The sequence below is a fragment of the Arthrobacter sp. UNC362MFTsu5.1 genome, assembly GCF_000685965.1.
GTDB lineage: Bacteria > Actinomycetota > Actinomycetes > Actinomycetales > Micrococcaceae > Arthrobacter.
The window spans coordinates 55,390-169,738 of sequence record NZ_JMLE01000001.1; the positions used below are offsets into that span (position 1 = coordinate 55,390).

A 114,349-nucleotide genomic window follows, 5' to 3' on the forward strand; every position below is an offset into this window, starting at 1 on the left:
CGGCAACCACCAGCAGATCGTTCTCCGCGGCGAGGTACGGCAGTTGGATGCGGACACCGTCCGACACCTCCGCCGGGTCGAGTTCAGTGCCGTTCAGCATGACACTGTGAACCTTGTGGGTAACCGCGTCGATGAAGGTGGAGGATCCGGGCCGGGCGCTGAACTTTACGGCGGTAGTGGATCCGAAGACTTTGTCACCCTTGGTCAGGTCCAGGCTGACGTCGTAGGACTCAACGGAGATGAGGTTGGCGCGCTCGCGGGCTTCGGCGCGCGTCAGGTTCATGCCTGGCAAGGTGGGGCCTCCAGAAAGGGTTGCGGTTGCCGGCCGGCAACGGTCATTGCCAGCACTGTGAAGTTATTCTTTCACTTCACCCGGCGATGGCAAGTTAGGTGGATCACGCGGCATCGGCACGGAGTAGCGTTGGGGTATGGGAAAGTTCAGGGACTCGGTGGACGTCAGGGCTCTGCGGTTCGCGGTGGGTTTCCCTGCGTTGCTGGCCGTCGCATTCGTCGTCTGTGCCTTCCTGCTCCGGACGGACGTGCCGGACCCCATGGCGGTGCTGTGGTCCGGGACCGGACCGGCCGGCTTTGCGCCGTTCTCCGCCTTCGTGACCTGCGGCGGCCTGATCATCGCGGTGGTGGGCTGGCTCGTCCTGGGGCAGGCCGTGCCGTTGAGCCGGCCCGCCGTCATGCGACGTGTGATGATGGGCGCCGGGCTCACCCTAAGTCTCTTTGTCACCACGGTGCTGGCAGCAGTCCTCGTGGGCCAGGCGGGAATCGCCGACGTCCGCGAAGCACGTGTTGATATGTCCGTCCTGGCCCTCGGGAGCGGGGCTGCACTACCCCTGGGCGTCATCATGGGCTTCGTTTTCAAGGCCGACGAGCGGTGGTCTGTGGACGATGAGCGCGCCTTGCGGGACGCGCTGGAGCGCGAATCGGACCCCGAGCTGGCGTCGGATTCAGTACGGCTGTGGGTCCATGCGCGCAGTTCGGTGTTTGTGATGCTGGGCGTCGCCTCGCTGTTCCCGGCAGCGCTGGTCTCCATCGCCGTCCCGTGGCTGGGTGCACTCCTGGTGGTGCTGGCGGTGCTGGCGGCCGCCTTCCTCTTCGCCCGTATCATCGTTGACCGGAGCGGTTTGCGGGTTTTCGCCGCCGGGTTCGTCCGCGTGATGGAAATTCCGGCGTCGGCGATTTCCTCGGCAACCCCGGCCGATGTCCGCGCCGCAGACTATGGCGGCTGGGGCTACCGCCACCACGGCGGGACCACCGCCATGCTGGTCAGCAGCGGACCCGCCGTCGTCGTCAACCGCGCGGACGGACGGAAAGCGGCCGTCAGCGGCGGCAGTCCCGACTCGGCCGAAAGGGTGGCCGCCGTCCTGTCCCGCGTAGCTGCCCGGGCCCGCGGCGAGAAGCGCCCGCCCCAGCCCTGAGTCCGCCGGCCCTGAGTCCGCCGGCCCTGGGTGCCGTGGCGCCGGGCCCGCCGGCCCGGGCGTCCGCAGAGTGTTCATGGCAGGCAGCCTGTGCCCGCACCCTAGTACGCTTGAATGCGACCCCCCGAAGCAGCCCGGAAGCCTACCGGTGCTTATGACTGAACGGACCTTGCCGTGACCACATCTTCCGATTTTCCGCGCGTCCACATCGCCACCGACCACGCCGGCATGGAGCTCAGCGCCCACCTCGTGTCCCACCTCACGGCCAAGGGCTACGACGTGGTGGACCACGGGCCCAAGGTCTACGACGCCCTGGATGACTACCCCTCCTTCTGCATCAACGCGGCGCTCGCCGTCGTGGCGGACCAGGCTGCCGGAGTGAACGCCCTGGGCATCGTGCTGGGCGGCTCCGGAAACGGCGAGCAGATCGCCGCCAACAAGGTCAGGGGCGTGCGGGCCGCGCTGGCCTGGAACCTGTCCACCGCAATGCTGGCGCGCGAGCACAACGACGCCAACGTCGTTGCAGTCGGCGGCCGCCAGCACAGCGTGGACGAGGCAACGGAAATCATCGAGGCCTTCCTGCAGGAACCGTTCAGCAACGACGAACGCCACGTCCGCCGCATCGGCAAGATCGCGGCCTACGAGAACACCGGCGAGGTTATCGCCTAGTGCCGGAGGGACATTCGGTCCACCGGCTGGCACGCCAGTTTGCGGACGTGTTCTCCGGGCAGAGACTCGCTGTTTCCAGTCCGCAGGGGCGGTTCGCCGACGGCGCGGCGCTGCTGGACGCCAGCACGCTCGTGGGCACGGTGGCCCACGGCAAGCACTTGTTCCTGCACTTCGACCGCGGGCTCGTCCTGCACGTGCACCTTGGCCTGTACGGTGCGTGGGATTTCGGCGGTGACGCCTCCTTCCGCGGTGCCTCCAGCATCGGAGCGCCCCGGAAAGTGGGGGAGCGGGAAGTGTTCGACGACGGCGCCGCAGCTTCAGCGGACGACGGTTCGGTTTACTCCGGCCCGCCGGCGCCTGTCGGTGCGGTCCGGGTCAGGCTGGCAGGCGCCCACGGCTGGGCTGACCTCCGGGGCGCCACCACCTGCCACGCCATCACCGAGGCTGAGGCCGGCGCCGTCCTGGCACGGCTTGGGCCGGACCCGCTCCGCAACCTTCCCGGGGACCGGGAAGCCTTCGTCACCGGAGTGACGGCACGGAAGACGCCCCTGGCGGCTCTGCTCATGGACCAGAAGGTGATTGCCGGCGTCGGGAATGTCTACCGCGCAGAACTGCTCTTCCGCCAGGGACTGGACCCCTGGCTGCCGGGCCGTGCCCTGGACGCCGATGCGGCCGGCGCACTGTGGGAGGACACCGTTGCCGTGATGTCCGACGGCGTCCGCGACGGCAGGATCATCACCACGCCTCCCAGCTACTGGACAGAGCCGGCTGCCGGACTGCCGGCGCCCGAGGAATCCCACTTCGTCTACCGGCGGCAGGGCCTCGAATGCCGCAACTGCCGCACCCCCGTGGCGCTGACGGATCTGGCTGCCCGCAAACTCTACTGGTGCCCTGTGTGCCAGCAGGGTTCCTAAGAGAACGAGGCAGGGAACAAAAAAGCCCCTCCGGAGAGGGGCTGTTTGTTGTCTTGGAGAAGACTGGTGTCCTGGAGGGGACGACGGGAATCGAACCCGCGTAATCAGTTTGGAAGACTGAGGCTTTACCATTAAGCTACGTCCCCGGGAATGCGCTGCTACTACTGTACGTCTACATGCTGTACGTCGCTTGCGGCGCTGCACTTCCGGTCGGCTGCTCGAGCCGGATATAACTAAACCTAATTCAGGGCCCCGGTGTCAAATGTGCATATCCGGCCGATATGACCGTAGACTGTTCTGTGCACTTACGGGGTGTAGCTCAGCTTGGCTAGAGCGCCTGCTTTGGGAGCAGGAAGTCGCAGGTTCAAATCCTGTCACCCCGACTCTGCAGCTTGTCAGATCATTGCGTTTGCAGAACCCCATCCCACAAAACCAGGAGTACTTAGACTGTGAAGAGCGCTGTCGAGAACCTCACCCCCACGCGGGTCAAGCTCAATGTTGAGGTCCCTTTTGAGGAATTGAAGCCCAACATCGAAGAGGCATACAAGACTGTTGCTTCGCAGATCCAGGTCCCTGGGTTCCGCAAGGGCAAGGTCCCCGCGAAGCTGATCGACCAACGCGTTGGCCGCGGCTACGTGCTGGAAACGGCCATCAACGAAGGCCTCAACGGCTGGTACCAGGACGCAGTCCAGGAAACCGGCATCCGTCCGCTGAGCCGTCCCGAGGTTGAAATCACCGAGGTTCCGGACCCCACCGCGACCGACGGCGAACTCAAGTTCCACGCCGAGGTTGACATCCGTCCCGAGATCGAACTGCCGGACTACTCCGGCATCAAGGTCGAGGTAGCCGCCGCCGAGTCCACCGAAGCCGATGTTGACAAGGCCCTTGACGAACTCCGCGGCCGCTTCGGCACCCTGAAGTCCGTGGACCGCCCGGCCGCCGACGGCGACTTCCTGACCATCGACATCACCGCATCCATCGACGGAGCCGAAGTTGACTCCGCCTCAGGCCTGTCCTACCAGGTTGGCGCCGGCACCATGCTCGAAGGCCTGGACGAGGCCGTCACCGGCCTCAGCGCTGACGAGGACGCCATTTTCGAGACCACCCTCGTTGGCGGCGACCACGCCGGCGAAGCCGCCCAGGTCAAGGTAGTGGTCAAGTCCGTCAAGGAGCGCGAGCTTCCCGAGGCCGACGACGACTTCGCCCAGCTGGCTTCCGAGTTCGACACGCTTGCAGAACTGCGTGCGGACCTCGGCAAGCAGGCTGCCGAATCCAAGGTTGTTGAGCAGGGTGTCGAGGCACGCGACAAGGTCCTGGACAAGCTCGTTGAGCTCGTCGAGGTCCCCGTTCCCGCCTCGGTGGTCGAAGAGCAGCTGGAGCAGCACTTCAAGGCCGAGAACTCCCACGGCGAGGGTGACCACGACACCGAGGAGCACCGCGCCGAGGTCAAGGCCAACACCGAGCGTGCCTTCCAGAACGAGATCATCCTGGACGCCATTGCTGACAAGGAAGAGGTCGGCGTCAGCCAGAACGAGCTGATCGACTACATCGTGACCACTGCCAGCCAGTACGGCATGGACCCGAACCAGTTCGCACAGATCATCGATCAGTCCGGCCAGGTTCCCATGATGGTTTCCGAGGTCCGCCGCCGCAAGGCCCTGGCAGTTGTGCTGGGCCAGGCCGAGGTCACCGACTCCGAGGGCAACAAGGTTGACCTGAGCGACTTCGTCCGCCCCGGTGGCGAAGAAGCTCCTGCCGCCGAAGCTGAAGAAGCTCCCGCCGTCGACGGCGAAGCTGCTGAAGGCGAAGCTGCCGCCAAGGACGAAGCGTCAAGCGACGATCCGGCAGCCGTGAAGTTCTAACACCACGTTGCACGGAAGCCCCCGGATCCCTGATCCGGGGGCTTCCTGTTTAACCCCTGAGCCAACCCCGCACAGCGGCGGTGCAGTGCTGTGCGGTGGGCCGCTGCGGCAATCGTGCGCCGTCAGCGAACAGCGCGATCCGCGTGAACAAAACGGCCGCGAAACCGGTTAGTGTCCAAGTAGTGATTTTCAGTGGCGTCGTCCCGTGACGTCACCGTCGCCAGCGAGAGGTAAGTACATATGTCACAGCAAGCAGGGGCCCCCCGGATGGCTACTGTCGATCCGGCAGCCCAGGACAACTACATTTACAACCGCCTGCTGAAAGAGCGAATCATCTGGCTCGGCTCCGAGGTCCGCGATGAGAACGCCAACGCGATCTGCTCGCAGTTGCTGCTGCTGTCCGCGGAGAACCCGGATAAGGACATCTACCTTTACATCAACTCGCCGGGCGGCTCCGTGACGGCCGGCATGGCCATCTACGACACCATGCAGTTCATCCCGAACGACGTCGTAACCGTCGCCACCGGCCTCGCCGCGTCGATGGGCCAGTTCCTGCTCTCATCGGGCACCAAGGGCAAGCGCTACGCCACCCCGAATGCACGCATCCTGATGCACCAGCCTTCCGGCGGCATCGGCGGCACGGCCTCGGACATCAAGATCCAGGCTGAGCTCATCCTCCACATGAAGAAGGTCATGGCGGAACTCACCGCAGACCAGACCGGCCAGACCGTGGAGACCATCCTCAAGGACAATGACCGCGACAAGTGGTTTACGGCTACTGAGGCCCTCGAGTACGGCTTCTTCGACAAGATTGCCGCTCACGCGGGATCTGTTGCCGGCGGCGGCGGAACGCAAAACGCCAGCGGCTCGGAAAAGTAACCGGCGAAGACAGAAATGATTCCAGGAGAAATGAACATGAACTACAATTTCGGATCGTCTGCCGGGAACCTGCCCACCAGCCGCTATGTGCTGCCGCAGTTCGAGGAACGTACGCCCTATGGCTTCAAGCGCCAGGACCCGTACACCAAGCTCTTCGAGGACCGGATCATCTTCCTCGGCGTCCAGGTGGACGATGCCTCCGCGGACGACGTTATGGCACAGCTGCTGGTGCTCGAGTCCACCGACCCGGACCGCGACATCACGCTGTACATCAACTCTCCGGGCGGTTCCTTCACCGCCATGACGGCCATCTACGACACGATGCAGTACATCCGCCCCGAGATCCAGACCGTGTGCCTGGGCCAGGCGGCAAGTGCGGCGGCTGTCCTGCTCGCGGCCGGCACGCCCGGCAAGCGCCTGGCACTGCCCAACGCACGCGTACTCATCCACCAGCCGGCACTGTCCGGCGGCCAGGGCGGACAGGCCTCCGACCTTGAGATCCAGGCAGCCGAAGTCATGCGCATGCGGTCCTGGCTCGAAGACACCCTGGCCAAGCACTCGGGCCGTACGTCCGAGCAGGTCAACAACGACATCGAGCGTGACAAGATCCTGACCGCCGCCGAGGCACAGTCCTACGGCCTGATCGACCAGGTTCTTGATTCCCGCAAGATCAAGCCGCAGGCGATCAGCAGGTAATTAAGCACGACACGCGGAGCCGGTGCGGTTCATGGAAAATGGACCGCACCGGCTTTCGTTTTCAATACGTAAGGTTCCACCCCTCAGGCCGAATGTGACTTAGAGTGGAACATGTCACGGCCGGACCTTCCGGACCCACCGTGATTCCAGCAACCGGTGCAGTGCTGCGGTAGCAGCAGGATACTAAGGGGTTCACATATGGCTCGGATTGGCGAGAGCACGGATCTGCTGAAGTGCTCTTTCTGCGGAAAGAGCCAGAAGCAGGTGCGCAAGCTCATTGCCGGGCCCGGCGTCTACATCTGCGACGAGTGCATTGAACTCTGCAACGAGATCATTGAAGAAGAACTCGCCGAAGTAGCGGACCTCGGCAGCTTCGAACTGCCCAAGCCCCGCGAGATCTTTGACTTCCTCCAGGAATACGTGATCGGCCAGGAGCCCGCCAAGCGCTCGCTCGCCGTTGCGGTCTACAACCACTACAAGCGGATCCAGGCCGGCCACGCGCCCAAGAGCGGCAGCCTCGCCGAAGGCGTCCATCACGACGACGTCGAGATCGCCAAGTCGAACATCCTCCTGATCGGCCCCACCGGCTGCGGTAAGACCTATCTGGCCCAGACGCTGGCCCGACGCCTCAACGTTCCCTTCGCCGTCGCGGATGCCACGGCACTGACCGAGGCCGGGTACGTGGGCGAGGACGTCGAGAACATCCTCCTGAAGCTGATCCAGGCTGCTGACTATGACGTCAAAAAGGCCGAGCAGGGCATCATCTACATCGACGAGATCGACAAGATCTCGCGGAAGAGCGAAAACCCTTCCATCACCCGTGATGTCTCCGGCGAAGGCGTACAGCAGGCCCTGCTGAAGATCCTCGAAGGCACAGTGGCCTCAGTTCCCCCGCAGGGCGGCCGGAAGCACCCGCACCAGGAATTCATCCAGATCGACACCACCAACGTGCTGTTCATCGTTGCCGGTGCCTTCGCAGGGCTCGAGGACATTATCGGCTCCCGCTCGGGACGAAAGGGCATAGGATTCGGTGCTCCGCTGAACGAAGTCAAGAACAATTCCGACTCTTACGGCGAGGTCATGCCGGAAGACCTGCTGAAGTTCGGGCTGATCCCGGAATTCATCGGCCGGCTTCCCGTCATCACCACCGTCTCCAACCTGGACCGTCCGGCCCTGATCCAGATCCTCTCCACACCGAAGAATGCCCTGGTGAAGCAGTACCAGAAGATGTTCCAGCTGGACGGTGTGGAACTGCTGTTTGACGACGCCGCCCTGGACATGATCGCCGACCAGGCACTGGAACGGGGCACGGGTGCCCGCGGGCTCCGCGCCATCATGGAAGAAGTGCTCCTCCCCGTGATGTTCGACCTCCCCAGCCGGGACGACATCGCCAGCGTCGTCATCACAGCCGACGTCGTGGCGAAAAAGGCGCAGCCCACCATGATCGCGCACGACGTTGTGGCTAAGCGCCGGAATAAATCCGCTTAGTTCTTCGCTCTTGCTAGATGTGCGCCTGAGGTGCGCCACGCCCCGATGACTTTACGAGGAGATCTCCGTGCCTGAAACCACCGCGAGCAAAGCCGACTTCTGGTTCGACCCCCTGTGCCCCTTCGCCTGGATCACGTCCCGCTGGGTGGGCGAAGTGGAGGAAGTCCGCGACATTGAAACCGAATGGCACGTGATGAGCCTTGCCGTCCTGAATGAGGGCCGCGAACTGGACCCCGGCTACCGCGAGGCGATGGACAAGGCATGGGGCCCGGTACGCGTCATCATTGCCGCCCGCGAGCAGCACGGTGACCAGGTCATCAAGCCGCTCTATGACGCCATGGGCAGCCTGATCCACGACGCCGGCGAAAAGGATTTCGCCGTCGTGATCAGCAAGGCCCTGGCGGACTGCGGGCTCCCTGCCGGGCTCGCGGCCGAAGCGACCTCGGACGCCTTCGACCCGCAGCTTCGCGCCAGCCACGAAGAGGGCATCTCCCTTGTGGGCCAGGACGTGGGAACGCCCGTGGTGGCCTTCAACGGCACGGCATTCTTCGGCCCGGTCCTGACCCGCATTCCCCGGGGCGAAGAAGCCGGCCGGCTGTGGGACGCCGCGGTGACCCTGGCTTCGTACCCGCACTTCTTCGAGATCAAGCGCAGCCGCACTGAACGGCCTGAATTCAACTGACAAGCTCCGCCTAACGCCCCTCAGGGGGAACCGGAATTACTAGGATGTAGTTCTTTCGGGACCCTTGCGGATCGGCCCGGGTGGGACAACAATAGTGCTTACCCACTTCGAAAGAAGAGGGACACGGAAACCAAAGATTCAGTGACACGCATCTGACGCAGCCTTCGGCAAAGTCAGAAGCTGGCTACCAGTGACGAGGTAGGAAGACCTGAAATTCCGAGGATTCCGCCAGATTGTCATAGACGTCACGAGACAATCGAAAAAGTCGAAGCCCCACCAACGGCAAAACGCTGATGGGGCTTCCCCTTTGCCCAAAAACAGGGTGACACCCGAAGACGGAAGCCCCACCAGCGACGAACGCTGATGGGGCTTCACATATGTCCGGTAGCCGGCGAGCGGGCTAGGCGCCCGGTGCTTCTTCCGGCTGGGCCAGCACAACATCGCTGACCGTCAATTCGCCGTCGCCTGCCACGAGGGTGAGCTCGCGGGCATTCGAGGCGGCCTTCAGGTCGGCCAGGCCGGCCTTCAGCTGCGTGGTGATCGACTCCGTGGCGGTGATCGTGGCGGACAGCACCTCGGTGCGCTGCTTGACCTTGGCCTCGGACTTGGCCTTGCGGATACCGCTTAGCGCAACCCCGACCGTCGCGAGCATGGTGGTGTCGCCGTCGGAGACCTCTGACGCCGCGGGCCACTCGGCACGGTGCACTGATCCCGTGCGCCACCAGCCCCAGACCTCTTCGGTGGCGAAGGGCAGGAACGGCGCGAACAGCCTCAGCAACGTATCCAGGGTGGTGGCCAGCGCCGCCAGCACTGATGCCTGCTCTGCTTCGCCGGCCGCCCCGTAGGCCCGGTCCTTGATGAGTTCCACGTAGTCGTCCGTGAACTGCCAGAAGAAGCTCTCGCTGATCTGCAACGCCCGGGCGTAGTCATAGTTCTCGAACGCCTTGGTGGCCTGTGCCACCACGTCGGACAGCTGTGCCAGGACGGCGCGGTCCAACGGGTTGGTCAGTACGGACAGGTCCGTGGACACCACAGAGTTTTCCGTGGCGCCCAGGTTCAGGACGAACTTGGAGGCGTTGAGGAGCTTGATGGCCAGGCGGCGGCCGATCTTCATCTGCGCGATCTCGTAGGCCGTGTCCGCGCCGAGCTTTGCCGAGGCGGCCCAGTACCGGACCGCGTCCGAACCGTACTCCTCGAGGACATCGGTAGGCACGATCACGTTGCCCTTGGACTTGGACATCTTCTTGCGGTCCGGGTCGAGGATCCAGCCCGAAATGGCGGCGTGCTTCCACGGCGCGGTGTCCTGCAGCGCATCGGCACGCACGGCCGTGGAGAACAGCCAGGTCCGGATGATGTCGTGGGCCTGAGGGCGCACGTCGAACGGGTAGACCTTGGCAAAGAGTGCCTCGTCGGTGCTCCAGCCGCCCACGATCTGCGGTGTCAGCGAGGACGTGGCCCAGGTGTCGAGGACATCGGCGTCACCAGTGAAGCCGCCCGGCTGGTCGCGCTGGGCTTCCTCGTAGCCGGGCGCCGCGTCGGCAGCCGGATCGACGGGGAGTTGCTGGTCCGTCGGGACGATCGGTGCGTCGTATTCCGGGTTCCCGTCGGCATCCAGCGGGTACCAGACCGGTACCGGCACACCGAAGAAGCGCTGGCGGGAGACCAGCCAGTCGCCGTTCAGTCCTGAGATCCAGTTCTCGTAGCGGGAGCGCATGAATGCCGGGTGGAACTCGATCTCGTTGCCGCGGCCGATCAGACGTTCGCGGCGGTCCTCGTCGCGTCCGCCGTTGCGGATGTACCACTGGCGCGAGGTCACCACTTCGAGGGGCTTGTCGCCCTTCTCGAAGAAATTGACCGGGTGCATGATCTTCTTGGGCTCGCCGTCGAGGAGTTCGGCAGCGGCGAGCTGCTCGACCACTGCTTCCTTGGCGCTGAAGACCGTCTTGCCGGCGATCGATTCGAAGGCCGCCCGGCCCTGCTCGGTGGTGATCCAGTCCGGCGTCTCACCGATGATGCGGCCGTCACGGCCCACGATGGCGCGGGTGGGCAGCTGGAGCTCGCGCCACCAGGTCACGTCGGTGAGGTCTCCGAAGGTGCAGACCATGGCGATGCCGGAGCCCTTGTCCGCCTTGGCCAGGTGGTGGGCCTTCACCTCAACCTCGATGCCGAACAGGGGAGAGGTGACCTTCTTGCCGAACAGCGGCTGGTACCGCTCGTCGTCGGGGTTTGCCACGAGGGCGGCACAGGCGGCCAGCAGTTCCGGGCGGGTGGTCTCGATGTAGAGCTTCTCGCCGTCCTCGGTGAAGAACGGGTAGCGGTAGTAGGCGCCTGCGACCTCGCGGTCCTCGAGTTCAGCCTGGGCCACCGCGGTGCGGAAGGTGACGTCCCACAGCGTGGGGGCCTCAGCCATGTAGGCGTCGCCGGCGGCGAGGTTCGCCAGGAAGGCGCGCTGGGAGATGGCCCGGGACTTGTCATCGATGGTCCGGTAGGTCAGGTCCCAGTCGACGGACAGGCCAAGGGTCTGGAAGAGGTTCTCGAAGACCTTCTCGTCCTCGACGGCGAGTTCCTCGCACAGTTCGATGAAGTTGCGGCGCGAGATGACGTCAAAATCGCGCTGGTTCTTGGCCGGTTCAGCCGGCGGACGGTAGGCGGCGTTGTAATGGACGGCCGGATCGCAGCGCACACCGTAGTAATTCTGGACGCGGCGCTCGGTGGGCAGGCCATTGTCGTCCCAGCCCATGGGGTAGAAGACGTTCTTTCCGGTCATGCGCTGGTAGCGCGCCAGGACGTCGGTCTGGGTGTAGGAGAACATGTGGCCCACATGCAGGGATCCCGACGCCGTGGGCGGGGGAGTGTCGATCGAGTAGACCTGCTCCCTGGTGGTCTCCCGATTAAACTTGTAGGTTCCTTCGTCAAGCCAGCGCTGCGTCAGGGCAGCTTCCAACCCCTCAAGGGCGGGCTTGTCCGGAACGTTGATAGGGGCGGTAGTGGGCGTGTCTGTACCCTGAGTGTCTTCAGCCATGGAGCAATTGTTTCATGTTCTCTTCCCTCGCTGGCGCCGGGCCCCTGCAGTAGCATCCCGGTATGGACAGTGATGACCGCAAACTCGTGACCAAACGCATCTACGATGACCCCTCCGACGACGACGGTTTCCGCGTCCTGGTGGACCGGCTCTGGCCGCGCGGCATCAGCAAGGAACGGGCCAGGCTGGACCTCTGGCTGAAGGAGGTGGCGCCCTCAACAGCGCTGCGGACCGAGTTCGGCCACATGCAGGAACGTTTCGCGGATTTCCGTGAACAGTACGAGGCGGAACTCGAAAACAACCCGGCCGTGGCCACGCTGCAGGAGCTGGCGGTGAAGCACGGGCGGATCACCCTCCTGTACGGTGCCAGGGATCCTGAGACCAACCATGCCCGTGTGCTTCTGGACTTCCTCCAACGTTAGGGTGGTGCCATGACTGAGGAAAAGCGCACAAAGGCAGCAGTAGTTACGGGAGCAAGCACGGGAATCGGCGAGGCGACGGTCCGCGCGTTGCGGGCCGAGGGTTGGACGGTCTTCGCCGTTGCCCGCCGGGCGGACCGGCTCGCGGCGCTGGCCGAGGCCACAGGAGCCACGGCTGTGCCGGCGGATATCGCCGACGACGATGACGTGGAAAGGCTCCTGGCCGAGGTGACGAAGGACGGCGGCATCGACACCCTGATCAACATTGCCGGGGGTGCACGGGGCGCGGACCGGATTGCCGATGCCAAAACCGAGGACTGGGAGTGGATGTTCGACGTGAACGTCCTGGGCACCATGAAACTGACCCGCGCCTTCCTTCCCATGCTGCGGGCCAACGGCGAGGGCACAGTCCTCAACCTGACCTCGACGGCGGGACTTTCCGCCTATGAGGGCGGTGCCGGCTACAACGCGGCCAAGTTCGCCCAGCACGCCATGACCGGAGCGCTCCGGCTGGAAGAGGTGGAGAACAATGTCCGTGTCATCGAAGTTGCACCGGGCCTGGTGCACACCGAGGAGTTCGCCCTCAACAGGCTGGGCGACCGGGAGGCCGCCGGAAAGGTCTACCAGGGCGTGGAGAAGCCGCTCACTGCCGACGACGTAGCCGATGTGGTCCGCTACGCCGTCACTGCGCCGCACCACGTCAACCTGGACCAGATCGTGATCCGGCCCGTTGCGCAGGCGGCCACCCACAAGCTCATCCGTAAGCAGGCCTAAGCCGGGGGAGGAGGGCCGGGGAGCCTGGTACGCAGGGGCTTCCCGCCACCGGAGGTTCATCCCGGGTTGGTCCGGGCGTTCCGGACCTGTGACCAGCTGTTGATGATCGACGGCGACTGTGGCACTTCACCTGAACACCCACCAGAGTGGAGACCACACCATGCAACACCCGAAGACGCTTGGCGCCGCCATACTCAGCGCAGCCCTGCTCATCGCCCTCCCGTCCCCGGCCTTGGCCGCAGACACCAACCCGCAAGGGGGCGACAACCACTTCGACCTCGAGGCCCATCGGGGCGGCATTGGACTCACGGTCGAGTCCACCCTTGCCTCCTTCGCCAAGGGCATCGAGACAGGCGTCACGACGCTCGAGCTTGACCTTCAGATCACCAAGGACGGCCGCGAAGTCATTACGCACGACCGCAAGATCAGTCCCGCCAAATGCCGGGACACAGCGCCTGTAGAGGCGGGTGATCCGCAATTCCCGTATGTGGGCAAATACGTCAAGGATCTGACGTTTGCGCAGGTCCGGAGCCTGGACTGCGGCAGCCTCACCCTTTCCCAGTTCCCGGGGCAGGCCGCGTCTCCGGGCGCGCAGATGCCTACGCTTTCGGAGGTGTTCGCCCTGGCGGAGTCCTACCGTGCCAGCCAGGTGAAGTTCAACATCGAGACCAAGGTCGAAGCCGGCGCTCCGGAGCAAACGGCACCGCGGGAACAGTTCGTGGATGTAGCGCTGCGGGAAATCAAGGCAGCCAACATGCAGCACCGTGTCTCCATTCAGAGCTTCGACTGGGGTTCGCTGCGCCTGGTACAGCAGCGCGATCCGCAGATCCGCACTGTTGCGCTGACGAACAAGGACTTCCTCCAGGCCGGGCAACCGGGCAGCTCGCCTTGGCTCGGAGGCATTGACTCGGACGACTTCGGCGGAGACCTCGTCAACGCGGCCTCCTTTCTAGGCTTCGACGCCATCTCGCCGGTGCACGGCTCGCCGCAAAACGGCTCGGTGACGGATCCCGGCTATGTCCCCTACGTCACTGCCGACATGGTGCAGCGCGCCCATGATGCGGGCATGCAGGTCATCCCGTGGACCGTGGACGACAAACCCACCATGCGCTCGCTGATCGCCGCCGGTGTGGACGGCATCATCACCGACTACCCGGACCGGCTCCGGGACGTTATGGCAGAGGCCGGCATGAAGCTGCCGCAGAGCTTCGACCAGCCGAAAACCTCGCGCTAACCTGCCGACGGGACGGCCAGCGTCGCCACGACGGCGGCGTGGTCGGTTCCGGGTATGCGGTGGACCGAGTAGCCGGCACTGGTGATGCCCGGGCTGGTGACGAGGTGGTCGATGGCGATACCGGGCAGCCGGTGCCCCTCCATCGGCCACGTGGGGACGAGCCGCATTCCGGCGGCCGTCCCCGCATCCACCATTTTCCGGCCGTCCGGGCCGTCGTCCAGCAGCGCACGGAACTCCGCGTGGTCATAGGTGGCGTTGAAGTCGCCGATCAGGAGCCGGTTGCCGGGCCGTGCCGCCAGGCGGGCAAGGGCCGCAAGGTCGCTGCGCCACTGCTCAACGCGCACGTCCACCGGCGGAAGCGCATGGACGTTGGCCACCTCGAGGACCGCCGGCGTTCCCGCACCGTCCAGCGTCAGCCGGACAATCGGCATCTGGAACGGGGTATCGGGCAGGGTGCCAACCGCCTCCAGGCGGTGCGCGGAATAGATGGCACTGCCGGCGCCGTCGTCCGTGGGATCGCTGAGCCGGTTCGGCAGCAACTCCGGCAGCCCGGCAGCGGCCAGCCGGTCTTCGAGTACCTGCGAATGCTCCTGGACCGTCAGCAGCCCGACGCCCTTCTCCCGAACCAGGCGGACGATTTCCGCCGCGTCCGCCTGGCCGAATTCCGAATTGATGTTCATTGCCGTCAGGGGCACTGTTACTGCGCCGGCCTCCGGGGCGCCCCGCCCGTAATCCAGCGGGAACAGCCAGAAGAGCTGGGCCGCCGCCGCGACCGCCGTCAGCCAGACCAGCCACCTGCGCCGGCCCACAACGGCCAGGAGAATTGCGGCTCCGGCTGGGATCAGCAGCCACGGCGTGAAGGACAGGAGCTGCACCACGACGGTCGGCCACTGTGCCGGGATGGCGCGGAACACCGACAGCCCGGCCACCGGCACGGTGGCCAGCACACAGAGCACCGGCCAGGCGGCGGACCGGCGGCGCGCCGGCAGTCCGGCGGCCGGGGAGGCTGTGGAGCGGAGGGTCATGGCTCCGAGTCTATGCAGTCGAACTGTCCGCGTGTGCCCGGGATTACCCTTCCGGCTACCACAACCCAGGGCAACTCTGGGTAGAATCGGGTAACAGCGTTGACCCGGCCATCACCGGTGAGCTTCCGGAAGAACCCCCGGACCCCCTGCCGTGCAGGAACCCGGGGCAGTAGAACCGGACGGGTAAGCCCGTCACAGCAGCAATGAGCGGCCGACGCCGGTGCTCTGCCCTTATCGCAGGGGCCCGGTGACGGTAAGTGAGGTGGTACCGCGGTACCGGTGCAGTTGGAAAACAGCGCACGGGCCGTCCTCGCATCCTGAATGATCCACTTGTTCACTAGCTCAACCCAGGATGTCGAGATGACTTATTACCCCAAGGCCTCCGCCGCAGGCGCCGGCTCCACCGCCTCTGCTTCCAACACCTCCGGTGTATCGGCCTCTGTGAAGTTCCCGGAGATCGAAGAACGCATCCTCAAGTACTGGGATGAGGACGGCACCTTCCAGGCGAGCATCGACCAGCGCAGCGCTGACGCCCCCGGCGGGCAGCCCGGCAGCAACGAGTTCGTTTTCTACGACGGCCCTCCCTTCGCCAACGGCCTGCCCCACTACGGCCACTTGCTGACCGGCTACGCCAAGGACCTGGTGGGCCGCTACCAGACCCAGCGCGGACGCCGCGTCGAGCGCCGCTTCGGCTGGGACACCCACGGCCTCCCCGCCGAGCTGGAAGCCATGAAGCAGCTGGGCATGACGGACAAGACCCAGATCGAGGCCATGGGCATCGACAAGTTCAACGACGCCTGCCGCGCCTCCGTGATGAAATACGCCGACGAGTGGAAGAGCTACGTCACCCGCCAGGCCCGCTGGGTGGACTTCGAGAACGACTACAAGACGCTCAACGTCGAATACATGGAGTCCGTGCTCTGGGCCTTCAAGCAGCTGCACGAAAAGGGCCTGACCTACAACGGATACCGCGTCCTGCCGTACTGCTGGAAGGACGAGACGCCGCTGTCCAACCATGAACTGCGCATGGACGACGACGTCTACAAGAACCGCCAGGACCAGACCGTCACGGTCACCTTCCCCATCACCGCCGGGGAATCCGAACTGTCACAGAAGCTCGCCGGTGTTCAGGCCCTCGCCTGGACCACCACGCCCTGGACGCTGCCCACCAACCTGGCGCTCGCCGTCGGCCCGTCCATCACCTACGCCGTGCTGCCTGCCGGTCCCAACGGCATCAAGGCCGCGTCCCCCGAGGCCCCCGTCACGGGCAGCTTCCTGCTCGCAGCCGACCTGCTGGGCGCCTACGCCAAGGACCTCGGCTACGGGGACGGCACCGCCGGCGTTGAGGCCGCCGAGGCCGCGGTTACCGCCACCTACACCGGCGCCGAGCTGGCCGGCCTGCAGTACCGGCCGCTGTGGAGCGACTTCAGCGACGCTGAGAAGTACGGCACCGAGAATGCCTGGCGCTTCCTCGTGGCCGACTACGTCACCACCACCGACGGCACCGGCATCGTCCACCAGGCGCCTGCCTACGGTGAGGATGACCAGAAGGTCTGTGAAGAGGCCGGCATCCCCGTGGTCCTCTCCGTGGACGAGGGCGCCAAGTTCCTGCCGCTCTTCTCGCACGGTGACCTGCACGACATCGTAGGCCTGCAGGTGTTCGAGGCCAACAAGCCCATCACGCAGGTGCTCCGCGCGCAGGGCCGCCTGGTGCGCCAGGCCAGCTACGAGCACAGCTACCCGCACTGCTGGCGCTGCCGCAACCCGCTGATCTACCGCGCGGTGTCCTCCTGGTACGTGGAAGTCACCAAGTTCAAGGACCGCATGTCCGAGCTGAACCAGGAGATCAACTGGATCCCGGGCAACGTCAAGGACGGCCAGTTCGGCAAGTGGCTGGCCAACGCCCGCGACTGGTCCATCAGCCGCAACCGCTACTGGGGCAGCCCCATCCCGGTGTGGCAGTCCAGCGACCCCGAATACCCGCGCACCGACGTCTACGGCTCCCTCGCCGAGATCGAAGCCGACTTCGGCCGTCTGCCGCTGAACAAAGCCGGCCAGGTGGACCTCCACCGGCCGTTCATCGACGAGCTGACACGCCCGAACCCGGATGACCCGCGGACCCCCGAAGAGGGCCAGTCTGTGATGCGCCGCGTCGAGGACGTCCTGGACGTCTGGTTCGACTCCGGCTCCATGCCGTACGGCCAGGTGCACTACCCGTTCCAGAACGAGGAATGGTTCGACACCCACAACCCGGCGGACTTCATCGTCGAGTACATCGGCCAGACCCGCGGCTGGTTCTACATGCTGCACATCCTCTCCACAGCGCTGTTCGACCGGCCCGCCTTCCGCAACGTCATCAGCCACGGCATCGTGCTGGGTTCAGACGGGCAGAAGATGTCCAAGAGCCTGCGCAACTACCCGGACGTCTCCGAGGTCCTGGACCGCGACGGCTCGGACGCCATGCGCTGGTTCCTGATGTCCAGCCCCATCCTGCGCGGCGGCAACCTGGTGGTCACCGAACAGGGAATCCGCGACGGCGTCCGCCAGGTCATCCTGCCGCTGTGGAACGTGTACAGCTTCTTCACGCTGTACACGAACGCCGCGGACGGCGGGCGCGGTTATGACGCGAAGCTGCGGTACGACGGCTACGCCGACACCCTGGACCAGTACCTGATGGCCAACACCGGCGACCTGGTCCGCAATGTGACCGCCCAGCTGGACGGCTACGACATCTCCGGTGCCTGCGACGAACTGCGCAGCTACCTGGACATGCTCACCAACTGGTACGTGCGCCGGAGCCGCCAGCGCTTCTTCGACGAGAGCGTTGATGCCTTCGACGCGCTCTACACCGCGCTGGAAACCGTCTCCCGGGTGGCCGCCTCCCTGCTGCCGCTGGTCTCCGAGGAGATCTGGCGGGGCCTCACCGGCGGACGTTCCGTGCACCTGGCCGACTGGCCGGACGCGGAACTGTTCCCGGCCAACCCCTCGCTGGTGGAAGCCATGGACCGCGTGCAGCAGATCTGCTCCACCGGATCCTCGCTGCGCAAGGCCGCGAACCTCCGGGTCCGCCTGCCGCTGCAGGAACTCACCGTGGTGGCACCCGGCGCGGACGCGCTGGAAGGCTTCGCCGCCGTCGTCGCCGACGAACTGAACCTTCGCTCCGTCCGCCTGCTCGACGCCGAAAGCGCCTCCCCGGAGGAGTTCGGCATCGAGCAGAAGCTCGTGGTGAACGCCCGGGCCGCCGGCCCGCGCCTGGGGAAGAACGTCCAGCAGGCCATCAAGGGCTCCAAGTCCGGGGACTGGTCTGTTAGCGAAGAAGGCGTGGTCACCGCCGGCGGCCTGGCCCTGGAGCCGCAGGAATACACGCTGGAAACCGTCGTGGCGGAAGCCGCGGAGGGTGAAGGCTCGCGCGCGGCGGCGGTGCTGCCGGGCGGCGGGTTCGTGGTGCTCAACACCGAGGTCACCCCGGAACTGGAAGCCGAAGGTGCCGCCCGCGACATGGTCCGCGCCATCCAGCAGGCCCGCAAGGACGCCGGACTCAACGTCAGCGACCGGATCCACACCACCGTCACCGCGAAGCAGGACGTCGTTGATGCCCTGCTGGCGAACGCTGAACTCGTCAAGACCGAGACGCTGACAGTCCGGCTGGACACCGTCGCGGCCGACGTCAACGAACCGCAGGTCACTGTTGCCAGGACCGCGGCAGAAAAAGTAGAGGCCTAAACAAATGACCGACGAATTCTCCGTGGAAAGCGTCTACGCCGAGCTGCTGGGCCGGGCGCCGGAAAACAAAATGGAGCCGCGCCTTGCACCGCTGTTCCGGGCCATGGATGTGCTGGGGGAGCCCAACAAGGCGTTCCCGATCATCCACGTCACCGGCACCAACGGCAAGACGTCCACGGCCCGGATGATCGAAGCCGGGCTCCGGGCCCACGGGCTGAGCACCGGGCGCTACACCAGCCCGCACCTGTCCAAGGTCACCGAGCGGATCAGCGTCGACGGCGCCCCCGTGTCGGACGAGACCTTCGTCCGGATCTGGGACGAGATCAGGCCCTACCTGCAGATCGTGGACAGCGAACTCGAAGCCGAGGGCCAGCCCCGGCTGACCTACTTCGAGTGCCTCACCATCCTGGCCTTCGCCGTTTTTGCCGACCAGCCGGTCAACGTGGCCGTCATGGAGGTGGGACTGGGCGGGATCACCGATGCCACCAATGTCGGCGACGGCCAGGTGGCCGTCGTGACGCCCATCTCACTGGACCACACCGACCTCCTCGGCGAGACCACTGAACAGATTGCCTACGAAAAGGCCGGCATCATCAAGCCGGGAGGTTTCCTGGTCAGCGCCGCACAGCCCGTGGGTGCCGCCCAGGTGCTGCTCGAGAAGGCCCGCGAAGTCCAGGCACCGTACCGCTTCGAAGGCGTGGAGTTCGGCGTCGAGTCCCGGACTGTCGCCGTCGGCGGCCAGATGGTGACCATCCAGGGCCTGGCCGGCCGGTATGAGGAACTCCTGGTTCCGCTGCACGGCGCGCACCAGGCGGAGAACGCCGCCGTCGCCATTGCCGCGCTGGAGGCCTTCTTTGGCGGTGAAAAGCCGCTCGACGCCGAAATCCTCCAGGAGGCGTTTGCTACGGTCACCTCACCGGGCCGCCTGGAGGTGCTTCGGACTGCCCCGACCATCATCGTGGACGCCGCCCACAACCCCGAGGGGATCCGCGTTTCGGCCGAGGCGATCCACGAGGCCTTCAGCTTCACCAAGCTCGTGGTGGTGGTGGGCGTCCTGAAGGAGAAGGACGCCGAGGAGATTCTCCGCCAGCTCAAGGAGTCCCTGGGCGACCTCGCGGCCGAATACTGCTTCACGCAGTCCAACTCGCCCCGCGCCGTACCGGCCGAGGACCTCGCTGAAATCGCGCTGGACCTGGGCTTCGGCGAGGACAACATCCACGTTGCCGAAAAGCTCGACGACGCCCTGGAATGGGCCGTTGAGCACGCCGAGTCCAATGAGGACCTGGCCGGCGGCGTCCTGGTGACCGGCTCCATCACGCTCGTGGCGGAAGCCCGGATCCTGCTCGGAAAGGCGGATGCCTGACCATGGCCCGACTTACAAAAGCGCAGCGGGAGTGGCGTCCGGGGATGCCCAAGAAGCGGCGCTCCACCAAGGTCATGTTCGCCTCCACGGTCCTGGTTCTGGAAGGGTTCGTTGCGTTCTTCGCCACGCTGGCCGTCTTCGGCCTCCGCCGCGACGAGTTCCCGCCCGCTGTAATCCTCTCCGTGGGCATCGGGCTGAGCCTGGTGCTGGTGTTCACCTGTGCCGTGCTGTCCAAGCCGTGGGGTGTTGCCCTGGGCTGGATCCTGCAGCTCGTCCTGATCTTCGCCGGATTCATCGAACCCATGATGTTCGTTGTGGGGATCCTCTTCGCCGTGGCCTGGTGGTACGGCATCCGGACCGGCATTCGGATCGACCGCGAGGCCGCGCAGCGCGAACGTGAACAGGCCGAATGGGAAGCCGCCCACCCCGACGTCGAAACCAACTAGACTAATTTCGAACCCCCACCAACCACATTGGAGCAGCTGTGAGCATTGAGCGCACCCTCGTCCTGATCAAGCCCGACGGCGTGACCCGCAACCTGACCGGCGCCATCCTTGGCCGGATTGAAGCCAAGGGCTACACCCTGACCGAGCTCAAGAAGGTCGACGCCAGCCGCGAACTGCTGGAGCAGCACTACGAAGAGCACGTGGGCAAGCCGTTCTACGAGCCGCTCGTGGAGTTCATGCTCAGCGGACCCGTTGTCGCCGCCATCTTCGAAGGCCACCGCGTCATTGAGGGCTTCCGTTCCCTCGCCGGCACCACCGACCCGACGACGGCGGCGCCCGGCACCATCCGCGGCGACTTCGGCCGCGACTGGGGCCTGAAGGTCCAGCAGAACCTGGTCCACGGTTCCGACTCGGTCGATTCCGCCGAACGCGAGATCAAGATCTGGTTCCAGGACTAGGCTTCCTTAAGCGCGAACTGGCAGCTGATGCCCTCAAATTTCGATTCTGAGGGCATCAACTGCCAGTTCGCGCTTTTTCTTTGGCCTAGTAGCCGGATGTCCCGACGAAAACCTGGATGAAGGCGAAGAAGATCGTGGCGATCACGGCCACGTACAGCAGGGCAGTGACAATCCAGCCGGAGTCGCCGGCGATCTTCGCGGGGCCTGCCGGCAGCTTGATCACGCCGTGTGCGATGTTCCGGACCGAGGTCCACACAAAGAGCGGAATCATCGCGGCCCAGACCACCATGCAGAACGGGCACAGGATGTGGATGGAATACAGCGCCTGCGACCACAGCCACACCACGAAGGCAAAGCCAAGCGTCACGCCGGCCTGCAGGCCGAGCCAGTACCAGCGGGCAAACTTGGCGCCGGAGAGAACCGCCATGCCGGTGGTGATCACGATGGCGAACGCCACGATGCCGATAAACATGTTGGGAAAGCCGAAGAGGGAACTCTGCCACGTCTGCATGACGGCTCCGCAGGAGACCCACGGACTGATGTCGCAGGCCGTGACATGGTTGGGATCCTTGAGGACTGCGAGCTTCTCCAGGACCAGGGCGCCGGAGGCGAGCCAGCCAATGACGCCGGTGATGACCAGCAGCCAGCCAAACGGTTTGTCCCGGGTCATGGGAGGCAAGCCTTCCCGGGCCGCTGAACGTTCGCGGAGGTCACCGTCCACCAAGTCGTTCTGCATGGAATTGGAGATGCTGGGCATGGGATGTCGCGTCCTTTTTCTAGAGGGCTCCTCGCCCTGATTGTAACGCCGGAGGCTGGACTGGCCCCACAGACTCCTCCCCGCCGCTCGTTGTTCGTGGGTTGGATCGCGCCGCTTCCGCGTTGATTGACTGAGCGTATGAGAGAATGAAGCTGGCTGGAATACGATCCACATTCGAATTTCAGTCCGGTGGCTTGTTTGTAAGACCGCCAATGATGAGCAGGGCATGCTCCGGATCCACGATAGATCCCGGACTATCTGCAATGCCATTGGACGGCACCTGGTTGTGGCTTTGAGAACAACGGGTTTCAGAACAACGCTACCGGCCCTCCAGGGCTGCCGCACCCCACTGCCGGTGCGAACCTGAGGGTATCCAATTGACTTCTGTCAACGCCTGCGGGTTTTGACAATATGTGCCCCAATGGGTGCCGGATGTGGCGGTGCGTCAGGGGCAGGAGTGTCGCCACATATGGATAATGACCAGGTTCAAGCCGTTAATGAAGAAACCGCTGCTAGCGAAGAGGCAGTAGCGCCCCCAGCGCCCAAGCGGGCCGTCCGGACACGGCGCAAAGTTGTCCCCAAGGCTGAAGCCGTCGAATCGGAGCCAGCCCGGGCGGAGACCCCTGCCGCAGAAGCCCCGGCAGCAGACACCCCGGCGGAAGAAGCCCAGGCGGAAGAAGCCGCTGCAGAGGAAAAGCCGCCGGCGCGCCGCAGCCGTTCACGCAAAAAGGTGGAGCCCGCCGAGCCGCTTCCGGTATTCGCCGATGACGCGTCGGTGACGGTTGCTGCAGAGCAGGTTGAAACCGGGCAGGGTGAAACCGGGCAGGCACTTGAGGCGCCGGCAGAAGCCGCCGTCGTCGAAAAGCCTGTCCGCCGCCGTGCCTCACGCGCCAAAGCCCCGGCCAAAGCCGCCGACGTCCAGCCGGCCGCTGAGCCTGCCGCCGCCAAGGAAGCCGCGCCCGCTGCCGAATCCGTAGCAGCAGAATCCGCAGCAGCAACTGAACCGGCAGCAACAACTGAACCGACCGAACAAAACGTGGCCGCCGCCGGCCAGGAACCCGCCGCTCCCGTACCTGCCGAGCCGGCGCAGCCTGCAGCGGCTGAAGCCGCCAGCCCCGTCGGTGCGCTCTTCCTCGAACCCGGCGCTGTCACCTCCATGATTTTCCAGGCACCGGACCTGAGCGCCGTGGTCCGCCCGGCAGCCGCGCCTGCCGCGGCCAAGGAAAGCGACGAGGAGACGGAGGACGAGGGCGAGGGCGAGGATGTCGACGCCGGTGGCTCGCGCCGCCGTCGAAGCCGCGGACGCCGTGGCCGCAGCCGCGTAACCGACCGGGAAGCTGCCGGCGAATCCGAGGCTGGCGAAGGCGCCGGCGACGAGGACGCCGATGAGGAGTCCATCGTTACCGCGGACGACGGCGTCACGTCCCGCCGCCGTCGCCGCCGCCGCCGCGGCGACCAGGACCTTGAGCTCACTGGCGGGGGAGACGATGACCCGCCCAACACCGTGACGCGCGTCCGGGCGCCCCGGGCCATCAGCGAGGCGCCCGTCAACAACCGCGTCACGTCTGTCAAGGGCTCCACCCGGCTTGAGGCCAAGAAGCAGCGCCGCCGCGAATCCCGCGACACCGGCCGCCGCCGCACCGTGATTACCGAGGCGGAGTTCCTGGCCCGCCGCGAATCCGTGGACCGCCAGATGATCGTCCGCCAGCGCGACGACAGAATCCAGATCGGCGTCCTGGAAGACGGCGTCCTGGCCGAGCACTTCGTTTCCAAGACCCAGCAGGACTCCCTGATCGGCAACGTGTACCTGGGCAAGGTCCAGAACGTCCTGCCCTCCATGGAAGCCGCATTCGTGGATATCGGACGCGGCCGCAACGCCGTGCTGTACGCCGGCGAGGTCAACTGGGACGCCGTCAACCTTGAGGGCAAGCAGCGCCGGATCGAGAACGCGCTGAAGTCCGGGGACTCCGTATTGGTCCAGGTCACCAAGGACCCGGTCGGCCACAAGGGCGCCCGCCTGACGAGCCAGATCTCCCTGCCCGGCCGCTACCTCGTCTACGTTCCCGGCGGTTCCATGACCGGGATCTCCCGCAAGCTGCCCGACGTCGAGCGCAACCGGCTCAAGCGGATCCTGAAGGACCGCCTCCCCGAAGATGCCGGCGTTATTGTCCGCACGGCCGCCGAGGGGGCGTCCGAGGAAGAGCTGACGCACGACATCAACCGCCTGCGCGCCCAGTGGGAAGGCATCGAAGGCCAGGCCACGTCCACCAAGATCCTTGCGCCGGAGCTGCTCTACGGCGAACCGGACCTCACCATCAAGGTGGTCCGCGACGTCTTCAACGAGGACTTCTCCAAGCTGATCGTTTCCGGCGAGGAAGCCTGGGACACCATCGAGGCGTACGTCACGTACGTGGCGCCGGACCTGGTGGGCCGGCTCGAAAAGTGGACCAAGGACACGGACATCTTCGCGGCCTGGCGGATCGACGAGCAGATCCACAAGGCCTTGGACCGCAAGGTCTTCCTGCCTTCCGGCGGCTCCCTGGTGATCGACCGCACCGAAGCCATGACCGTGGTTGACGTCAACACCGGCAAGTTCACCGGCAGCGGCGGCAACCTTGAGGAAACCGTCACCAAGAACAACCTGGAAGCGGCCGAGGAAGTGGTGCGCCAGCTGCGGCTCCGCGACATCGGCGGCATTATCGTCATTGACTTCATCGACATGGTGCTCGAATCCAACCGCGACCTTGTGCTTCGCCGCATGGTCGAGTGCCTCGGACGCGACCGGACCAAGCACCAGGTTGCCGAAGTCACCTCGCTGGGCCTCGTGCAGATGACCCGCAAGCGCATGGGCACCGGTCTCCTGGAAGTCTTCGGCGAGCAGTGCGAGGCATGCGCCGGCCGCGGCATCGTCACCCACGACGAGCCCGTGGAACACCGCCGCGCCAACGTTGTGGCCGCCGAACACCACGTGCCGCGGACGGAAACCCAGCAGCCACCCCGTACGGAGCGCAAGAGCCGCCGACGCGGCAAGGGCGGCCAGCCGTCTTCCGAGGCTGCTCCGCTGACGCCGGCTCCTGTGCACCACGAGCCCACCGACGCCGAGCGCCATGCCAAGGCTGAAGCGACCCGCGTGGCGCTGGCCAACATCGCAGCGGCAGCGCATGCTGCCCACCTCCACGATGCCGAGGCCGGCCATGCAGCCCCCGCGGCCGCGGCCGCCGCAGCACAGGCAGTAGGCCAGGCACTGGCAGCCCAGGCACAGGGCGCCCAGTCCCCGGCCGGGCAGGCAGGAGCGCCGGCGCGGCCGGCTCCGACGCAGGCCACCCCGTCTGCACCCGCTGCGGCCCGGCCCGCGAAGGTGTCGGAAACCGAAGTGGCTGCTGCAGGGCGGCCGGCAGCGGTCCTGACCTTTGGCGGCGAAAAGGTGGCACTGCCGTTCGTAGAGCACGCCGGAGAAGCCCCTGCCTCCGGACCGGCACTGACCCTTGACCGCCTGGCCGAAGCTTTCGCCCACCTTGGTGAGCCTGCCGCGGCAGAGGCTCCGGCATCACCGGTTGAACCGCAGGCACCGGCAGCGCAGGCACCGGCGGCCCAGGCACCTGCAGCGCAGGCGCCGGCGGCCCAGGCTGTTGAAGCCGACTACACCGACCACACCGCGGTGCAGGGCCGGGCCCGCCGTCCCCGCCGCAACCGAAGCGCGAGCCGTGCCCAGGGCGCAGCGAACGAGACGTCCGTGGAACACCACGAGACTGCCCCGGTTGCCGCATCAGGGCACACGCACGAAGCCAAGGCACCTGAGCCGGCGAAGAAGGATGCGCCCGCCAAGGCGCCGGCCAACGAGCCGATCATCCTTGGCGTGGGGGTCCCGGCCTCGGAACTCTGAGCCAACGAGCTTTGATCAGGCCAGGCTTTCGTTCAGCCAGCTGACACCGCGGGTGCGGCCCGGGACAGGCGTAGCAATACGCGTGTTTCGGGCCGTGCCCGCGAGTTCGTTGCGGGGAAAAGCTAGGCTAGGGGACTGACACGGGGTGCCGCGCACAGGGCCGGCTGAGATCCAGACCCGTTGAACCTGTCCGGTTAGCACCGGCGAAGGGATGTCTCCTTTGGCTTCATCATTCCTGCCCACTCCTGCCACGCCCGTAGCGCCTGCACCGGGAGGCGGCCCGCTGCGCAGCACGCCGCGGGTGCTGGCCATCGCCGGTTCCGATCCGTCCGGCGGGGCGGGAATCCAGGCGGACCTCAAAAGCATTGCCGCCAACGGGGGATACGGCATGGCTGCCATCACCGCCCTGACGGCACAGAACACCCACGGTGTCCGGGCGGTCCACGTTCCGCCGGCCGGCTTCCTGACTGCGCAGCTAGAGGCCATTAGCGACGACATCAGCATCGACGCCGTGAAAATCGGCATGCTGGGCGACTCTGCGGTGATTGCCGCCGTCCGTAGCTGGCTGGAGAAAGCCCGTCCCGCCGTCGTGGTTCTTGACCCCGTGATGGTCGCCACCAGCGGGGACCGGCTCCTGCAGGAGGCTGCCGAGGCCGAGCTGCGCGAACTGCTGCCGCTGGCCGACCTCATCACGCCGAACCTGGCAGAACTGGCGATGCTGCTCAACGAGCCACTGGCGGACAACTGGGAAGCGGCACTCGGCCAGGGCAAGCGCCTCGCCGCGCAGGCGGGCACCACGGTGCTGGTCAAGGGCGGACACCTCGAGGGCGGCGAATGCCCCGACGCCCTCGTCAACACTGAAGGACTGCTCGCCCAGGACGTTGTGGTGGTCCCCGGCGCGCGGATCGACACCAGGAACAGCCACGGCACCGGCTGTTCCCTGTCCTCGGCCATGGCCACCGCGCAGGCAAGGCTGGGGGATTGGGAGGCATCCCTGCGGGCAGTGAAGCCATGGCTGCAGGGAGCGCTCAGGGAAGCCGGAGCGCTGGAGGTGGGAACGGGCAACGGCCCGGTGCACCATTTCCACCATCTGGCGCCGAAGGGCCAGGATGCGCTGGCCGCAGGGGAGTTCGCCGCGGCGCTCCGGCAGGACGCCGGAGCGGACCTGGATGACATCTACGGGCTGGACTTCATCCGCGGCCTCGCCGACGGCTCCCTTACCGAGCAGCACTTTGCGTATTACCTTGCCCAGGATGCCATCTACCTGAACGGCTATTCCAGGGTTCTGTCCCGTGCCGCCGCCATTGCCCCCACCGAGGCCGAACAGCTCTTCTGGGCCCGCTCGGCGCAACAATGCCTGGAAGTGGAGTCCGAACTGCACAGGACGTGGCTCAGCACCCGGAACGTGGACGCCGCCCTGGGACCGGTCACCAAGTCCTACGTGGACCACCTGCTGGCCTCATCTGTTTCCGGAAGCTATGGAGTGCTCGTGGCCGCGGTGCTGCCGTGCTTCTGGCTTTACGCCGAGGTGGGTGCCACCTTGCACGGTCAGTTCGAGGCGGCCGGGTCGCCGTCGGGCCATCCCTACGCCGACTGGCTCCGCACGTACGCCGACGAGGAATTCGCCGCCGCCACCAGGGAGGCAGTGCGTATCACCGACGACGCCGCACAGGCTGCCTCTGCAGCAGAACGGCAGGCCATGCGCCTGGCCTTCCGGCAGTCGTGCCGCTACGAGGTGGACTTTTTCGACGCGCCGCGCGTGCATGCTGCACCGCAAAGTGTTCCGGAGCCGGTAAGGTAATGGGGCACGGTTCCGGAAGTCGTTGCAGCGGCAGTCTGTATTGCACAGAGTGGCGCCTATCACGTACTACCGTCGGAGCCAGCCTCATTTGCGGCCGAAGGCAAAATTAGCGTAGTCTAGATCTTCGGTGCTTACGCCAACACTTGGGTTATGACCCCGGAACAGTCTGTTTGGAATGACAAGCGGAATGGTTCGTGGGATAACTCATGGGTTCCCCCGGGGAATCCACCGGCGTTGAGGCACAGCGTGAGCCAGGCCAAACAATTGGACCCAGGTTCCGCACGCAAATCTAGTAATAAACGTCGAGAGAAGTGAGTTCCCCAGTGGTGTACGCGATTGTCCGCGCAGGCGGCCGCCAAGAGAAGGTTTCCGTTGGAGACTTCGTTACCCTGAACCGCGTCCCCGGTGGAGCCGGCAGCACCATTGAGTTGCCCGCACTGCTCCTGGTAGACGGTGACAAAGTCACGTCTGCCGCTGCGGACCTGGCCAAGGTAACGGTTACGGCTGAGATCCTCCAGGACCTTCGTGGTCCGAAGATCGTCATCCAGAAGTTCAAGAACAAGACCGGGTACAAGAAGCGCCAGGGTCACCGTCAGGAACTGACCAAGGTCAAGATCACCGGTATCAAGTAACCTTCCGTTACTTTTCAGGTTTTCAGCAGATTCCCCAGAATTTTTAAGGCAGGCATTTCAAATGGCACATAAAAAAGGCGCGAGCTCCACTCGCAACGGTCGTGACTCCAACGCCCAGTACCTCGGCGTCAAGCGCTTCGGCGGCCAGGTAGTTTCCGCAGGCGAGATCATCGTCCGCCAGCGTGGCACCCACTTCCACCCGGGCGCCGGCGTTGGCCGTGGCGGCGACGACACCCTGTTCGCCCTGACCCCCGGCGCTGTCGAATTCGGCACCCGCCGCGGCCGTCGAGTCGTGAACATCGTTGCTGCTGCAGCTGCAGAGTAACAACAAGATCTAAACCGGTGGAGCGGGCCATGATGGCCCGCTCCACTGTTCTTTTAACCGCATTACAATCAATTTGGGCGTCCAAGACGGTCAGGTTAAGCACAGAGGAGATTCACGTGGCGAGCTTTGTAGACCGGGTAGTACTGCACGTATCCGGCGGTACCGGCGGTCACGGCTGTGTCTCCGTCCACCGCGAGAAGTTCAAGCCCCTGGGCGGTCCGGACGGCGGCAACGGCGGCGACGGCGGCGATGTCATCCTGCGCGTTGACCCCCAGACCACCACGCTGCTGGACTACCACCACGCGCCGCACCGCCACGCCACCAACGGCGGACCCGGCATGGGCGACTGGCGCGGCGGCAAGAACGGCGAAACCCTGATCCTTCCCGTTCCGGAAGGCACCGTCGTCAAGACCAAGGACGGTCGCGTGCTGGCCGACCTCGTCGGCGAAGGCACCGAGTTCATCGCTGCCGCCGGCGGCCCCGGCGGGCTCGGCAACGCCGCACTTTCCTCGCAGAAGCGCCGCGCCCCGGGCTTCGCGCTGCTCGGCATCGAAGGCGAATCCAGCGACATCGTCCTGGAACTGAAGTCCATTGCGGACATCGCCCTGGTGGGCTTCCCGTCCGCCGGCAAGTCCAGCCTGATTGCCGCCATGTCCGCGGCACGCCCGAAAATTGCCGACTACCCCTTCACCACGCTGATCCCCAACCTGGGCGTCGTCCAGGCCGGCGACGTGCGCTTCACCATTGCAGACGTCCCCGGCCTCATCGAGGGAGCCAGCGAGGGCAAGGGCCTGGGCCACCACTTCCTGCGGCACGTGGAACGCTGCGCCGCGCTGGTTCACGTCCTGGACTGCGGAACGCTCGAGGCTGACCGCGATCCGCTGTCCGACCTCGCCATCATCGAAGCCGAGCTCGAAAAGTACGCGGTTGACATGAGCTACGCCGGCAGCGACGGCGAAGTTGTCCCGCTCAACCACCGGCCGCGCCTTGTGGCCCTGAACAAGGTGGACCTGCCGGACGGCAAGGACATGGCCGAATTCGTCCGGCCCGAGCTTGAGTCCCGCGGCTACCGCGTGTTCGAAATCTCCGCCACGAGCCATGAAGGCCTGCGCCAGCTTGGCTTCGCCATGGCGGAGATCGTCAAGGCCGCCCGGGACGCTGTGGCCGCCACGCCGCCCAAGGTCCACGCCCCGGTGCTGCGCCCCCGCGCAGTCAACGAGTCCGGCTTCAAGATCCGCCGCGAGGAAAAGAACCTCGAGCCGCTGTTCCGCGTTTTGGGCGACAAGCCCGTGCGCTGGGTCAAGCAGACCGACTTCACCAACGAGGAAGCCATCGGCTACCTCGCGGACCGCCTGGCCAAGCTGGGCGTCGAAAACGAGCTGTTCAAGCAGGGCGCGAAGCCCGGCGACACCGTTGTGATCGGTGAAGACGACGGCGTGGTCTTCGACTGGGAGCCCACCATGATGGCCGGCGCCGAGCTGCTTGCCTCGCCGCGTGGCACGGACGTCCGCTTCGCCGACATCGGCGACCGCCCCACCCGCGGTCAGAAGCGTGACGAGCAGCAGGAGCGCCGCGACGCCAAGGCTGCGGCCCGGGCCGAGCTGGAAGCCGAACGTAAAGCCGGCATCTGGACTGAATCAGTGAGCGGCCGCCGTGCCGCACAGCCGCTCAAGGAAAGCGGACTGACCACCGAGAATGAGGAGTGAACCCCCACACGTGACCGATAATTCCGCAATTGTCATCGAGGAACCCAGGACCGACGACCGCAGCATGCTCGCCAGGGCGCGCCGCATCGTGGTCAAGGTCGGATCGTCGTCGCTCACCAGCATCCAGGGTGGAATTTCAGAAGAGGCGCTGATCAGGCTTTCGGACGCGCTGGCCGCCAAGTGCAACGCCGGCACGGAGATCATCCTCGTGTCCTCCGGCGCCATCTCGGCCGGCCTGGCCCCGCTGGGCCTGGTGAAGCGTCCCCGGGACCTCGCCACCCAGCAGGCAGCCGCCAGCGTGGGCCAGGGGCTCCTCATGGCCCGCTACACGCATGCCTTCGCAGCACACGGCGTGACCGTGAGCCAGGTCCTGCTGACCGCGGATGACCTGATGCGGCGCAGCCACCACATGAATGCTTTCCGCGCCCTGAACCGGCTCCTCAACCTGGGCGTTGTGCCCGTGGTCAACGAGAACGACACCGTGGCCACGCACAAGATCCGTTTCGGTGACAACGACCGGCTGTCCGCCCTCGTGGCGCACCTGGTCCGGGCCGATGCCCTGGTGCTGCTCTCCGATGTCGACTCGCTCTATGACGGGCCGCCCTCAAAAGGTGCCAAGCGAATCGCCCAGGTGGACGGCCCCCAGGACCTTGAGGGCGTCAATATCGGCAAGCCCGGCAAGGCAGGCGTGGGAACCGGCGGCATGCAGACCAAGGTCGAGGCCGCCACGATGGCAGCCGATTCGGGAATCCCCGCGCTCGTCACGTCCACCGCCAACGCCGCAGCAGCCTTGAACGGCGAGGACGTGGGAACCTGGTTCTCCGTCAACAGCGGCCGCAAATCGGTGCGGATGATGTGGCTCGCCCACCTTGCGCACGTGCAGGGCCGGCTGTTACTCGACGACGGCGCCGTCAAGGCTGTCCGTGACCACCGCTTCTCGCTGCTCCCGGCCGGGATCACAGCCGTTGAAGGCACCTTTGAATCAGGCGACGCCGTCGAAATGGTTTCCCCGGACGGTACGGTCATCGCCCGCGGTCTGGTCAACTATTCCTCGGACGAACTGCCCCAAATGCTGGGACGTTCCACGGTGGAACTGGGGGAGTCCCTCGGCCGTGGCTTCGACCGTGAGGTTGTTCACGTTGATGACCTGGTTCTGGTCTAGCGGGCTGATTCGCCTAGACTTGAATGATGACTGAGGCACTGATCCACCAAGCCGCCGAGAAATCCCACGAGGCCGCGGAGGTATCTTCCGCGCCGGAAGATGCCCAGCTGTCCCCGGCTGAAGTCGAGGCCGCCGTGCACGCCATCGCTGACCGATCCCGTCACGCTGCCCGCCGGATGGCGCGCGCAAACCGTGCCTGGAAGGACAAGGGCCTTCGGGCCATCGGTGCGGCCCTGATCGCCAGCAAGGCCCAGATCCTGGCCGCCAATGCCAAGGATGTGGAAGCCGGCCGTGCCAACGGAACATCGGCCGCCCTCCTGGACCGCCTGACGCTTAACGACACGCGCATCGAGGCCCTCGCCGCTGCGCTGGAGAACCTTGCGGGCCTGCCGGACCCCGTGGGGAATGTGGTCCGCGGCCAGACGCTGCCCAACGGCCTGCGCCTGCGCCAGATCAACGTTCCCATGGGCGTCGTTGCCGCCATCTATGAGGCCCGCCCCAACGTGACCGTGGACATTGCCGGGCTGGCGCTGAAAAGCGGCAACGCGGTGATCCTTCGGGGCGGCACAGCCGCCGCGGCCACCAATGAGGCCCTCATCCGGGTCCTCCGCGACGCTCTTGATTCAGTGGGCCTGCCCGCGGACGCCGTCCAGAGCGTGGACCAGTTCGGCCGTGAAGGCGCCAATGTCCTGATGCGGGCCCGCGGCCGGGTGGACGTCCTGATTCCCCGCGGCGGCAGGGACCTGATCCAGACCGTGGTCAACAATTCGTCCGTACCCGTCATCGAGACCGGCGAAGGCAACGTCCATATCTTCATTGACGAATCCGCCAGTGAAGACATGGCCGTGGAAATCCTCCTCAACGCCAAGACCCAGCGCCCCAGCGTCTGCAACACCGTGGAGACCCTCCTGGTGCATTCCGGATCCACCGTCCTGCCCGCCGTCGCCGCCGCCCTCCGGAAAGCCGGAGTCACACTGCATGCCGATGAGAGGATCCGCGCCGCGCTGCCCGCCTCCGTGGAATCCGTTCCGGCCACGGACGAGGACTGGGCCACCGAATACATGGACCTCGACCTCGCGGTGGGCATGGTGGACAACCTGGATGAGGCCGTGAAGCACATCCGTAAATGGTCCACCGGCCACACCGAGGCCATCATCACCAACGACCTCGCGAACGCTGAACGGTTTATATCCGAAATCGACTCAGCAGCGGTTATCGTCAACGCCTCCACCAGGTTTACCGACGGCGGTGAACTTGGCCTGGGCGCCGAGGTGGGAATTTCCACCCAGAAGCTCCACGCCCGCGGCCCCATGGGCCTGACGGAACTCACTACCACCAAGTGGATCGTGCAGGGCGAGGGCCAGATCCGCAGCTAGCAACGCTGTAACATGGAACAGAAGTCCGGAACGGCGGGAATGACCGCCGTCGTCATTTTGTGAACTCTTTAGGGGAGAAAATGCTGCTGCAGCAGGTAGGCGCGTCGGTCGCCGAACATGAAGAACTGGCTCCGCTGTGGGCCGAACCGTGGGTCTTTGGTGTGTCCATTTTTGCGATCATGCTCGTTCTGATGTTCGTGACGCTGTCCTACAGCAACCTGGGCAACCGGCATGAGGCCGTCGAGGAGCACTCGGATCCCCACCGCCAGCACCCGAACAAGCACGATCACGGCCAAGGCCACTAACATCACTGCGGTCCTGAAGCGGCGCGGCGCCAAGCGCCGCCTGCGTTTGGGTGTGATGGGTGGCACCTTTGATCCCATCCATCACGGTCACCTTGTCGCCGCCAGCGAAGTTGCGGCCAAGTTCGGCCTCGACGAAGTGGTGTTTGTCCCCACCGGCCAGCCTTGGCAGAAGATGAGCAAGAAGGTCAGCGAACCGGAGCACCGGTATCTCATGACCGTCATCGCCACGGCGTCCAACCCCAGGTTCACCGTCAGCAGGGTTGATGTGGACCGCCCCGGCCCCACCTACACCATCGACACCCTGCGCGACCTCCGTACGCTGCGTCCCGATGCGGACCTTTTCTTCATCACCGGAGCGGACGCCATGGCGCAGATCCTGTCATGGAAGAACATCGATGAACTGTGGTCGCTGGCGCATTTCGTTGGCGTGACCCGGCCCGGGCACGTCCTCGACGGAATGGGCAGGAAAGACGTCAGCCTCCTCGAAGTCCCGGCCATGGCCATTTCCTCGACTGACTGCAGGACGCGCGTCGCGGCCGGGAACCCTGTCTGGTACCTCGTGCCGGACGGGGTGGTCCAATACATTGCGAAATACGGCTTGTATGCCGGGCAGCCGGACCCGGACGACAGTGCCGCACTTACCGAGTTACACGAACCAGCCAGTACCGAGTGAGTTGTTAGATGAGCCAGGAACAGCCTCCCCTCCGTAGCCGCCGCGAATTGCGACAGGCCAGAGATGAGCGCGCGGAATCAGTTCAGGACGCGGTGCCCCCGGCACCGGGTCCGGTTCCCCCTGCCTCAAAAACGCCCGGGAACGCAACACCGGCGCCGGACCGCGAAGACGGCACAGGCCGCATCCGTCGTGTGGCTCCGGGGCCCGTGGACTCGGTCCGGACTCCGGCCGGCCCCGAGCGCTCCTCGCAGAGCCGGGCACGGGACCGCGCTGCCCTGCGCACCATCAAGGAACTGGCGCAGAAGGAGGAGCGGCTGTCCGGCGGCGGTCCGCCCACGCGCCGCCAGCTCCGGCTCCAGCAGCTCCAGGCGGAGGCGGCGCCTGCCACCGCCGCGAACATGGTCGTTCCGCCGGCCCGCACGTCCGCCCAGCGCACCGTTCCTCCTGCACGTCCCGGGCAGGCCGCCCCGCAGGCGCGTCCAGGACAGCCGGCGCCACAGGCCGGCACCCAGCCCGCCGAGGCTCCGCGGACGGAGTCGCCGGAGGCCAGCGCGGACAGCAGGCTTCCCGATGGAATGACCGTCGAGCAGGCCCTTGCAGCGCGTTCCCTCATCGCCGAACAGGCCAGGAACCAGATCGCCAAGATGGAGCACATCGCGGCGAACGATCCCGAAGCAGTGGATCCTGAAATCCTTGCGGAGCAGATTGCCCTGGCCGAGCGCGCCGCCATCCTGAACAAGCGGGCCATGGCCAAGCAGAAGCTGGCCGAGCAGGCCAGCCAGCCTGCACACCCCAAGACCGAGCCCTCGGCTGTCAGCAACCTCGCGATGGTGACTCCGCTGGAGTTCGAGAAGGTCCCCGGCATCGACCGGCCGGTGATGAAAAAGCCTGCTACGTCATATGTCCCCGTGGTCACCAATCCCGGCCCCCGCTTGCAGCCGCCAGGCACCAAGGGGCCCCGCAAAACCGGCCTGCCGAGGCGGAACCCGGCGCCGGCCACCGGCCGGGCGGGCGTACTTGCCCGCGCGGAGGCTGCCGCTCAGGCTGCCGCCGATCCAGCGGCAGCAGCGGCGCCGTCCCCGGCCGTAGAGCCCTGGGCTGCTGAAGCCGGTGAGAATTTCGTGGACAAGCCGCGTGTAGCGGCCAACAGCGCCTACGGCCTGGAACCGCTGGACGCCGTCACCGCTGGCCTGGGCCGGGCGCACCGTATCAGGCTGCTCCAGCTGGCCGTCCTTGCTTTGGGGATTGTTGCGCTGATTGCCGGCGTCACCATGATCATCAGCGGCCTGGCACCCTGATTCAACGCACCGGGGCATCATCCGCCCCGCAGCCCTCTCCGACACCCTGGCGCTGATACCCATCGCGTCCGAACGACATAGCTTTAAACCACAACAAGGAGTCCCGTGACTGCAACCGATTCATCCATCGCCATAGCCCGCGTAGCCGCGCGTGCTGCTGCGGACAAAATAGCCCAGGACATCGTGGGCCTGGACGTCAGCGAACGGCTGGCCCTGGCGGACGTCTTCCTGATCGCCTCGGCGCCCAGTGAGCGCCAGGTCAACGCCATCGTGGACGGCATTGAAGAGGAACTGGGCAAGCAGGATCTCCGTCCTGTCCGCCGCGAGGGCCGTTCCGGCGGACGCTGGGTCCTGCTGGACTACTCCGACGTCGTCATCCACGTCCAGCACGAGGAAGACCGCGTTTTCTACGCCCTCGAGCGCCTGTGGAAGGACTGCCCCGTGGTTGACCTTCAGCTCGGGGAAGACACGTCGGCCAAAGCGGCGGTCTCCTCAGACAGCGAGTAATCCGGAGCAGGCCACCGAATATGCCCGATTTGGAATTTTCGGAATGCCTGTTCTAAGATATTTGAGTTGCTTCGGAGAGATCCGGACAAAGAACCGGGCCCGTCAGTGAAGACTGAAGGTGCCGGAGCAATGAAAATTCGGGGCTGTGGCGCAGCTGGTAGCGCACCTGCATGGCATGCAGGGGGTCAGGGGTTCGAGTCCCCTCAGCTCCACCGAATGGTCCGGCGGAATCGCAAGATTCCGGCGGACCTTTTTGTTTTCCGGCCCTTCCTTTCGTGGCGTTTGTCCGTGCTCATGTCCGCCGTTCAGGGCAGTGGCGGCCGGCGGATCAGGCGCTCCGGACCCGAATTGGCGTCTTACACAATTGTGGTTTAAGATAATCAAGTTGCTTACGGAGATCGGTCCGGAAGAAACAAGAGTTTGGGGCTGTGGCGCAGCTGGTAGCGCACCTGCATGGCATGCAGGGGGTCAGGGGTTCGAGTCCCCTCAGCTCCACCCAGGTTCATCCAGCGAAAGCCGCCCTTCAGGGCGGCTTTCGCTGTTTAACGCTCGACTAATATGGGAGCGTGAACGAAACCCTCCCTCCCTGCCCTGAATGCTCCAGCGAGTACACCTATGAGATGGGCGCGCTGCTGGTGTGCCCCGAGTGCGCCCACGAGTGGTCGGCCGAGGCGACGGATGCCGCAGGAGCCACGGAGTCGGTCATCAAGGATGCGGTGGGAAATGTCCTCGCTGACGGTGACACCGTCACGGTCATCAAGGACCTCAAGATCAAAGGAAGCTCCACGGTCATCAAGGTCGGGACCAAAGTTCGCGGCATCCGGCTGATGGACGGCGTGGGCGACCACGACATCGACTGCAAAGTGGACGGTGTCGGACCCATGCAGCTCAAATCCAGCGTGGTCAAGAAGGTCTAGGCGGGACCGGAGATCCTCAACGCCCAGGCGGCCGGACTTCAGGCCGCGGATGTAGTGGTCATCGGCGCGGGCCAGGCCGGCTTATCCGCCGCCTACCACCTTCAGCGTCGCGGCTTTCTGGCCGCGGGCGGAACCGGCGAAAACGCAGCTCCAGCCATGGCGGAAAATGCGCCAGGTTCATACGTTGTGGTTGACGCCGAAGCCGGGCCTGGTGGCGCATGGCGGCACCGCTGGCAAAGCCTCCGGATGGCCACCGTCAACGGCATCAGCGACCTGCCGGGCATTCCGAAGCCGGACGTCGACCCGGCTGAGCCGAGTTCCGCGTTCCTTTCACGCTACTTCGGTGACTATGAGAGCGGGCTCGGGCTGAATATCCTGCGGCCCGTGAAGGTCCGTTCGGTGTCCCGTGAAGATGACCGCCCTTCGGGGCGCCTTCGGATCGAAACATCCGTGGGCAGCTGGTCCGCGCGGGCGGTCATCAACGCCACCGGCACGTGGACCAGGCCGTTCTGGCCGATCTACCCGGGACAGTCCAGCTTCCGGGGCAGGCAGCTGCACGTGGCCGACTACGTGGCGGCCGAGGAATTCCGCGGGCAGCACGTCATCGTGGTGGGCGGCGGAATTTCCGCCGTCGGGCTGCTGGACGAAATATCCCAGGTGACCACCACCAGCTGGTTTACCCGCCGGGAGCCGGTGTGGCGGGACGCCGAGTTTGACCGGCAGGCGGGCCATGATGCCGTCGCCCTGGTCGAAGAACGGGTCCGCCAGGGACTCCCGCCTCAAAGCGTGGTGTCTGTCACGGGTCTTATCCGGACGCCCTCGCTGCGTGCGGCTGCCGCGCGCGGCGCCCTGAACCGGCGGGAGATGTTCACGGCGATAGAGCCCGACGGCGTCAGGCTGGCCGATGGAAGCTTCCTGGCCGCCGCGGTAATCCTCTGGGCCACCGGCTTCCGGGCGGAGCTGGAACACCTGTCGCCGCTGCACCTGCGGGGCACCGGCGGGGGCATCGCCATGGACGGCACCCAGGTGGCAGCGGAGGAAAGGGTCCACCTGGTGGGGTACGGGCCGTCGTCGTCCACCATTGGCGCAAACCGGGCCGGCAGGGCGGCAGTAGCCGGCATCCTGCGGATGTTCGATCGCCGCGCGGCTGAAGAGGCGCGGACCTGACCGTTGTGCACGCCGCGGACAGCACCGTTTTCGCGGTAGGTTTACTGGGTAGCTTTTCGCCCCGTGGTTCCCTCCCGGCGGCGGAATGACAATGGACAGGGAAGGCGGCAGCTTGCACGTGGCGGACAACACCGTGGCATCAGTACTCGCCGGTCTGCGCCGGTTCCCCGACGTTGAAGCCCCGAACCTGCAGGCTTGGGATGCTACCGACAAGCTACTCCTCGAAACAGCGTCGGAACTGCTGACGCCGGAGAGCCGGATCGCAGTGATTGGTGACCGCTACGGGGCCCTCACCCTGGGGGCGCTGGCCGGCTACGGCGTCCGGGACGTCAAGGTCCACCAGGACCTGATCACGGGGGAGCGGGCACTCCGTAACAATGCCGCAGGGCTTGGCATCGACGCCGGTTTTGAGCAGTTGCCGCTCGGCGCCGCACTGTTCGACGACGCCGACGTGGTGCTGCTCCAGCTGCCCAGGACGCTCGCGGAGCTCGAGGAAGCGGCGGACGCTGTGGCCCGCTACGCGGCTCCGGACACGGTGCTGCTGGCCGGCGGCCGGATCAAGCACATGAGCCTGGGCATGAACAGCGTCCTGCAACGGTACTTCAACGACGTTCAGCCGCAATTGGCCCGGCAAAAATCCCGGGTCCTGATAGCCAGGGACGCCAAGCCGGTAACGGGACCGCCGCCGTTTCCCGTCGCGGACAGCAACAGCGAGCTGGACCTCACAGTCTGCGCACGCGGTGCGGTATTCGCGGGTACCAAGCTCGACATCGGAACAAGGTTCCTGCTGCGGTACGTGCCCGACATGCCGTCGGTACCACATGTTGTGGACCTCGGCTGCGGGACCGGCATATTGGCCGCCATGTACGCCAGGAGCCATCCGGAATCGAACGTCACTGCGACTGACCAGTCGGCCGCGGCCGTCGACTCTGCCCGGGCCACAGCTGAAGCCAACGGCCTGGCGGGGCGGATCACCGTCCTCCAGGACGATGCCATGGACTCCCTGCCGGACGGAAGCGCCGGCCTCATCCTGTTGAATCCGCCCTTTCACCTGGGTGCCAGCGTCCACGCCGGGGCGGGAATCAAAATGTTCCGTGCCGCTGGAAGGGTGCTGGCGCCGGGCGGAGAACTCTGGACCGTCTACAACAGCCACCTGCAGTATCTGCCCGCACTGGAACGGTTTGTCGGCCCCACCCGCGTGGCAGGCAGGAACGCCAAATTCACTGTTGCGGTCAGCACCCCCCGCGCTGCGTAGCGGCAAGTGCCGCGACGCCGGGATGCCGGAGCCGGGTGCACGCCCGCCGCGGCAGCGAAACCACCGTGGCCAAAGTCAGCGTGTGAGCGTACCGCAGCGCGCGCGGGTAACGTACGATTCAAGCATCAGCAGTGCATAACCGAAGAAGTTTAGGGGAATCCGTGACTGAGATCCGCACGCCATCGCCGAGGCGCGGAACCAATTTGCCCCGTATGGGGGACTTCAATCTCACGGTGATCCTTGACGCCATCCGCCGCTCCTCGGGAGGCCTCAGCCGGGTGGAACTCGCCCAGATCGTGGGCCTGTCGCCGCAGACGATCTCCAACATCTCACGCCGCCTGCTTGACCAGAACCTCATCGTCGAAGCCGGCAAGGAAGGCAGCGGGCCGGGGAAGCCGCGCACCATCCTCCGGCTGAACCCCGCCGGGATGTACGCGGTGGGCGTTCACCTCGATCCCACCGTCACCACCTTCGTGGTGCTGGACCTCGTGGGGTCCGTTGTCAGGCACTCCAGGATCAACACTCCGGGCGCCAGCGATCCGGACGGCATCATTGCCATCATTGCCTCGGAGATCAAGGACCTGGTGGCCGCCTCCGGCGTTGATCCTGACAAGATTGCCGGCCTTGGCGTGGCCGCCCCGGGTCCGATCAACCTGGACGAGGGAACCGTGGTTGATCCGCCCCTCCTCCTCGGCTGGGACCGGGTGCCGCTCCGGGATGCCCTCGCGGAGGCCACCGGCCTGTCCACCCTGGTGGACAAGGACGTCACCAGCGCAGCCGTCGCCGAAACCTGGGCCGGCGGGCCCAGCGGCTCCGGCAGTTTCGTCTTCATGTACATGGGCACCGGCATTGGCTGCGGCATCGTCCTCAACGACGAAGTGGTCCGCGGAACCTCGGGTAACGCCGGTGAAATCGGGCACATCATTGTGGATCCGGACGGCCCGCCGTGCGACTGCGGGCTCAGGGGCTGCGTGAAGTCCAGCAGTATCCCGCAGGTCCTCGTGGCGCAGGCCGAAAGCGCCGGAGTCCTTGACGTTGTGCGCCACCCGTCCGGTGCGCTGGACATCCAAGAAAGTTTTGCCAGGCTCTGTGACGAGGCGGACGCCGGCAACCGCAAGGCGGCTGAGATCCTCGACCACTCCGCTGTCCTGGTCGCCCGGGCCGTGGCTGTAGTCACCAATACCCTCGACGTCGAGAGGGTGGTCTTCGGCGGTCCGTTCTGGACTCGTCTCTCCCGTCGTTACCTGGACCGGGTCCCCGGGTTGCTGGCGGAGAACAGCGCGGCCCGCCAGATTCATGACATTGAGGTTGTCGGAACCGGTGTAGGAGAGGATGTAGGTGCCATCGGCGCCGCCTGCCTGGTGCTTGAGCATACGCTGGCCCCTCGCGCGCAGCGGCTGCTGCTGGAAGGCTGAGGTCGGCGTCCCTGCTTGACAGAGGGAAGCACTAACCTGAAATTGCAAATCGGCTAAAGGCTGGGGCCAGCTGGAGGACATTGGGGGCTGCAGCCGCTCGAAGATTGGAGCGACATGCACCGCCCTGCCAAATTCCTTGTGGCGCTGTTTTGTGCGACAGCGCTGGTGGCAACATCAGCCTGCTCCGCGGAACAGCCGGCCGCCGAAAACAAGACCCTGAAGATCGTCTACCAGAAGACCGATTCGTTTACTGCCCTTGACACGCTGTTCAAGGACGCCAAGAAAGACTTCGAAGCGGCAAACCAGGGCACAACCGTGGACCTGCAGCCCATCGAGGCCAACGATGACGATTACGGCACCAAGCTGTCGCTGGCCCTCAGGTCGGCGGAGACCGCCCCGGATGTCTTCTATGAGGACACCTTCAAAGTACGGTCGGACGTCGATGCCGGGTACCTCCTGAAACTGGACGGCTACCTCGAGAAATGGTCGGACTGGAAGCTGTACAACGAGGCCGCCAAAGCGGCCGGCACCGGCGACGACGGCGGCATCTATGCGGTGCCCCTCGGTACAGACACCCGCGCCATCTGGTACAACAAGACAGTCCTGCAAAAGGCGGGAATAACCGTCCCGTGGCAGCCCCGGAACTGGGACGAAATCCTGGAAGCGGCCCGCAAGATGAAAGCCGCGGACCCGTCGCTGGTCCCGTTCAACATGTACGCCGGCAAGGCCACCGGTGAGGGCACAGTCATGCAGAGTTTCTATGAGCTTCTCTACGGCACGGACAGCGAACTGTACGACCAGCAGGAAAAGAAATGGGTGGTGGGGTCCCAGGGTTTCAAGGATTCCCTGACTTTCCTGAAGACCCTGTATGACGAAGGGCTGGCCGTGACGCCGGCCGAGGCGCTCGATGCCAACGTCTGGAAGAAGGTCTTCGGCGAATGGCTGCCCAAGGGCAAAATGGGGGCCACCGTGGAAGGCTCCTACACGCCGTCGTTCTGGCAGAAGGGCGGCAACTATGAGTGGGCCGGCTACGCCGACGACATGGGCGTGGCGAAGTTCCCCACGCAGCGCGGCCAGGAACCAGGCGGCGTCAGCATGTCGGGGGGCTGGACGCTGGCCGTCGGGGCGGACTCCAAGAACCCGGACCTGGCTTTCAAGTTCTTGTCCGAGGCCTTGAGCAAGAAGAACTCCCTGGCGTTCACGGTGTCCGGTTCCCAGATCGCAGTCCGGACGGACGTCGCCGCCGAACCCGAATACCTGGCCGCAAATCCGTTCGTCAAGGACGTGTCCGAGCTCGTTTCCGTCACCCACTACCGGCCTGCCACAGCGGACTATCCGCGGATTTCCGCCGCAGTCCAGGTTGCCACTGAAGCCGTGATCACCGGTGCCCTCTCACCGCAGGAGGCAGCCGCGCAGTATGACAAGACAGTCAAGGACCTGGTGGGTGACGCCAAGGTCGTGCAGAAATGACGCATGGTTGAACGAAAAACGGTCCGGCAGCAGCTCCGGTTGCTGCCGGTTGTGCCGTCAGTCCTCCTGATACTCCTTTTCCTGGCCGCTCCCATCCTCTGGTCCTTCCATGCCTCCTTCACCAACGCGGCCCTCACCGGCCGCAATGCCAGGAACCCGGCCTGGACAGGCGTCGAGAATTATGTGCGGCTGCTGGGAGACTCTGCATTTCCGGCCGCGGTTGTCCTGACGGTCGTCTTTGTCGCGGCGTCGGCGGTGGTGGGCCAGAACATGCTTGGACTCCTGATCGCGGGCCTGATGACGCGGGCACGCAGGCCGGTGGCCGCCGTCGTCGGAACCGCCGTCGTTGCGGCCTGGGTGTTACCCGAGATCGTTGCGGCCTTTGCCGCGTACGCCTACTTCAGCAAGGACGGGACCCTGAACCAGGTGCTTGGCGGTGCGGGCATGGCCGGCGCCGACTGGCTGTACGCCTACCCGATGGTGGCCGTGGTGCTGGCCAACATCTGGCGCGGCACCGCGTTCTCGATGCTGGTGTACCGGGCAGCCCTGGCCGACGTGCCGCAGGACATCTCCGAGGCCGCCCTGATGGATGGTGCGGCTGGCTGGCAGCGCCTGGTGTTCATCACCCTGCCGCTGATCCGGTCCAGCATCGCCACCAACCTGATGCTTGTGACGCTCCAGACCCTGGCCGTTTTTACCCTGATCTGGGTGATGACGGCCGGCGGTCCGTCCAACGCCAGCACCACCTTGCCGGTCCTTGCCTACCAGGAAGCCTTCAAGTTCGGCGACATTGGCTACGGCACCGCCATCGCCTCGGTGCTCATTGTTCTGGGCCTGGTGTTCGGGATTGCCTACGTCCGGCTCCTCAGGGGCGATAAACGATGACGACGGCGGGCCGGCCGGAATTGGACGAAACGTCACGGCGCGTCCGGCACGGCCAAGGGGAACGGCCGGGACGCCGCCGGGGCCGGGGTCCGGCGGACGCCGCTTTGCTGCTGATCGGCGCCTGCTTCGTCCTGCCGCTGCTGTGGCTGGTGTTCGGCTCGCTGGACGCCGAGGCCGGCTACCAGACGCGGCTGCCGGCCAGCGCCTCGTTAGCGAACTTCACCGCGGTCCTTACGCCGGAGCTGCTGCTCAGGCCGCTCTGGAACAGCCTGCTGCTCTCAGCCGGGACAGCGTCTGTAACCCTGGTGGCCGCTGTGCTGGCTGCCTACCCCCTGTCCCGCTTCGAGTCCAGGTTCAACCGGCCGTTCATGTACTCGATCCTGTGCGGTACCTGCCTGCCGGTAACCGCAATCATGGTGCCTGTGTACGGCCTGTTCGTCCAGCTGCGGCTGCTGGATTCCCAGCCGGCCACGGTTCTCTTCATGGCTGCAACCGCGCTTCCCATGGCCATCTGGATGACCAAGAACTTCATGGATGCGGTTCCCGTTTCGCTGGAGGAGGCCGCCTGGGTGGATGGCGCGTCCGGGCTCACGGCCCTGCGCGCCGTGGTGCTGCCGCTCATGCGCCAAGGCCTGGGTGTGGTCTTCATCTTTGTTTTCATCCAGACATGGGGCAATTTCTTCGTGCCCTTCATCCTGCTGCTGTCGCCGTCCAAGCAGCCCGCTTCGGTCTCGATCTTCAGTTTCTTCGGACAGCACGGCGCGATTGCCTACGGCCAGCTGGCCGCATTCTCGATCCTCTACTCGGTTCCGGTCCTGGTCCTCTACGTCCTCGTGGCGCGCGGAGCCGGCGGATCGTTTGCGCTGTCCGGGGCGATGAAAGGCTGAGCCGGCTATCAGTCGATGTCTTCGACAACCGTTCCGAACGGGATCGTGTCATCCAGATGGGCCTGGTGGCCGGTGGGCCCCGGGTTGTAGAGGACCCTGACCCCATGCAACTTCTCCGCCGCAGACTGCATAAGGATCGGCCGGACGGTGTTGATGAAACTCTCGCTCTTGCCGGCGAGATACTCCTGGTAACTGGCTGGAAGCTGAATCATGCCATCAGGATAGTCCTGAGCGGCCCGCATGGGGAGGGTTCCCCATTGCAGAATCCGCGGACCACGGCTTGGATAGGATGGCCCGTGGCGGACGCGTTGTGACCGCCAGAGGGTCCGGCAGCACCAGCGGCCGTCCACGAACAGCAACCAGGGGGATTTCGAGTGCTTCAGTCAACGGCCGCCGTCCGGATCGAAGCGGCGGAACTGGCCCGGGCGCAGCAGGTCATGGCCAGCATCTCGCGCAGCTTCGACGCGAAGGTCGTGGGGCAGGCGAGGCTCCGGGAATCGCTGCTGGTAGGACTCATGACCGGCGGCCACATCCTGCTGGAAAGCGTCCCGGGGCTGGCGAAGACCACCGCTGCGCAGACAGTCGCGGAATCCGTGAGTGCCGAGTTCCGGCGGATCCAGTGCACCCCTGACCTCCTGCCCAGCGACATCGTAGGCACCCAGATCTATGATGCGGCCAAGGGAACGTTCGTCACGCAGTTGGGGCCGGTGCACGCCAACATTGTGCTCCTGGACGAGATCAATCGCTCCAGTGCAAAAACACAAAGTGCCATGCTCGAGGCGATGCAGGAGCGGCAGACGTCCATCGGGGGAGTGGTGCACCGGCTGCCCAGCCCGTTCCTGGTGCTGGCAACGCAGAACCCCATCGAACAGGAGGGCACCTACCTGCTGCCCGAGGCACAGATGGACCGTTTTATGCTCAAAGACGTCCTTGACTACCCCACGCCGGCCGAAGAGGCCGAGATCATCCGCAGGATCGATTCGGGCGTCTTCACCGACGAACAGCGTCCGGCCGCCGCCGCGTCGCTGGACGCGGTCTCGGAAGTGCAGGGACTGGTCAAGCGCGTTTACATCGACCCGGCGATCGTCCGGTACATCGTCGGCCTGGTGTTCGTCACCCGGAACGCCGCCCAGTACATCGACTCCCGGCTGGCGGGGTTCATCGAATTCGGAGCCAGCCCGCGTGCCAGCATCGCCTTCAGCCAGGCCGCCCGCGCAGTCGCCCTCCTGAACGGCCGGGACCACGTGATCCCCGAGGACGTGAAGGCGCTGGCCCACCGTGTGCTCCGGCACAGGATCATCCTCGGCTTCGAGGCGGTGGCGGAGCAGGTTCCGGTGGAGACGGTCATCGACGCCATCGTGGCATCCGTCCAGACTCCCTGAGCGCGCGCCTGTGTCCAGCCTCCTGACCCGGGTGAAATCGAAGATGTCCATCTTCGCCCACCGCAAAGCCCGGGGAATGCTCGACGGCGAATACGGTTCCGTCTTCAAAGGCCGCAGCCTCGACTTTGACGACCTCCGGGCCTACCTTCCCGGAGACGAAGTCCGCGACATCGACTGGAAAGCTTCCGCCCGGCACGGATCCCCGCTCATCAAGCGCTATGTTGCCGTGCGGCGGCAGACGGTGCTGCTGGTGACGGATACCGGACGCAATATGGCTGCTTCCTCGCTCGGCGGCGAAGCGAAGAAGGACGTTGCCGTGATGGCCCTGGGGGTGGTGGGCTACCTGGCCCACCGTCACGGCGACGTGGTGGGGCTGGTGTGCGGTGACGAGGCCGAATCCCGGTCCCTGCCCGCGAAAGCCGGTGAAGCGCACCTGGAAAGGCTCCTCCGCGCAGTCAACGACAGCACGGCACTGACCTCGCCCCGCAGCAGCATCGGCGAGCAGCTCTCCTACGTGGCACGCAACTTCGGCCAGCGCATGCTGCTCTTCGTGGTGGCCGACGAAGTGGTGCCGGACGCCGGGATGGAGCGGGTGCTGCGCCGTCTGCGCGCCCAGCACGAGGTCCTCTGGCTGACGGTACGCGACGCACAGCTGGCGGGGGCCGGCCCTGCCGGGCTACAGCCGGCCCGAACGGAAGCGGCGGGGGCACAAACGGCCGGCCCGCCTGCCGACCGCTACGATGTTGCGGACGCCGGCCTCCTTCCCGGCCGCCTCGCGGCATCTGATACTGTGATCCGCGCCTACGCGGCGGCACAGGAGCAGCGGGATGCGGCCCGGGAATCCGTGCTGCGGCGGCTGGGCATTGCCCACGTCCAGGCAGGCAGCAGCCATGACGTGATGCCCGCGGTGTTCACCCTGCTGGAACGGCACCGCCGTGGAAAATGACGCAGGCTTCTACGCTCCTTTGAGCTACAGCCCCTGGCTGCCGTGGGCCGGTCTGGTCCTGCTGGTGCTCGCCGCCGCCTGGCTTGCATACGTCTTCCTGAGCACCCGGCAACAAGACAGCTCAATAACGGCTCCCGCCTCCGGGCCGCCGTCGGATCCGTCCGGACTCAAACGGGACTACCTGCGCCGGATTGACGCGGTGGCAGCCGCGGCCGCCACAGGCAGGCTGTCCGCCCGCGCCTCGCACCAGGAGCTCAGCCTGCTCATCAGGAGCTTTGTCCGCGACATTGCCGGCATCGACGCCCCGCGGATGACCCTGGCAGAGCTCCGCGAACAGAACATTCCCGCGGCCGCCCTGGCCGTCAGCAGCCTCTATCCCGCGGAATTCGGCCCTGAAGGCCCGGAACCCCGCGCCCCTGAACCCCGGGACCCTGAACCCCGGGACCCGGAACCCCGGGACCCGGAACCCCGGGACCCGGAACCCCGCGCCCCTGAACCCCGGGACCCTGTCGCGGCTGCCGCGGAAACAGCCCGGGAGGTGGTCCGGACATGGAACTGATCTTCTGGTGGATGATTCCGGCCGCCCTGCTCCTTGGTGCGGGGACATACTGGCTGGCCCGGAAACGGGAACAGGGCCGCCAAGCCGCCCTGCGGCCGGTGGCCCACGGCCACCGGCTCACCGAACTGCCGGAGTACCAGGCGGCAGTGCGTCGCCATCGCCGCTGGCTCACGGTGGCTGCCATCGCCGGGGGAGTCCTGATGGCTGCAGCCCTGGTGGCCGCGGCCAGGCCGGCCGGGCGCAGCACCATCAGTCCCGAGCAACGCAACCGCGACATCATCCTGTGCCTTGACGCCTCCGGATCCATGAGCAGCGCCGACGCGGCGGTCGTGGAGGTCTTCGCCCGCCTGGCCCAGGGATTCGACGGCGAACGGCTGGGCCTGACCGTCTTCGACAGCAGCGCGGTGCAGGTCTTCCCCTTGACGGACGACTACGACTTCGTGCAGGAACAACTGCAGGCCGCCAGGGAGGCATTTGACGGCGCGCCCGGCAGCGCCGGATTCCTGGACGGCACGTGGAACGGTGCCGGATCCTCCCTGATCGGGGACGGCCTGGCCTCATGCGTGCAGGGCTTCCCGGCAACTGACGGGGGAGGCGCGGACGGAAGCGGCGGTTCGGAGGAGCGGTCCCGTTCCGTCGTCCTGGCCACCGACAACTTCGTCTCGGGCGAACCCATCTTCACCTTGACCGAAGCGGCAGCGCTGGCCAGAAAGAAGGACGTGCGGGTCTACGCCCTCAACCCGGGGGACTTCGACTACGGAACGGACCCCGATCAACCCGGTGCCGAGCTGCGTGCGGCCGCAGAGGGGACAGGCGGGGCCTACTACCCCCTGGACAGTCCGGACGCGGTCGCGGATATCATCCGCAAGGTTCAATCGACGGAGGCCACCGCCTTTACCGCCGCCCCGAAGGCCGTCGTTTCGGACCGCGCCGAGATCCCGCTGGGCATCGCCCTGGTCTCCGGCCTGGTCCTGGCAGGCGCCACCTGGAGGCTGAGGTCTTGACCTTCCAACCCATCTGGCCGTGGTGGATCATCCTTCCCGCTCTTGCCGGGCTCGTCGTTGTCCTGGGGTGGACGGCCGTCCGGAGCCGGCAGCCTGGAGCAGTACTCCACGGCCTGCTGCTGCCCGCCGGCCTCATGGCACTGCTGCTGCTGGCGGCGCTCCGGCCGGGCGTGCCCGGCGGCAGCGTCCGGTCAGCAGCCGCCGACCTGAATGTCTTTTTCGTCGTCGACACCACCAGCAGCATCGCGGCCGAAGACTACGGAAACGGCAGCCCCAGGCTCGACGGCGTCCGGAAGGACATCATGGCCATCGCAGGGGAGCTGGCCGGGGCAAGGTTTTCCCTGATCACGTTCGACTCCCAGGCGGTGGTCCGGATGCCGCTGACCACGGACACGTCAGCCCTCAACACCCTCACCGGCGTGTTGGAACCCCAGATCACCCAGTATTCGACGGGCAGCAGCGTCACTGTGGCCGGGACTGTCCTCAACGAGCGGCTCAAGGCTGCCAGGGACAGCCACCCTGAGCGGGCGCGGATTGTCTACTACCTCGGCGACGGCGAACAGACCAGCGGCAAGGCGCCGGAGCCGATGCGCGTTGAAGGCTCGCTGGTCAACGGCGGCGCGGTGCTTGGTTACGGCACCGGGCAAGGCGGACGGATGAAGGAAAAATCCAGCTATTCGTCCGAGGGTACCGCCGCCTACATCCAGGACCACAGTGCCGGCAACGCCGGGGACGCCGTGTCCCGAATCGACGAGGACACCCTCCGGGAAGTGGCGTCACAGCTTGGCGTGCCCTACCTCCACCGCGCGGCCGGGGACGGGACGGCCCCGATGATGCAGGCGGCCAGGCCCGGCGCGCTCCACGAGACCTCGGAGTCACTCGAGGGAAGGACGGAGCTCTACTGGGCCCCGGCACTGGCCGCGTTCATCCTTGCGCTGTGGGAAAGCATCCGCGTGCTCCGCCAGTTGAAGCAACTCCGGCCCGGAAGAACGGAGTTCGGCCGATGAACCCCGAAAAGAGCCCGTCAGCCTTGCCGGGCCGCGACAAGCACCGGAGGCGCAGGTTGCTGCTGCTATCCGCAGCGCCCCTGCTGGTTGCCGTGGCGCTCGCTGTCAAGCTTCTGAGCGTCGGCTGTCTGGGCAGCGAAGCGGCGGCGTCATTCGGCCGCGGCGACCAGGCCGGCGCGGCTTCCGCGGCGTCCGGCCTGGGCATTGCCAACGTGGTGGAGCGGCACAAGGCGCCCTTTGCCGCAGGCGACGCCCTGGTGCTCAGCGGGGATTTCAGCGGTGCCCGCAAACTCTTTGAAGCATCCCTTGCTGACGCTCCGCCAGCCGATGAGTGCAAGGTGCGCGTCAACCTGGTCCTCAGCATTGAACGGCTGGCGGACGCGGAAACGGCGGCAGCCGACGCCGCCATGCCCGCCGATGCCGCCAAGTCCGCGCAGTCGGCCGCTGATGCGTCCCGCCTGTATGACGAAGGCCTGGAGGTCATCAGGGCGGCTCCGCAGGGTTGCTTCAACCCGGACGAAAGCCAGGACAATGCCAACGGCGCAGACGGTGAGGGTGACCGGCTCCGCGGAGCGGAAGAACGGCTGCAGTCCAAAGCGGAAAAGCTTGGCGCCGCGGGGCCCGACGCTGAAACCGGGAACGGCGCAGAAAAGCAGCCGCAGCCCGATCCGGAACCGCAGCAGAGCCAGCTGGACAAGCTGGAGGAGTCCGCCAAGTCCGCGCAGCGGGAACGAAACGGCGGCAGGCAACGGGACGAATACCTGGGTAACAACGATGCCGGGAGCGGCACGGACAGGCCCTGGTGATCTTCACCGTTGTTCGCGGGCTTTGGTAGTTTCCAGCCGCTCTGCACGCTGGCGTATGCCCAGGAGCATTCTGCGCTCCATGATGAACCAGGCCAGATCGATGAGCGGTGCAAGAACCCACAGGACGGTCCGGGTGTAGATCCTGATCCGCACGCGGCTTACCAGCCGGGTGCCGTTCGTGTCCGGGTCCAGGGCGAAACACCAGCTGACGCGTGCCGGCACAGGTTCCAGCACCATGTGGTGTTCGTGGTCAAGGGCGGCGACCGGCCAGTCCGGACCCCTGCCAAGCGGGATCACGTCGCCTGCCCTGAGCTGTTGAAACCCGGGAAGGATCCGGTTGACGCTGGGGCCGCTCAATATTCCGAACGTGCGATCCAGGAAATCGTAGCTGTAAAGGCCTCCGCGGCCGTCTCCCATCTGCACCAGCCACGGCCAGATGCTGCCGGGAGCGGCGTGAATGGAAACGGCCCTTGTGGAAACCACGAACGGGTCAGGTACCAGGGAGTCTCCCGGCATGGATGCCTCCGCTTCCGCCTGCGTGGCCCCCCAGCAGACGTGATGCGGGCGCAGGACGGCGTGATAGGCAACCGCAGTGGCCAGCCATCCGTTAAACGCTTTGAGGATCAAGGCCGTCAGGTACCGCGGGGGTCCGAAGCCGGTCATGGACGAAGCCTCCTTACCTGCTCTTTAAGCCATGCTAGGAGCACGCTGGACGGGTAGGACAGGGGCTACAGTCATTTTGCGGCCTTTCGGCGAACAATGTTCTACGCGGCGGCGCAACAGAGCGTAAAGGTGCGTCTTAATTCGGGGGCCAGCTTGAACGCCTCCGGGCCGGGCCCTAGAGTCTTATACAAGTTACCGAGGTAACGTGTCAGCGATCCTCCGCCAGGAGGGTGTGGGTGCCCCCATGTGGGCCTGACATTTGCTCACGGACAACTTCTTATCAGGCGTAACAGTCGCGGCTGCGCCCTGCCGAAGTTCACTCCGTGTTCCCAAACTCAAATTCATTGACGGTTCTGCGTCTCCGAGGTCCCCTGGACCGAGGTGCACATGCCGGCAATGGCCCAAAGCCAAGGACGCAAATGTCTCCACCTAGCCTTATTGACACACATCCGAATCTCTCCGACACCGCTCCGGTGGCTCTTTCCTATGAGCTGTTCCCGCCGCGTTCGGCGGCTGCCGCCGCGTCGCTCTGGACCACCATTGGCGAACTGGAAGCCACGGACCCGGACTACGTTTCCGTGACGTACGGCGCCAGCGGCTCCAACCGGGACACCGCCGTCGAACTCATCAACCGGCTCCTGCTGGAAACGACCCTCCGGCCGCTGGCCCACCTGACCTGCGTGGGCAACACACCGGAGGAACTCTCCGAGATCATCGGTGAACTGCTCGACGTCGGCGTCCGCGGGATCCTGGCCCTCCGTGGTGACCAGCCCAAGGATGGCGGAACGCCTGCCAGCGGCTCGCTGCGGTACGCCCAGGACCTGATCGAACTGATCCGCCGCGTGGAGCAGCGCCGTTCAGCGCTGCTCTGTGCCGGCAAGGTGGCGGTCGGCGTTGCCGCGTACCCCACCCGGCACCCTGAGTCACCCACGGAAGCCCACGACGTCGAGGTGCTGCTGGCCAAGCAGCGCTCCGGTGCGGACTTCGCCATCACGCAGGTGTTCTTCCACACCGAGCAGTACGCCGACCTCATCACGAGGGCCCGCCGTGCGGGGGTCACCATCCCCATCATTCCGGGTGTGATGCCCCTGACCAGCGTGCGCCGGCTCAACCGCCTGGGCGAGCTGACCGGCGTCGAACCCGCTCCGGAACTCATGGCGCGGCTGGCCGCTGCGGACACCGACGCCGAACGACGGCTGATCGGGGTCCGGGCAACAGTGGACCTGGCCAATGCCGCCCTGGACGCCGGCGCGCCGGGAATCCACTTGTACACCTTCAACGAGCACGCCTGCGCGCTCGAGGTCCTGGACAAGCTGGCCCTGCCCCGTCCCGTCCGTCCGGCGAGCAGGCTCAATGCCATTGCGCGCCGCCACCAGGAAATGGCGAGCTAGAAGCCGGTCCCAACCGTCAGCTCCGCCCGCCAAAACTGGCCCCTGCACCAAAACTCCCAGCCGTAATACACCCATGCCTTTCACCAACACATCCAAGGACTTTCACATGACTGAGCAGAACACCCCGGCCGTGACCACTCCCTTCCCCGCCGCCTCGATCCTGGGCTACCCGCGCATCGGCCGCCGCCGCGAACTGAAGAAGGCCGTCGAAGCCTACTGGGCCGGCAAGATCGACGCCGCCGCCCTGGACGCCGCTGCCAAGGAAATCCAGCTGGGCACCGCCAAGCGCCTGCAGGGCCTGGGCCTGACCGAAGCCGCCGCTGTTCCGGGCACCTTCTCCTACTATGACCAGGTGCTCGACGCCGTCGCCCACCTCGGCGCTGTCCCGGCCCGTTTCGGCAACCTCCTCAACGCCGAGGGGCAGCTGGATATCGACGGCTATTTCACGCTGGCCCGCGGTAACAAGGACGAACAGCCGCTGGAAATGACCAAGTGGTTCGACACCAACTACCACTACCTGGTTCCGGAGATCGGCCCGGAGACCAACTTTGCGCTGACCTCCAACCGCATCGTCGAGGAATTCGAATACGCCCTCGCCAACGGTGTGGAGACCCGCCCGTACATCGTGGGTCCGGTCACCTTCCTGCTGCTGAGCAAGGCTTCCGACGACGCCCCGGCCGGCTTCAGCCCGCTGTCCCGCCTTGAGGACGTCCTGCCGGTCTACACCGCGCTACTTGAGAAGCTGGCCGCCGCAGGTGCCAGCTGGGTCCAGCTCGACGAGCCCGCCCTCGTTGTCGACCAGGACACCTCCGCCGAGGAAATCCAGGCCGCCGTCGCCCGCTCCTACGAGGTCCTGTCCGCTGTGGCCCAGCGCCCGCAGCTGTTCGTCTCCACGCCGTACGGCGCACTGAACGGCCAGCTCGGCACCCTGGCCGCCACCAACATCGACGCGCTGCACATCGACGTCTTCAAGGGCGCCGTTCCGTCCGAAGCGGCACTCGCCGCACTGGGCAACAAGACCCTGGTTGCCGGCGTCGTGGACGGCCACAACATCTGGCGCAACGATCTCGCCGCCTCTGCGGAGAAGATCGCCGAACTGAAGAAGTCCGTGGCCAAGCTCGCCATCAGCACCTCCACCTCCACGCAGCACGTGCCGCACGACGTCGAGGAAGAAGCCCAGCTGTCCGCGCAGCTCCGCAGCTGGCTGGCGTTCGCCGACCAGAAGGCCGTTGAGGTTGCCACCCTCGCCGGCCTGCTGAGCGACGCTGCCGGTGTTGAAACAAGCTCAGTGCAGCGGGCCATCGACGAGGCTACCCGCATCATCGCCTCCCGCGCCGCCGCCGAGGGCGTGCAGCGCGCCGACGTCCGTGCGCGCACCGCCGCCCTGACCCCGGCCGACTTCAACCGCTCCGAGTACTCGGTCCGCGAAGCCGCCCAGGAAGAGGCACTGCACCTGCCGCCGCTGCCGACCACCACCATCGGTTCCTTCCCGCAGACCTCCGAAATCCGTTCGGCCCGCGCCCGCAACAACAAGGGCGACCTCACCAACGAGCAGTACGAGCAGCTCATGAAGGACGAGATCAAGCGCGTCGTGGAGCTGCAGGAAGAGCTCGGTTATGACGTCCTGGTGCACGGCGAGCCCGAGCGCAACGACATGGTCCAGTACTTCGCCGAGAACCTTGAAGGCTTCGACGTTACGGTCCACGGCTGGGTCCAGTCCTACGGCTCACGCTGCACGCGTCCGTCCATCCTCTGGGGCGACGTCACCCGCAGCGCCCCCATCACGGTGGCCTGGGCCGAATACGCCCAGTCGCTGACCAGCAAGCCGATGAAGGGCATGCTCACCGGTCCGGTCACCATCCTGGCCTGGTCCTTCGTCCGCGACGACCAGCCGCTGGGTGAAACCGCCAACCAGGTGGGACTGGCGCTGCGCGACGAGATCGCTGACCTCGAAGCGGCCGGCATCAAGGTCATCCAGGTGGACGAACCCGCACTGCGCGAACTCCTGCCCCTGCGCAAGGCCGACCAGGCTGCCTACCTGGACTGGTCCGTGAACTCGTTCCGCCTGGCCACCGCCGGTGCGGCCGACGCCACGCAGATCCACACCCACCTGTGCTACTCCGAGTTCGGCGCCATCATCGACGCGATCGACGGCCTGGATGCTGACGTCACCTCGATCGAGGCCGCACGTTCACGCATGGAGGTTGTCCACGACCTCGAGTCCCACGGCTTCGGCCGCGGCGTTGGCCCGGGCGTCTACGACATCCACTCGCCGCGCGTCCCGGGTGAGCAGGAAGTCACCGAGCTGCTCAGCACCGCCGTGAAGCACGTTCCGTCCCGCCAGCTCTGGGTCAACCCGGACTGCGGCCTGAAGACCCGCGGCTACGCCGAGACCGAAGAGTCCCTGCGCAACCTGGTCACGGCCACCAAGACGGTCCGCGCGGAACTGCTGCAGGCAGCCAAGTAGGGCTTTGCCCGCTCAACCACCGCACAACGCACGACGGCGGCCGGTCACCTCAGGTGACCGGCCGCCGTCGTGCTTTACCTATCGATTGCTGAGCAACCGCCGTTTTGACGGTTCAAAAGGGCCGTTGCGGAGCAGTCGATGCAGCGCTTTACGACTCCCAGACGATCTCGTCGTCCACCACACCGTCCTCGTCAGCGGACGCCACCAGGACTTCGTCGGTGAAGTGCTCGCCCAGGGTGAAATCCAGGACGAAGTAGCGTTCGGGCTGGCCGGGGTAGATGCCCACGTGGCCAAGTTTCAGCGCCTTCAGGAACACGGCATTGGTCAGCTGGCTCTTGTCCTCCACGCCGAACACCTTCTTGAGGTGCTCGTCCTTGATGGCGTTGCAGTGGAAGTGCCGGTACTCCTGGGGGCTGGTGCCCTCCTGCTCCAGTTCCTCGGCGATCATGTCCCGGACCTGGTCCACGAGCTCGGGCAGGTACCGCAGCCGGTAGTCAACCTTGTGCATGGCCGCCTCGTCGAAGTGGTCGTGGGCATTGATGTTCAAGTCCAGCTCTACCGGCTGGCCGCCCAGTTCATGCTTCGCTGCGATGTTGTGGTCCCGGCCGTGGTTGAGCTCGATTTCACCAAAGTGCCGGCTCGCTACCTTGTTCATATCTTCAACATAGCCCTCTCGGGCAGTCCATTCCAGCATCCGGGATTTTTTCTGGGACTGTATCCCCGCGCTGCAACCCGGCTGCATCCCGGCGCGGGTACATTGATCGGATGCACACTGCCGCCGCCGTCGCCCGATCCCGCGAGCTCTTCGACAGCGGGGTGACCCGCCCGCTGGCGTGGCGCCTCGAACAACTCGGCAACCTGCGCAGGATGCTCACGGAACGGCGTGAGGATTTCATCGCTGCACTGTCCAGCGACCTGGGGAAGCACCGGACCGAGTCCGTGATGACCGAAATTGCCTTTGTGACCGCGGAAGCCGCCCACCTGGAACGGCACCTGGCGGCGTGGATCCGGCCCCGCCCGGTGGCCGTGCCTGTTGTCCTGCAACCCGCGCGGGCGTGGACCGAGCTGACTCCGCTTGGTGTGGTGCTGGTGATCGGGACCTGGAACTACCCGGTCCAGCTGACCCTCGCACCCATGGCCGGAGCACTGGCGGCCGGCAACACCGTGGTGGTCAAGCCCAGCGAGCATGCCCCCGCCACGTCGGCGGCCCTGGCCCGCTGGGTGCCTGAATACCTCGACGGCGCCGCGGAGGTGGTGACCGGCGGTATCCCGGAAACCACCGCGCTGCTGGCGGAGCGTTTCGACCACATCTTCTTCACCGGCGGGCAGGCAGCGGCCCGTGTCGTCATGCGGGCTGCAGCCGAGCACCTGACTCCCGTGACCCTGGAACTGGGCGGCCGGTGCCCGGCCTTCGTGGACGAAACCGCCGACCTGGCCACCACTGCACGGCGCATTGCCTGGGGCCGGTTCGTGAACGCCGGCCAGACATGTGTGGCTCCGGACTATGTGCTGGCAGCACCCGAAATACTGGACGCCCTCCAACCGCTGATCGTGGACGCCATAACCTCCATGTTCGGCGAGGATCCTGCGGGCAGCGCTTCCTACGGCCGGATCGTTGATGACCGGCACTTCGAGCGGCTCGCTGAGCTGGCCGACAGCAGCACCGTGGTCCACGGCGGCCAGCGGGACCCCGGCAGCCGCTACTTTGCGCCCACCCTCCTGCGGCCAGCCCCCGGGGACGCAATCCTGGGCGAGGAAATCTTCGGCCCGCTCCTGCCACTGGTGGCTGTGTCAGGACAGGACGAGGCCATCCGGATGATCAATGCCGACCCCAAGCCGCTGGCGGTTTATGTATTCAGCGCCGATGACAGAGTCCGCAGTTCCTTCGCTGCCGAAACCTCATCGGGTGCGCTTGCGTACGGGGCGCCGGCCGCGCACGTCTCGGTCCCGGGACTCCCGTTCGGCGGGGTCGGCGGCAGCGGCATGGGGGCTTATCACGGCGAACATTCCGTGCGGACGTTCTCGCATGAGCGGGCCAGCCTGGACAAGCCGCTATGGCCGGACACTTTCGGGCTTGCCTATCCGCCCTACGGCAAGGCGAAGGACAAACTCGTGACCACCCTGATGTCGTTCGCCGGGCGGGCGCCGGGGCTTCCGAAAATCCTGCGTTCCAAGGCCCGCCGCTTCCGGGCCCGCGAATCCTAGCGCGTGGCTCCCAGGCTGTGCAGGGTGTCGGCCAACAGTTCGACGAAGAGCTGGACGCGTGCCGTCTGCTTGTCGTTGATCAGCAGGGCAAACACGTTGCGGGCAAGCCTGATCTCCGGAACATCGAGGACCACCACCCCGGCCGGCCGGTGCCGAAGGGCCAGCTCCGGCACGAGCGCGGCACCCAGGCCCGCGGCTGCCATTTCCAGGCTCGCGTGGAAGTCGTCGCTATAAGCCACCACTCGCGGGTGCAGGTTGCAGCTGGCGAACAGGCGTTCAATAACCGTGGCGTCGCTGGTGCCCGGGTGATGGACAATCCACGGCATGTCCGAGAGGTGGTCCGCCGCCACCTTGGCGTCGGCGCGGAAACCCCAGGCCGCGGGCAGCACCACGCGGAATTCGTCGTCGCCGATCCACTGCCGGTTCACGGTGTGGGGCCACGCCAGGCCGGACTGGCCCACCTGGTAGACCAGGGCAACATCGAGTTCGCCGCCGGTGCGGAGCCCCTGGATGGTCTGGGACGGCTCCGCCACGGACACCCTGAGGTCGATGCCCAGGTCCTTCCACTTCGGGTTCTGCAGGATCCGGGGAAGCACATAGGTTGCCAGGCTGGGGAAGATGCCGAGCCTCAGTTCCTGGTGGGTGGCGTCGTGCGTCCGGGAGGCAGCGGCCATCAGGGCCTCGATGTCCGTCAGGACCTTGGCGGCATGCCGCGTCATCACCAGGGCGGCTTCGGTGGGCTGGATGCTCCGGGCTGAACGCTGGAAGAGGTCCACGCCGGTGTCCCGCTCCAGGGCGGACATCTGCTGGGAAACAGCCGACGCCGTATAGCCCAGCCGGTTGGCGGCAGCCGCGAACGAACCCAGGCGGGTGACCTCCACGAGGGTCCGCAGGTGAACAGGGTTGATCAATGGTTGTCCTTCGCCTCGGAAATCCCGCTTCATTGTGGCATATCGCCCCGCGGCCCCGGAATGTCGCCGCGGACGGGCCGTGTCCATGGGGAAGAATCGCGTCAAGGCGCCCGGCTGAAATTCGCAGTCATCCGGGCGCCCTTCGGTGACGAATTGCCCATAAGACGATTCATCAGGACGATTCAGGCGAAGCCAACAGGAGTAGATCAGTGTCGCAAGCAGCAACGATTCCGGACGGCCGGCGGGTAGCCGTCATTGGCAGCGGCGTGGCAGGGCTGACCGCAGCCTATGTCCTGAACCGGCGGGACAACGTGACCCTGTTCGAGGCCGACTCCCGGCTGGGCGGCCATGCCCACACCCACGACGTCCCGCAGGCCGGCGGCCCGGTCCTGGGCGTGGACACAGGTTTCATCGTGCATAACGAACGCACTTACCCGACTCTCCTGCGGCTCTTCGCGGAGCTGGGGGTGGAGACGCAGGACTCCGAGATGAGCATGTCGGTCCGCTGCGACGGCTGCGGCCTCGAATATGCCGGTGCCCGCGCCAAGGGGCGCGGCATTATCCCGCGGCCCTCCACCCTGCTGCGCGGCAGGTACCTGCTGATGCTGCTGGAAGTAACGCGTTTCCACCGCCGTGCCCGCGCCCTGCTGGCAGCGTCCGGCACCGCCGCGTCAGGAGACTCATCGGGCAACACGGACCCGGAACTGACGCTGGGGGAGTTCCTCGCCCGCGAGAAGTTCAGCAGCTACTTCATCTCGCACTTCATGACCCCCGTGGTGAGCGCCGTCTGGTCCTGCGACCCCACCACTGCCCTGGCTTATCCGGCCCGCTACCTGTTTACGTTCCTGGCCCACCACGGCCTGCTCGGAGTTTCCGGCTCCCCGCAGTGGCGGACGGTCAAGGGCGGCTCGCGCACCTACGTGGACAAGCTGGCCGCCACGCTGCCAGACATCCGGCTGTCCAGTCCGGTCACGGCGGTGCGACGCGACGGGGAGGGCGTTGAACTGACCACCCCGCACGGTACGGAAACCTTTGACGCCGTCGTGATTGCCACGCATCCCGCGCAGGCGCTGCGCATGCTCGCCGATGCTTCACCGGCGGAGGAGGAGGCGCTCGGCGGAATGCCCTACTCGGTCAACCAGACGCTGTTCCACCGCGACGAAGCCGTGCTGCCTGCCAGCGCCAATGCGCAGGCGTCCTGGAACTACCGGCTGCCGTCCTGCGATGCACGTCCGGACAAGGTGCTGGTCAGCTACGACATGACGCGCCTGCAGCGCCTCGAGCCCGCTGACGGCGGGCGCTACATCGTGAGCCTCGGTGAGTCCGAACTCATCGCCGACGGCACCGTCCTGGACCGGATGGTCTACGAACACCCGCAGTACACCCCCGGTTCGCTCCGGGCCCAGCAGCAGGTCCTCGCACTGGGGGACGGGCGCCTTGCCTTTGCCGGCGCGTACCATGGCTGGGGTTTCCACGAGGACGGAGCGCTCTCCGGGGTCAAGGCCGCCGCCCGGCTCGGCCGGGACTGGGAACAGCCGGCCGGCGTTTCCGGTCCCGCACTGGCGGGCGTCGCCGCGGAGGGCGCCTGATGAACACCCAGGCGGCCATCTACCGCACCTCCATCGCGCACGTGCGCCGCACGCCGCTGCACAATGCGTTCACGTACCGCAGCTACAGCTGGTTTGTCGACGTCGACCGGCTTCCGTCACTGCCGTGGCCGCTCCGGCTGCTCGCCGATTTCCGTGCCTCGGATCACCTCGGCGACGCGGAAGGCTCGCTCCGCGGCAACGTGGAGCGGTTCCTGCGGACCCGGGGGATAGAGCCCGACGGCGGCCGGATCACCATGCTTGCCAGCGCCCGGGTGTTCGGCCACGTGTTCAACCCGCTCAGCCTGTTCTGGTGCCACGACGCCGTCGGGAACCTGCGGTGCGTTGTTGCCGAAGTGCACAACACCTACGGTGAACGGCACTGCTATCTGCTCGAAACGGACGACGCCGGCAGGGCCAGCGTGCCCAAGGCGTTCTATGTTTCCCCCTTCAACGACGTCGAAGGCCAGTACCGGATGAAGCTCCCGGAACCGGGGGAGCGGCTCGCGGTGTCCATCGTTCTGGAGCGCGAAGGGCAGAAGCCCTTCATCGCGACCGTCGACGGCGAACGCCACGACGCCTCCCTGCCGAACATTCTCTCCGCTGCGCTCGCCGTGCCCCTGGCACCGCTGCGTGTAGCAGCGCAGATCCGCTGGCAGGGCATCAAGCTCTGGGCACGTCGCCTGCCCATCATCAAACGACCACACCACCCCTCACAGGAGGCAGTCCAGTGACCATTACCGAAGCTACCGGATCCGCAGCAGGACAGCCTGCGAACGAGCGTTCCGCCCACGCCCGCGCCGGCCTCGCCGCTGGCTCCGCAGTGCCCTACACCGTTCCCCAGCCGCCCGCAGTGGTTGACGCCGACATCTGGCCGAGCATTGCCACGGTGCCCTCGTCGCTCAAGGCGAGGGTTGCCGGCCGGGCTGCCGACGCCATCTTCAAGGCAGCGGTTCGGCGGCTTCCGCTCGAGGTCCGCTACCCCGACGGGACCGTTCTGGGAAAGGCGGCCCCCGGCGCGGCAGAGGCGTCCGGCCGCCCCTACCCGGTGATGACCATGAACCGTCCCGAAGCGTTCGCTGCCCGGCTCGGCGACGGCGGACTCATCGGCCTGGGTGAGTCCTATATGGCCGGCGACTGGGACGCCGATGACCTCACCGCAGTGATGGAGGTCTTCGCTGCCCGCGTCGGCACGCTGGTGCCCGAGCCGCTGCAGAAACTGCGGGCCCTCTACCTGCCGCGCCAGCCGCGCAGGGAACGTAACACGGAGCAGAACACGCGGTCCAACATCTCGCGGCACTACGACCTCTCCAACGAGCTCTTTGCGTCCTTCCTGGACAGCACCATGACCTACTCCAGCGCCCTTTTCCCGGAGAGCGGCGACGCCCTTCGGCACGTTGCCTGGGACGGTTTCGCCGAGGCGCAGCAGGCCAAGATCGACCGGCTGCTGGACAAGGCCGGCGTACGCGAGGGGACGCGTGTGCTGGAAATCGGCACCGGCTGGGGCGAGCTCGCGCTTCGTGCGGCAGCCCGCGGAGCGACGGTCTACTCGGTCACGCTGTCCAGCGAACAGCAGGAGCTCGCCCGCCAGCGCGTGGCCGAGGCCGGCTACGCCGACGCCGTCACCATTGAACTCAAGGACTACCGTGCGGTGGAAGGCGAGTACGACGCCGTCGTCTCGGTGGAAATGATCGAAGCCGTCGGCTACGAGTACTGGGCTACGTACTTCCAGACGATCGAACGCGTCCTGGCCCCCGGCGGGAAGGTGGCCATCCAGGCCATCACCATCGCGCACGACCGGCTGATCGCCACCCGGACGAGCTACACGTGGGTGCACAAGTACATCTTCCCCGGCGGCGTCATCCCGTCTGTCCGGGCCATCGAGGAAATCACCGAGAAGCAGACCGGACTCCGGGTCCGGGAACGCCTTGCCATGGGCGAGCACTATGCGCAGACCCTGCGCCTCTGGGAGGAACGGTTCATGTCCCGCGCCGACGAGGTGGCGGCCATGGGCTTCGACGCGATCTTCCAGCGGATGTGGCTGTTCTACCTCTGCTACTCCCGGGCGGGCTTCGAGACGGGCTACCTCGACGTCCAGCAGATCGTCCTGGACCACGCAGCGACAAAGCACCACATCTAGTTCCGTTCATCACATCGGGGCCCTGAATCTTCATTCAGGGCCCCTTTTGTGTGCCTTCCGACACGCCCGCCGCACCGTCGCGACACGCCGTCCACCGGGCGACACGCGGGACGTTTAATTGTGGCTAACTACTCCACAGGGTGTGGATTTCGTCCGCGAAAACAGCTGAATTCCGGACATTTTTGACCACGCTGCCTGTGGATTAACGGTGCATTAAATGACATACTTGTAATACATCATCTTGGGGTCCGCATCGGGGCCGTGCACTACATGTAGTATCGACATACAGATTGAGCGGGACGCAGGACCGGCGCGGATGAGGGGTTTCAGTTCCGGGCAGTGTCTACCGCAACGATGGACAAGAGACTTCAAAAAGCAGTGACTTCAACAAAGGGGACAGGAACCATGACCGTTACGGTTTACACGAAGCCGGCCTGTGTTCAGTGCAACGCAACGTACCGCGCGCTGGACAAGAAGGGCATCACCTACCAGAGCGTCGACATCTCCCAGGACGCGGACGCCCTTGAGCGGCTGAAGGCCCTCGGCTACATGCAGGCCCCCGTCGTGGTCACGGACCAGGACCACTGGTCAGGCTTCCGCCCGGACAAGATCGAAGAGCTGGCGCTGAGCGCTGCCGCATCCGTGGCCTAGCCCAGGCTTCACCGCCGCTTCCGGCACAGAACTTTACGTAGATGAGGTGACTCCCATGGCAGCGCCGGCACTTGCCGATGCGCCGCTCGCAGCGGATGCTGCGAATACGACGCCGATGACACGGACATCCAGTCACCTCATCTACTTTTCCTCCGCCTCCGAGAACACCCGGCGCTTCGTGGAGAAGCTCGGCCGGGATGCGGCCAGGATTCCCCTGCATCAGCGAGAAGCTGAACTCGTGGCCTCCGAGCCCTTCGTGCTGGTGGTTCCCACCTACGGCGGGACCGGCGGTGAGGGCTCGGTGCCAAAACAGGTCATCCGGTTCCTCAACAACCCGCAGAACAGGACACTGATCCGCGGAGTGATCAGCGCAGGAAACACAAATTTCGGGGACAACTTCTGCATGGCGGGCGACATCATCGCCTTCAAATGCCAGATACCGCACCTCTACCGCTTCGAACTCATGGGGACGCCTGAAGACGTCCGCCTGGTAAATCAAGGATTGGACAAGTTTTGGACACTACTGTCGCAGACACAGAAGTAACCATGCCCGCCGTCGAGAAGACCGCAGAGAAGCCGCCGCTGCCCGCCGCCTACAAGGGCCTGGGCTATCACGAGCTGAACGCCATGCTGAACCTGTACGGACCGAACGGTGAAATCCAGTTCGAGGCGGACCGCGAGGCCGCACACCAGTACTTCCTGCAGCACGTGAACAACAACACCGTGTTCTTCCACGACCTGGAAGAGAAGCTCGACTACCTGGTGAAGAACCAGTACTACGAGCGCGAGACCCTCGACCAGTACACGATGAACTTCATCCGCGAGCTCTTCAACCGCGCGTACAAGAAGAAGTTCCGCTTCGAGACCTTCCTGGGCGCCTTCAAGTTCTACACGTCCTACACGCTGAAGACCTTTGACGGCAAGCGCTTCCTGGAGCGCTACGAGGACCGCGTGTGCATGGTTGCCCTGCACCTGGCCCGCGGCGACGAGCAGCTTGCCCTGCAGATGGTTGACGAGATCATCGAGGGCCGCTTCCAGCCGGCCACGCCCACGTTCCTGAACGCCGGCAAGAAGCAGCGCGGCGAGCTGGTCTCCTGCTTCCTGCTCCGCATCGAAGACAACATGGAGTCGATCGGCCGGTCCATCAACTCCGCCCTGCAGCTGTCCAAGCGCGGCGGCGGCGTGGCGTTCGCGCTGACCAACATCCGCGAAGTCGGCGCGCCGATCAAGCAGATCGAGAACCAGTCCTCCGGCGTCATCCCCGTGATGAAGCTCCTCGAGGACAGCTTCTCCTACGCCAACCAGCTCGGTGCCCGCCAGGGTGCCGGCGCCGTGTACCTGCACGCCCACCACCCGGACATCTACCGGTTCCTGGACACGAAGCGGGAAAACGCGGACGAAAAGATCCGCATCAAGACCCTCTCGCTCGGCGTTGTCATCCCGGACATCACCTTCGAGCTGGCCAAGCGGGACGAGGACATGTACCTGTTCTCCCCGTATGACGTCGAAAAGGTCTACGGCATGCCGTTCTCCGACGTCTCGGTCACCGAGAAGTACTACGAGATGGTGGACGATTCCCGGATCAAGAAGACCAAGATCAAGGCGCGCGAGTTCTTCCAGACCCTCGCGGAGATCCAGTTCGAATCCGGTTACCCGTACATCATGTTCGAGGACACCGTAAACCGGGAAAACCCGATCGACGGCAAGATCATCATGTCGAACCTGTGCTCCGAGATCCTCCAGGTCTCGCAGCCCACCACGTACCACGATGACCTGTCCTACGACCAGACCGGCAAGGACATCTCCTGCAACCTGGGCTCGCTGAACATCGCGAAGACCATGGATTCGCCGGACTTCGGCCTGACCATCGAGACGGCCATCCGCTCGCTTTCGGCTGTTTCGGACATGTCCAACATCACCTCGGTGCCGTCCATCGCCCGCGGCAACGACCAGAGCCACGCCATCGGCCTCGGCCAGATGAACCTGCACGGCTACCTGGCACGTGAGCGGGTCCACTACGGTTCGGAAGAGGGCCTGGACTTCACCAACATCTACTTCTACTCGGTGGTGTACCACGCGGTGCGCGCCTCCAATAAGCTGGCCATTCAGACGGGTCAGACGTTCGGCGGCTTCGAGAAGTCCAAGTATGCCTCGGGCGAGTTCTTCGACAAGTACACGGAGCAGGAGTGGGTGCCGCAGACCGAGAAGGTCGCGGAGCTGTTCAAGAACATCCACATCCCCACGCAGGATGACTGGCGCGAGTTGAAGGCTTCCGTCATGGAGCACGGCATCTACAACCAGAACCTGCAGGCCGTCCCGCCGACGGGCTCGATCAGCTACATCAACAACTCCACCTCCTCGATCCACCCGGTAGCGTCCAAGATCGAGATCCGCAAGGAAGGCAAGCTGGGCCGCGTGTACTATCCGGCGCCGTACCTGACGAACGACAACCTGGAGTACTACCAGGACGCGTACGAGATCGGCTACGAGAAGGTCATCGACACCTACGCCGCTGCTACGCAGCACGTGGACCAGGGCCTGTCCCTGACGTTGTTCTTCAAGGACACCGCCACGACGCGCGACATCAACAAGGCGCAGATCTACGCCTGGAAAAAGGGCATCAAGACCATCTACTACATCCGTCTCCGCCAGCTCGCGCTGGAAGGGACCGAGGTGGACGGCTGCGTCAGCTGCATGCTCTAATCTTCAACTAAATCGTGACAGTACGACGGCGGGCGCCCGCCCGCCGTCGTACGCTTAACTTCAAGAACAACCCAACGTTTAGGGGATGACATGACCGAAAAGGTCAAGCTGCTTAGCCACGTCGAGGCGATTAACTGGAACCGTATCCAGGACGACAAGGACGTGGATGTCTGGAACCGCCTCGTCAACAACTTCTGGCTGCCGGAGAAGATCCCGCTGTCCAACGACGTCCAGTCCTGGGCAACACTGACCCCTGACGAGCAGCAGCTCACCATGCGCGTGTTCACCGGACTGACCCTGCTGGACACCATCCAGGGCACCGTCGGCGCCGTCTCGCTGATTCCGGATGCGATCACCCCGCATGAAGAAGCCGTGTACACGAACATTGCCTTCATGGAGTCCGTGCACGCCAAGAGCTACTCGTCCATCTTCTCCACGCTGGCCTCCACGAAGGAGATCGACGAGGCGTTCCGCTGGTCCACCGAGAACGCGAACCTTCAGAAGAAGGCGCAGATCGTCATGGACTACTACCAGGGCGACGATCCGCTGAAGCGAAAGGTGGCTTCCACGCTGCTGGAGAGCTTCCTGTTCTACTCGGGCTTCTACCTGCCGATGTACTGGTCCTCACGGGCCAAGCTGACGAACACGGCAGACCTCATCCGCCTGATCATCCGCGACGAGGCCGTGCACGGCTACTACATCGGCTACAAGTTCCAGAAGGGCCTGGAGAAGGTCTCCGAGGAGAAGCGCCAGGAGATCAAGGACTACACGTTCGAGCTGCTCTTCGAGCTGTACGAGAACGAAGTCCAGTACACACACGACCTCTACGACTCCGTCGGCCTGGCCGAGGACGTCAAGAAGTTCCTGCACTACAACGCCAACAAGGCGCTGATGAACCTGGGCTACGAGGCCATGTTCCCGGCGTCCGTCACCGACGTGAATCCGGCCATCCTCTCGGCGCTGTCCCCGAACGCGGACGAGAACCACGACTTCTTCTCGGGTTCGGGTTCGAGCTACGTGATCGGCAAGGCCGTCAACACCGAAGATGAGGACTGGGACTTCTAAGTCCTTCTCCTTCGCGTCCTCTTGTTTTCCCATATAGGAATTTGGAACGGCCCCGCACGCTGACGCGTGCGGGGCCGTTCCGCTCTCGCGTCCGGGCGGCAAACCACCATGCTCGCGGAAGCATTGGGCCTGGTACAAAGCCGGACGGTTTCGAGGGCACTGTCCCGGCGAAAAGGGTTGTGGCATGATGCAGGCATGCTCGCCAGGACATGGTCGAAGTCAGTGGCATTCCAGAAGCCAGATGCCAGCCGGCTCCCGCTCACCAGCACCCTGCGGCCGTGAAAATCCCAAGCTCGGCTCATCATGACTCGATTGCCCTGGCCCGGGTTGCTGGACGGGACGCGCGGAACTCGTTGCCCCGCACAGAGCAGGCGGCTTACGGCGTCCCGGAACGGGACCCCATCGGAATCCTCGAAAGCCAGCACATCACCAGGCTCTCGGAGCTCATTCCGGTGCGCGTAGGTCGGATGCTGGAGACACCATTCTCGTTCTACCGCGGGGCAGCGGCGGTCATGGCCCACGATCTCGCCGACTCGCCCGTCACCGGCCACACCCTCATTGCGAGCGGCGACGCACACCTGGCGAACTTCGGGCTCTTCGCCAGCCCGGAACGGCGCCTGATTCTTGACCTCAATGATTTTGATGAGGCATATCCTGCGCCATGGGAATGGGACGTGAAACGACTGGCCGCGAGCGTCTGGTTGAACGGCCGGAACTGTTCATTCACTGAAGAGCAGTGCCGCACGGCAGTCGAGGGCTGCGTGCGAAATTACCGACAAGCGCTCAAGGTCCTGTACAGCCACACAGCGACTGAGCGGTATTATTTTCAGCTTGATGCAGAGGTCCTGGGGACGCTGCACACGCTGGCGGACAAACGAATCAGGACTGAAGAGCAAAGAGCCCGGCGGCGGACGTCCGAACAAGTGCTGTCCAAACTCACCATGAGCGATGACGGAGGCGCGCAGGATCGTCGATCAGCCGCCCATCGTCCGCCACCCGGCAACCATGGATTTCGCAGCCATGGAGCAACTTGTCCGGCGGTATCGGAGCACCCTTCGGGCGGATACGTCATTGTTGCTAAGCCAGTATCGTCTGGTGGACTACGCCCGCCGGCTAGTGGGCGTGGGCAGCGTCGGGACGCGCAGTTGGATACTGCTGTTTCAGGGTCCCGCCGGAGAGCCGCTGTTTCTGCAGGCCAAGGAGGCAGGCAAATCCGTCCTGGAAACCCACGGGCGTGTGGACCAGGCACCACAATACGTCGTCACAGACCTGACCGCACGCGGTCAGGGATACCGGGTGGTGGGCGCCCAACGAATCCTGCAGGCCCAGTCGGACCCCTTCCTTGGCTGGATAAAGGACGTGCCCGGGGAAGACGGGCTGCCGCGGGATTACTACATCCGGCAGTTCCGCGATATGAAAGGATCTTTCACGCTGACCGAGATGAACGCGAAGGAAACCGCGGTCTACGCCGGGCTGTGCGGCGGCCTGCTGGCGCGAGCACACTCCCAAAGTCCCGGGAGTGCCTTCATCCTCGGTTATCTGGGAAGGAGTGCCGTCTTTGACCACGCAATCTCAGATTGGGCCAAAAGATATGCAGACAAGACGGAAGCAGATCACGCGCTGCTGCAGCGAGCCGTTCAATCCGGACGGCTGCCTGCTGAAACAGGGGTGTAGCAGGGCCGGCGGGCTTCACTTTGGCTGACCACCCGAACCTTGAAATCGTGGCCTGATATCCGCGCCGGGCAGGCTACCCGGCCGGACCCTGACTCGCTAGGCTTTGTCCATGGACGGGAGCTAGACATGACCGATCGGACCTACCCCCACGGCGTCCCAAGTTGGATCGATACGGAGCAGCCCGACGTCGAGGCGGCCGTCGGGTTCTACTCCGGACTCTTCGGCTGGACATTCGAGGATGTCATGCCGCCGGGATCGCCTGGCCGCTACTTGATAGCTAAGCTCGACGGCCAGGACGTCGGCGGGATGGCCGGCACTCAAAGGGATGCCGCGGTGTGGAACACCTACGTGGCGGTCGAGGACGCGGACGCCGCTGTGCAGCATCTGGTCGCCGCCGGTGCCACGGTGCTATCGGCACCTGCAGATGCCGGAGAAGGCGGACGCAGTGCTGCGCTGACCGATCCGGAGGGCGTCGAGTTTCGCATCTGGCAGGCTAAGCGACGCTTAGGGGCACAAGTGGTAAATCTGCCAGGGGCCTGGAATTTCAGCGACCTCCACACGGCCAACCGCGGCGTGGCCGTTGCGTTCTACGAGGAAGCGTTCGGCTGGCAGGTCGACGACTTGGGCTTCGCGATGATGGTCCGCCAGCCAGGCTATGGTGACCACCTTGAGGCGACAGCCGATCCGGACATCAGGGCGAGGCAGTCCGGGCTGGTCGCCCCGCCCGGCTTCGAGGACGCCATCGCCTGGATCGCAACCAAGGGCCCAGATGAACCACCCCACTGGCACGTCTCATTCACCGTTGCCGACCAGGACCGGACGGCGGTTGAGGCCGAACGACTCGGCGGGCACGTCATGAGCCAGAACGAAACCAAGTGGACGCGCGAGGCACTAATCCGAGACCCTCAAGGAGCAGTGTTTACTGCAAGCCAGTTCACGCCACCTGCGGGCTGACGGATCCTGCAGCGCGCTGCGGTTTAGGCGCCCTGCAGTAGTAACGCCTCCGGAAGGAAATCGTCCAGGGCGTCTGGCCAGGGCTGGTGGTCAACGTCCGCGTCTGCGGCTAGGTATTCGTGCCCGGGCGTGAAGAGGTGCCATTCGGGGAAGGGGTCCGGGGGTAGCTCCGGTTCGGGATGGGGTCCTGGATCTGCGGGTGGTCCCAGGCCCGCGCGTAGGTCCCCGATCTCGATGTCGTCCGGCTGGTGGGGTGGTTCCCAGTCCTGGTGTTCGCTGGGGTAGTGCCGCCCGGCCGGTGAGGTCCATCCCGGCGGGCTGTTCTTGCCGGCACTGGTTGGTGTCCAGGCGGTGCTGTGTTTGAGGTGGTGGTGTTTGGGGCAGGGCTGGCCGAGGTTGGAGATTCCGGTGGTGCCGCCGTCGGCCCAGGCCAGGAGGTGGTCTGCGTCGTTGTCCAGGGAAGGGTTGCTGCAGCCGGGGAAGGGGCATTTGCCGTCGCGGAGCCGGAGCCATCGGCGTTGGGCCTGCGTGAGGCGGTAGCTGGTCCGTCCGATTTCCAGCGGTGCGCCGTCACGCGGGTCGATCAGGACGCGGTGGAAGGAATCGGCGCCGTCGGCGATCAGGCGGCGGGCCATCGAGGGCGGGATCGGACCGTGCCCGTCGAGCATGGCCGGTTCGTCCGTGGCACCGAGGAGGGCCAGGACCGGGACGGTGATCAGGACCTGCGCCCGCGGGGACGGGACACCCGCGGCCACACCTGTGCCGCCGGAGCCTGTTCCGCCGAGGAGCCAGGTGGCGGCGGTGTCGGCGCGGAGCTGGGTGAGGGTCCGGGGTTCGTCCGGGCCTTGGAGGGCGCGGGCGGCGGCAGTGGTGCGGTCCCAGATCCCGGCGGCGGTATCGGCCGGGAGGTAGGCGGAGAGCCAGGCCATGCCGTCCCGGTCCGGCTGGTACTCGACCCGCCGGTCCACGGCGCATCGACTGTGGCGGGTTTCGATGCTGACCGGGTGGTGGCGTTCCCGCCAGGTACGTGCCTTGGCCCGGAACCGGGAAGGAACCAGTTCCCCGGCCGGGCACCCGCGGGCCGGCAGCGGTGCGTCGGGGTCCAGGAAATGCGCTTCCAGGGCAGCTGAACCTGCGGGATCCAGGCCGGAGGTTTCGTCGACGACGATCCGGGCGTGCTGCCAGGAGATCGTCCCGGCGTGCAGGGCGGCCAGCGTCAGCGGCAGCGCCGTGGTCAGGGCCAGGGCGTCGGAGATGAGGGCACCGGCGGTGCGTTCGGTGACGGTCAGGACGCAGGCGAGCTCGGCAATGATGGCCATCTCCTGGGCGGTGCTCTCCTGCGGGGAGTCCGCCGGTGGTGCCAGGGCGTTGGCCGCCCGCAGGTACTCGGCAGTCAGCCGCACTTTCAAAGCAGCGGTCCGGGCTTCCTGCCGGGCCAGCTCGGCCAGGGCGTCCAGGCAGTCATCCGCCAGCTCCCGCAACGGATCAGCGCCCGGCGGCAGGCCGCCGTCGGGCCCCTCAGCGCGTTCCGCGCCGGAACCGAAATACGACGCCAGCACGGCAGTGGACTCAGCGACGGCCGCCATCGCCTCGCTGCTCTCCGCGCTCCATGCCGTGCTGCTGTCCATACCCACAGCATCTCAGCAGGCACCGACATTCTTCGATGCAGCCGCTGGAACCGTCAGGGCGGCCGCATGCGGACTAGGTCTCTTTGGGCCGGGAATATGAGGACCCGGAGCGCGTCCGTTCCAGCAGGCCGAAGTCCACCATGTAGCGACGAAGCAACACGACGTCGTCCGTATAACTGAGGAGCCGTTCATTGACCTGCTTTTCCGTCAGGTCCTCACCGGCCTTGATGGCCTCACTGACGATCCAGGCCAGGAGGTCCCGTCGCTCCGCCTTGTTGGCCGGATACCTCTCGATCCTGCCCAAACGCATAAACCGGGCCACACCCTCCTGCGGCTGCCGCCGGGGTTGCTGCGTGAGAAGGTCACGGAAAACCGACTCCGAAGCCACCAGTTCGCCGGCAGCATTCCGGTCAACAAGCCCGGAGTCAAGAAGGGCGGCGACGGCACGGTTACGCCGATGATCCTTCAGCTCAGCGACGGCATCTGGAAGTTTGGCGCCCAACACAATCCGGGCGTAAGCGGTCCGCGCATCGTTGTTGGCGAGGGCCGCCATGACTCGCCGCCAGTGGGGTCCGCCGTACCCCGTTCCTCCGGTCACGTCGTCACTCGTTCACGGTGTCGGCGTGCCGATGCGCCACCCTCCATTCGCCGTCCTCGCGGCGATAGATCTGGGTGGCGCGAAGGGTGTAACTGCGCGGCTGACCGTCGACGGACGTGGAAATATGCTCCAGGCCGGCGGTATAGGCCATGGCGCCGGCCACGTCGTACGCCTGCAGTTCGAAGCTGTAGGACGTGCAGTCGGAGAAGGCTCTCTCGAGCACAGCGAAGGCCTCGTCCACCTCCCGCTGCCCAAACGCATTCCGCCACGCGCCCAGGATGCTCACAGGCTCGTGCCGGGACCACAGCGCCCGGCGCGGGGCCGAATCGCCGTTATGGAGGGCCAGTTCCGCCTCATGCAGCGAGGATTTAACCCAGGCCAGGAAGTCGTCGGCGTCGCTCATACCTTAGTATGCCTCCGGCCGGGTGCTGATGAGTATGCCTCCGGCCGGGTGCTGATGGCGATCAGCGGGTTCAGCCCGCCTCCCACGTCACCGGAAGCTCCTTGAGTCCGTAGACAATGGTGCTGTCCATCCGTTCCAGCCGGGACCCTGCGGCGACCGTTAGGCCTGGCAGCCGCGACAGAGTAGCCTCCAGCGCGATTCTGGCTTCAAGCCTGGCAAGTGGGGCGCCAAGGCAGAAGTGAATTCCCTGGCCGAACGCGAGATGCCGGGAAGGGCCACGATCGATGTCGAACTCGTCGGGCTCCGTGAAGTGCCGCTCGTCGCGGTTCGCCGATCCGATCCATGCCACCAGCGGGGCGCCGGCCGGAATCTGAACGTCGCCCAAAGCAGTGTCGGCGGCCGCGACCCGGTACATGGACTGGACCGGTGAACGGTAGCGCAGCACTTCCTCGATGGCCTGCGGCAGCAGCTGCGGCTCGGCGAGGAGCCGTTCGAAGGTACCCGGCACTTCCGTGAAGGAAAGGACCGCGTTGCCGATCAGGTTGGTGGTCGTTTCGTTGCCGGCAACCAGCAGCAGGCTGCAGAAGCCCAGTAGTTCGGGCACGCTGAGCTTCTGCCCGTCAATCTCGGCCGAGAGCAAGTTACTGATCAGGTCGTTTCCAGGCTGCCTCCGGCGCTGTTCGATCAGGTCCAGGAAGTACCCGGTCATCTCAACGTTGGTGGCGTGGTGGTCAGCATCCTCCGCTCCGGACCGCGTTTGGCTAACGATGACATCGGACCACTGCTTGAAACGGTCGCGGTCACCAGGGGGTATGCCCATGAGTTCCGCTATGACGATCACCGGCAGCGGGTACGCCAGGCCCGCGATGAGGTCGGCCGTGCCCGCAGGAGCGATTCCGTCCAGCAGCTCATCCGTGAGGGCTGAGATGCGGGGAGCCAGCGCATCCACGGCCTTCGGGGTGAAGGCTTGGGTCACCAGCGAGCGCAACTGCCGGTGCCGGGGCGGATCCGTGGTGATCAGGCTCGCCGCAAACAGCTGGCCTGTCTCCGACGGATCGTCCCCGCCCATTCGTGAGGAGAAGGTTGCATGTTCGGACAGCACACGCTGGACGTTGTCATATCGGAAGACATGCCAGCTCCCGGATTGCTCGTCCTGGAAGACGGGTGAACTCTCCCGCATTGCCCGGTACTGGGGGAACGGGTCAAGCGATCGCGAATAGTCCGCTGCAAAGTCCATGACTGGCCTCTCTGCTCAGCCCGGCAGTCATTCGGCCCTGGCCGAAGCGTCGGGGCGGTTGGGCCAACGGCCCGTGAGAACCTGAGCTTATCCAAGAAGGCCCGGCACGTCAGTAGGGAAGCGGTCCCGGGCTCTCGGCGTCCCGGGAGAGCAGTTCAACAGTCCGCACGATCGACGCTCGCCGGCGCGTCCCGTCCCCTGTCGGGGTAATCACGGCACGCACGTTCGGGATGGCCACCCAGGCGTGGCACAGCGTCACGATGGTCAACAGCAGGTCTTCGGCCGCAGCCTCAGTGATCGCCGGGAGCGCATGACGGATCTCAGCAGCCTTGTCCGCTGCCAGCAGCGCCCGACGTGCTGCGTCAACGGGATCGCCGCGCTCCAGTCCTTCCCAGAACGTCAGCCGGGCCAGGCCGGGAAAGCTGGTCGAGAAGTCGAAGTACCTGCCAGCGAAGTCGGCAACGGCCCCGGGACCCGAGCCCACTACGGGGAGGTCCTCCAATGCCGTCACGAGCTGACGCCCAAGTGCAGCTTCGAAGAGCTGTGCCTTGCCGCCGTAGTAAAAGTAGATCCGTTCGCGGTTGCACCCCGACGCCAGGGAGATCTGGTGGATTCGTGCCCCCGCGAAGCCGCGCTCCGAAAACTCGGAGATGGCGGCATCGAGCAGCTTCTCCCGTGTCGCATCCGTGTCCCAGGCCATCGCGTCATTCTATCTCCAACTGTCCGTTTGCTTTTGCGGCAAACGGCTCGCTAGCATCAAGTCCAACTAAACGTTTGGAGAATGAGTGGAACACGATGGCAGGGCCCTGGCGGCAGATGAGACGGACGTGCACCATCATCGACCCCCGGGCCTGGCGTCCATCCACACGAGGGCATTCATCACCTGGGTGGCGATCTTTCCCATGGCGGCCCTGGGAATGTACGTGTTGGGAGTCGTTGCTCCGGAATGGCCTTCGGTCCTTCGAGCCTTCGTCCTGACCTTGGTGGTGGTCCCCACGGCCGTCTACTTTGCCGTTCCCCGGCTGTTGATGGTTCAGGGCCGGATCAGCGGTGCGGCACGCCAGCGCAGGCTCCGCCGCGCTGAAAGCCGGTAGCGTTGAAGGTTCCGCCGCGCTGAAGTCGTCCAGTCACAAGCCTGAACAAGCGCACGACGGCGGCTGGTTGCCTTGCGTGCCAGTCCGCCTTACGGTGTGAGCGGCTCCCGCAGAACGCGCAGTGCGAGGGCTGCGTCGCCGTCGATGACGGCCTTCTCCTGGAGGTTGGAGCGGCCCCAGAGCCCGAGGTACATGTCCGGTAATGCCGCGGTGACGGATGCCGCAGCGGTGCCGCTGCCCACGGTCCAAGCGCCCGCGCCCGCGCCGGTACCCGCTGCCCGGCCTCCCGCGCCGGGCACGCGGAACGAAACTGCCTGCTCCGGTGGCTGCATTCGCCCCAGCCTCACCTGGCGCGGGGTGAACATCGCGAGGACCTCGTCGACGCCGTCGAGCAGGAAGTCCTTGCCCAAAGCCGGTGCCGCCCGTCCGGACGCCTGGCAGGCGTCGATGAGGTGGACGGCGTGCTCGTGTGCCTGGCGCCGGAGCCAGAAGCCCGCTGTGCGCGGCGGCGGTCCAAAGTTCCAGCACGGTGCCCCGGGATCCAGGGACGCCATCGTCGCGAGGAACGGCTCGGCGCCCTCGATGAACCATGCGGCCGCACCCGTGGCCGGAGGCGCCGGTTCCTCGACGTACTGCCCGCTGCGGACCACCGCTGCCGCCCAGCGTTCGATGGAGCCAAGGTGCCCGAACAGCTGTTCCAACGTCCACCCGGGGCAGGCCGGTACGGAACGGGACAGCACGTCGTCGGGCTGGCGGGCGAGCGCGGTGAGGCCTTCCAGGAGGCGGGCCAGCTCGGCGAGGTAGCGATCGGGCGACATGGGATGAGCCTAACCCGCGGGCATCTGTTCTCCCCAAGGCAGATGTTGCTATCGTCGGAGGTGGACTGCCGGCCTGCGGTGCAGCTGGCGAGCCCTTCCGGCTACAGGACGAAGGTTCATCATGAAGCGCACACGTCTTTCCGCTATCGGCCTCATGGCAGCTGCAGCCCTTGCCCTTGCCGGCTGCGGTTCCGGGTCCACCACACCGTCCGGCTCAGCCCCGGCGGGCGGCGCAGACACCTCCCTGAGCGACGTCAAGAGCGCAGGTGAGCTCAAGATCGGCACCGAGGGCACGTACAAGCCCTTCTCGTTCCACGCCGACGGCAGCGGCGAGCTGACCGGGTACGACGTCGAGATCATCACCGCCGTCGCTGAAAAGCTCGGCGTCAAACCCTCCTTTCAGGAAACCCAGTTCGACGCCATCTTCGCCGGGCTGGAGGCCAAGAGATTCGACGTGGTGGCCAACCAGGTCTCCATCACCGACGAACGAAAGGCGAAGTACGAATTCTCCGAACCGTACACGGTGAGCACCGGCGTCATTGTCACCAAGGCCGACGACAGCAGCGTCAGTTCCTTTGACACCTCAAGGGCAAGACCACCGCGCAGTCACTGACCAGCAACTGGTACAAACTGGCTCAGGAAAGCGGCGCCAATGTCGAGGCCGTGGAAGGCTGGGCGCAGGCGATCACACTGCTCAAGCAGGGCCGTGTTGACGCCACCATCAACGACAAACTGACGTATCTGGACTACCAAAAGACCGCGAAGGACAGCGGCATCAAGATCGCCGCCGAGACCACGGACAAATCGCTCAGTGCCCTCGCCTTCCGCAAGGGGTCAAGCAGCCTGGCCGAGGCCGTGAACAAGGCCCTCGGCGAACTGCAGACCGACGGCACGCTGACCAGGATTTCGCAGAAATACTTTGACGCGGACGTCTCGAAGTAGCGGGGTGGCGGCCGGCGGCGAGCGCAGCGTCAGCGCATGACTATCAACTGGGACCTCGTCTGGAGCTCGCTGGGGCCCATCCTGACCGGCGCGGTAACGGGCACGATTCCGCTGGCACTGGCGTCCTTCGTCTTCGGGCTGCTGCTGGCACTGCTGATCGCGCTGATGCGGCTGAGCCGGAACCCCGTGTTCTCCACCGTTGCGCGGATGTACATCTCGGTCATCCGCGGCACACCCCTGCTGGTCCAGCTTTTCGTCATTTTCTACGGGCTTCCGTCGATCGGGGTCACCATCAGCCCGTGGCCCAGCGCCATCATCGCGTTCTCCCTGAACGTGGGCGGGTACGCGGCCGAGGTCATCCGCGCGGCCATCCTGTCCGTTCCCAAGGGCCAGTGGGAGGCGGGCCACACCATCGGCATGTCCCGCCGCCAGTCGCTGGTGCGCATCATCCTCCCGCAGGCCGCCCGGGTCTCGGTACCGCCCTTGTCCAACACGTTCATCAGCCTGGTCAAGGACACGTCGCTGGCGTCCCTGATCCTGGTCACCGAGCTCTTCCGCCAGGCGCAGCAGGTGGCGGCCTTCAGCCAGGAATTCATGCTGCTTTATCTGGAGGCAGCGGTTATCTATTGGATCATCTGCCTGGTCCTGGCCGGAGGCCAGTCCGCCCTGGAGAAGAGATTGGACCGCTATGTCGCCCACTGAATCCGCTCTCCCGGACGATGCCGCGCTGCTTTCCGTACGGGGATTGCGCAAGGCATTCGGCAGCCATGAAGTGCTGAAATCCGTGGACGTGAACGTCCGACGCGGCGAAGTCGTGGCCCTGATCGGGCCGTCCGGGTCCGGTAAGACGACGGTCCTGCGGTGCCTCAACGGGCTCGAAATACCCGACGACGGCGTGGTGGACTTTGCCGGCCAGCTCGCCGTCGACTTTTCAGCGCCGGTGACCAAGAAGCAGCTGGCCGCCCTGAGGGACCGGAGCGCCATGGTGTTCCAGCACTACAACCTCTTTCCGCACAAGACCGTCCTCGAAAACATCATCGAGGGCCCGGTCCAGGTGCAGAAGCGCCCCAAGGCCGAAGCCATCGCCGAGGCGAGGGAGCTGCTTGCCCGCGTGGGGCTGTCAGCGAAGGAGAAGAGCTACCCTTTCGAACTTTCCGGGGGGCAGCAGCAGCGTGTGGGCATTGTCCGTGCGCTGGCGCTGCGGCCGCAGCTCCTTCTCTTTGACGAGCCGACGTCAGCCCTGGACCCTGAGCTGGTGGGTGATGTACTGACTGTCATCAAGGAGCTGGCGGACGAGGGCTGGACCATGGTGGTGGTTACCCACGAGCTGGCATTCGCCCGGCAGGTGGCCGACGAAGTCATCTTCATGGACGGGGGCGTCGTGGTGGAACGAGGCCACCCGGACACTGTGCTGCGCGACCCGCGGGAGGAACGCACCCGGCAGTTCGTGGACCGGCTGCTCAACCCGTTCTAGGGCCACGCCCTGAGCCGCTGCGCCAAGCCCGGCAGCCCTTGCCCCGTGATGGACCGCGGGGGAGGATAATTGGCAAACGGCAGGAGGCGCTCCATGACCCAGCAGCTCGGAAAATTTGAGAAATACCTGATCGAGGAATTCTTCGACGACTACCGTGCCGGTGCCATGAGCCAGCACACGTTTACCCGCCGGGTGGCGTTCATCACCGGGAGCATGGCCGCTGCTGCGGCCGCCATGGCCCTGGTGGGCTGCACGCCGCAGGAGCTTCCGCGCAGCACCGACCCGATGCCCACCCCGTCCGTAGCGTCAAACGGCACCGGCACGGCCACCGGCACCGCTTCCTCAGGCGCGGTGCCCGGAGCCAAAAGCCCGCTGTCCGTACCGGAGGGGGCGGCCGGCATCGTGGCTGCAACCGTGCGGTTCCCTTCCGCCGGCACCGACGTCAGCGGCTACCTTGCCCGGCCGGAAGGCGGCAAACCCGGAGCCGCCGTGCTCATCTGCCATGAGAACCGGGGGCTGACCCCGCACATCCAGGACGTGGCACGACGCTTCGCCAAAGCCGGCTACGCCGCCCTGGCCCTGGACTTGCTCAGCAGGGAGGGAGGAACGGCCAGCCTGGACCGGGACGCTGTCCCGGGTGCACTGACCCAGGCCGGAGCGAAGCGCCACGTCGCGGATTTTTCGGCAGCCTTCGAGTACCTGAACTCACAGGACTTCGTCGATTCCGGGCGGATTGCCATGACGGGCTACTGCTTCGGCGGCGGCATCACGTGGCAGGCGGCGACGGAACTGTCCGGGCTGAAGGCCACCTCGGCGTTTTACGGTCCCGCCCCGGACCTGGACAAAGTCCCCGCCATCAAGCCGGCCGTCCTGGGCGTCTACGCCGAACTCGATGACCGCATCACCGGAGCGATGCCGGCCCTCCGCGATGCCCTTGCCGCCACTGATGTCCGGCACGAGCTAAAGGTTTATCCCGACGTCGACCATGCATTCCACAACGACACCAGCGAGCGCTACAACGAGACCCAGGCCACCGCCGCCTGGAACGACACCCTGGCGTGGTTCAGCAAGTATGTCTAACCGTTCGCCCGCCGCCGGAACCGGAGCAGGGGCCGGCCGCCGGGCCGGCATCCGCGGCTCTCTTTCGACGAAACTGCTCCCCGCGACGCTTGTGTCGCTCTCCGGCTTTGTCCTGTTCGTCCTGGAACAGAGAATCCCGGGGTACGGACTATTGGCGCTGGCCCTCGTCAGTGCCGGACTGATCGACCGGGCGCTCCTGCGCGATCTTGCGCTGATCGCCGCCGGGCTCGTGGCCATCAGCCTGGTTCCGATCACCACGGACATCAGCACCGAACACATGCTGGTCATGGGCACGGCGATGATCCTCGCCGTGGGCGTTCCCTACACGGTTTCGCGTTTTGTCTACAAGGACCATGCGGTGAAGTTTCCGGTGCTGACCGGGCACCCCTGGACCCGGGCGGAGAAATGGTACCTGGCCGCCGTCGTCGTGATGGGGTACGCGGTGCTTCCGGCTTACATGGTCAACACCGGTGTGTACAGCAACTGGCCCGCGGTGTCCGACCCGGAGGGGATCTTCCGGCTTTTCCTGGGCACCAACGTGCTGGGGATCTGGGATGAACTGTTCTTTATCTGCACCGTGTTTATCCTCCTGCGCCGGCACCTGCCGCTGGCCCAGGCCAACGTACTGCAGGCTGTCCTGTTCACGTCCTTCCTCTGGGAACTGGGCTTCCACGCCTGGGCGCCGGTGTTCATCTTTCCCTTCGCCCTTCTCCAGGCGTTCATCTTCACCCGGACCAAGTCACTGTCCTACATCGTGTCCGTGCACCTGCTGTTCGACTTCGTGCTGTTCCTGGTCCTGCTGCATGCCCACAACCGGGCCTGGATCGACATCTTCGTCTACTGACGGTGTTAGCCGCCCGCAATCCAGGGGGCCCGCTCCCGCCTGGGCAAGGGGATCCTGTCCAGGTCCTGCGCGGCGACGACGGCGGCCCGGCCCGCGCGGGCACCGGCCTGTTCCGCCAGCACACCGACGTCCCTGTAGCGGGATGAGAAATGCGTCAGGACCAGCAGTCCGGCCCCGGCAGCGGACGCCAGATCGCCGGCCTGCCCGGCGGTGAGGTGAAGATACCTGGCAGCCAGCCCGGCGTCGTCGTCGCTGAACGTTGATTCCGCCACGAGGAGGTCCACGCCTTCGGCGAGTTCCCGGGCGCCGTCGCATTCCGCGGTATCCATCACGAACGCGAAGCTCTGGCCGGGACGCGGAATGCTCAGGTCTTCCAGCCGCACCCCGGCCAGGTTCCCCTCCCGCTGCAGCCGCGCGATGTCCGGTCCCGAGATCCCTGCTGCCGCAAGCCGGTCGGGCAGCAGCGTGCGGCTGGCCGGCTCGACCAGCCGGTATCCGAACGTCTCAATGCGATGCCGCAGGGGCTGCACCTCGAGGCCGGGTGCGATCGGCCCCGGTGCGGAGTGCGGGTGCAGCCGCAGGTCGAGGCCGGGTGAGGCGAGGGACACGAGGGCACGGACCACCTCGCTGCCGGAAGCCGGAAAATGCAGGTCCACCGGGTGCTGCACACCATCGAGCACCATGCGCGACAGGACGCCGGGAAGCCCGAAGCAGTGGTCGCCGTGGACGTGGGTCAGGCAGATCCGCGTCACCTGGCTGGCTGAGACGCCGGCGTGGATCATCTGCCGCTGGGTGCCTTCGCCGGGATCGAAGAGCAGGCCCTCGCCGTCCCAGCGGAGCAGGTACCCGTTGTGGTTGCGGCTCCGCGTGGGAACCTGCGAGGCGGTGCCGAGAACGACCAGTTCACGCATGGGACCGAGCATCTCACGCCGCAGGACCGGAGGACTACCTTGTCCCTAGCGGCCGCATCGGTTGCCCGCGGTAGCCCGCACCGAAACGCCTTCCGGAGTTCGGTCTTCCACCGGCGGGAACGGCAGAATGGTGGGGTGACTGATGCCTGTGACTTCGTGGATGCCGCGCTGCAGCGCGAGAGCTCCTGGCTTCGGGCAGAAGAAGCACAGGCCCGGTTCGGCGACGGTCTTCAGTACTACGGCGCCTCGGTGGGTGCCGTGCGGGGGACCGTCCGCGACATGCTGCGCCGCCACCGCGACCTGGCGCACGATGACATTACCGCGCTCAGCACTGAACTGTGGTCGGTGCCCGTCTTCGAACGCCGGCTGGCGGCGGTTGTCCTGCTGCAGTCCCGGGTTGCCCTCCTGGACAACTCCGACCTGACCCGAATCGAGGGCTTTGTGCGGGAGGCGCAACTGGGCGAGCTGGCGGACCCCCTCGCACACGACGTCGTCCGTCCCTTGATCGCAGGGCTGGAAGGGCAGGCGAGGGCGAGGGCGGATGTTGTGCTGGACCGCTGGGCGGGGGATCCGGATCCGTGGCTGAGGCGGGCGGCCGTGCTGTCGCGGGCGGATGCCCCTCAGCCGCCGGCCCGGCGCTCCACCACCGCGTAGGCCCTGCCTTCCAGGAACTCCCAGTCGGTGACCACCATGAACCCGAGGGCGCTCACGCGGTCGTTGAGGACCAGGACGTCGAAGCCGCCGTCCCGCGGCTCCGCGTCCCACGTCGCCACATGGAGTTCCTTGCCCTCAAGGATCAGGAGCTCGGTATTGACGTCGAAGTCCTCCGGTGGCTGATCGCTCAGCTGGCAGATCGCCACGCAATAGTGTTTCACCTGGAATTCCGCTCCATGCCGTGTCCTACCTTGGGAAGGCGGTGTTGTAGCGGTACATAAAGGCTGCCATGGCATCCCTGCTCACGGGCTGGACGGGACGGAACGTCTTGGTGCCGTTACTTTCATCCCAGCCGGTGGAGATGTTCATTGACGCGAGCCAGGTGATCTCCTTGTAGAACTGCGTCTGCGGGACCAGGTCGCTGAACGGGGAACTGGCCGGTGCGTTGTAGGCGGGGCTGCTGGCAAAGCGATACATGAAGGCAGCCATGGCGTCCCGGTTCACCGTCTGTAGCGGCCGATACGACCTGGCGCCGTTGCCTTCATCCCAGCCGGTGGAAATGCCCCTCGACGATAGCCAGGAGATTTCCTTGTAGAACTGCGTTTGTGGCGTGACGTCGATGAACGGCGAGGTGCCGGGCGGTGTGAACGCCGGACTTCCGGCGAGACGGTACATAAAGGCGGCCATGGCATCGCGGTTGACGGCGAGCGCCGGACGGTAGGTGCTGGTTCCGTTCGCTTCAATCCAGCCGGTGGAAATCCCCTGCGAGGCGAGCCAGCTGATCTCCGTGAAGAACTGTGCGTTCGCCGGAACGTCCGTGAACGAGCCCGACGGCGACGGCGACGGCGACGGCGAGGGGGACGGAGACGGAGGCGGAGACGGTGAGGGCGATGGTGAGGGCGATGGTGACGACACCGGGGACTGGCCCAATGCCTGCGCGACGGTGCGGACCGACGTCGTACCGTTTGCTGTCCGCGCGGCCAGCCACGTGACGAATTCCTTGAACAGTGCAGGGCTGATCGACAGTGACGGGTCCGTTCCGTTGGCAATCTCGTGGAAGGTCAGCTGCAGCCAGCCGCCGGTCGTCTCGGCGTTGGTGACGGTGGCCTGCAGGTCCGCCAGGCTCCACGTCGCGGCCACCTGGTCGGGTGCTTTGGTGACCATGGGTTCCGGCGGCGGCAGCGTTTCTGCAACGGGGCAGCCGGCACAGCTTGCAGGAGAGCGGATGTCACCGAGGCCCCGGGAACTGGCGTACCCGCAGCCGCTGACTGCGGACTCGGCGGTCGCATTCACCGCAGCGAAGGGGTAGGCGAAGTTGCGGACGGTGAAGCCCCAGCCTTCGAGGGTCGACTTGCTGTTGCAGGCCTCCGCGCTTGCAGCCGCTGCGCTGAGCGTTGTCATGTCCGGATGGGTCACGCTGTGTCCGCCGATCTCATTGCCGTCGGCGGCCAGCGTCTGCAGGTTCGCCTGGGTGAGGAACCCGGACTGGCCCACAAAGGACGTGGTGATGAAGAAGGTTCCCACCAGGCCGTGGGCTTTCAGCTCCTGCGCGGCGGCCAGCTGGCTGGCGAGGCCGTCGTCGAACGTGAGGCTGACGATGGTTGGTCCCGCGGCTTTCGATGTGCCGGCGACGCCCGCTACCGTGCTGACGGCCAGCAGCAGCGCTCCGAGGATGGCGACCCAGCGCCGGTTGTTCCTATGCCCGGCGGTAGGCGCCGGGAGTTCCGCCACATGGCGTGGCTGGTTGTGGACAGGGCGATTTGACCAACGCATGATTCCTCCAGGCATGTGAGTCCCCCCGCAAGAACATGCACGTAGACTACGCCTCGCGGCGTCGATGGAAAACACTCGAATTTGACAAACCGCGGATCCAAGTATATGTGGAGTACCGCTACCTGCGGGGGGCCGCCTGCGCCGGGCCGCAGCGGTGCCGGGGGAGCGCCCGGCGGCCCCGTTACCTTGATGTGACATTCCGGCGGTGACCCACGTACGGTGGAACGGTGCCCGTTGTCTCAGATACCGGCACTCCCGGGCGGATTGCCTAACCCTGCCGCGGTCCGGGATCCGATCAAAACCATCCGGCAGGGACGGGGAAACCACTTTTGACCTGCATAGTTTGGGCAGGTCTTCGGGGTGAAGCCGCACGCCATCCGCACTGCGGACGGCCGCTGCGGCCGGGTGTCTCCCATCCGAATCCGACAGCTAACCTCGCAGGCATCGGGAGAGGTTAATTCATGCTTTCACGTAAACTGCCCGCTCATCATCGCTCAACCGCGCCCGCGGGGCGCTCCGGGGCCACTTCGGCCGGGGGTCGGAGCAGGGCGGGCCGGCAGGTTGCGGTCATAGCCGCTGCCTCGGGCCTGGTCCTGTCCAGCGGCATGGCTGCGCAGGCCGCTGAGGCCCCTGCGGAACGTGACTCAGCTCCGGCGTCCGCCCCTGACATCAATGCCCAGGTGGGTGCACCGCTCAGCGCTGATTCCCACGTCAGGATCAGCTATGAACGCCCGGACGTCAGCACCACGCCCGCCCCTGTGGAGGTGCCGGTCGAAGAGCCTGCCCCCGCAGTGGCGGCCGCCCCCGCCCCCGCGGCAGCTCCGGCGCCTGCTGCTCCCGCTGTTTCCGTGCAGGTCCAGGCAGCGGTGCCCGCTCCCGCCCCTGCGCCTGCTGCCGGCGGTGTCAATGCGGCCATGGTTTCTGCCGCCTACGCGCAGCTGGGCATCACCCAGGACTGCACCGCCATGGTGGAAAAGGCCCTTGGCTCAGCCGGTATTCCGGTGGGCGACCTCGGGCCCATGCAGTTCATGAACTACGGTTCCGTGGTGGGGGAGCCCCAGCCCGGTGACATGGTGGTGCAGTCCGGCCACGTCGGCATCTACATCGGCGACGGCCAGGTGATCAGCGGCGGAATGAACGGCGTAAACGCCACCGTCACGCACCCTCTCTCCTGGCTGACGGCCACCGGCGGCGTGACCTTCGTCCGCGCCGGAGCCTAGCCTCCCCGCCGCTTCATCAAGCGGGCGCACCAGCGGGGGCGTAACCCGCCCACAGTGCGGGCGCAACGGCCGGCGATCAGCTGCCTTGGGGGCAGCAGGTCGCCGGCCTTCCGCGTATTCACACTCCGGCCGGGCTCGCGGTTTCCTCAGTTTCCTCAGTTCCTCAGTTTCCTCAGGGCGGCGAGACGGCGAGCCGGGCCGAGCTCTCGCCTTCCGCAAATTTAATGCGCAGCAGCGCCTCGCGGATGTCCGCCGGAACGGTGAATCGGACGTCACCCGACTTGCTCGAATCGCCCGCCACCAGCTCGTTCAGGCCGGGATCGGGGGAGTAACTGACGCCGCCTACGTTCAGCCTGAACGTTGAGTCCCAGAAGTTGAGGTCATACCGGCCGTGGTTGGTGCACCTGAGCGTGAGGGTCAGTGCGATTTTGCCGGACACATCGGGGCGCGCACTCGCGCTGAGAATTTCATATTCGACGTCGGCGGCCCGGTACGTGCGCTCGGTCGGCAGGGTTACCTTCCATTCCGCGCCGTTTCCGGTGCCGGACCCGGACCCGGACGATGACGCACCAGCCCCTGGCTGTACGGTGCCGGCAGAAGCGCCCGGGGAAGCCGTACCGGAGGCGCTCGCCGTCGAAGCCGCCGGCTGGCCGGCGTCGAACACCCCCAGTTGTCCCAGCCCGAGCAGCAGCCCCGTCACAGCGGTGATCACAGCTGCTGCGGCGGTCAGCAAGCCGGGCAGCGTAGCCCACCAGTTGGTGGGTTTCTCCTCCGCCATTGCAGGTCCCCCTCGGTCCCGTGACATGGTCAGTTCAGTCGTTTCCCCGGCCGTGCACCCTCGAACTTCCAGTGCGCAACGGCCCTGTTATCCCCGCCCCGAGGCTCGTACTCTGGTTCTTGGAGGTGATTGCCATGAAGGCAACGCAGGGAGACCGGATCACGATCCGGGGCAAGACGGTCGGATCGTCGGAGCGGCACGGCCAGATCGTTGAGGTTCACGGTGCGGATGGAGCGCCGCCGTACGTGGTGCGGTTCGACGACGGCCATCAGACCACTGTCATCCCCGGCGGGGACTTCGTGATTGACAAGATCCACCCGCAGCAGTGAACCCGCACTAGCGCTGCGGTAGTTGCGCCGATGCGGTAGTTGCGCCGCAGCCAACCGGGCTGTTTAGCGCCCGGCTGCTCCGGCGCGGCCGACTACTCGCGGCCGGTTACTCGGGTGACTTGGCGAAGACCGCGGCGCTGACGAACTCCACACCGGTAAAGGGTTCGTCCCCTTCGACCCACGCGTCATGCCCCGGCGGGATGCTGTAGGAGTCATGTGCGGCGATGTTGATCTGGTTGCCGTCAGCGGTCTGGACGGTGAGTTTGCCGGAAACGCAAAAACCAACATGGCTCAGCTGGCATGATTCGGTCTTAACAACGGGTTTGATGCACTCGGACCAGCGCCAGCCGGGTTCAAATTTGAACCTTCCGATGGTGTAGGCGTCGACGGAGACAAGATCCACTTCCGTCTTGTCGGGGCGGCGCTGTTCGTCCGGAGAATTGTGCGACTTCACTGCGAGTTGAGCGACAACATTCGTGGTCATGGCTCTCTCCATCAATCAGAGTTGCGGATGGGGCTGTCCGGGCCACAACGGCGACCGGCCAGCGGAGTCGGTTTGCCGGGCCTGAACCCATGCGGCGAACCGATGTAGCGATCGTCTTACGATGCCCAGCTTCCTCCGATCCCGGATTCTTGTCGAGACCCCGAGACGGAACACCGGCGGCCCCCCGCCGACATTCCCGGGCCTAGAAACTGGACGAACTCCCGGACCCCGAGAAACTGCCGCCGCTTGCGCCATAGCCGGTGGTGCTGCCGCCGCCCCGGGCGGTGCTGACGCTGCCCACGCCGGTGCTGAATCCGGTATTGAAAGCCGGAACCGAGAAAAAGTAGTACGACGGATAGACGGTACCCAGGATGCTGGGCTCGTAAGCGCGGCCATGCTTGGCCCTGGTGCCGGCCTGGGCGTTGTCCATTCCCTCGCGCATCAGGTTGGCTTCCCGCTCGTTCTTCGCGAAGCCCGCGATGACTGTGTCCGCGTGGTCCTTCAGCAGTTCGGTCAGGTGGGTCCGGGCATCGCGCAGCCGGTCCAAGGCAGTTTCGGGGCTGATGCTGCCCTCGGCGAGTTCGGCCGACCAGCGCTCGATGTCACGGTGGCTCTGGTCGCGGAAAGACCGGAGCGCCGATGCCGTCGCCGAGTCGCCCCCGGCATGGCGCCTGCTGAGCATCTGTTCAATGCCGGCCAGGTCGCTGCGGAACGGCGCCAGCTGCCGGTCCCACGCCGGCGCCCACGCCGACCCCCGGTTCAGCAGGGCGTTGGTGTCCGCTATGACGTCATCGAGCGCATCCAGTTCCGCAGTCGCATCGGCATAATTCCGCACCAGCTTCAGGTTCGGCCGGCGTCCCAAGGCGCGCGGAGTCAGTGCGTGTGCCTGGTTGGACAGCTGGGTGGCCGCGTTGTACTTGGCAAGGAAAGTGCGGTGCTTCTCCAGGACGGTGCTGCCGTAGCGAGAGGACTCCGGGATGGTGCCGGCGTTCAGCTCGGTGACCTGCAAATCCATACTCACGTTGGCGTAGCTGGCGTCCCCGCGGGCGAGTTCCCGGCGGCTGTCCACCCTGGTCCGCCACCGCACGATCAGCCACGTAGCGGCGCCAAGAACGGCCGCCGCCACGGCCCCCCATGCCGTCACAAGGAACGCCGTGGACCGGTACCAGGGCTGGTTGATCAGTTCCGCTCCGCGCCTGATGCCGGCGATGGTTCCGTCGGTCCACTGGGCATCGCGGAGGAAATCCTTGGAAGCATTCTGGATGTCCTCCCGTTGTTCCAGGGAAACCTTGCGGTCCTCGCCCATGTAGGTACCCACATGCCGGCCTACAGGGTCCAAAGCGAAGATGAAGAGGCCGTCCGCCCATTTCTGGCCGTCCGGGCTGATCCATTCCGGATGTTCGGCGCGGGCGAAGCGAAGGACTTCCTCGTTGAGGTTGTCCGACGCCGCACCGCGGTAGGTGAAGACGGCAACCCGGGTAGGTTCGTAGAAATCGATGGCTTCCACCGCCGGGAGCAGCCGGCCGCGGTCCAGCACGCCGGCGCGGTCCTCCACCAGAACCTCCACCGGCGGCTCCGCCAGGGCGGCGCTTGGACCGCAGAGCAGGCCGAGCAGGACAAGCAGTACGGCAGCCAGGACCCTGCGCATGATTCCCTTTTCCCGTGGAGAAACATTTGTCTCCAGCCTTGTTGATGCCCATCACCGGTGATAGGGCCGAAAGTACCGTAGCTAGGGGGTGGGCAGTGCGCCATACTGACCACATGAACGCGGCGGCGGGAAGACCTCACAGGATCCTCGTGGTGATCCTGGCAATAATTGGTGTCCTGGCCGTGGCTGCGCTCGCCGTGGTCTTCTCGCGGGGTGAACCGGCCCTGCTGGACGAGTCCACGCCGCAGGGCGTGGTGCAGCGCTACTCGGCGGCTGTCATCGACGGCGATGAGGCGGCGGCCAGAGCCTACCTTACGGAAACTGCCCGGACCCAGTGCGTCGACTTTGAGCGGTCGTCCACGGAAAACCTGCGCGTCACACTGGTGTCCACCACGGAACGGGCGACGTCCGCGGACGTGAGGGTACTGATGGTGGTGTCCAACGGAAGCGGACCCTTCGGGAACTCCGAATACGAAACCGAGGACGTGTTCGATCTCGTCAAAACGGACGGCAAGTGGCTGATCGACTCCGCTCCCTGGCAGCTGCGGGTCTGCACGAACCGTGGAGTGAAGCCGTGACCGCTGCCCAGACGGTGCCTGCGCCCGCAGCCGGATCCGCCCAGCCGACGGTCCGGCGCCTCATCGTTTACACGCTTCTTTTCGCCCTGGTTGTGGTGACCGCCGTCGGCCTGAGCGGCCTCTTGGGCAGGCTGCTGGGCGCAGGCACGGTGCTCGTCGCAGGTGACGTGGCAGGCCTGGCACGTTCGCTCGCGTTCACCCTGATCGGCGGCCCCATGGCGGCCGCGCTCTGGTGGTTCGTGTGGCGGCGGCTCGACGACGCCGTTGAGCGCTCGTCCGCAGGCTGGGGGCTGTACCTGACCGGCATGTACGCGGTCTCGCTCATCACGGCGGCCACGGGGGTACTCAGCGCCCTTGCAGCCGTTATCGGAGGGGAACGGCTGGGCTGGCAGCTGTCGCTGTCCAACGGACTGGTCTGGGCCGGAGTGCTGGCATGGCACCGCTGGATGTGGCGCCACCCGCGGAAGAGTCCCTCGCTGATTCCGGACGTTCCCACGGTTGTGGGGGCGGCTTTCGGGCTCATCATCGGTGTGGGCGGATCGGTCACGGCGCTCGCGAATCTCCTGGACACCGCAATCCAGGGCTTAACCGCGTCCGCGTCCCTCGGGGATCCGTGGTGGAAGCTGGTGCTTCAGGCGCTCGCCTGGGGTGTCGGCGGCGTCGCCATCTGGTGGTGGCACTGGATCCACGACGGCGGACGCCGGCTGACGACGGATTTCGCCGACGTCGCCCTGGTGGTTATCGGAATCCTCGGTGCCGTCCTCCTGACGGTGGGCGGCATCGGCACTGTCCTGTTTGTCCTGCTCCGGCTTGCCTTCGACCGCTCAGACCCCGTAAGTGAAATCCTGGAACCGCTCGGCGCCGCAATTGCTGCAGGCGCAGTGGGTTCCCTCGTCTGGGCGTACCACCGGACCGTCTCCGCCGGGCGGTCCGGCACCACGCTGCAGGCGGCCAAGCTTGTGACGTCGGGGGTGGGACTGGCGGCGGCCGCCACCGGAATCGGGATTGTGGTCAACTCCGCCCTCAGCATCGCGGCAACACCCTTGGCCGGCGACGGCATTCGTACCCTGCTGCTGGGCGGAATCAGCGCGCTGGCGGTTGGCGGGCCACTGTGGTGGCTCACCTGGAAACCCGGGGTTGCACCCGAGCCGACCGAACTTGGACGCCGCGGCCGGCGGGTGTACCTCATCGCCGTGTTCGGCCTGAGCGCGATCGTCGCCGTTATCACCCTCCTGGTGATCGGGTACCGGGTCTTCGAATTCCTGCTCGACGACGTCAGCGGCGGCAGCCTGGTGGACCGCACCCGTGCACCGCTCGGCCTGCTGGTGGCGACGGGACTCGCTGCCGGATACCACTTCGCGGTCTGGCGTCACGACCGTTCCCTCACTGCGGCTGCCACGCCCCGGAAGCGTACGGTCCGGAAACTGATCCTGGTGGCCGCGGGTGATCCGGAGCCATTGGCAAAGGTGGCAGCGGAGGTCACCGGTGCGAGCGTCACTGTCTGGAAAAGGGCCGACGCCGGATCCTCCGATGCGGTGGCGTCCGGTACTGCGCCTTCCGGCGCTGCGTCCTCCGACACAGCTGAGGAGGCTGCGGGCGGGTTGTCCGGGCAGCTCGCCCGGGCCTTGGAAGGTGTCGCGGCGGACCGTGTCCTGGTGATCACGGGCCCGGGGTCCCGGATCGAAGTGATCCCGCTGGGCTCGGACTGAGCCGGGCCTGAACGGGCCTGCGGGCTTGGATTGAGCCGGGCCTAGATTCCGAACGTCCGCTTGTAGGTCCGCACCGCGTTGTTGACCGTGGGGAAGAAGTGGTCCGGGCCGAACCTGCTGCTGACCCCGAACTTGAGCAGCCGGTCCTTGACGGGCCCCTTCAGCTCGGCGAAGACCAGGCTGATGCCCTGGCCCGCCAGTTCGTCGTCGAGTTCCACGAGGTCGTCCAAGGCGGTGGTGTCCAGGTCCGTGATGGCCTCCGACGCCACGATGACCCATTTGACCGGTCCAGGGGCGTTCGCCACAAGGTTGCGGATGTGCTCCGCAAATACTGCTCCGTTGGCGAAGAAGAGCGGGGCGTCAAAGCGGGCGATGACCAGGCCCGGAACGCGCTGGCCCTCCGGGTGCCGGCTGAGGTCGTGGTAGCCCGGGACGTCCTCCAGGCTGGCCAGTTCGGTGCGGTACGGATCCCACGCCCGCCTAACGAACGCGATGAGTGACAGCGCAATGGCGATAACGATGCCCTGCAGTACGCCGACGAACGCGACCCCGAGGAACGTGGCGATAAGGAGGGCCGTTTCCATCCGGCTCATGCGGACCAGCCGGAGCATGGTCTTGACATCCACCAGCGAGGCCGCTGCAACGATGACGACGGCGGCCAGCGTGGTGGTGGGGAGGAATGCTGTGATCCCGGGCGCCGCCACCATGAAGATGACGACAATAACCGCGGCCACGATGCCGCTGAAAGGCGTGCGGGCGCCGGCGTCGAGCGCGATCGGCGTCCGGGAAGAGCTGCCGCAGACCGGAAAGCCGCCGAGCATTCCGCTGGCCACGTTGGCGATTCCCAGCGCCCCCATTTCCTGGTTGCCGCTCGTGTGGATGCCGCGTCGGCCCGCGAGGCTTTTGGACAAGGTGGACGTATCGGCAAAGGCGATCAGGGCGATGCCGGCCGCCGGTCCGATTAGCCCGACAACATCGTTCATGGTGATGCCGGATAGCGCCGGTGCCGGCAGCCCGGGCGGAAGGGCTCCGACCATGGGCATGGCGTCCTTGAGGTCCAGGGCGGCGGCCGTTCCAATGGAGGCTGCCACAGCCAGTAGTACGCCGGGAATCTTCCCGGGAAGGAAGCGGCCGGCGACGATGATGGCCACAGTGGCAACCCCGAACAGCAGGGCCACGGGATTGGCGGCTCCTTGCAGGACGGCTTCGACGGTCTCAGTTACCTTCGCGGGCAGGGAGTCTCCGGAGACCGTGATCCCGAGCAGCCTGGGCAGTTGGCTGACCATAATGGCGAGGGCTATGCCGTTGAGGTAGCCCACCCGGATCGGCTTGGACAGCAGCCCGGTGACGAAGCCCAGCCTGAAGATCCGGCCGGCGATCAGGAAGATTCCGATCAGGATGGCCAGGACACCTGCGAGCGCCACGGCATGGGCCGGATCCCTTCCGGCCAGCGGAAGCAGGGCGGCGGCGATCATGGGTGCCAGCGATGAATCAGGTCCCACGATGATCACCCGGGCGGGACCGAAAACCGCGTAAAACAGCATTGGCACCACCGACGCGTACAGTCCTGTGACCGCGGGCAGCCCGGCCGCTTCGGCATAGGCCATGCCGGCGGGTATCAGCGCCGCGCTAAGGGCTGCTCCCGCGGCAAGATCGGACCGAAGCCAGGACAGCTGGTACGTGCGGGCCAGCTGGATGCCCGGAACGGCTTTCAGGATCCAACCGCGCTGCATTGGGGCCTCCCGGGCTGGTGGTCGGCGTCAGGCTACGGAGTGCCCTGGATGGGGCCGTAGTCCTGGCCGTACTCGGCGGAGACCAGGATGGGCAGGTGGTCCGAGGCGCCGCGCGGCAGCGTTTCCACGCTGTCGATGTCCAGGCCGAGGGAGGTGGCAAAGTCGAAATGCCCCTTGAAGACCTTGTACCTCGTGTAAGTCCGCCGGTCGCTGAGGGAAAGCTCGTACCCGGAGTTCTTCATGTGTTCGTTGAGGTTCTTGGTGAAGAACGGGTAGTTGAAGTCACCCACCATAAGCGTCATCAGCCCGCTGCCCATCCCGAGGAGTTCAGCGTGGGCCGCCTTGATCTGCTTGCGGCGCAGCGAATTGGAGGCCGTCAGGGGCGCCGCGTGGAAGGAAGCGATCACCAGCTCATGGTCTGTTTCGTTGTCCACCACGCGGGTGCCGATCAGGCGCTCATGGGCCGGGGCCAGGACACGGTCATGCAGTGATTTCTTCAACGCGAAAGTGTTGGTTTCAAAAGCTGTGAAGCGGTCCATCCGGTAGTAGATGGCGAGCCCCAGCCTGTTGCCCTTGGTTGAGTCGGCCAGGTGAAGCGGCCCCAGTGTGTCCGGTAAGTCCGTGGTGTCGCACTCCTGCAGGCACAAGGCATCTATCCCGAAGTCGCTGGCCAGATCCTGCAGTTCACCGACCGCCGCGTGCTTGCGTAGGTTGTAGCTGATGACTCGTATCAGGGGAATACCTCTTCCGAGCGTAGTAAGGAGAACCGACTCCTGAGTCTAGTCCGATACAGGGTACCCAGCACAGAAGGACGCCACGGAAGGGTCCCGTGAAAGCAGCCAGGCATCACGGCAGGGGACGCGGCCGTGCCGTCGTCCCCTGCTTGTGGGTCCCCTGCCTGGGCCCGCTGCCTGCGGCGTGTCTTAGCGGCCGCCGGGACCGCGTGCGGCGGTGTATTCGCCGGCGGTGACAGTGCCTTGCTCCTGGGCACCGTCAAGCGTTCCTTCCCCGAGGCCGGCAGTGACCTTGGCGGTCCCGCCGGTGTACACGGTGTATTCCTCGCCGGCCGTGATGGCTGCGGAGGAGTAGACCAGCGAAGCCGCCTGCTTCGACGTCACGAAGGTCGCCACCACTGCGCCGCCGGAGTCTGCCAGCTGGATGGTGGTGCCGGCCGGGAGGGCTGAACCGAAGGTCAGCTGGACGCCGGACTGCGCTGAAGCCGTCCCCGGAGTAACAGCCATGCCGGAGCTTCCCGCGGCCGCCACCGTGCCGCCATTGACCACGAGTTCGCCGTTGACGTCCAGCGCGCCGTTGCCGTCGTTGGTGGGGCCGTTGACCACAACCGTGCCGCCGGTGATGGTGGCGCTGCCGTTGGAATCCAGGCCGTCACCCTGTGAATTGATGGTGAGCGATCCGCCGCTGATTTCCACTGTGTAGTCTCCCGCGGCCATCTCACCGCCGCCGCCCATGCCGCCGCCCATTCCTCCCTGCGAGGTGGTGCCCGTGCTGCCCCCGGAAGCGTTGACGCCGTCGTCGTTGGACGTGACGCTGGCGGTACCGCCGGAGATGACGATGTGCTGGGCTTCCAGGCCTTCTTCGGATTCTTTCACCGTGGCGGAGCCGGCTGCGACGGTGAGCGTGTTGAAGGCCTTGATGCCGTCGTCGCCGGCGCTGACTGTGAGGGTTCCGCCGTTGATGAGCACCCAGCCGCGGCCTTCGTCTTCCTCGTTGTCCGACTTGAAGCCGTCGTCGCCCGCCGTGACCTGGTAGGCGCCGTCGAGGAGGACTGCGTAGTCCTTGCCCACGATCCCGTCGTCCTTGGCGTCCACGGCCACATTGCCTGCGGCCAGCACCAGTCCGTCCTTGGCCGAAATGCCGTCGTTGTAGTTGCCGTCCACGGTCAGCGATCCGGTGCCGGCGATGGTGAGGTCGGCCATGGAGTAGAGCGCGGCGTTGGGTGCGTCGTCGCCCTGGTCCGTGTAGCTGGCGGCGTCGGCCAGGGTATTGGAGGTTCCCTCTGCCAGGAAGACGATTGCTTCGTTGGCGCTCTGCACCACCAACGGGGATCCGGTGGAGCTGGTCACGTCCGCACCGTCCAGGATGATGCGCACTACGTCCTCTTCACCGGCGGCAACCACCACCTTGCCGTCCGTCAGGGAACCGCTCAGGCGGTAGGTCCCGGCAGCGCTGATGGTGACGGTATCGCCGTCGACCTTTACGGCGCCCGAGGAATCTGATGTAACAGTGCTGGCGCCGTCCGCCAGGGTCACGGCTACTTCGGACGCGGCGTCCCAGGTGAGGTCGTCGGCGTCGTAGTGGGTGTCCGCCGAGAGGGTGTCCAGGGAGACGGCCTCGGCCGTTCCGGACGACCCCGACGCTGCTGAGGTGGACGTGCCGCCGGTGATCGAGGTTCCGGTGGAGGCGGTGCCGGCCGCGGAGCAGCCGGCCAGGCCCACGGCAAGGGCCAGGGCAGTGACGGAGAGGTAGGTGCGGAGGCTTTTCATGGTGTGTGTTCCTTCGGTGAAGTATGTGGGTGAAGCGGAGGGAGATGGGTGGGGGAGCCTGCCAGGGAGAGGGTTCAGGCGGCGGGGCGGAGGGCCAGCGTCCGGCGGAGCGTGCGGTTCCAGCGGTTGGCCGGCAGCTCCGGGCAGAGGGCCGCCATTCCGGTGGCGAATTTGGAGATCCTTGAGGGCCGGATGCCCTGGGCCCAGAGGTGCCGGTCCAGCGGGCCAGCCGTCGATCCGGACTTGGTCTCCAGGATGACTGCGCCGTCCAGGACCCAGGCCTGCCCGCCGGGCCGCTGCCAGGTGACATCCGTGTCGATGGTTGCCCGGCTGCCGGATTCGGGCAGGTACAGGGTGATGCGGTGGTAGCGCGTTTCCAGCACCGGTCCCAGGGAACTGTCCGGAACGCAGCCCACTGCGGCGGCGAGGGTTTCCCGGACGTAGTCCAGGCCCTCCTCCGTCAGCCGGGCGCGGTCGGTGGGTTCGTAGGGGATGCGTTCCTTGACGGTGGCCTCGCGGGCGCCTTCGGTTTTGACTTCCAGGAAGCTGACGGCGCTGTCCACATAGGTCCTGGTGCGGACCTTGTACCGGCGTCGGCGGCCGTGGGCGGCCAGGAGATAGCTGTCCAGCCCGGCCGAGTCGAAATACACGGAGTCGTACGCGAAGGAGCGGCAGCCGTCCATTTCCAGGACGCGGACATCGGCGTCGAACGTGGCCAGGAGTTCCTGAGCCTGTGACTCGGGGACCACGTACTTCCGGTCCACCCGTGTCTGCAGCGCGGCTTCCGCGTTCAGCTCGTCCAGCCCGACAGACGGCAGCAGGCGGAGGGAGTCCAGGACGCCGGCCTGCGCCGCGCCGCTCATGCCGCACCTGCCGAGGCATGGACGGGAGCGGAAGCCGGAGCGGACGCGGGGTCAACCGGGAGCCCGGCGGGCTCCGACGGCGCGGGGTCCGACGGCACGGGCTCCGACGGCGCGGGGTCCGCGGAGGGGTGCGCTGCCAGGTAGCCCGGCGCAACTTTCCCTGCAGGCGTGGCGGCGGGGAACGTTGCCGGGACGTAGGCGTAGCGCACGTCAACCACCGTCTTGTCGTTGACGAGGTCCAGTTCCTGCACGGTGGCTGAGTGGACTTTTCCGTGGACCACTTCTTCGAGCCGGGCGTAGAGGTCCTCGTCCACGGCGATGGCGCGGTCAAGGATCACTGTCTGGTGGCGGTACGCGGGCAGGACTCGGGAATGGTCTCCCACGAACATCACCAGCAGGATCATGGCCATCAGCGCCAGCGGCAGCCACACGGGGTCGATGCCGAGGCCGGCGATCAGGCCCAGGGCAAGGGCCGAGAAGTAGTAGGCCACCTCGTGCTGCGCCAGTTCGGTGGAGCGCAGCCGGATGATGGACAGGACTCCGAAGAGGCCGAGGCCCAGGCCCACGCCGGCGGCCGAGCCGGAGAGTGCGGCCGCCACGGCCATGACGCCGACATTCATGCCGAGGTAGGACACCACCAGGTCGCGGCGCCGGTGCCGGCGGAGGTACAGGGCGAAGGTCAGGATGCTGATGGCGGCCAGGTCGGCGGCGATGAGGATGAGGGGTGTCATGGGATTCTCCGGAATCTGATGGGTGGACTGGTTTTCACGATCCACGGCCAAACTGTGCGGGTGCTGTGATGGAACCTAGGCCGGAATATGAGTGTTTGCCGGGAGTTCACCTGCTGTTTTCGCCGAGCCTTTGCCTTTGGCTTTCCCTGCTTTCCTCCCGGAAAAGAGGTACCGCTGCTGCACCGCGTAGCTGGTGGCCAGCAAGGCGATTTCGGCAAGGATCTTGGCGGCGGGCATGGGCAGGTACAGCGCTTCCAGGGCGGCGATCAAGCCGTAATTGGCGGCCAGCAGCACTGCCACCAGGGTGAAGTAGCGGACGCCGGTCCGGGCGGCGGGCTTCTCGCGCCCGCGCCGGAATACCAGCTGCCGGTTGACGGCGAAGTTGACGGCCGAACTTACGGCCCGGGCGCCCACCACTGCCAGCAGCAGGGAGTCGGTGGCGGCCGTGAGGACCAGGAACATCAGGGTGTCCACCAGGAACGCCGTGAAGGATGACGCCAGGAACTTCAGCAGCGGGGCATAGATCCGGGCGGAGTCCGCCACCGGCCTGAAGTGCGAACCCGAGTTGTGGTCAAGGTACACGGTCGCGATGTCCACGGTGCTGATGGCGTACCCCGCCTGTTTGGCTTCCAGCAGCAGGTTCAGCTCGTACTCGTAGCGCTCGCCGTGGACGGACCGGAGCCAGGCCAGCATGGAGGCGGGATAGCCGCGGAGGCCCGTCTGGGTGTCGGAAATCCGCTGGCCGGTCGCGAGCGTGAACAGCAGCCGGGTGGCGTTGTTGCCGAACCTGCTGCGGGCCGGGACGTTGCCGGTGAAGCTTCGGGTGCCCAGGACCATGGCAGGTGAGCCGGGTTTCACAGCTGCCGCCACCCTGAGGATGTCCACGATGGTGTGCTGTCCGTCGCTGTCGGCGCAGACCACGTTGCGGCCCGGGAGGTGGTCGGCGATGAAACCGAAGCCGGTCTTGAGGGCGAAGCCCTTGCCGCGGTTGGTGGCGTAGCCGACGACGTGGCACCCGAGTGCCTTGACGCCGTCGAACACGTCCCGGTAGGCGGGGCCGCTGCCGTCATCAACCACCACCACCGTTGCCCATGGTTCCGCGTCGCGGATGGAGCGGATGAGGTCGGGCAGCTGGCGGTCCGGCTCGTAGGCCGGGATCAGGATGATCATGTCTGCCGCCTACTGCGCGATGTACAGGATGTCTGAGGTGCCGCGTTCCTTGTTCTCGCCCAGGGGGTTGTTGACCAGCTCCCCGTTGAAGTACATCGTGGAGGACCCGCCGCCGTCGATGTTGTACGCGGTAGTGGCGCCGAGGCCCTGCATGATTTCAGCCAGCCCGGTCATCGTCACGCCGGCGCTGTAGCCGGGGCTCCGGCCGTCCACCACCACGAAGACGAGATGGTTTTCGTTGATGATGCCGACGGCGGTGCGCGGCTGTTCGCCCTGGATGGAGTGGTTGCCGAAGTTGGTGTCCACCTCCACGTCCTCGATTCCTTCGGCGACTTCGCCGTCGTTCAACAGGGACGGACCGAAGGAGAGGGTGTTCCAGACCCCGTCGGCCAGCAGTTGCTCGGCGGTGGTGGCGGTTTCGTCGTACACCTTGACGGTGCCGTCGCGGTAGAAGGCCAGTCCTTGCCGGGCGCCCTCGTCGCGGAACACCACGCCGTTGCGGATCACGATGCCGGTGTCGCGGAAGCCGTAGTAGTCGCCGTTGATGGCGAACACCGCGTTGTTGGCATCGGCGATCTGGGACGTGGTCTCGGTGATGTTTTCGCCGAAGCTGTCGTTGGCGAACGCCGACCGGAGCGTGGTGGCGTCATCGAGTACGACGTCGGCAACGTAGTAGGTGACGGTGCTGTCGCCGGTGCCGGTGGTCACCGTGGAGATGTTGATGTTGGAACTGTCGGAAACATAGGAGGTGTCGGTGGCGACCGCGGCAGTGGCGCCGCCTGGTGCGGCGGTGGACCCGGTGGTGCTGCCGGCTGCGGTACTGCTTTGGCTGGCCTGGTAGGCGGAGACGTCCGAGATCTCCACGTGCTGGACCACAAAGCGGTCCAGCGCCCAGGCGGTGGCTCCGCCGGCGGACAGGGTGAGGGCGACGGCCCCGGCGACGACGGCGCGCCGGACGCGGCCGCCTTTGCGTTTTTCGTTCGTGAGAGGAGTCATGCCATTATTTCTAGGCTTCGGACTTATGCCGGCCATGAGGCCTGGTTATGAGCAAGCTGTGAGGATGAGGGCAAGCTGTGAGCCGTCTAGCGATAGTGTGTTCTGGGATCATCACCAGCCATGCGAAAGGGTCGACGTTGACTGCTGCACTTCCGGAACTCGCCGAAGGGGAGTTCTACTACGAGTCATTGGGCGGCGGACGGTTCCGTTCCACGATCCACGCCCAAGGTGCCTGGAACGAGCATGAGCAGCACATGGCGCCCGCATCCGGGATCATGGCGGACTGCCTGGAGCGGCATGCGCCGCGGGACGACGTCAGGATGGCGCGGCTGAGCTACGAGATCCTGGGGCTGATCCCTGGCGGCGAATTTGAAGTCGTCACCACCACCCTCCGCCCGGGCCGCACCATCGAACTGCTGCAGGCCGAACTTGTGGCCGAGGGGCGCGTGGCCATCCGCCTCACCGCGTGGCGGATGATCACGTCCGATACTTCGGCAGTCGCCGCCGTCGAAGATCCCTGCATTCCCGGACCGGAAAAGTGCTCGCCGTATGATGCCGCGACCGTCTGGCCGGGGGGCTACATCCGGTCCCTGGAAATGCGCGTTGCCGACGGACACCGCCCTGGCTCCGGGACAGTCTGGATACGCACCGCGCACCCGCTGACGGACAAGGCCGACAGCGGCGACCTGGCGCGGCTCATGGGCCTGGTGGACACCGCCAACGGAATAGCGGCGCGGGTACCGCCGGGGAAGGACAGCTACGCGTTCCCCAACCTGGACCTGCAGATCCACATGTACCGGAAACCCGCCGGCGACTGGCTGGGCCTGGACAACGCTGTTTCCTTCGGAGCTGACGGCATCGGGCTGACGTCCACGGTGCTCCACGACCTGGACGGGCCCTTCGGACGGGCAGAGCAGATCCTGACGCTCCGCAAGACGTAGTTCGCCGCGGATCCCGGCTGGTGCGGCCGCTAGTTCTTGTGGAACACCAGCCAGCCGGCCAGGGTGGCCAGGGCGGTCAGGGCTGCGCCCCAGAGGATGTCCACGATGATCAGCTGCAGCGGCCAGGTCTTCAGGGTCGCGGCGTTGGTGAGGTCGTAGGTGGCATAGGCGAAGGCGCCCAGGGCGGCGCCGTAGCCCACCGCACTGAGCCAGCTGCCGCCGTCGAGCGCGGGGCGTAGGGCGAAGAACACAATGCCGGCAATGTAGATCACGTAGAAGACCACCGCGTACCCTAGATTGGGCCGGTCGGCCAGCAGTTCACCAATCTGTCCGCGGTAAAAGGGGTTCATCGTCTTGAGCCAGATGGCGTCAATGACGGCGAAGGCGGCGGCTACGACCAGGAATTGCAGAATGACCATAAGGGAGCTTAGCAAGATGCAGCATACGGCCGGCGCACCCGCCACGCTGACCATTGTCCGGCAGGAGCAGTCGCTGGGCGCGGCGCGTGACCTGGAGTTCGGTATTGAGTTGCTGGGCATGGCGAAGACGGGGCGGATCGGCCCGACGCTCAGGCTGTACCGCCCGGCTCCGACAGTCGCCTTTGGCCAGCGCGATGCCCACCTGCCCGGCTTTGAGGCGGCAGCGCAGGCGTGCCGTGAGCTCGGATTTGAGCCGCTGGTCCGCAAGGCTGGCGGCCGGGCTGCTGCGTATCACGAGGGAACGCTGATCGTGGACCACGTGGAGCCCCATGCCGATGCCATCGCCGGCGCCAAAGGGCGTTTCGCCTTCTTCGGCGGGATGCTGGCGGATGCGCTCCGGAGCGCCGGAGTCCAGGCCGCCGTCGGCGAAATCCCGGGGGAGTACTGCCCCGGGGAGTTCAGCGTCCATGGCCTGGACCCGGCGGATCCGCTGCACCGGGTAAAACTGATCGGCACCGCCCAACGGGTGGTGTCGGGCGGCTGGCTGTTCAGCTCGGTGATCGTGGTGGAGAATTCCGCGCCGATCCGCAAGGTCCTCGAAGCCAGCTACGCAGCCCTTGGGCTTGACTGGGACCCGGCCACTGCCGGTGCCGTTGACGACCTCGTCCCCGGGCTGGACGTGGCCGCTATCGAAACTGCGGTCATCAACACCTATGCCGGGTATGCGCAGCTGGACTACGCGGATTTCGCCAGCCTGCGAGCGGGCTAGGCGGCGAGCCGGCTCTTGACTTCTGCTGCCGACGGGTTGGTGGCAGCGGTACCGTCCGGGAAGAGGACGGTGGGTACCGTGCGGTTGCCTCCGTTGAGCTGCTCCACCAGGTCGGCGGTGCCTTCGACTTCTTCGATGTTGATTTCGGTGTAGCCGATGCCCTGGGCGTCCAACTGCTTCTTCAGACGGTTGCAGTAACCGCACCAGGTGGTCGAAAACATGGTGATGGTGCCGGATTCGGGAGTGAAATCCACGGAGTTCTCCTCAGTATCGTTAGTGCTCGTCGTTATCAAAGCAGATGTCTTTTCACTCAACGGTAACCCGGCGGCCGGTATTCCCCGGGCGCCGGGGCACCGCACCCCTGTTCCGGGGCCGTCCCCGCGGGCTCCCGCCCCGCCGGGTTACGCCGGGTGACACCGCTCCGGGGCGGGTGGCATGCTGGTGCCATGTGTGGACGCTACGTGATGGCCCGGGCCGTCGGGGACCTGCTGGCAGAATTTGACGCCGAACTGGACGAGGAGCTGGTGGTTCCGCCGTCGTGGAATGTTGCTCCGACCGCCGACGTGCCCATCGTGCTGGAGCGGCTGGTGGACGGCAGTCCGGTCCGGCAGCTGCATGTGGCCCGCTGGGGCCTCGTTCCGTCCTGGGCCAAGGACCCTTCCATCGGCTCGAAGATGATCAATGCGCGAAGCGAAAGCGTCCTGGAGAAGCCAGCCTTCCGCAAGGCGACCCGGTCCCGGCGCTGCGCGGTCCCGGCGGACGGCTATTACGAATGGAAGGGTGAAGGGCGCGGCAAGCAGCCCTACTATGTGCATCCGAAGGACGGCCGGCCCCTGGTGTTCGCAGGACTCTATGAATGGTGGAAGGACCCGTCCAAGCCCGAGGGTGATCCGCAGCGGTGGATGCTGTCCACCTCCATCATGACGACGGACTCGCCGCCCGAAGGCTATGCCGGGGGAATGCTCGCCGAACTCACCGCCCTGCATGACAGGGTGCCGCTGCCCATGAACCGCGAGACGATGCAGGCATGGCTGGATCCGCAGGCGGATGACGCCGCCGGCCTGGTGGACCTGGTTCGTGCGGGTGCGCACGACGTCGCCGAAGGCTGGACCATCGATGCCGTGGGCACCGCCGTCGGGAATGTCAGAAATGACTCGCCCGAACTTATCCAGCCGGTGGGCAGCCTGTTCTAGCCGGTGACTCTAGACCGTGACGTTGCCGCCGGCGTCGACGGTCCACGTGGGATTGAAGGCGATTTCCCAGCGGAAACCGTCGGGATCGGCGAAGTACCCCGTATAGCCGCCCCACGGCTGGGTCTTCGGGGAGCCAACTACCGTTGCCCCGGCCGATTCCGCTTCCGCCATCACCCGGTCGACGTCCGCTGCGCTCCCCACGTTGTGGCTCAGCGTGATGCACGGGACGCCGGCGGGGCTGCCCACTGACGCCTCCGCCTGCATCTGGCCTGCGTCCCACAGCGAAAGAATCAGGCCGTGGTTGGCCTGGATAAAGACCACCTCGCCGGGGACTTCCCGGTGGACCGGCCAGCCCAGGCCGTCCACGTAGAAGGCTCGGGAGGCCTCGACACTGCGGACGCCCAATGAAATGAAGTCGACTCGAGGCTGCATTCTTAGATACTGTCATGCACATGCCCACAAATCACGGACACGACAAAGACGCCCAGGCCGACAGGGAACAGCTCGCGGCTGTCCGCGTGGCCGTCGATGAAGTTGACGAGCAGATTGTCACCCTGATTGCCCGCCGCGAACGTCTGATCCGGATTTCCGGGACGTTGAAGGGTGACGACGCGGAGGTCAGGGCTCCGGGCCGGGTGGAAAAGGTCATCCAACATGTCCGTGCCGCCGCCGAGAAAAAAGACATCGACCCGGACATTGTGGAGAAGACTTACCGCGCGATGATCACGGCTTTCACCGAGCTTGAGATGAAAGTGCACAACGCCAGCAGCTAGCGGCTCAAAGCGCAGCTAGCGCCTCAGGCGGATCCCACCCTCAGAGCGCTTCCTCCACGGGAACGTTCGCCTGGTATTCCCTGCCGTCGGCGTCGCTGAAGGCTGTCATCAGGTGGCCCTTTTCCAGCCCCAGGACCGTGGTCATGGGAAAGTTGCCGGTAATGGTGCTGCCGGAATGCGAAACGCCTCTGAGATCGAAATTCTCCTCAGTGCCGTCGTGGCTGAAGCAGTAGAAGGACACAGCTTCGCCGTTCATGAACTCGATTCCCATTCTTCGTTGATGGGAATGATCCGGTGTGGACGCGACGAGGCCAACGACATAGGCGCCCGCCCCGGGGATATTGCCGTCTATATCAAAAGTCGCCACCAAGGTGGAATCCTTGGCGGCGATGGCTACGTGCTTCAGGAGTGCGTCATGGGAGCTCATGGCTCAATCCTGCCCCCCTCGCCCGCGTCCGTCCACCCCTGATTCAGGTTTTGTCAGGGCTCCGGCGCAGTCGTGATTCATTAGAAGATATATTCGATTGTTTGCAGCATCGGGGTGCCCCGACCGGCCGGCGGCCTTCACGTCCAAGCCCGGCAACGGTACCGTGGGGGCCCATGACTTCTGCAGACCACTTTCTAGCGGCATACGATCGGCAACTCCGGACGGACGCGGAGACCCAGGGGGCGCTCGCCGTCGAGCGGCTGGGGCCCTTGCTGATGTGCACCTTCGCGGGCGGCCGGGGTTTCGTGACGTACCGAAATCTCGATGGAGCCGGTTCCCGGGTGATTGCCCGGTGGGTATTGGAAGCGCTCGCGCACTTCCGCTGGGATCCCTCCGTGGTGCGGGTGGAGTGGAAAACCCGCGCCATGATCATGCGCCCGGACTCCATGACGCGCTGTTGCGAAGCGGATTTGAACCCGAAGAGGAGGAGTCGATCATGATCGGCCGGGTGGCCTCCTTGATCTCAGCGGTACCACTCCCGCCCGGAGTGACCTTGCGCAAGGTGGCCGCGGAAGCGGATGTCCGCGCCATGAGCGCCATGCAGGACGAAGTTTTCGGCGGTCAGGTGTCGGATGAAAACGCCGAAGCGCTCCTGCGCCGCGTGGCGTGCGGCGACGGGATGGAGCTCTGGGTTGCCGAACATCAGGGATTGATCGTGAGCGCGGGCCGCCTGGAGCCCGTGCCTGGTACCGACTTCGCAGGAATCTGGGGCGGTGCAACGCGCGAAGAGTGGCGCAGCCAGGGGATTTACCGGGCCGTCACCGCGGCCCGGGCCCAGTCCGCTGTGAAGCTGGGAAAGAAGTTCATCCACAGCGACTCGACCAGCTACTCGCGGCCGATCCTGGAGCGCTACGGGTTTCTCCGGGTATCAACAACCACGCCGTACTGTTGGCGGCGCTGACGCCAAAACGTCCCGTAAAGCTCCTGGTTCCGGCCCCGGGAAGGCTTGTGTAGGTTTTGTCCCGGCTCCGGCGTAGAATTGATTATTCGAAGATATATTCGAAAGAATTGTTTCGAACGAATCATTTCAGAACTTCCCTGCACCGGTCCGCTCCTGCGTGGCGGCCGGGGGGAGTGCACTTCCGGGAGGCGCCGATGGGCTTGTTCAGCGAGGGTGTCGACGTCGTCTGCACGCCCGCCGGCCAGCCTTCGGCGCTCACCTGGGCCGGCCGTCATTACACTGTCTGCGCAGAGCCCGTGCGCTGGTTTGAACGCAGGCGGTGGTGGGCCGAAGAAACCCGCGCACCGCTGGGTACCGGACCGGGACTTGTGGATCACGAGATCTGGCGCGTCCAGGTCCGGCCTTCTGCTGCGAACGCGGAGCCGGAAGAAGCCCTCACCCTCGACCTGACCAGGGACATCGGCAGCGGCCGGTGGCGGTTGCTGAAAATCCACGATGCCCTGAGGCCTCGATCAGCATGAGCTTCACCCATCTTCATGTTTCCACCGCCTTCAGCGCACATTACGGGGTCTCCTGGCCGGATGAGCTTGCCCAGGCTGCCGCCGCCGACGGCGCCACCGCGCTTGCCTGCACCGACAGGAACGGCCTGTACGGCACCGTCAAACACCTCAAGGCCTGCATGGCGGCGGGACTGGATCCCGTCGTCGGGGTTGACCTTGCGGTCTATGACGACGACGGCGACCTCCGGACCCAGCTCGCGGGCCGCGTCGTCGTGCTTGCCCACGGACACAACAAGGGTGCCGGCTACCGGGCCCTCTGCCGCCTGATTTCAGACGCCCATGCCCGTACCTCCGGCAAAGCCGGGGGAGTGGTGCCCGTCGCGGTCACCCGCGCCGAAATCGCTTCCAGGGCTCTGCATCCGGAAACGCTGGAACCGGTGCTGACTGTGCTGGTGGGCCCGGACTCGGACGTTGGCAGGGCGATGAGCGGCCGCCGGTACCTTCGGCCCCGCACGTTGTTCAAGCAGTGGCTGGAGAGCATGCCCAAGGGAACCGTGGCAGCCGAAGTCGTGTCCCACCTCAGCGCTCCCGGGGAGCCCCTGAGCACCGCCCACGCCGTGCGCATGCTCAAACTCGCTGCCGAGCACGGAATTCCTGCCGTCCTGACCAACGCCGTGCGGTACTGCGCGGAGGACGGGGCCGCCACAGCGGATGTGCTGGACTCTGCCCGAACCCTGAAATCCCTGACCGAACTGACCGAGGAGCCGTTGCTTCAGCCCAACGGCCGCGGGTGGCTGAAGACATCAGCCCAAATGCTCGAGCTCGGCAAGGAAATCATCCATGCCGCCGGCTACGGCGCCACCGACCTCACCAGGCTGCTCGGCCAAACCGAGGCGCTCGCGGACCGCTGCCGGATGGACCCGGTCACGGACATGGGATGGAAACAGCCGGTGGTTCCCGAAGCTTCGGTCATCGGCATTGCCGGCGATCCGCTGGCCGAACTGACCCTGCGCTGCGAGGCCGGCATCAGCCGTCGGTTCCCGGGGATCTCAGGGCGGCCCGAGGCGGAAATGCGGGCGAGGCTGGAGCATGAACTGAGGATCATCGCCAACCTTGGCTTCGCCTCCTACTTCCTCACGGTGGCCGAGGTTTCCCGAATGATCCTGGACATGGGAGTCAGGGCGGCCGCCCGGGGTTCCGGCGCCTCCAGCCTGGTGAACTACCTGATCGACGTCAGCCAGGTGAACCCCCTGCAGCACGACCTCATTTTCGAACGGTTCCTCTCCAATGACCGGGCAACTCTTCCGGACATCGACATTGATGTGGAAAGCGCCGAGCGGCACAACGTCTACCGAAGGATCTTCGACCGCTTCGGGGCCGAGCGTGTCACCCTCATGAGCATGCAGAACGGCTACCGCGCTCGCGGTGCAGTCCGGGACGCCGGCCACGCACTGGGCATGGACGACGGCGACATCGGCGAGATCGCCAAGCAGCTGTGGCGGTTCTCGGCAAGGAACTTCCGTGAAGCCCTGGTGGAAAAACCCGAACTGAAGGAATTCGCAGGAAGGGTGGAGCAGCGCGAGTTCGCGGAAAACCAGCAACTGGACCTGCTCGTAGACCTGACCGAGAGGCTGGACCGCCTGCCACGGCACATTTCCATGCATCCCTGCGGCGTAATCCTTGGCGACGCCATGCTGCTGGACCGGACCCCCGTTCAGCCCAGCGGTCTCGGCCTGCCCATGAGCCAGTTCGATAAACACGACATGGATCCGATGGGGATGCTCAAGCTGGATGTCCTCGGCGTCCGAATGCAGAGCGCCATGGCTTTTGCCGTCCGTGAGGTGGTCCGGCTGCACCCTTCGAAGGCTGAGGTGGTGGCTGCAGGTGCCCATCCTCCCGGAGCGGACGGCACGGGACCGGACTTCATCTCAGCCGACGGGCACATTGACCTCAATGCCGTACCGCTCGATGACGAACCAACCTACGAGCTGATCCGAAGTACGCATACCCTGGGCTGTTTCCAGATCGAATCTCCCGGTCAGCGGGAACTGATCGGCAAAATGGCGCCGCGTGAATTCAACGACCTCATCATCGACATATCGCTGTTCCGCCCCGGGCCCATGAAATCGGACATGGTCCGTCCCTTCCTTGAACACCGCCACGGATTCGCGCCGGAGGTCTATCCGCACCCGGACCTCAAACCGGTGCTCCAGGAAACCCACGGCGTGACGGTCTTCCATGAGCAGATCCTGAAGACATTCGACGTCATGACCAAATGCGGGCTTGCCCGGGCTGATGAATTCCGCCGGGCCCTGGGGAACGAACTCCTGGAACCCAAAGTCGAGGAATTCTTCCGCAGGGAAGCCCGGGCGCGGGGTTACACCCCCGAGGTCGTGGACAAAGTCTGGGGAACCCTCAAGGCCTTTGGCAGCTTTGGCTTCTGCAAGGCACACGGGGCAGCCTTCGCCGTGCCCACCTATCAGTCGGCCTGGCTGAAGGCCCACCACCCCGAAGCTTTCCTCGCCGGGCTGTGGGAACACGATCCCGGCATGTATCCCAAGCGGCTCCTGGTGGCTGAAGCCCGGCGGCTGGGGATCCCCATCCTGCCCCTGGACATCAACAGGAGCCAGGCCGAGTACCGGGTGGAGCGGGTCGGATCCGGGCCTGACGGCGGGAGGCTTGGCATCCGGCTCAGCCTGAACGGCATCTACGGGCTCTCCGGGGCTGAACTGAAAAGGATCGTTGCCGGCCAGCCCTACGACTCGCTGGCAGACCTGAGGGCTCGCTCCAGGCTGAGCAAGCCCAGCATCAAGCGGCTTGCCCAGCTGGGAGCTTTCGATGCGCTGCACCGGGAATCCGGCGGAGCCGCCAACCGGGCAGACCTCGTCCAGCACCTCCAGACCCTCCAGAACCGCCCGGGCAAGAAGGGCATTGAGGTCATCGAGGGCCAGCTGTCCCTGCCTCTTGGCGACGTTGAACTCAAGAACCTGAAGGCCGAACTTCCTGCTCCAAGCATGATCGAAAACGTGCGGGCCGAACTTGACCTGATGGCGGTGGATGTCAGCGAACACCTGATGGCCAGCCACCGGCCCCTGCTCGACCGGCTGGGCGTGACCACCGCGGATAAGCTCCTGGGACTCCGGAACGGCACCGAAGTGTTGGTGGCCGGGGTCCGGATTGCCACACAGACACCGCCGATGCGCGGCGGGCGCCGGGTGGTGTTCATCAGCATCGACGACGGAACAGGCTGCGTGGACTCCGTGTTCTTCCATGAGGCCCAGGAACTGGCAGGACCGTTGCTGTTCGGCACCCGCCTGCTCCTGATCCGTGGAAACACCCGCAGGACCGGGCCCCGCGGGATCAGCATCAGCGCCACCATGGCCTGGGACCTCAGCCGCACCGAGACCCTCCCGTACCGGGAGCAGCAATCCACCGGCACCTGGGAACCTGCCCTCCAAGTACGGGGGCCGCTGGACGGAATCAGCCGCAACCTGGCCATCACGGGGCTTGGCAGCTGAACCCCAACTCCGGAAGGGCGGGGACGCGCGGCCCGGCCGCCGCTTTGGTCGGCCTCTCTCCCAACCGATAGCATGGACGAGGCTGGCTGTGGTCCCCGTACGCCACAAGCTACGAAGCCTTAACTTTGAATAGGAGACACCCGTGTCAGATGCCCAGCAGATCACCCTCATCGTCGACGGCGAAGAGACCAAGGTGACTACCGGGACCACCGGCGCGGAACTCTTTTTTGAGCGCCGCGACGTCGTTGTCGCCCGAGTAAACGGCGAACTGAAAGACCTCGACCAGCCGCTCCCCGAGGGCGCGGACATCGAAGGGGTCACCATCGATTCCCCGGACGGCCTCAACGTCCTCCGGCACTCGACCGCCCACGTCATGGCCCAGGCCGTGCAGCAGCTGCGTCCCGACGCCAAGCTCGGCATCGGTCCCTACATCACCGACGGCTTCTACTTCGACTTCGACGTCGCCGAGCCGTTCACCCCGGAAGACCTGAAGACCCTGGAAAAGATGATGCTCAAAATCATCAACCAGAACCAGAAGTTCGTCCGCCGCGTGGTGTCCGAGGACGAAGCCCGCGAAGCCATGAAGGACGAGCCCTACAAGCTGGAACTGCTGGGCAAGAAGAACGACGCCGCAGACGCCGGCGAAGGCGTCAACGTCGAGGTGGGCGCCGGCGACATCACCATCTACGACAACGTGGACCGCAAGAGCGGGGACAGCGTCTGGTGCGACCTGTGCCGCGGCCCCCACCTGCCCAACACCAAGCTCATCTCCAACGCCTTCGCCCTGACCCGGTCCTCCGCCGCCTACTGGCTGGGCAACCAGAACAACCAGCAGCTGCAGCGCATCTACGGCACCGCCTGGCCCACCAAGGACGCACTCAAGGCCTACCAGGAGCGCATCGCCGAGGCCGAGCGCCGCGACCACCGCAAGCTCGGTGCCGAGCTGGACCTCTTCTCCTTCCCGGACGAGCTGGGATCCGGCCTGCCGGTGTTCCACCCCAAGGGCGGCATCATCCGCAAGGCCATGGAGGATTACTCCCGCCAGCGGCACGTCGATGCAGGGTACGAGTTCGTCTACACCCCGCACATCACCAAGGGGCACCTGTACGAGGTCTCGGGCCACCTGGACTGGTACAAGGAGGGCATGTTCCCGGCGATGCACATCGACGCGGAACTCAATGAGGACGGCACCGTGCGCAAGCCCGGCCAGGACTACTACCTGAAGCCGATGAACTGCCCCATGCACAACCTGATCTTCCGTTCCCGCGGACGCTCCTACCGCGAACTGCCCCTGCGGCTGTTCGAATTCGGTTCGGTATACCGCTACGAAAAGTCGGGCGTGGTGCACGGCCTGACCCGAGTGCGCGGCATGACACAGGACGACGCCCACATCTACTGCACCCGCGAGCAGATGAAGGATGAGCTCACCACCACGCTGAACTTCGTCCTGGGCCTGCTCAAGGACTACGGCCTGGACGACTTCTACCTGGAGCTTTCCACCAAGAACGAAGACAAGTTCGTGGGCGACGACGCCACCTGGGAGGAAGCAACCCGCACCCTCGCCGAAGTGGCCGAAGCCTCGGGCCTGGAGCTCGTCCCGGACCCGGGCGGAGCCGCGTTCTACGGCCCGAAGATCTCCGTCCAGGCGAAGGACGCCCTCGGCCGCACCTGGCAGATGTCCACCATCCAGCTGGACTTCAACCTGCCTGAGCGCTTCGAACTCGAGTTCCAGGCCGCCGACGGCACCCGCCAGCGCCCGGTGATGATCCACCGCGCCCTGTTCGGTTCCGTGGAACGGTTCATGGGTGTACTGACTGAGCACTATGCCGGCGCTTTCCCGGCATGGCTCGCACCGGTGCAGGTGGTGGGCGTCCCCGTGGCGGAGGCCTTCAACGACTACATGTTCGACGTCGTGGGCCAGCTTAAGGCCGCCGGTATCCGTGCGGAGGTGGACATCTCCTCCGACCGGTTCCCGAAGAAGATCCGCACCGCCAGCAAGGACAAGATTCCGTTCGTCCTCATTGCCGGTGGCGAGGACGCCGAGGCCGGAGCAGTCTCGTTCCGGTTCCGCGACGGCAGCCAGGACAACGGCGTGCCGGTGGCCGAAGCTGTCCAGAGGATTGTCGACGCCGTCCGCAACCGGACCAGCTAGCGGAATGGCAGGCGACGTGCAGGAGAACACAGGCGCTGGCGGAGGATATCCGGGCGACGGCGACGTGACCGATGAATTCGGTCTGGCCGGCGTTCCGGACGCTTTCCAGCGCCTGTGGACCCCGCACCGCATGGCCTACATCAAGGGCGGGCAGCACCAGTTCAAGAACAAGGATGACTGCCCGTTCTGTGTGGCCCCTGCCCGCAGTGACGAAGACTCCCTGATTGTCTACCGCGGGCGCACCGCCTACGTGGTCCTGAACCTTTTCCCGTACAACCCGGGCCACCTGCTGATCTGCCCTTACCGGCACGTTCCGGACTACACGGACCTGACCGTGGAGGAAACCGCGGAATTCGCGGCGCTGACCCAGGCCTCGATGCGGGTCCTGCGCAAGGTGTCCAACCCCGGAGGGTTCAACCTCGGCATGAACCAGGGCGTGGTGGGAGGGGCCGGAATCGCCGGCCACCTGCACCAGCACGTCGTTCCGCGCTGGGGCGGGGACGGCAACTTTTTCCCCATCATCGCCCAGACAAAGGCAATCACGCAGACGCTCGGCGAGGTCCGCCAGCAGGTCGCCGAGGCCTGGCCGGAGGACGAGCATGCTTAACCGGCATGCCCGCGGGTTTTTCACCGCACTGTTCTCCCCGCTTGCCCGGTGGCTCCTGAAGATCGGTGTTTCGCCCGATGCCATCACCATCGTGGGGACGGCAGGCGTGGTGGTGGGCGCCCTGGTGTTCTACCCGCTGGGTCAGCTGTGGTGGGGAACGCTGTTTATTACGGCCTTCATTTTCTCCGACGTCCTTGACGGCATCATGGCCCGGATGCAGGAGCGGGGCGGGCGCTGGGGCAACTTCCTGGATTCCACCCTGGACCGGGTTGCCGACGGCGCCCTGTTTGCCGGTCTTGGCATCTGGTTCTTCACGGGAGGCGCGGACCACGCGATCGCCATCGCCGCCGTCGTGTGCCTGGTGCTTGGCATGGTGGTCTCCTATGCGCGGGCCAAGGCCGAGGCTCTCGGCTTCCACGCAAACGTCGGCATTGCCGAGCGCGCCGAACGGCTGGTGTCTGTTCTGGTGGTCACCGGATTCACCGGGCTCGGGCTCCCCAGCGTGGTCCTGCTGGTGACCCTGACCCTCCTGGCCGCGGCCAGCCTGGTGACCGTGGTCCAGCGGATCGCCACCGTGCACCGGCAGTCGCTGGAGGAGACGGGACTGCCGGGGTAACCCGAATTCAGCAGCGTCGCAGCGTGGGACTAGTATTAGCAGTACCTGGTCATTGGATCCGGTAATCCGGTGTGCGCGCGGCGTGGCTTTCCCGTCTGTGCTGCCGCCTGCGCCGGGACCGAGAGACCGGATCTACGTAACATCTAGCTACCCATAGGGGTTTTTGTGTCTACACCTGATGTAAGCAGCGAAGCCGGCTCGTCCGCCAACAGCGTCACGGGCAGCAACCGCGTCAAGCGCGGCATGGCCGAGATGCTCAAGGGCGGCGTCATCATGGACGTCGTCAACGTCGAACAGGCCCGCATCGCCGAAGACGCCGGTGCCGTGGCCGTGATGGCGCTGGAACGCGTTCCGGCCGATATCCGGGCCCAGGGCGGCGTGTCCCGCATGTCCGATCCGGACATGATCGACAAGATCATCGAAGCCGTGTCCGTGCCGGTCATGGCCAAGGCCCGGATCGGCCACTTCGTCGAAGCCCAGGTCCTGCAGTCCCTCGGCGTGGACTACATCGACGAGTCCGAGGTCCTGACCCCGGCCGACTACGTCAACCACATCGACAAGTGGAACTTCAAGGTTCCCTTCGTCTGTGGCGCCACCAACCTCGGTGAGGCCCTGCGCCGCATCAACGAGGGCGCGGCCATGATCCGCTCCAAGGGCGAGGCCGGCACCGGCGACGTCTCCAACGCCACCGGCCACATGCGCCAGATCCGTTCCGAGATCGCCAAGCTCGCCGCCCTTCCCGAGGACGAGCTTTACGTCGCGGCCAAGGAACTGCAGGCCCCGTACGAACTGGTCAAGGAAGTCGCTGCCGCCGGCAAGCTCCCGGTGGTGCTGTTCACCGCGGGCGGCATCGCCACCCCGGCCGACGCCGCGATGATGATGCAGCTCGGCGCTGACGGCGTGTTCGTCGGCTCCGGCATTTTCAAGTCCGGCAACCCGGCCCAGCGCGCCGCCGCCGTCGTGAAGGCCACCACCTTCTTCGATGACCCGGACGTCATCGCCAAGGCCTCCCGCGGCCTGGGCGAAGCCATGGTGGGCATCAACGTGGACGAGATCCCGCAGCCGCACCGCCTCGCCGAGCGCGGCTGGTAACAGCTTCACAAGCAGTACGACGCCGGGCGGTCACCTTGTTGGTGACCGCCCGGCGTCGTTGTTTCCCCGTCGGTTGCTCCCTAACTGCCCTTATCGGCGCCTAAAACGGCGTCCACGGAGCAATCGATGAAAGGTCAGTCCAAACCGCGGCGCTTCAGCAGCGGCTCCAGCCTCGCGTCCCGGCCGCGGAAGGCACGGAACGAGTCCAGCGGTTCGCGGCTGTTGCCGCGGGAGAGCAGTTCAGCCCGGAAGAAGTCGCCGTTGGCACGGCTGAGTCCGCCGTTTTCCTTGAACCATTCAACGGTGTCCGCATCCAGTACTTCGCTCCAGATGTAGGAGTAGTACCCTGCGGCGTAACCGTCGCCGGCGAAGATGTGCTGGAAATAGCCGGTCCGGTACCGCGGCGGAATCAGGCTGTGTGCCACCCCGGCCGCGGCGAGGGCCTTGGCTTCGAACGCCAGGACGTCCGCCGGGACCCCGGATTCGTCCAGGACATGCCAGGCGAGGTCCAGCAGCGCCGCGCCCAGGTACTCCGTGGTGCCGAAGCCTTCGCCCCACAGCTGCGATTCGTTGAGCTTGTCCACGATGTCCTGGGCAAGGGGCTCGCCGGTCACATGGTGGCGGGCATAATTGGCCAGCACCTCAGGCCACATGATCCACATTTCGTTGACCTGGGACGGGTACTCCACAAAATCGCGCGGAACGGCGGTCCCGGAGAACCGGGGGAAGGTCACGTTGGAAAACAGTCCGTGCAGGGCATGGCCGAATTCGTGGAACGCGGTCCGGAGCTCGTCCAGGGTCAGCAGCGTCGGCTCGCCCGCCGGAGGCTTGGAAATGTTCAGGTTGTTGATCACCACCGGCTTGGTACCCAGCAGCGCGGACTGATCCACTAGCGAGTTCATCCAGGCGCCGCCGCGTTTGGACTCGCGGGAATAGTAGTCGCCCAGGAACAGGCCCAGTTCGGAGCCGTCCTCGTTGCGGACCTCCCAGACCCGGACATCGGGGTGGTAGCCCTTGAGGTCGGGCCGCTCGTGGAAGGTGACACCGTACAGGGAAGTCGCGGCGTAGAAGACACCGTCGCGAAGGACGCGGTCCAGTTCGAAGTAGGGCCGCAGCGCCTGCTCGTCGACGCTGTACCGCTCCCGCCGCACCTTCGCGGAATAGTACGCCCAGTCCCACGCCTCGAGCGGATGGCCTGCAACCTCTGCAAGGGCGGCCGCCTCGGCGTCGGCATTCCGGACCGCCGCAGGTGCCAACCGGTTCATCATCGACTGCACGGCCTCAAAATCAGGGGCAGTCTGCCGGTCAACGGTGAGTTCGGCGTAGTTGGCGAATCCCAGAAGCCGGGCCTTCTCCGCCCGGAGCGCCACCATGGACTTCACCAGGTCCCTCACATCCAGGCTGCCCCCGCTGCTGCCGCGGCTGATGGACGCCTCGTAGAGCCGGCGGCGGACCTCGCGGTTTTCCAGGGATGCCATGGCGGGCTGGTTGCTGGGCTGGATCAGGGTGAGCAGGTACTTGCCGTCGTGTCCGGCTGCCCGGGCGGCTTCGGCGGCGCTGGCAATGTCATCCGCCGGCAGCCCGGACAGCTCAACGGCATCGTCGAGCAGCAGGGCCGAGGTCTTCATGGCTTCCTTGACGCGCTGCCCGAATTCGGTGCCCAACCGGGACAGCTCTGCGTTCACCGCCCTCAGCCGGTCCTGGCCGGCATCCTCGAGCTGGATCCCGGACTGGCGGAACTCCTTGAGGTACTCCTCCACGAGCCTGGCTGATTCATCGTCGAGGCCGGTGGTGTCCACGGCGGCGAACCGGTCAAAGAGCCGCCGGTTCATGTAGACGGCATCCTGGTGGGCGGAAAACTCCGGGGACAGCTCGGTTTCGAGTGCCCGGATGCCGTCCGAGGCGTCCGCCGAGACCAGGGTGAAAAACGATGCGGCAGCGCGCTGGAGGAGCTGCCCGGAGCGTTCCATTGCCAGGACGGTATTTTCGAAGGCGGCGGGTTCGGTGTTGTCCACAATGGCCTGAACTTCGGCGAGGTGTTCCGCCAGGCCGGACCGGACCGCTTCGGAATAGTCGGCCTCGTCGATCTCGGCAAACGGGGGGAGCCCGAACGGCAAAGGACTGGGAGTAAGGAGGGGGTTGGTCATGAAGCAACACTTTCATGTAACCGGACGGTTCTCAATGGTGATTTGACGGGCTGCCGGGATTGGCCGCCGTAGGATGGCGGACATGGGGGAACTCGCAAGGATGCCGCTGAAAATCCACCGTGGACGGGTAGCCGCGGCGTTCGCCGTGGCCGTCCTGCTGTCCGGCCTGACGTCGTGCGGCGTCATTGCCGAACAGGGCACCGGCCAGCGCCCGGCCGGCGCAGCACGCACGACGGCGGCCGTGGCACCGCCGTCGTCAACTGCCCCGGCGGTGGCCGCTCCCTCTCCCGAACCCACACCTGAAACCACGCCGGGCAAAGGCCCCGCCTGCGCTGCCGTCCGGTGCACGTCAGTCCTGGTGACCGGAGACATGCTGGTGCATGCCCAGCTGTGGGACCAGGCCCGCGCCGACGCCGCCGCCCTCGGAAAGCCGGGCCTGGACTTCACCCCGCTGCTCGAGGGCCAGCGGGCGTACATCGGCGAAAGCGACCTCGCCATCTGCCATCAGGAAACTCCGGTCGCGGACGCCGACGGCCCCTTCTCGGCCTATCCGTCGTTCAACGTGCCGCCGCAGATCGCCGCGGCGGCCAACGACGTTGGCTACCAGGCCTGCACCACCGCCAGCAACCACACCATCGACCGAGGAACCGACGGCCTGGTCCGTACACTGGACGCGCTGGACGCTGCCGGCTTGAAGCACACCGGTTCCTACCGGACCGAGGCGGAATCGCAAGGGATCCTGCTTCTGCAGACCGACGCCGCGAAAATCGCCGTGATTGAGGCCGCCTATGGCCTGAACGGGCAATACCCCGAGCACGCCTGGCAGGTGGACATGCTGGACGCGCCCGCGATGATTGCCAAGGCGAAAAAGGCAAGGGCGCTGGGCGCGGACATTGTGCTCGGAGTGATGCACGCCGGGGACGAGTATGCCAGTGCTCCGAATGCCCAGCAGCAGGAGACGGCCCACGCCCTGGTGGACAGCGGTCAGTTCACCATGGTCTACGGCCACCACACCCATTCCGTGCTGCCCATCGAGAACTACAAGGGGACCTGGATTGTGTACGGGCTGGGTAACGGCGTCACGGAGCTGTCCCCCTGGTATGTGGTGAACAATGAGGGACTGCTGGTTCGGGCGCAGTTCAGCCAGGACGAGGCCGGAAAATGGTCAGCCTCGGACCTGGCCTGGGTGCCGTCAGTGATCGTCCGCGACCCGTACCGCTGGTGTTCCGTGGCGGCCGACGCGCCGCAGGGACCGTGCGCCGGGGCGGAGGCCGATGCGGCGACGCGCCTGCGCACCGGGACCGTGGTGGAATCGATGGGTGCAGCGGCTGCGGGTGCCCATGAGCTGATCCTTTCCGCCACACCGTGAAGGCAGCCGCAACAGGACCTGTACCGTCTCAGGTGATCCGGCGGGCAACATGCCTGACGTACCAGTGCTGCCAGGGCGTCTCCACCGCCGGCCCGTAGTGCTCCCGGACATAGGAGACGGCGTGTCCCGGTGCGACGCCGTCCAGGATGGCGATGCAGGCAAGGGCCGTGCCGGTCCTGCCGTGCCCGCCCTGGCAGGCAATTTCGACGCGTTCCGATTCTGCCCGCACCCATGCTTCCCGCAGGGCCTCCATGGCGTCGTCTTCATTGAGGGGCAACCAGAAGTCCGGCCAGCGCACCCACCGTTGGTCCCACACGGTCCGGGCCGGACGCCTGCCCAGCAGGTAGACCCCGAAGTCGGGGTCGGGACCCGGCGGAAGCGGCCGGCGCAGTGCCCGGCCGCGGATTCGCCGGCCGGAGGGGAAACTGACGACGCCGCGATCACCCGGATCCCATGTGCTCATGGTTTGACTCTGGCATCGGATTGCCGGAACGGGAAGGGCGTGTTGCCCGAGCCCGTCTTAAAGCGGCGAAAAGGGAGGGACATCGCCGCGGGCGATGCCCCTCCCTGCCGCCTCGCACCTGTTCCTGCGGACCGGTGGGCTAGGCGGCTGGCCGCCTAGTTGTAATCGTAATGATCCCGATCGTGGCGGCGGTCACGGTCACAGTCGCTGTGCCAGTACCAGTGATGGTGGTAGTAGTGCCAGTGACCATGCTTGTAGCACTTGCGGTGGTCGCGGTCCCGATCGCGGTCGCGATCCCGGTCACGGTTGTAGTGGTCCGTGTAACCCTGGTAGTTCTCAGCCGAAATCGTGACGGTCTTCAGGCCCGTATCCGCTGCTGCTGGTCCGGCAGCCATTGCCGTACCCCCAACACCGAGTCCTGCAGCCAGCAGGGTGGATGCGAGCAATCCCATTGACCTCTTCATGAGATCTTCCTATCTTGTGATTCATTCCCAGGTGTAGGCCGCAGGCGGCGGGCAGGGCGGAATAACCCATCATGGATCAGTGTGGGTTCTGGCGCGCCACGCTAAAGGCGGCGCCGGATA

General features: G+C 65.8%; 107 protein-coding genes, 4 tRNA genes, 2 pseudogenes and 2 riboswitches (1 of these 115 cut by a window edge). Of the genes and pseudogenes, 78 read left to right on the forward strand and 35 right to left on the reverse strand.

Translation table 11 applies throughout. The annotated features are described in order from the left end of the window. On the reverse strand, positions 1–283 hold the 5' portion of the coding sequence (gene pepN, locus BS38_RS0100300; protein ID WP_043437298.1) for an aminopeptidase N. 2,270 nt of this gene lie to the left of the window's left edge; 283 of the gene's 2,553 nt are visible here — the first part of the coding sequence; the start codon lies at positions 281–283; its stop codon lies beyond the left edge, outside the window. Positions 284–428: 145 nt separating this feature from the next. On the opposite strand from pepN, the gene BS38_RS0100305 reads away from it, so the two are divergent. The 3 genes from BS38_RS0100305 (at position 429) to BS38_RS0100315 (ending at position 3,013) form a co-directional block, all read left to right on the forward strand. Further along, entirely contained in the window at positions 429–1,430 is a 1,002-nt protein-coding gene (locus BS38_RS0100305; RefSeq protein ID WP_028268988.1) for a hypothetical protein, read from the forward strand. A gap of 174 nt (positions 1,431–1,604) precedes the next feature. Then, complete coding sequence (locus BS38_RS0100310; protein WP_028268989.1) at positions 1,605–2,099, forward strand: ribose-5-phosphate isomerase; 495 nt, start codon at positions 1,605–1,607, stop codon at positions 2,097–2,099. Next, positions 2,099–3,013 carry an Fpg/Nei family DNA glycosylase gene (locus tag BS38_RS0100315; protein WP_028268990.1) on the forward strand — a complete coding sequence of 305 codons (915 nt, stop codon included), beginning with the start codon at positions 2,099–2,101 and terminating at the stop codon, positions 3,011–3,013. Before BS38_RS0100310 ends, BS38_RS0100315 begins: the two co-directional genes overlap by 1 nt. Positions 3,014–3,085: 72 nt before the next feature. Here BS38_RS0100315 and BS38_RS0100320 read toward each other — a convergent pair. Further along, a tRNA-Gly gene (locus BS38_RS0100320) sits at positions 3,086–3,159 on the reverse strand. 162 nt (positions 3,160–3,321) lie between these two features. Between BS38_RS0100320 and BS38_RS0100325 the strand changes: the two genes are divergently transcribed. The 6 genes from BS38_RS0100325 (at position 3,322) to BS38_RS0100350 (ending at position 8,620) form a co-directional block, all read left to right on the forward strand. Continuing rightward, positions 3,322–3,396, forward strand: a tRNA-Pro gene (locus BS38_RS0100325). 66 nt (positions 3,397–3,462) lie between these two features. Further along, positions 3,463–4,875 (forward strand): trigger factor, encoded by a 1,413-nt coding sequence (tig, locus tag BS38_RS0100330; RefSeq protein WP_028268991.1) that lies wholly within the window; start codon positions 3,463–3,465, stop codon positions 4,873–4,875. Positions 4,876–5,142: 267 nt separating this feature from the next. Then, positions 5,143–5,754, forward strand: a complete 612-nt coding sequence (locus BS38_RS0100335) for an ATP-dependent Clp protease proteolytic subunit (RefSeq protein ID WP_028268992.1) — start codon at positions 5,143–5,145, stop codon at positions 5,752–5,754. Positions 5,755–5,790: 36 nt separating this feature from the next. Next, entirely contained in the window at positions 5,791–6,450 is a 660-nt protein-coding gene (locus tag BS38_RS0100340; RefSeq protein ID WP_028268993.1) for an ATP-dependent Clp protease proteolytic subunit, read from the forward strand. Positions 6,451–6,648: 198 nt separating this feature from the next. Continuing rightward, positions 6,649–7,938 (forward strand): ATP-dependent Clp protease ATP-binding subunit ClpX, encoded by a 1,290-nt coding sequence (clpX, locus tag BS38_RS0100345; RefSeq protein WP_028268994.1) that lies wholly within the window; start codon positions 6,649–6,651, stop codon positions 7,936–7,938. 67 nt (positions 7,939–8,005) lie between these two features. After that, a complete protein-coding gene (locus BS38_RS0100350; RefSeq protein ID WP_028268995.1) occupies positions 8,006–8,620 on the forward strand; it encodes a mycothiol-dependent nitroreductase Rv2466c family protein in 615 nt (204 codons plus the stop codon). Positions 8,621–9,020: 400 nt separating this feature from the next. On the opposite strand, the gene valS is transcribed toward BS38_RS0100350, so the two are convergent. Then, positions 9,021–11,642 carry a valine--tRNA ligase gene (gene valS, locus BS38_RS0100355; protein WP_028268996.1) on the reverse strand — a complete coding sequence of 874 codons (2,622 nt, stop codon included), beginning with the start codon at positions 11,640–11,642 and terminating at the stop codon, positions 9,021–9,023. A gap of 62 nt (positions 11,643–11,704) precedes the next feature. Between valS and BS38_RS0100360 the strand changes: the two genes are divergently transcribed. From BS38_RS0100360 to BS38_RS0100370, 3 genes are all read left to right on the forward strand, one after another. Next, positions 11,705–12,064: a DUF488 domain-containing protein gene (locus BS38_RS0100360; RefSeq protein WP_028268997.1), complete on the forward strand. Its 360-nt coding sequence runs from the start codon at positions 11,705–11,707 to the stop codon at positions 12,062–12,064. A 9-nt stretch (positions 12,065–12,073) separates the two neighbouring features. Continuing rightward, positions 12,074–12,835: an SDR family oxidoreductase gene (locus BS38_RS0100365; RefSeq protein ID WP_028268998.1), complete on the forward strand. Its 762-nt coding sequence runs from the start codon at positions 12,074–12,076 to the stop codon at positions 12,833–12,835. Between the two features lie 160 nt (positions 12,836–12,995). Next, a complete protein-coding gene (locus BS38_RS0100370; protein ID WP_028268999.1) occupies positions 12,996–14,069 on the forward strand; it encodes a glycerophosphodiester phosphodiesterase in 1,074 nt (357 codons plus the stop codon). On the opposite strand, the gene BS38_RS0100375 is transcribed toward BS38_RS0100370, so the two are convergent. Beyond that, on the reverse strand, positions 14,066–15,094 hold the full coding sequence (locus BS38_RS0100375; RefSeq protein WP_043437301.1) for an endonuclease/exonuclease/phosphatase family protein: 1,029 nt from the start codon (positions 15,092–15,094) through the stop codon (positions 14,066–14,068). The genes BS38_RS0100370 and BS38_RS0100375 overlap by 4 nt on opposite strands. Before the next feature lie 360 nt (positions 15,095–15,454). Here BS38_RS0100375 and ileS point away from each other — a divergent pair, with 360 nt between their 5' ends. Genes ileS through ndk form a run of 4 tightly spaced genes read left to right on the forward strand, consistent with a single transcriptional unit; the run spans position 15,455 to position 21,084 of the window. Further along, a complete protein-coding gene (ileS, locus tag BS38_RS0100380; protein WP_028269001.1) occupies positions 15,455–18,817 on the forward strand; it encodes an isoleucine--tRNA ligase in 3,363 nt (1,120 codons plus the stop codon). A 4-nt stretch (positions 18,818–18,821) separates the two neighbouring features. Continuing rightward, on the forward strand, positions 18,822–20,180 hold the full coding sequence (locus BS38_RS0100385; RefSeq protein WP_028269002.1) for a bifunctional folylpolyglutamate synthase/dihydrofolate synthase: 1,359 nt from the start codon (positions 18,822–18,824) through the stop codon (positions 20,178–20,180). A gap of 2 nt (positions 20,181–20,182) precedes the next feature. Further along, the gene (locus tag BS38_RS0100390) at positions 20,183–20,626 is read left to right on the forward strand and encodes a DUF4233 domain-containing protein (protein WP_028269003.1); all 444 of its coding nucleotides are present in this window, start codon (positions 20,183–20,185) and stop codon (positions 20,624–20,626) included. A gap of 38 nt (positions 20,627–20,664) precedes the next feature. Further along, positions 20,665–21,084, forward strand: coding sequence for a nucleoside-diphosphate kinase (gene ndk, locus BS38_RS0100395; protein ID WP_028269004.1), 420 nt, complete (start codon positions 20,665–20,667; stop codon positions 21,082–21,084). Between the two features lie 85 nt (positions 21,085–21,169). Here the strand turns inward: ndk and BS38_RS0100400 are convergent, their stop codons facing one another. Continuing rightward, positions 21,170–21,841 (reverse strand): vitamin K epoxide reductase family protein, encoded by a 672-nt coding sequence (locus BS38_RS0100400; protein WP_028269005.1) that lies wholly within the window; start codon positions 21,839–21,841, stop codon positions 21,170–21,172. A gap of 469 nt (positions 21,842–22,310) precedes the next feature. On the opposite strand from BS38_RS0100400, the gene BS38_RS0100405 reads away from it, so the two are divergent. The 20 genes from BS38_RS0100405 (at position 22,311) to BS38_RS0100500 (ending at position 43,505) form a co-directional block, all read left to right on the forward strand. Beyond that, positions 22,311–25,724: an Rne/Rng family ribonuclease gene (locus tag BS38_RS0100405; RefSeq protein WP_028269006.1), complete on the forward strand. Its 3,414-nt coding sequence runs from the start codon at positions 22,311–22,313 to the stop codon at positions 25,722–25,724. A gap of 131 nt (positions 25,725–25,855) precedes the next feature. Then, positions 25,856–25,953: riboswitch (TPP riboswitch) on the forward strand. Next, a complete protein-coding gene (locus tag BS38_RS0100410; RefSeq protein WP_028269007.1) occupies positions 25,936–27,525 on the forward strand; it encodes a bifunctional hydroxymethylpyrimidine kinase/phosphomethylpyrimidine kinase in 1,590 nt (529 codons plus the stop codon). Its footprint overlaps the riboswitch before it by 18 nt. A gap of 323 nt (positions 27,526–27,848) precedes the next feature. Then, a complete protein-coding gene (gene rplU / locus BS38_RS0100415) occupies positions 27,849–28,157 on the forward strand; it encodes a 50S ribosomal protein L21 (protein ID WP_011692233.1) in 309 nt (102 codons plus the stop codon). 61 nt (positions 28,158–28,218) lie between these two features. Beyond that, positions 28,219–28,482 carry a 50S ribosomal protein L27 gene (gene rpmA / locus BS38_RS0100420; RefSeq protein WP_009372867.1) on the forward strand — a complete coding sequence of 88 codons (264 nt, stop codon included), beginning with the start codon at positions 28,219–28,221 and terminating at the stop codon, positions 28,480–28,482. Between the two features lie 116 nt (positions 28,483–28,598). After that, the gene (gene obgE / locus BS38_RS0100425; protein ID WP_028269008.1) at positions 28,599–30,188 is read left to right on the forward strand and encodes a GTPase ObgE; all 1,590 of its coding nucleotides are present in this window, start codon (positions 28,599–28,601) and stop codon (positions 30,186–30,188) included. 64 nt (positions 30,189–30,252) lie between these two features. Next, complete coding sequence (gene proB, locus BS38_RS0100430; protein ID WP_051628678.1) at positions 30,253–31,350, forward strand: glutamate 5-kinase; 1,098 nt, start codon at positions 30,253–30,255, stop codon at positions 31,348–31,350. Between the two features lie 26 nt (positions 31,351–31,376). After that, positions 31,377–32,726, forward strand: coding sequence for a glutamate-5-semialdehyde dehydrogenase (locus BS38_RS0100435; RefSeq protein ID WP_028269010.1), 1,350 nt, complete (start codon positions 31,377–31,379; stop codon positions 32,724–32,726). 80 nt (positions 32,727–32,806) lie between these two features. Then, positions 32,807–33,031 (forward strand): hypothetical protein, encoded by a 225-nt coding sequence (locus BS38_RS0100440; RefSeq protein ID WP_011692229.1) that lies wholly within the window; start codon positions 32,807–32,809, stop codon positions 33,029–33,031. Between the two features lie 55 nt (positions 33,032–33,086). Further along, positions 33,087–33,704 (forward strand): nicotinate-nucleotide adenylyltransferase, encoded by a 618-nt coding sequence (nadD, locus tag BS38_RS0100445; protein WP_028269011.1) that lies wholly within the window; start codon positions 33,087–33,089, stop codon positions 33,702–33,704. 8 nt (positions 33,705–33,712) lie between these two features. Beyond that, a complete protein-coding gene (locus tag BS38_RS0100450; RefSeq protein ID WP_028269012.1) occupies positions 33,713–35,002 on the forward strand; it encodes a hypothetical protein in 1,290 nt (429 codons plus the stop codon). Positions 35,003–35,107: 105 nt separating this feature from the next. Next, on the forward strand, positions 35,108–35,509 hold the full coding sequence (gene rsfS, locus BS38_RS0100455) for a ribosome silencing factor (RefSeq protein ID WP_011692226.1): 402 nt from the start codon (positions 35,108–35,110) through the stop codon (positions 35,507–35,509). Positions 35,510–35,648: 139 nt separating this feature from the next. Continuing rightward, positions 35,649–35,721: transfer RNA gene (locus tag BS38_RS0100460), tRNA-Ala, on the forward strand. 210 nt (positions 35,722–35,931) lie between these two features. Beyond that, positions 35,932–36,004: transfer RNA gene (locus BS38_RS0100465), tRNA-Ala, on the forward strand. Positions 36,005–36,075: 71 nt separating this feature from the next. After that, positions 36,076–36,426, forward strand: a complete 351-nt coding sequence (locus BS38_RS0100470; protein ID WP_028269013.1) for a zinc ribbon domain-containing protein YjdM — start codon at positions 36,076–36,078, stop codon at positions 36,424–36,426. A 54-nt stretch (positions 36,427–36,480) separates the two neighbouring features. Further along, a complete protein-coding gene (locus tag BS38_RS24045; protein ID WP_043437304.1) occupies positions 36,481–37,593 on the forward strand; it encodes an NAD(P)-binding domain-containing protein in 1,113 nt (370 codons plus the stop codon). A 118-nt stretch (positions 37,594–37,711) separates the two neighbouring features. After that, positions 37,712–38,848 carry a class I SAM-dependent methyltransferase gene (locus BS38_RS0100480; protein WP_043437401.1) on the forward strand — a complete coding sequence of 379 codons (1,137 nt, stop codon included), beginning with the start codon at positions 37,712–37,714 and terminating at the stop codon, positions 38,846–38,848. Between the two features lie 212 nt (positions 38,849–39,060). Next, complete coding sequence (locus BS38_RS0100485; RefSeq protein WP_043437307.1) at positions 39,061–40,263, forward strand: ROK family transcriptional regulator; 1,203 nt, start codon at positions 39,061–39,063, stop codon at positions 40,261–40,263. Positions 40,264–40,377: 114 nt separating this feature from the next. Continuing rightward, the gene (locus BS38_RS0100490; RefSeq protein WP_028269016.1) at positions 40,378–41,733 is read left to right on the forward strand and encodes an extracellular solute-binding protein; all 1,356 of its coding nucleotides are present in this window, start codon (positions 40,378–40,380) and stop codon (positions 41,731–41,733) included. A 3-nt stretch (positions 41,734–41,736) separates the two neighbouring features. Continuing rightward, on the forward strand, positions 41,737–42,618 hold the full coding sequence (locus BS38_RS0100495; RefSeq protein WP_028269017.1) for a carbohydrate ABC transporter permease: 882 nt from the start codon (positions 41,737–41,739) through the stop codon (positions 42,616–42,618). Next, entirely contained in the window at positions 42,615–43,505 is an 891-nt protein-coding gene (locus tag BS38_RS0100500; RefSeq protein WP_028269018.1) for a carbohydrate ABC transporter permease, read from the forward strand. Before BS38_RS0100495 ends, BS38_RS0100500 begins: the two co-directional genes overlap by 4 nt. 8 nt (positions 43,506–43,513) lie before the next feature. On the opposite strand, the gene BS38_RS0100505 is transcribed toward BS38_RS0100500, so the two are convergent. Then, positions 43,514–43,717: a hypothetical protein gene (locus tag BS38_RS0100505; RefSeq protein WP_231510972.1), complete on the reverse strand. Its 204-nt coding sequence runs from the start codon at positions 43,715–43,717 to the stop codon at positions 43,514–43,516. 162 nt (positions 43,718–43,879) lie between these two features. Between BS38_RS0100505 and BS38_RS0100510 the strand changes: the two genes are divergently transcribed. The 6 genes from BS38_RS0100510 to BS38_RS0100535 are packed head-to-tail and all read left to right on the forward strand — an operon-like array spanning position 43,880 to position 49,209. Beyond that, positions 43,880–44,887: an AAA family ATPase gene (locus BS38_RS0100510; protein ID WP_028269020.1), complete on the forward strand. Its 1,008-nt coding sequence runs from the start codon at positions 43,880–43,882 to the stop codon at positions 44,885–44,887. Between the two features lie 10 nt (positions 44,888–44,897). Further along, positions 44,898–45,833 carry a DUF58 domain-containing protein gene (locus BS38_RS0100515; RefSeq protein WP_028269021.1) on the forward strand — a complete coding sequence of 312 codons (936 nt, stop codon included), beginning with the start codon at positions 44,898–44,900 and terminating at the stop codon, positions 45,831–45,833. Next, positions 45,823–46,392, forward strand: coding sequence for a hypothetical protein (locus BS38_RS0100520; protein ID WP_028269022.1), 570 nt, complete (start codon positions 45,823–45,825; stop codon positions 46,390–46,392). Before BS38_RS0100515 ends, BS38_RS0100520 begins: the two co-directional genes overlap by 11 nt. Then, positions 46,383–47,396, forward strand: a complete 1,014-nt coding sequence (locus BS38_RS0100525) for a vWA domain-containing protein (RefSeq protein ID WP_028269023.1) — start codon at positions 46,383–46,385, stop codon at positions 47,394–47,396. The genes BS38_RS0100520 and BS38_RS0100525 overlap by 10 nt, the downstream gene beginning before the upstream one ends. Next, positions 47,393–48,403 carry a VWA domain-containing protein gene (locus BS38_RS0100530; protein WP_156037031.1) on the forward strand — a complete coding sequence of 337 codons (1,011 nt, stop codon included), beginning with the start codon at positions 47,393–47,395 and terminating at the stop codon, positions 48,401–48,403. Before BS38_RS0100525 ends, BS38_RS0100530 begins: the two co-directional genes overlap by 4 nt. Next, positions 48,400–49,209, forward strand: coding sequence for a hypothetical protein (locus tag BS38_RS0100535; protein ID WP_051628653.1), 810 nt, complete (start codon positions 48,400–48,402; stop codon positions 49,207–49,209). Before BS38_RS0100530 ends, BS38_RS0100535 begins: the two co-directional genes overlap by 4 nt. 3 nt (positions 49,210–49,212) lie before the next feature. Here the strand turns inward: BS38_RS0100535 and BS38_RS24050 are convergent, their stop codons facing one another. Next, a complete protein-coding gene (locus BS38_RS24050) occupies positions 49,213–49,872 on the reverse strand; it encodes a hypothetical protein (RefSeq protein WP_081818764.1) in 660 nt (219 codons plus the stop codon). Positions 49,873–50,291: 419 nt separating this feature from the next. Between BS38_RS24050 and BS38_RS0100545 the strand changes: the two genes are divergently transcribed. Together BS38_RS0100545 and metE are read left to right on the forward strand one after the other, a co-directional pair. Then, positions 50,292–51,263: a methylenetetrahydrofolate reductase gene (locus tag BS38_RS0100545; protein WP_028269026.1), complete on the forward strand. Its 972-nt coding sequence runs from the start codon at positions 50,292–50,294 to the stop codon at positions 51,261–51,263. 106 nt (positions 51,264–51,369) lie between these two features. After that, positions 51,370–53,730: a 5-methyltetrahydropteroyltriglutamate--homocysteine S-methyltransferase gene (gene metE, locus BS38_RS0100550; RefSeq protein WP_028269027.1), complete on the forward strand. Its 2,361-nt coding sequence runs from the start codon at positions 51,370–51,372 to the stop codon at positions 53,728–53,730. A gap of 148 nt (positions 53,731–53,878) precedes the next feature. Here metE and BS38_RS0100555 read toward each other — a convergent pair whose 3' ends face one another. Continuing rightward, a complete protein-coding gene (locus BS38_RS0100555; protein WP_028269028.1) occupies positions 53,879–54,385 on the reverse strand; it encodes a DUF2004 domain-containing protein in 507 nt (168 codons plus the stop codon). 110 nt (positions 54,386–54,495) lie between these two features. Between BS38_RS0100555 and BS38_RS24055 the strand changes: the two genes are divergently transcribed. Then, entirely contained in the window at positions 54,496–55,935 is a 1,440-nt protein-coding gene (locus BS38_RS24055; protein WP_051628654.1) for an aldehyde dehydrogenase family protein, read from the forward strand. Here BS38_RS24055 and BS38_RS0100565 read toward each other — a convergent pair. Beyond that, entirely contained in the window at positions 55,932–56,846 is a 915-nt protein-coding gene (locus tag BS38_RS0100565) for a LysR family transcriptional regulator (protein WP_028269029.1), read from the reverse strand. The genes BS38_RS24055 and BS38_RS0100565 overlap by 4 nt on opposite strands. Positions 56,847–57,055: 209 nt before the next feature. Between BS38_RS0100565 and BS38_RS24060 the strand changes: the two genes are divergently transcribed. From BS38_RS24060 to BS38_RS0100610, 10 genes and pseudogenes are all read left to right on the forward strand, one after another. Then, a complete protein-coding gene (locus BS38_RS24060; protein WP_043437312.1) occupies positions 57,056–58,435 on the forward strand; it encodes an NAD(P)/FAD-dependent oxidoreductase in 1,380 nt (459 codons plus the stop codon). Beyond that, positions 58,435–59,166: a DUF1365 domain-containing protein gene (locus BS38_RS0100575; RefSeq protein WP_028269030.1), complete on the forward strand. Its 732-nt coding sequence runs from the start codon at positions 58,435–58,437 to the stop codon at positions 59,164–59,166. The genes BS38_RS24060 and BS38_RS0100575 overlap by 1 nt, the downstream gene beginning before the upstream one ends. Next, on the forward strand, positions 59,163–60,572 hold the full coding sequence (locus BS38_RS0100580) for a class I SAM-dependent methyltransferase (protein WP_028269031.1): 1,410 nt from the start codon (positions 59,163–59,165) through the stop codon (positions 60,570–60,572). The genes BS38_RS0100575 and BS38_RS0100580 overlap by 4 nt, the downstream gene beginning before the upstream one ends. A gap of 405 nt (positions 60,573–60,977) precedes the next feature. Further along, a complete protein-coding gene (gene nrdH / locus BS38_RS0100585; protein ID WP_011692201.1) occupies positions 60,978–61,223 on the forward strand; it encodes a glutaredoxin-like protein NrdH in 246 nt (81 codons plus the stop codon). Positions 61,224–61,338: 115 nt separating this feature from the next. Continuing rightward, positions 61,339–61,767, forward strand: a complete 429-nt coding sequence (gene nrdI / locus BS38_RS0100590) for a class Ib ribonucleoside-diphosphate reductase assembly flavoprotein NrdI (RefSeq protein WP_051628681.1) — start codon at positions 61,339–61,341, stop codon at positions 61,765–61,767. A gap of 2 nt (positions 61,768–61,769) precedes the next feature. Next, positions 61,770–63,926: a class 1b ribonucleoside-diphosphate reductase subunit alpha gene (gene nrdE / locus BS38_RS0100595; protein WP_197024877.1), complete on the forward strand. Its 2,157-nt coding sequence runs from the start codon at positions 61,770–61,772 to the stop codon at positions 63,924–63,926. Positions 63,927–64,016: 90 nt separating this feature from the next. Continuing rightward, positions 64,017–64,991, forward strand: coding sequence for a class 1b ribonucleoside-diphosphate reductase subunit beta (gene nrdF, locus BS38_RS0100600; RefSeq protein ID WP_028269034.1), 975 nt, complete (start codon positions 64,017–64,019; stop codon positions 64,989–64,991). A gap of 467 nt (positions 64,992–65,458) precedes the next feature. Continuing rightward, a pseudogene (locus BS38_RS27930) lies at positions 65,459–65,884 on the forward strand (DUF2252 family protein); the annotation flags it as partial. Between the two features lie 55 nt (positions 65,885–65,939). Further along, the gene (locus BS38_RS27540) at positions 65,940–66,665 is read left to right on the forward strand and encodes a DUF2252 family protein (RefSeq protein WP_231510973.1); all 726 of its coding nucleotides are present in this window, start codon (positions 65,940–65,942) and stop codon (positions 66,663–66,665) included. A 126-nt stretch (positions 66,666–66,791) separates the two neighbouring features. Beyond that, a complete protein-coding gene (locus BS38_RS0100610) occupies positions 66,792–67,619 on the forward strand; it encodes a VOC family protein (RefSeq protein ID WP_028269035.1) in 828 nt (275 codons plus the stop codon). A 23-nt stretch (positions 67,620–67,642) separates the two neighbouring features. On the opposite strand, the gene BS38_RS24070 is transcribed toward BS38_RS0100610, so the two are convergent. From BS38_RS24070 to BS38_RS0100635, 5 genes are all read right to left on the reverse strand, one after another. Beyond that, positions 67,643–69,247, reverse strand: a complete 1,605-nt coding sequence (locus BS38_RS24070; RefSeq protein WP_081818765.1) for an HNH endonuclease signature motif containing protein — start codon at positions 69,245–69,247, stop codon at positions 67,643–67,645. 73 nt (positions 69,248–69,320) lie between these two features. After that, entirely contained in the window at positions 69,321–69,845 is a 525-nt protein-coding gene (locus BS38_RS0100620; RefSeq protein ID WP_028269036.1) for a DUF2087 domain-containing protein, read from the reverse strand. A 4-nt stretch (positions 69,846–69,849) separates the two neighbouring features. Next, a complete protein-coding gene (locus tag BS38_RS0100625) occupies positions 69,850–70,248 on the reverse strand; it encodes a nuclear transport factor 2 family protein (RefSeq protein WP_028269037.1) in 399 nt (132 codons plus the stop codon). 70 nt (positions 70,249–70,318) lie between these two features. Further along, the gene (locus BS38_RS0100630) at positions 70,319–71,485 is read right to left on the reverse strand and encodes a cytochrome P450 (protein ID WP_028269038.1); all 1,167 of its coding nucleotides are present in this window, start codon (positions 71,483–71,485) and stop codon (positions 70,319–70,321) included. A 109-nt stretch (positions 71,486–71,594) separates the two neighbouring features. After that, entirely contained in the window at positions 71,595–72,185 is a 591-nt protein-coding gene (locus BS38_RS0100635; protein WP_028269039.1) for a TetR/AcrR family transcriptional regulator, read from the reverse strand. Positions 72,186–72,270: 85 nt separating this feature from the next. Between BS38_RS0100635 and BS38_RS27545 the strand changes: the two genes are divergently transcribed. Continuing rightward, positions 72,271–72,579, forward strand: coding sequence for a hypothetical protein (locus BS38_RS27545; protein ID WP_231510974.1), 309 nt, complete (start codon positions 72,271–72,273; stop codon positions 72,577–72,579). Between the two features lie 89 nt (positions 72,580–72,668). On the opposite strand, the gene BS38_RS0100645 is transcribed toward BS38_RS27545, so the two are convergent. Continuing rightward, complete coding sequence (locus BS38_RS0100645) at positions 72,669–73,397, reverse strand: maleylpyruvate isomerase family mycothiol-dependent enzyme (RefSeq protein WP_028269041.1); 729 nt, start codon at positions 73,395–73,397, stop codon at positions 72,669–72,671. A 121-nt stretch (positions 73,398–73,518) separates the two neighbouring features. Here BS38_RS0100645 and BS38_RS24075 point away from each other — a divergent pair. From BS38_RS24075 to BS38_RS0100670, 5 genes and pseudogenes are all read left to right on the forward strand, one after another. After that, positions 73,519–74,339, forward strand: a pseudogene (locus BS38_RS24075) (amino acid ABC transporter substrate-binding protein). Between the two features lie 36 nt (positions 74,340–74,375). Beyond that, positions 74,376–75,041, forward strand: a complete 666-nt coding sequence (locus BS38_RS0100655) for an amino acid ABC transporter permease (protein ID WP_197024869.1) — start codon at positions 74,376–74,378, stop codon at positions 75,039–75,041. Next, positions 75,028–75,813, forward strand: a complete 786-nt coding sequence (locus BS38_RS0100660; protein ID WP_028269043.1) for an amino acid ABC transporter ATP-binding protein — start codon at positions 75,028–75,030, stop codon at positions 75,811–75,813. Before BS38_RS0100655 ends, BS38_RS0100660 begins: the two co-directional genes overlap by 14 nt. A 93-nt stretch (positions 75,814–75,906) precedes the next feature. Next, complete coding sequence (locus tag BS38_RS0100665; protein WP_028269044.1) at positions 75,907–76,893, forward strand: dienelactone hydrolase family protein; 987 nt, start codon at positions 75,907–75,909, stop codon at positions 76,891–76,893. After that, positions 76,886–77,737 carry a CPBP family glutamic-type intramembrane protease gene (locus BS38_RS0100670; protein WP_081818766.1) on the forward strand — a complete coding sequence of 284 codons (852 nt, stop codon included), beginning with the start codon at positions 76,886–76,888 and terminating at the stop codon, positions 77,735–77,737. The genes BS38_RS0100665 and BS38_RS0100670 overlap by 8 nt, the downstream gene beginning before the upstream one ends. A 5-nt stretch (positions 77,738–77,742) precedes the next feature. Here BS38_RS0100670 and BS38_RS0100675 read toward each other — a convergent pair whose 3' ends face one another. Beyond that, positions 77,743–78,648, reverse strand: a complete 906-nt coding sequence (locus BS38_RS0100675; RefSeq protein WP_028269046.1) for a ribonuclease Z — start codon at positions 78,646–78,648, stop codon at positions 77,743–77,745. Between the two features lie 135 nt (positions 78,649–78,783). Between BS38_RS0100675 and BS38_RS0100680 the strand changes: the two genes are divergently transcribed. After that, complete coding sequence (locus BS38_RS0100680; protein WP_028269047.1) at positions 78,784–79,302, forward strand: DNA alkylation repair protein; 519 nt, start codon at positions 78,784–78,786, stop codon at positions 79,300–79,302. On the opposite strand, the gene BS38_RS0100685 is transcribed toward BS38_RS0100680, so the two are convergent. Continuing rightward, entirely contained in the window at positions 79,269–79,523 is a 255-nt protein-coding gene (locus tag BS38_RS0100685; RefSeq protein WP_156037032.1) for a hypothetical protein, read from the reverse strand. The two genes, BS38_RS0100680 and BS38_RS0100685, sit on opposite strands and share 34 nt — an antisense overlap. A gap of 25 nt (positions 79,524–79,548) precedes the next feature. Next, positions 79,549–81,075: a polysaccharide deacetylase family protein gene (locus tag BS38_RS26380; protein WP_051628656.1), complete on the reverse strand. Its 1,527-nt coding sequence runs from the start codon at positions 81,073–81,075 to the stop codon at positions 79,549–79,551. Between the two features lie 265 nt (positions 81,076–81,340). Then, positions 81,341–81,533, forward strand: a riboswitch (cyclic di-AMP (ydaO/yuaA leader). 3 nt (positions 81,534–81,536) lie between these two features. Between BS38_RS26380 and BS38_RS0100695 the strand changes: the two genes are divergently transcribed. Then, positions 81,537–82,295, forward strand: a complete 759-nt coding sequence (locus tag BS38_RS0100695; RefSeq protein ID WP_028269048.1) for an NlpC/P60 family protein — start codon at positions 81,537–81,539, stop codon at positions 82,293–82,295. 172 nt (positions 82,296–82,467) lie between these two features. Here BS38_RS0100695 and BS38_RS0100700 read toward each other — a convergent pair whose 3' ends face one another. Then, entirely contained in the window at positions 82,468–83,073 is a 606-nt protein-coding gene (locus BS38_RS0100700; protein WP_028269049.1) for a hypothetical protein, read from the reverse strand. Positions 83,074–83,207: 134 nt separating this feature from the next. Here BS38_RS0100700 and BS38_RS0100705 point away from each other — a divergent pair, with 134 nt between their 5' ends. Then, positions 83,208–83,402, forward strand: coding sequence for a DUF1918 domain-containing protein (locus BS38_RS0100705; protein WP_043437319.1), 195 nt, complete (start codon positions 83,208–83,210; stop codon positions 83,400–83,402). A gap of 106 nt (positions 83,403–83,508) precedes the next feature. Here the strand turns inward: BS38_RS0100705 and BS38_RS0100710 are convergent, their stop codons facing one another. Together BS38_RS0100710 and BS38_RS0100715 are read right to left on the reverse strand one after the other, a co-directional pair. Next, the gene (locus tag BS38_RS0100710; RefSeq protein WP_028269051.1) at positions 83,509–83,886 is read right to left on the reverse strand and encodes a cupin domain-containing protein; all 378 of its coding nucleotides are present in this window, start codon (positions 83,884–83,886) and stop codon (positions 83,509–83,511) included. Between the two features lie 202 nt (positions 83,887–84,088). Continuing rightward, a complete protein-coding gene (locus BS38_RS0100715; RefSeq protein ID WP_028269052.1) occupies positions 84,089–85,534 on the reverse strand; it encodes a DUF5129 domain-containing protein in 1,446 nt (481 codons plus the stop codon). A gap of 113 nt (positions 85,535–85,647) precedes the next feature. Between BS38_RS0100715 and BS38_RS0100720 the strand changes: the two genes are divergently transcribed. Continuing rightward, positions 85,648–86,112 (forward strand): hypothetical protein, encoded by a 465-nt coding sequence (locus tag BS38_RS0100720; protein WP_043437321.1) that lies wholly within the window; start codon positions 85,648–85,650, stop codon positions 86,110–86,112. Beyond that, positions 86,049–87,821 carry a DUF5671 domain-containing protein gene (locus BS38_RS0100725; RefSeq protein WP_331280035.1) on the forward strand — a complete coding sequence of 591 codons (1,773 nt, stop codon included), beginning with the start codon at positions 86,049–86,051 and terminating at the stop codon, positions 87,819–87,821. Before BS38_RS0100720 ends, BS38_RS0100725 begins: the two co-directional genes overlap by 64 nt. A 41-nt stretch (positions 87,822–87,862) precedes the next feature. Here BS38_RS0100725 and BS38_RS0100730 read toward each other — a convergent pair whose 3' ends face one another. The 7 genes from BS38_RS0100730 to BS38_RS0100760 form a co-directional block, all read right to left on the reverse strand. Continuing rightward, a complete protein-coding gene (locus tag BS38_RS0100730; RefSeq protein ID WP_028269055.1) occupies positions 87,863–89,554 on the reverse strand; it encodes a SulP family inorganic anion transporter in 1,692 nt (563 codons plus the stop codon). Positions 89,555–89,586: 32 nt separating this feature from the next. Next, positions 89,587–90,285, reverse strand: a complete 699-nt coding sequence (locus BS38_RS0100735) for an endonuclease/exonuclease/phosphatase family protein (RefSeq protein WP_028269056.1) — start codon at positions 90,283–90,285, stop codon at positions 89,587–89,589. Between the two features lie 192 nt (positions 90,286–90,477). Next, a complete protein-coding gene (locus BS38_RS0100740; protein ID WP_028269057.1) occupies positions 90,478–92,058 on the reverse strand; it encodes a carbohydrate-binding domain-containing protein in 1,581 nt (526 codons plus the stop codon). 74 nt (positions 92,059–92,132) lie between these two features. Further along, a complete protein-coding gene (locus BS38_RS0100745; protein ID WP_043437323.1) occupies positions 92,133–92,921 on the reverse strand; it encodes a polyphosphate polymerase domain-containing protein in 789 nt (262 codons plus the stop codon). Continuing rightward, complete coding sequence (locus BS38_RS0100750) at positions 92,918–93,652, reverse strand: DUF4956 domain-containing protein (protein ID WP_028269059.1); 735 nt, start codon at positions 93,650–93,652, stop codon at positions 92,918–92,920. Before BS38_RS0100750 ends, BS38_RS0100745 begins: the two co-directional genes overlap by 4 nt. Before the next feature lie 75 nt (positions 93,653–93,727). Then, entirely contained in the window at positions 93,728–94,822 is a 1,095-nt protein-coding gene (locus BS38_RS0100755) for a bifunctional glycosyltransferase family 2/GtrA family protein (RefSeq protein ID WP_028269060.1), read from the reverse strand. Between the two features lie 9 nt (positions 94,823–94,831). Next, positions 94,832–95,818 (reverse strand): phosphodiester glycosidase family protein, encoded by a 987-nt coding sequence (locus tag BS38_RS0100760; RefSeq protein WP_028269061.1) that lies wholly within the window; start codon positions 95,816–95,818, stop codon positions 94,832–94,834. A gap of 137 nt (positions 95,819–95,955) precedes the next feature. Between BS38_RS0100760 and BS38_RS0100765 the strand changes: the two genes are divergently transcribed. Beyond that, complete coding sequence (locus BS38_RS0100765) at positions 95,956–96,759, forward strand: thioesterase family protein (protein WP_028269062.1); 804 nt, start codon at positions 95,956–95,958, stop codon at positions 96,757–96,759. Positions 96,760–96,788: 29 nt separating this feature from the next. On the opposite strand, the gene BS38_RS0100770 is transcribed toward BS38_RS0100765, so the two are convergent. Continuing rightward, the gene (locus tag BS38_RS0100770) at positions 96,789–97,178 is read right to left on the reverse strand and encodes a DUF2177 family protein (protein ID WP_028269063.1); all 390 of its coding nucleotides are present in this window, start codon (positions 97,176–97,178) and stop codon (positions 96,789–96,791) included. Positions 97,179–97,194: 16 nt separating this feature from the next. On the opposite strand from BS38_RS0100770, the gene BS38_RS0100775 reads away from it, so the two are divergent. Next, a complete protein-coding gene (locus BS38_RS0100775) occupies positions 97,195–97,947 on the forward strand; it encodes a lipoate--protein ligase family protein (RefSeq protein ID WP_028269064.1) in 753 nt (250 codons plus the stop codon). Here the strand turns inward: BS38_RS0100775 and BS38_RS0100780 are convergent. Further along, positions 97,944–98,201, reverse strand: a complete 258-nt coding sequence (locus BS38_RS0100780; protein WP_011692168.1) for a mycoredoxin — start codon at positions 98,199–98,201, stop codon at positions 97,944–97,946. The genes BS38_RS0100775 and BS38_RS0100780 overlap by 4 nt on opposite strands. Before the next feature lie 192 nt (positions 98,202–98,393). On the opposite strand from BS38_RS0100780, the gene BS38_RS0100785 reads away from it, so the two are divergent. Further along, complete coding sequence (locus BS38_RS0100785; protein WP_081818768.1) at positions 98,394–99,140, forward strand: SOS response-associated peptidase; 747 nt, start codon at positions 98,394–98,396, stop codon at positions 99,138–99,140. A gap of 9 nt (positions 99,141–99,149) precedes the next feature. Here BS38_RS0100785 and BS38_RS0100790 read toward each other — a convergent pair whose 3' ends face one another. Then, on the reverse strand, positions 99,150–99,572 hold the full coding sequence (locus BS38_RS0100790) for a VOC family protein (RefSeq protein ID WP_028269066.1): 423 nt from the start codon (positions 99,570–99,572) through the stop codon (positions 99,150–99,152). 14 nt (positions 99,573–99,586) lie between these two features. Between BS38_RS0100790 and BS38_RS0100795 the strand changes: the two genes are divergently transcribed. Beyond that, positions 99,587–99,913, forward strand: coding sequence for a chorismate mutase (locus tag BS38_RS0100795; protein WP_028269067.1), 327 nt, complete (start codon positions 99,587–99,589; stop codon positions 99,911–99,913). A 40-nt stretch (positions 99,914–99,953) separates the two neighbouring features. Here BS38_RS0100795 and BS38_RS0100800 read toward each other — a convergent pair whose 3' ends face one another. Next, entirely contained in the window at positions 99,954–100,340 is a 387-nt protein-coding gene (locus tag BS38_RS0100800) for a hypothetical protein (protein ID WP_028269068.1), read from the reverse strand. Positions 100,341–100,749: 409 nt separating this feature from the next. Here BS38_RS0100800 and BS38_RS24090 point away from each other — a divergent pair, with 409 nt between their 5' ends. From BS38_RS24090 to pdxS, 7 genes are all read left to right on the forward strand, one after another. Further along, positions 100,750–101,301 (forward strand): GNAT family N-acetyltransferase, encoded by a 552-nt coding sequence (locus tag BS38_RS24090; protein ID WP_331280036.1) that lies wholly within the window; start codon positions 100,750–100,752, stop codon positions 101,299–101,301. A gap of 194 nt (positions 101,302–101,495) precedes the next feature. Then, a complete protein-coding gene (locus tag BS38_RS0100810) occupies positions 101,496–101,822 on the forward strand; it encodes a DUF6504 family protein (RefSeq protein ID WP_028269069.1) in 327 nt (108 codons plus the stop codon). Then, positions 101,819–105,319, forward strand: a complete 3,501-nt coding sequence (locus tag BS38_RS0100815) for a DNA polymerase III subunit alpha (RefSeq protein WP_028269070.1) — start codon at positions 101,819–101,821, stop codon at positions 105,317–105,319. Before BS38_RS0100810 ends, BS38_RS0100815 begins: the two co-directional genes overlap by 4 nt. A 142-nt stretch (positions 105,320–105,461) precedes the next feature. Continuing rightward, positions 105,462–107,471, forward strand: a complete 2,010-nt coding sequence (gene thrS / locus BS38_RS0100820; protein WP_028269071.1) for a threonine--tRNA ligase — start codon at positions 105,462–105,464, stop codon at positions 107,469–107,471. Positions 107,472–107,487: 16 nt separating this feature from the next. Continuing rightward, a complete protein-coding gene (locus BS38_RS0100825) occupies positions 107,488–108,078 on the forward strand; it encodes an HIT family protein (RefSeq protein ID WP_028269072.1) in 591 nt (196 codons plus the stop codon). Beyond that, positions 108,071–108,694 carry a phosphatidylinositol phosphate synthase gene (pgsA, locus tag BS38_RS0100830; RefSeq protein ID WP_028269073.1) on the forward strand — a complete coding sequence of 208 codons (624 nt, stop codon included), beginning with the start codon at positions 108,071–108,073 and terminating at the stop codon, positions 108,692–108,694. Before BS38_RS0100825 ends, pgsA begins: the two co-directional genes overlap by 8 nt. Before the next feature lie 165 nt (positions 108,695–108,859). After that, positions 108,860–109,786 carry a pyridoxal 5'-phosphate synthase lyase subunit PdxS gene (pdxS, locus tag BS38_RS0100835; RefSeq protein WP_011692158.1) on the forward strand — a complete coding sequence of 309 codons (927 nt, stop codon included), beginning with the start codon at positions 108,860–108,862 and terminating at the stop codon, positions 109,784–109,786. Between the two features lie 134 nt (positions 109,787–109,920). Here the strand turns inward: pdxS and BS38_RS0100840 are convergent, their stop codons facing one another. Continuing rightward, positions 109,921–111,933 carry a M3 family metallopeptidase gene (locus tag BS38_RS0100840; protein ID WP_028269074.1) on the reverse strand — a complete coding sequence of 671 codons (2,013 nt, stop codon included), beginning with the start codon at positions 111,931–111,933 and terminating at the stop codon, positions 109,921–109,923. An 82-nt stretch (positions 111,934–112,015) separates the two neighbouring features. Here BS38_RS0100840 and BS38_RS0100845 point away from each other — a divergent pair, with 82 nt between their 5' ends. After that, positions 112,016–113,302, forward strand: coding sequence for a CapA family protein (locus BS38_RS0100845; protein ID WP_081818769.1), 1,287 nt, complete (start codon positions 112,016–112,018; stop codon positions 113,300–113,302). Positions 113,303–113,330: 28 nt separating this feature from the next. Here BS38_RS0100845 and BS38_RS0100850 read toward each other — a convergent pair whose 3' ends face one another. Continuing rightward, complete coding sequence (locus BS38_RS0100850) at positions 113,331–113,765, reverse strand: protein-tyrosine phosphatase family protein (protein WP_028269076.1); 435 nt, start codon at positions 113,763–113,765, stop codon at positions 113,331–113,333. 155 nt (positions 113,766–113,920) lie between these two features. Beyond that, positions 113,921–114,229, reverse strand: a complete 309-nt coding sequence (locus BS38_RS0100855) for a hypothetical protein (RefSeq protein WP_156037033.1) — start codon at positions 114,227–114,229, stop codon at positions 113,921–113,923. Positions 114,230–114,349 lie beyond the last annotated feature (120 nt).

Coding starts and splice junctions, on each gene's coding strand:
- BS38_RS0100490 (WP_028269016.1), top strand. CDS start 40,378: ATGCACCGCCCTGCCAAATTCCTTGTGGCGCTGTTTTGTGCGACAGCG.
- BS38_RS0100740 (WP_028269057.1), bottom strand. CDS start 92,058: ATGAAAAGCCTCCGCACCTACCTCTCCGTCACTGCCCTGGCCCTTGCC.
- BS38_RS0100390 (WP_028269003.1), top strand. CDS start 20,183: ATGGCCCGACTTACAAAAGCGCAGCGGGAGTGGCGTCCGGGGATGCCC.
- pgsA (WP_028269073.1), top strand. CDS start 108,071: ATGCTTAACCGGCATGCCCGCGGGTTTTTCACCGCACTGTTCTCCCCG.
- BS38_RS0100645 (WP_028269041.1), bottom strand. CDS start 73,397: ATGTCGCCCGATCGCTACCTCGCCGAGCTGGCCCGCCTCCTGGAAGGC.
- BS38_RS0100485 (WP_043437307.1), top strand. CDS start 39,061: ATGGGGGACTTCAATCTCACGGTGATCCTTGACGCCATCCGCCGCTCC.
- BS38_RS0100855 (WP_156037033.1), bottom strand. CDS start 114,229: ATGAAGAGGTCAATGGGATTGCTCGCATCCACCCTGCTGGCTGCAGGA.
- BS38_RS0100770 (WP_028269063.1), bottom strand. CDS start 97,178: ATGGTCATTCTGCAATTCCTGGTCGTAGCCGCCGCCTTCGCCGTCATT.
- proB (WP_051628678.1), top strand. CDS start 30,253: ATGCTCGCCAGGGCGCGCCGCATCGTGGTCAAGGTCGGATCGTCGTCG.
- BS38_RS0100775 (WP_028269064.1), top strand. CDS start 97,195: ATGCAGCATACGGCCGGCGCACCCGCCACGCTGACCATTGTCCGGCAG.
- BS38_RS0100760 (WP_028269061.1), bottom strand. CDS start 95,818: ATGACTCCTCTCACGAACGAAAAACGCAAAGGCGGCCGCGTCCGGCGC.
- BS38_RS0100790 (WP_028269066.1), bottom strand. CDS start 99,572: ATGCAGCCTCGAGTCGACTTCATTTCATTGGGCGTCCGCAGTGTCGAG.
- BS38_RS24050 (WP_081818764.1), bottom strand. CDS start 49,872: ATGACCGGCTTCGGACCCCCGCGGTACCTGACGGCCTTGATCCTCAAA.
- BS38_RS0100365 (WP_028268998.1), top strand. CDS start 12,074: ATGACTGAGGAAAAGCGCACAAAGGCAGCAGTAGTTACGGGAGCAAGC.
- BS38_RS0100505 (WP_231510972.1), bottom strand. CDS start 43,717: ATGATTCAGCTTCCAGCCAGTTACCAGGAGTATCTCGCCGGCAAGAGC.
- BS38_RS0100795 (WP_028269067.1), top strand. CDS start 99,587: ATGCACATGCCCACAAATCACGGACACGACAAAGACGCCCAGGCCGAC.
- BS38_RS0100405 (WP_028269006.1), top strand. CDS start 22,311: ATGGATAATGACCAGGTTCAAGCCGTTAATGAAGAAACCGCTGCTAGC.
- BS38_RS0100665 (WP_028269044.1), top strand. CDS start 75,907: ATGACCCAGCAGCTCGGAAAATTTGAGAAATACCTGATCGAGGAATTC.
- rpmA (WP_009372867.1), top strand. CDS start 28,219: ATGGCACATAAAAAAGGCGCGAGCTCCACTCGCAACGGTCGTGACTCC.
- BS38_RS0100655 (WP_197024869.1), top strand. CDS start 74,376: ATGACTATCAACTGGGACCTCGTCTGGAGCTCGCTGGGGCCCATCCTG.
- nrdH (WP_011692201.1), top strand. CDS start 60,978: ATGACCGTTACGGTTTACACGAAGCCGGCCTGTGTTCAGTGCAACGCA.
- BS38_RS0100525 (WP_028269023.1), top strand. CDS start 46,383: ATGGAACTGATCTTCTGGTGGATGATTCCGGCCGCCCTGCTCCTTGGT.
- BS38_RS0100675 (WP_028269046.1), bottom strand. CDS start 78,648: ATGCGTGAACTGGTCGTTCTCGGCACCGCCTCGCAGGTTCCCACGCGG.
- BS38_RS0100850 (WP_028269076.1), bottom strand. CDS start 113,765: ATGAGCACATGGGATCCGGGTGATCGCGGCGTCGTCAGTTTCCCCTCC.
- BS38_RS0100705 (WP_043437319.1), top strand. CDS start 83,208: ATGAAGGCAACGCAGGGAGACCGGATCACGATCCGGGGCAAGACGGTC.
- BS38_RS0100435 (WP_028269010.1), top strand. CDS start 31,377: ATGACTGAGGCACTGATCCACCAAGCCGCCGAGAAATCCCACGAGGCC.
- BS38_RS0100840 (WP_028269074.1), bottom strand. CDS start 111,933: ATGACCAACCCCCTCCTTACTCCCAGTCCTTTGCCGTTCGGGCTCCCC.
- ileS (WP_028269001.1), top strand. CDS start 15,455: ATGACTTATTACCCCAAGGCCTCCGCCGCAGGCGCCGGCTCCACCGCC.
- BS38_RS0100400 (WP_028269005.1), bottom strand. CDS start 21,841: ATGCCCAGCATCTCCAATTCCATGCAGAACGACTTGGTGGACGGTGAC.
- valS (WP_028268996.1), bottom strand. CDS start 11,642: ATGGCTGAAGACACTCAGGGTACAGACACGCCCACTACCGCCCCTATC.
- nrdE (WP_197024877.1), top strand. CDS start 61,770: ATGCCCGCCGTCGAGAAGACCGCAGAGAAGCCGCCGCTGCCCGCCGCC.
- BS38_RS0100755 (WP_028269060.1), bottom strand. CDS start 94,822: ATGATCATCCTGATCCCGGCCTACGAGCCGGACCGCCAGCTGCCCGAC.
- BS38_RS0100695 (WP_028269048.1), top strand. CDS start 81,537: ATGCTTTCACGTAAACTGCCCGCTCATCATCGCTCAACCGCGCCCGCG.
- BS38_RS0100575 (WP_028269030.1), top strand. CDS start 58,435: ATGAACACCCAGGCGGCCATCTACCGCACCTCCATCGCGCACGTGCGC.
- BS38_RS0100610 (WP_028269035.1), top strand. CDS start 66,792: ATGACCGATCGGACCTACCCCCACGGCGTCCCAAGTTGGATCGATACG.
- BS38_RS0100670 (WP_081818766.1), top strand. CDS start 76,886: ATGTCTAACCGTTCGCCCGCCGCCGGAACCGGAGCAGGGGCCGGCCGC.
- BS38_RS24055 (WP_051628654.1), top strand. CDS start 54,496: ATGCACACTGCCGCCGCCGTCGCCCGATCCCGCGAGCTCTTCGACAGC.
- BS38_RS0100500 (WP_028269018.1), top strand. CDS start 42,615: ATGACGACGGCGGGCCGGCCGGAATTGGACGAAACGTCACGGCGCGTC.
- BS38_RS0100630 (WP_028269038.1), bottom strand. CDS start 71,485: ATGGACTTTGCAGCGGACTATTCGCGATCGCTTGACCCGTTCCCCCAG.
- BS38_RS0100635 (WP_028269039.1), bottom strand. CDS start 72,185: ATGGCCTGGGACACGGATGCGACACGGGAGAAGCTGCTCGATGCCGCC.
- BS38_RS0100495 (WP_028269017.1), top strand. CDS start 41,737: ATGGTTGAACGAAAAACGGTCCGGCAGCAGCTCCGGTTGCTGCCGGTT.
- BS38_RS0100385 (WP_028269002.1), top strand. CDS start 18,822: ATGACCGACGAATTCTCCGTGGAAAGCGTCTACGCCGAGCTGCTGGGC.
- BS38_RS0100845 (WP_081818769.1), top strand. CDS start 112,016: ATGGGGGAACTCGCAAGGATGCCGCTGAAAATCCACCGTGGACGGGTA.
- BS38_RS27540 (WP_231510973.1), top strand. CDS start 65,940: ATGACGGAGGCGCGCAGGATCGTCGATCAGCCGCCCATCGTCCGCCAC.
- BS38_RS0100625 (WP_028269037.1), bottom strand. CDS start 70,248: ATGAGCGACGCCGACGACTTCCTGGCCTGGGTTAAATCCTCGCTGCAT.
- BS38_RS0100750 (WP_028269059.1), bottom strand. CDS start 93,652: ATGACACCCCTCATCCTCATCGCCGCCGACCTGGCCGCCATCAGCATC.
- BS38_RS0100535 (WP_051628653.1), top strand. CDS start 48,400: ATGAACCCCGAAAAGAGCCCGTCAGCCTTGCCGGGCCGCGACAAGCAC.
- BS38_RS0100815 (WP_028269070.1), top strand. CDS start 101,819: ATGAGCTTCACCCATCTTCATGTTTCCACCGCCTTCAGCGCACATTAC.
- BS38_RS0100335 (WP_028268992.1), top strand. CDS start 5,143: ATGGCTACTGTCGATCCGGCAGCCCAGGACAACTACATTTACAACCGC.
- BS38_RS0100800 (WP_028269068.1), bottom strand. CDS start 100,340: ATGAGCTCCCATGACGCACTCCTGAAGCACGTAGCCATCGCCGCCAAG.
- BS38_RS0100450 (WP_028269012.1), top strand. CDS start 33,713: ATGAGCCAGGAACAGCCTCCCCTCCGTAGCCGCCGCGAATTGCGACAG.
- BS38_RS0100370 (WP_028268999.1), top strand. CDS start 12,996: ATGCAACACCCGAAGACGCTTGGCGCCGCCATACTCAGCGCAGCCCTG.
- BS38_RS26380 (WP_051628656.1), bottom strand. CDS start 81,075: ATGCGTTGGTCAAATCGCCCTGTCCACAACCAGCCACGCCATGTGGCG.
- BS38_RS0100340 (WP_028268993.1), top strand. CDS start 5,791: ATGAACTACAATTTCGGATCGTCTGCCGGGAACCTGCCCACCAGCCGC.
- BS38_RS0100720 (WP_043437321.1), top strand. CDS start 85,648: ATGAACGCGGCGGCGGGAAGACCTCACAGGATCCTCGTGGTGATCCTG.
- BS38_RS0100410 (WP_028269007.1), top strand. CDS start 25,936: ATGTCTCCTTTGGCTTCATCATTCCTGCCCACTCCTGCCACGCCCGTA.
- BS38_RS0100555 (WP_028269028.1), bottom strand. CDS start 54,385: ATGAACAAGGTAGCGAGCCGGCACTTTGGTGAAATCGAGCTCAACCAC.
- BS38_RS0100660 (WP_028269043.1), top strand. CDS start 75,028: ATGTCGCCCACTGAATCCGCTCTCCCGGACGATGCCGCGCTGCTTTCC.
- nrdF (WP_028269034.1), top strand. CDS start 64,017: ATGACCGAAAAGGTCAAGCTGCTTAGCCACGTCGAGGCGATTAACTGG.
- BS38_RS0100745 (WP_043437323.1), bottom strand. CDS start 92,921: ATGAGCGGCGCGGCGCAGGCCGGCGTCCTGGACTCCCTCCGCCTGCTG.
- BS38_RS24070 (WP_081818765.1), bottom strand. CDS start 69,247: ATGGACAGCAGCACGGCATGGAGCGCGGAGAGCAGCGAGGCGATGGCG.
- BS38_RS0100440 (WP_011692229.1), top strand. CDS start 32,807: ATGCTGCTGCAGCAGGTAGGCGCGTCGGTCGCCGAACATGAAGAACTG.
- metE (WP_028269027.1), top strand. CDS start 51,370: ATGACTGAGCAGAACACCCCGGCCGTGACCACTCCCTTCCCCGCCGCC.
- BS38_RS0100730 (WP_028269055.1), bottom strand. CDS start 89,554: ATGCAGCGCGGTTGGATCCTGAAAGCCGTTCCGGGCATCCAGCTGGCC.
- nrdI (WP_051628681.1), top strand. CDS start 61,339: ATGACACGGACATCCAGTCACCTCATCTACTTTTCCTCCGCCTCCGAG.
- BS38_RS0100710 (WP_028269051.1), bottom strand. CDS start 83,886: ATGACCACGAATGTTGTCGCTCAACTCGCAGTGAAGTCGCACAATTCT.
- BS38_RS0100715 (WP_028269052.1), bottom strand. CDS start 85,534: ATGCGCAGGGTCCTGGCTGCCGTACTGCTTGTCCTGCTCGGCCTGCTC.
- BS38_RS0100785 (WP_081818768.1), top strand. CDS start 98,394: ATGTGTGGACGCTACGTGATGGCCCGGGCCGTCGGGGACCTGCTGGCA.
- nadD (WP_028269011.1), top strand. CDS start 33,087: ATGGGTGGCACCTTTGATCCCATCCATCACGGTCACCTTGTCGCCGCC.
- BS38_RS0100305 (WP_028268988.1), top strand. CDS start 429: ATGGGAAAGTTCAGGGACTCGGTGGACGTCAGGGCTCTGCGGTTCGCG.
- BS38_RS0100360 (WP_028268997.1), top strand. CDS start 11,705: ATGGACAGTGATGACCGCAAACTCGTGACCAAACGCATCTACGATGAC.
- clpX (WP_028268994.1), top strand. CDS start 6,649: ATGGCTCGGATTGGCGAGAGCACGGATCTGCTGAAGTGCTCTTTCTGC.
- BS38_RS0100700 (WP_028269049.1), bottom strand. CDS start 83,073: ATGGCGGAGGAGAAACCCACCAACTGGTGGGCTACGCTGCCCGGCTTG.
- BS38_RS0100545 (WP_028269026.1), top strand. CDS start 50,292: ATGTCTCCACCTAGCCTTATTGACACACATCCGAATCTCTCCGACACC.
- BS38_RS0100375 (WP_043437301.1), bottom strand. CDS start 15,094: ATGACCCTCCGCTCCACAGCCTCCCCGGCCGCCGGACTGCCGGCGCGC.
- BS38_RS0100810 (WP_028269069.1), top strand. CDS start 101,496: ATGGGCTTGTTCAGCGAGGGTGTCGACGTCGTCTGCACGCCCGCCGGC.